This window comes from Rathayibacter sp. AY1B6 (genome assembly GCF_002932755.1).
Lineage (GTDB): Bacteria > Actinomycetota > Actinomycetes > Actinomycetales > Microbacteriaceae > Rathayibacter.
Map to the genome: position 1 here is coordinate 1 of NZ_PSWL01000013.1, position 100,451 is coordinate 100,451.

Genomic DNA, 100,451 nt, shown 5'->3' on the forward strand with positions numbered 1-100,451 from the left:
GCGTGACCGGGCCGGTGCCCAGGCCCAGGCCCTTCTGGGCGACGGGATCCGCGAGCCAGTCGCAGACCGAGGCGCCGAGCGGACGCGTGACGACGTAGGCGGACCAGAACGCGAGGACCGCGTTCCGCCCCGTGAACCGGTGCGCGAGCGCCGGGACAGCGATGATCGCCGCGAACAGGACCGCGGACGGCAGATAGCCGAACCCGAGGGTGGAGGCGGTCAGGTCGCCCGCGGCCGTGCCGAGCGCGAAGGTCCCGGAGACGGCGAGCCAGTAGAACAGGGCCCGGCGCGGTGTCGTGATCGAGTGGATCGACAGGGTCCGCTCGACTCGCCACCACAGGGCGAAGACCGCGGCGAGCGCGATCGCGAACCCGAGGGTCGAGACGAGGTACGGGACGCCGGCGACGACGTGCAGCACGTCGGCGGCCATCGTGCCGAAGACACTCACCATCAGTACTGCCAGCCAGTACACCCAGGGGATGTACCGGCGGACCGCGAACTGCAGCCCGAGGGCCGCGAGGAACGCGAGACCGGTCGCGCCGACCACGATCACCGGGTCGAAGGCGGTCGCGAGGAAGTCGGACGCCGTCTCGCCCATCCCGGTGGTCAGCACCTTGAGGATCCAGAACAGCGCCGTCGCCTCGGGGACCGTGGAGGCGACGTAGCGGCCGGCGAAGACACCGCCGCGGGGTCGAGGGAGCGGTGCAGCGAGGTGCGTCATCCCGCCATGCTCGAGGAGCGTGCGGTGTCGGCAGCTGGGGTGTTCGCCGGGGTCGTTGAAGATGCACACAGCGACCCGGATTCCGGCCGAGCACGGCCGTCGCGATCCCTACTCTCGGAAGCGCTCGCGGGATCCCCCGCGACTCCTCTCCGACCGGAACGGACCCGATGGACATCCTCCAGGCGATCATCCTCGGCATCATCGAGGGGCTGACCGAGTTCCTCCCGGTCTCCAGCACCGGGCACCTCACCATCGCCGAGAAGCTGATGGGCCTCCGCGTCGACGACGTCGGGGTGACCGCGTTCACCGCGATCATCCAGATCGGTGCGATCGCCGCAGTGCTCCTGTACTTCCGGAAGGACATCGCCGAGCTCGCCACCGCGTGGTTCGTCGGGCTGCGGCACCCGTCGCAGCGCAAGCGGACGAACTACCGGATCGCCTGGTACGTGATCCTCGGGTCGATCCCGATCGGGATCATCGGGTTCCTTGGGAAGGACCTCATCAGCGGAGGCCTGCGCAATCTGTGGGTCGTCGTCGCGGCGCTGCTCGGCTGGAGCGTCGTGATGCTCGTCGCCGAACGCGTCGGCGCTCAGACCAAGGACCGTCGCGCGATCACCCGGAAAGACGCGGTCATCATCGGCCTCGTGCAGTGCATCGCGCTGATCCCCGGCGTCTCTCGTTCCGGAGCGACCATCAGCGGAGGCCTGTTCCGCGAGCTCGATCGAGTGACCGCGACGAAGTTCGCGTTCTACCTCTCCATCCCCGCACTCACCGCCGCCGGCGCCTACGAAGCGGCCACGGCCGCGTCCGAGGTCAGTGCGAGCGTCGGCTGGATCCCGACCCTCGTCGCGACCGTCGTCTCGTTCGTGGTCGCGTACGCGTCGATCGCGTGGCTGCTCCGGTACGTCGCGGGCCACGGCTTCGGCGTCTTCGTCGGGTACCGCGTCGCCCTGGCCCTCGTCGTGTCCGGGCTGCTGCTCACCGGGACGATCGCGGCCAGCTGACCCGATTGCCCGACGGGAGTCCTACCGGACACACTGGACGGCGACGCCCGCCACCTCGTCCGCCACCCTTGCGAAAGGCCGTCCTGTGCAGTGGAATCTCGAAGTCGTGCCCGTCAGCGTCGAGGACGTCGACCGGGCGAAAGCGTTCTACGCCGACCAGGTCGGGTTCCACCTCGACCTCGACGTGCGGATCAGCGACGAGATGCGCATCGTGCAGCTCACCCCGCCCGGCTCGCACAGCAGCATCCAGCTCAAGACCGGCCCCACCCGCCTGGAAGGGCTGCAGCTCGTCGTCGACGACATCGACGCAGCCCGTGCCGAACTCGCCGAGCGCGGCGTGGACGTCAGCCCGGTGTCGTATTTCGAGGACGGGGTCCGGCTCGAGGGCCGCGGCGGGGAGTGGAACTCGTTCGTCTTCTTCACCGACCCCGACGGCAACACCTGGGTCATTCAGGAACGCCCATCGACCAGCTGACTCCGGCGGTCGTGGTCGCGGCGGTCGCGATCTGCGCGGCAGTCTCCGTGGCCGCACTCCGCACGTTCGGGGTCGTCTCGTTCGCGCGGCCGGCGCTGGCGATCCTCCGTGGGGCTGTTCAGCTCGGGGTGCTCGCGGTGATCCTCTCGGGAGTCATCGCGGACATCCGCTGGGTCCTGCTCTTCCTGGTCGTCATGTGCGGTGCCGCGGTGCTCACCGCGGCCGGCCGCCTCGGACGCTCCCGGCGCACGGTCCTCGCCGTCACCGCGGCGATGGCGGCCGGCGTCGCGGTGAGCGCCGGGATCGTCTTCGGTCTCGGGGCCGTCCCGTTCACTGGCCGCTACGTCCTCGCGGTCGGCGGGATCCTCATCGGCGGCGCGATGACCGTCGCGACCGTCACCGGCCGAGCGCTGGCCGCGACGCTCGCCGACCGCTGGGACCAGGTCGAGGGCTGGCTGGCTCTCGGCGCCCGGCCGCGGCAGGCCACGCTCGGCCTGGCGCGAGAGGCGGCCTGGACCGGGCTCGTGCCGCTGACCGACCAGACGAGGACCACGGGGCTCGTCGTCCTGCCCGGCGCGTTCATCGGCGCCGTCTTCGGCGGACTCTCGCCCGTGGCGGCGGGGGTCTTCCAGATCGTCGTGCTCGCGGGCCTGATCGCATCCGGGTCGATCGTCGCCGTCGTGCTCCTGACGATCCTCCGCGGCGACGTCGCCAGGCCTCGACCCTGACGAGCCGTCAGCTGAGGGCCCGCCGTCGGGCGATGCGGCGCCGGAGGGGCGGCGGTGACGACGCGCGCTCGGTGTGCAGCCGGACCGCGAGCGGCGCCCAGACGATCAGCGCCACTCCGGCGCCCAGGAGCAGTCCGCCGACGGTGTCGGAGATCCAGTGCGCTCCGAGGTAGGTGCGGCTGAGCATCATCGCGACCGTGTAAAGGGCTCCGGCGATGCGGACCCACCACAGCGGGAAGACGATCGCGAGGACCATCGCGGTCGTGGCGGCGTTCGCGCTGTGGCCGGAGGGGAACGAGCCGAAGTCGGCGTTCACGAGGATCTCCAGCGGCCGCGGACGACCGACAGCGTTCTTGAGGATCTGCACCAGCAGCCCGCTCAGCGGCGCGGCGATCGCGAAGTACGTCGCCGCCCACCGACCCCGCCAGACCAGCAGCCACACGAACACGACGAGCGGAATCACGATCGTGCCGACGATCCCGCCGCCGAGGCTGTTCATCACCAGCGACGGCACCAACCAGAACGTCGACCGGTGCTCGATGATCTCGTTCATCCACGCGGCGTCGAACCCGAACGGCTTGTCGTGCTCCCGGTAGAAGATCAGCGCGGCCAGAAGTCCCGTGAGCAGCACCGCGAGGCCCGCCGAGATCAGCGGCCAGCGTCGCGCCGCCCGATAGGCGATCGCACCGTCTGTCGCGGGTTCCCGGTTCGGCATCAGTGTCGTCCTCGTCTCCCGACGCGGAGCGCGCCGAAGGAGTTCACGCTACGAACGAGCGGCCTGTGGCGGCGGAGGATTCCCCTGCATCCGTTGTGAAAGCACAGAACCTCAGCCCCTCAGCCGGGCATCGAGCTGAACGCGTTCGGGAGCTCCGGGTCGTTGTGAGCAAACACAACACAGCACGGCGCATCCCGAGCCGCCGCCCCCGTCCCGGCTGCGACTCTGCGGGCATGGACACTTCAACGACGACGACCCGCTTCCCGGTGCACCGGCTGCTCAGCAAGGTCCCCGAGGTCACGATCTGGTTCTGGATCATCAAGATCCTCTGCACCACCGTCGGCGAGAGCTTCGCCGACTGGATCGACATGGTTCTCGGCGTCGGCCTCATCACGACCGCCGTGATCTTCATCATCGTCACCGCAGTCGTGCTCGCGATCCAGATGCGGCTGCGCCGCTACCTGCCCGCCGCGTACTGGCTGACCGTCGTCGTCATGAGCGTCACCGGCACCCTGCTCACCGACATCCTCACCGACCAGCTCGGCGTGCCCCTCTGGGCCAGCTCCCTCGTCTTCTCCGTGCTGCTCGCGATCGTGTTCAGCGTCTGGTACTCGAAGGAGCGCACCCTCTCCATCCACAGCATCGACACCACCCCGCGCGAGGCGTTCTACTGGCTCACCGTCCTCGTCACCTTCGCGCTCGGCACCGCCCTCGGCGACTGGACCCTCGAGCTCACCGGCTGGGGCCCCGGCGTCTCGATCCTCCTGCCCCTCGCCCTGATCGCCATCGTCACGGGCCTCTGGCGCTACGGAGCGAACCCCGTCCTCGCGTTCTGGATCGCCTACATCCTCACCCGCCCCCTCGGCGCCAACATCGGCGACTGGCTCGGCCTCTCCCCCGACGAGCAGGGCCTCGGGCTCGGCACCTTCGTCACCAGCATCATCTTCCTGCTCGCGATCCTCGCAACGGTCGTGTACCTCTCCCTCAGCAGGGCCGACGTCGACAAGGGCACGGCCGAGCACCACACCCCGCCCGTCGCTCGGGAGCGACGCTCGCTCGTCGCGTTCGCGGTCCTCGCCGTCGCTGTCGTCGGACTGCTCGCCTTCACCAACAGCCAGCCGCACACCACCCCGGCACCCGAAGGCGCGGCCCCGGCCTGCGACACGTCGGGAACACTGTCCGCAGCCGACGCAGAGGCGTCGGTGCAGACCGACTTCCCGACCGCCGACGTGCAGAACTTCCAGACGATCACCGCCGACACCCTCGCCCTCGTCACCAGCGGCGACCAGGCCGGCGCGAAAGCCCGAGCCACCGACCTCGAGACCGCCTGGGACGACGCGGAGCCCGCACTGAGCGCCGCGAACTGCCAGACCTGGACCTACGTCGACCAGCAGATCGACCCCGTCCTCTCCTCCGTCCGCTCCAGCAGCCCCGACCCGGCCGCCGAGACGACGAGCATCCAGGAGCTGCTGACCACCCTCGCCGGGAAGTAGAAAGGCCGGAGCGAGAGACCTCCTCTTCCACGAACCGCCCCCGGTGCCCCGCTTCCCTCCCTGGGACGCTGGGACGCCGGGGGCGTTCTGCGTCCAGCCGGTCGACGCCCTTCCGCCTCGGACACCGAAGTGTCGAGGCCGGCTCTATCCCGTTACCCCGACGACGACCGGACGAGGAGCACTCCGGCGCAGTAGCTGCGCACCGAAGAGCGTCCCGACCACGACGAGGTACCCGAGCCAGGCGGCGAAGCGGGCGGCGCTGGGATCGGGCGCGACGTTGAAGATTCCTGCCAGGACGACCCCGTACCAGCTCGTCGGCGGGATGAGCGACGACATGTCGAACAGTGCATTCCCCTCTCCGGAGATGAGGCCGGCCTCCTGGAAATCGTGCACGGCGTAGCCGAGCACGCCCGCCGCGACGATCACCAGGAACCATCCAGTCCACGCGAAGAAGCGGCCCAGATCGATCCGGACGAAGCCGAACGACAGGACGACGGCGAGGACCGCCGCCGTGAGCAGACCGAGGACCGCGCCCCACGCCGCGGCTCCAGCGTCCTGATTCGAAGACACGGCCGCCCACAGGAAGAGTGCCGTCTCGACGCCCTCACGCGCGACGCTCACGAAGCCGAGGACCGCGACCCCGAGAGCACCGCCCGCGATCGCTACTCGTCCCTCGAGATCGCCCTTCAGGGTGCGGGCGTTGCGCGCCATCCAGAAGATCATCCACGTCACCAGAGCCACCGACAGGACCGACAGCGTCCCACCGAGGATCTCCTTCGCCTGAAAACTGAGACCGTACGGACCCCACGTCAGCGCCGCGCCAACTCCGAGCGAGACGGCGATCGCGAAAGCGACGCCGAGCCACAATGCAGGGATCAGGTGCCGGCGGCCGGTTTTCGTCAGCGCGGCGATCAGGATGCCGGCAACGATGCCCGCTTCGAGGCCCTCCCGAAGAGCGATCAGATAATTCGAAAGCACGCAGCATCACCTTTCACCGGAAGTTTGGTGAGGCTTACCTTAGAAATTGACGCTGCCATTGGAGCTGGCACGCCGCCGTGAACCGCTGTACATCCACACAACGGCTTTCGACCTGTTTTCGCCTCGAATTCCTTGCATCTCACCGATGTTCGCGTCGGTTTCGTGCATCGACGGCATAGCGCACCGCGCGTCGTTGCGGCGTCATCGTGGAGAACCACCCGGCGCGACGACCGGGGGCTTGAGCGGAGGCAAGGCCCGCAGCTTCAGTGATGCGGAACCGGCGGGGTCTGTGGGTGGAGGGCTGTAACGGGTCTGGTCACGAAACATCGCCCAGATCACGTTGATTCGTCGCCGAGCGAGAGCGATCAGTGCTTGCTTGTGAGACTTGCCTTCCTGTCGCTTGCGTTCGTAGAACGAGCGGGAGACTGGGCAGTTTCTCGAGGCTATGAATGCCGCCTGGAAGCAGGCGTTCAGCAGACGTCGGTCGTCGCGGCGGGGCCGTCGGCTCCCCCGAAGACCAGCAGGGAGCGCCCGGTCGTGACGGTCCAGGTCTGCACGAGCGCGGTGAGGACGGAGAAGACGGCGACGATGAGCAGGACCGCTCTCGCCACCCGGAACACGCGCGGCCGCTCGCGGACCGGTCCGCTGGGGATGACACTCGTCACGATGCGCCCCTTATCGATCGTCGATGTTATCGAGTATCGATACCACGCACGCCGGGCCGCCGATGTCGAGCCGCCGCGCACCGACCGAGGAGACGGCGGGAGGGGTGGTTGCCCGCGGCGAGGAGCCCGATCTAGCGTGGAGGGATGTCGGATGCGAGGGAGCGCGCCGCCCGGTACCGGGCCGGCGCAGCGGGCGAGGAGGAGTCGGAGCAGCCCGCCCTGCCGGAGGATCCGCTCGAGCGGGCGGCGTTCGTCGAGACGGCGATCCAGCTCGCGATCCGCCGCGGCGACTTCGACGACCTGCCGGGATCGGGGAAGCCGCTCCCGGACCTGGGCGCGGCCCACGACCCGGACTGGTGGATCCGCCGCAAGATCGAGCGCGAGAACCTCACCGGGATCGGCCCGGCCGCCTTCCTCCTCCGCGCCGAGGACCGCGCACTCGACGAGCGCCTCGACCGGCTGCACCGCGAGGAGGAGGTGCGCGCCGAGCTCGCCGACTTCAACACGCGGGTGATCGAGGCGCGCCGGCAGCTGCTGGGCGGGCCGCCCGTCGTCACCCCGCTCCGGGACGTCGACGAGGAGGTCGCCGCCTGGTCGCAGCGGCGCGCCGCCCGCACAGCCGCGGCCGAGGCCCGGGCGGCCGCCGAGCCGGAGCGGCCCCGCCGCTGGTGGTCGCGGCGGCGCTGACGTCCCCGCAAACCGGACAGACCTGCCCCTCTCACTGGGGCCCCGCTTCGGGGAACCGAGCGGGAGCGCGCCTCCGAATCATGCGTACACATCGAGTCGACCGGAGTCCGCATGCTCACGACCACCCCCGCACGCCCCCCGAGGGCCCGCCCCTCGACCCTCGCCGCGCCGCCGCTCGCGCTGCTCGAGCCCGACTCGGACCGGATGCTCGTCATCCGCGCCGCCGAGGGCGACGACCGGGCGTTCGCCACCATCGTCCGCCGCTACACCGGGCTGCTCCGCGCGACGGCCGCCCGCACCCTCCGCAGCAGCGCCGACGTCGACGACGTCGTGCAGGAGACCTTCCTCGCGGCGTGGACCCACGTGGACAGCGTGATCGACGGCGAGACCATCGCCGGGTGGCTCGTCACGACCGCCCGCCGCCGCAGCGTCGACCGGCTCCGCTCGAGCGTCTCGCGGCTGCGAGCCGAGCTGGACGACGAGTTCCCCGCCTCCGCCGCCGACGACCCGGAGCACGCCGCGCACTGCGGGTCGCTCGCCGCCGACGCCAACCGGGTGCTCGCCGCGATGCCCCCGGCCCAGCGCCGCTGCTGGGAGCTGCGCCAGCTGGAGCAGTGCAGCTACGACGCGATCGCGCACGAGCTGGGCCTCTCGAGCTCCACCGTCCGCGGGCTGCTCGCCCGCGCCCGCGCGACCCTCCGCACGGAGCTCGCCCACTGGCGCTGAGCCGCGCTGCGGATCTCGGCGCAGGAGACCAGGCGGGGGCCTTCAGCGCAGGAGAACCGGCCCCGCGCCGATCCGCACCCGGAACAGCGAGTACGGGTACGTCCGCAGATCCGTGCCGCCCTGGTAGTCGGCCTGGCGGTGCAGCTGGTTCGCGGTGACGTACAGGTGCTCGTCCGTCGCGATCGACAGGGTGTCGGGCCAGAGCAGCCGCTCGTCGTGCACGATCGTCTCCATCGTGCCGTCGGGGCGGCGGCGGACGATCGCGTTGTTCTCGTAGCTCGTGGCGTAGAAGCGGCCCGACGCATCCGTCTCGAGGCCGTCCGCTCCCCCGCCCTTGTCGCCCTCGTCGACGACGGTCGCCGCGACGTCCTCGTCCGGTGCCGACCGGTCGACCAGGGCCGCCGTCGCCACGCTGAACCAGCGGCGGGAGGCGAGCGGGCAGTACCAGAGGCGCTCGCCGTCGGCCGAGATCGCGATGCCGTCGGCGCCCATCGTCACCGGCTGCGGGTCGCCGTCGGCCGGGCGCTTCATCAGCACGCGGCCCTCGGCCATCGGCACGAGCTCCGGAGGAGTGAGCGCCTTCGTGCTCGGGTGGTCGTGCAGGCGGCGCCAGGCGGTCCCCGTCTCGAGGTCGACGACGATGATCCCGTTCGGGCCGGAGTCGGCCGAGTCGGTGATGTAGGCGATGCCGCGCCGCAGATCGAAGCGCACGTCGTTGAGGTAGGTGGTCGGGAGGGCGACGTCCGGCTCGAGGACGATCACCTGCTCGACGGTGTCGGTCGCCAGGTCGACGCGGACGAGCTTGGGGCCGCCCTTCTGCGTCGGCTCGAACATCGGGCTGCCGGTGTCGAGGATCCAGAGCCGGTCGGCCGGATCGACGACGATGCTCTGCACCGAGACGAGGGCGCCGGCGTCGTCGACTCCCGACGGCGTGTTCCAGGCCTCGTCCGGGTAGGGCACCGCCGCTCCGTCGCGCAGCTCCACGACCGTGGCCGGGACCTCGTCTCCCCACTTCGGGAAGTTCACGAAGATCCGCCCGGTGTGCGAGACGCTGACGCCGGTGGGCATCGGCCCGCTGGTGAAGGCGTGCACGAGCTCCAGCTCGCCGAGCGGCTCGTCGACCGGGCGCGTGGCGCGGGTGTCGTCGGTCGGTCCCCAGAATCCCATGGTGCTCTCGCTGTCCTCCCGCCGGAGCGGGCTCGTGGCGGTCTCGGAGCCGGTCGAGCGCGGAGTCGGTGCCCGCCGCGACCGGTGCTCCTCATCCTGCGCGCCGGCGCCGGGCGGTGGGGAGGAGGTGGCGGACGAGGCGGCGAGCGCCTACCATCCGGACGCCGGGGGCGTGCGCGGGCGGCCGATGCCGTCCGCCTGCGCCGTCCCCCTCCGCCCGCCGGCCGTCCGCTTCCGGACATGACCGCTAGAGGGCGTTGCCACCGCGGCCGCTCACCTGCCACGGTCGCAGAGCGACCGACGACGGTCCACCGATCAGAAGGACCGAGGCCCGCCCATGGACGACTCCTCTTCGACCGAGACCGGCACGAGCGAGATGACGCCCGAGGTGCTGGCCGCGTTCAGCGACGCCTGGACCCGCCACGACCTCGAAGCGCTGATGAGCCACATGACCGACGACTGCGTCTACGGCGCGTCCGTCGGCCCCGAGCCCGGCCGCACCTGGACGGGGAAGGAGCAGGTCCGCGAGGGGTTCGCGCTGATGCTGGCCTTCGACACGGGACAGGAGCGGCACGAGGAGGGCGCTCCCCTCATCGCCGGGACGCGCGGCGCGGCCACCTGGTCCTTCACCGGGACCGGCCCCGACGGCGGACCCCAGGTCACGCGGGGCTGCGACATCTACGAGTTCCGCGGCGGGAGGATCGCCCGCAAGGACGCGTTCCGGAAGGTCTACCGGGCGGACGAGGAGTAGTCCGCGTCGGAGCCCCTCGCCCAGCGGAGCCGGGGCCGCGTCCTCCGACCCGCTGGCCCCGCACCTCCCCGGTCGCGCAGACTGGATCGATGGCAGCGGCGTCGGCACCGGTCGGGTGGGGACGTCTGCCCGCCGTGTCGTGGCTGATGGTGCGCGCCTTCACGCGGCACCGCGTCCTCGCCGTCCTGGCCTTCCCGACCGCGCTGCTCTCGCTCACGCCCTCCGTGATCCGCCGCGCCGCCCACGAGACGGCCGACCGGAACGGCCTGGTCGTGTTCGGGCGCTACCGGCCCGTCGCCGACGCCCTCGCGAGCATCGCCGTCACCGTCCCGGTCGTCCTCCTGGGCCTGGTGGCGGCCCTGTGGGTCGCGCTCTCGGGACTGCTCGGCGCGGTCCTGGTCCTCGCGGCGCTCCTCGGCGGAGCCGTGGGGGCCGGGGCCCTGCTCGTCGGGACCCCCCTCACCGCAGCCGTCGGCGCGGAGACGCCCCCCGGGCGGCGGTGGACGGTGACGGCGCTCTCGCAGCGCCCCGGACCCGCCTGTCGGCGCTGCTCGCGACGCGGGAGCTGCTGACCACGGTCCCCGCGGGAGGCGTCGTCGTGGCGGCCGCCGCCGAGGAGCGGCTGGCGGACAGCTACTCGCGCCTCGGCTCCTCCCGAGGACGCGACCTGCGGGTCTTCCGGCAGGTCTGACCGGCCTCCTCCCGGATCGCGGGGCGGAAGCCACCGGCGGCTCGGTACGGTGGGGCTCGTGCAGTGCGGCTGAGGCCTCCCCGGTCCCCGTCACTCCGGCCCGCTCCCTCCGGCCCGCTCGGGCGCGATCGAAAGGCTCCCCGTGTCCGCACTCCTCCCCCTGCAGGGCAGGACCGCTCTCGTCACCGGCGTCTCGCGGCGACGCGGCATCGGATTCGCCGTCGCCGCGAAGCTCGCCTCCCTCGGCGCGCACCTCGTCGTCCACCACCACCGCCCTCACGACCTCGACCTCCCCTGGGGAGGCGACGACCTCGACGCGGTCCGGTCCGAGCTCCGCGCGCACCTCACGGAGGGCGCACGGTTCGCCGACGTCGCCGCGGACCTGGCCGACCCCTCCACCGTCCCCGGTCTGATCGCCACCGCAGCCGGCCTGACCGGGACCCTGGACGTCCTCGTCTGCAACCACGCGAAGAGCGGCGACGACGGCAGCATCCTCGACATGACGCCCGAGCGGCTCACCGCGTTCTGGGATGTGAACACCCGCTCCACCCTCCTGCTCACCGCGGAGTTCGCGCGGCTCCGGGCACCGCGTTCCGACGGACCCCGCAGGCCCGGCGACCGGATCGTCGGGGCCGGGCCCTACCCGCGGGCACAGGGGCACGTGTTCTGGATGACGTCCGGCCAGATCCACGGCGCGATGCGAGGAGAGGTCGCCTACGCCGCGAGCAAGGCCGCCCTCGCCGGCGTCACCGCCACGGTCGCCGCCGAGCTCCTGGAGCTCGGGATCGTGCTCAACACGATCGATCCCGGTCCGGTGAACACCGGCTACCTGGACCCGGAGACCACGGACCGCTCACTCGAGGATCTCGAGGAGCACGTCGCGAGCACGCCCTTCGGCCGCGTCGGCGCGCCGGCGGACCCCGCGGAGCTGATCGCGTGGCTGGCCACCTCGGCGGGAAGCTGGGTCGTCGGGCAGGTGCTCACGACCGACGGCGGGTTCAGCCTGTGACCGGAGCGGCGGCCCGCCGGCTCCGGTGCGGGCGACCCCGGCCGGGAACCGTCCGGCGACGACGACCGGCGGGCCGGACCCCGGGATGATGGACGCATGGGATCGCGTCGGACCGGAGTGCTGTGGGTGGTGAGCGCGCTCGTCTACGTGGGCGCCGAGGCGGTCGCCGCGTCCGCGTTCCCGGGCTACAGCTACGCGCGGAACTACATCAGCGATCTCGGCGTGCCGGAGGTCGGCGTGTTCCAGGGGCGAGAGATCGACTCGCCGCTGCACGCGGTGATGAACGCCGGCTTCCTCCTCGAGGGCGCGCTCTACCTCGCGGCCGCCGTCGCGACCGTGCGGCTCGTCCGTGGAGGACCGCAGCGGCTCTACCTCGCGCTCGCGGTCGTCTACGCGGTCGGCATCGCGATGGTGGGGATCGTGCACGGCAGCGAGGCGAGCGCGCAGAGCGGGCTGGGCTGGATGCACGGGCTCGGCGCCGCGATGGCGATCATCGCCGGCAACGCCGCGTCGATCCGCTCCAGCGTCTCCGCTCGCCGCGGCACCGCACCCTGGGCGTCGGCACCGCTCGGCCTCGCGCTCGGCACGATCGGCCTGCTCGCCCTCCTGATGCTCCAGCTCGACACGCGGCTCCCCGGCCTCGATCTGCTGCCGGACGGCGTGTGGGAGCGCCTCTCCGTCTACACGATCACCGGGTGGCAGCTCGCGACGGGCGTCCGGCTGCTGCTCGGCGGTCACTCCGCGGGCAGCGAGGCGCCGATCCGGTAGAAGCGGTCGGCCGTCACGGCGAAGACGTCGCGCCGCTCCGCCGGGGAGAGTGCCGCGGTGAGCTCGTCGAACGCGGCGTAGAGCTCGGAGACGTCGCCCATCCGCCCGTCGTGACGCGGCTCGTCCCGATCCCGGCCGGCACCTCGCAGCAGGGCGAGCTCAAGCACCCGGGGCGGGGCCGCTCGCGAACCCGGATCGGGCGCCTCCCGCCGGAAACGCGCGCGAAACAGCGGAGGCCTACGGTCGGGAGCGTCCCCGCCGCCCCGGCCGCTCCCTGGAGGATCCGCATGCCCCGCCCCGCCTTCCCCGCCCCGCCCAGCGCCGAGCTGCACATCCACCTCGAGGGCACGATCGAGCCCGAGCACATCGTCGAGATGGCGCGCCGCAACGGAGTCGCCCTGCCGACCGAGGACCTCGACGCCCTCCGCGCGCGGTACTCCTTCACGGACCTCGCGTCGTTCCTGGAGCTGCACTACTCGAACCTCACCGTGCTGAAGACGGAGCGGGACTTCTTCGAGCTCGCGACCGGCTATCTCGACCGGGCGCAGAAGGCGAACGTCCGCCGCGCCGAGATCTTCTTCGACCCGCAGACGCACCTCGGCAACGGCGTCGCGCTCGAGACCGTCATGACCGGGATCACCCGCGCGCTCGGTCGGAGCGAGGAGACCCACGGGATCTCGACGGACCTGATCATGTGCTTCCTCCGCGACCTGGGCGCCGACGCGGCCGACGCGATGCTGACGGCGATCCTCCCCTGGCGCGAGCACATCATCGGCGTCGGGCTCGACTCGAACGAGGTGGGCTTCGGTCCGGAGCTGTTCGTCGACGTCTACGCGCGCGCCGCGGCGGAGGGACTGCGCCTGGTCGCGCACGCCGGCGAGGAGGGCGGGCCCGAGACGGTCGCGGCCACCGTCGAGCTGCTGAAGGTCGAGCGGATCGACCACGGGATCCGCGCGATGGAGGACCCGGAGGTCGTCGCGATGCTCCGCGAGCGCCGCATCCCGGTGACGGTGTGCCCCCTGTCGAACGTGGCCCTGCGCGCCGTGGACACGATGGCCGACCACCCGCTGCCCGCGATGCTCCGCGAGGGACTCGTCGTGACGGTCTCGAGCGACGACCCGCCCTACTTCGGCGGCTACGTGGACGAGAACTACCGCGCCCTGGTCGAGGAGCTGGGGGTGGACGACGCACAGCTCGAGCGCCTGGCGCTCAACTCCTTCGACGCGGCGTTCATCACGGAGGAGGACCGCGAGCGCTGGCAGGCGGAGGTGCGCGAGCACTTCGCGCGGTGAGCAGGCCGTGGACCGGAGAACGACCGTTCCCACCCCCCTCCCCGGGCGCTGAGCCTCCGTTGTGCGGGCGCACGCCTCCGCACCCGCCCTACGCTGGCCGGATGACCCGCCCCGACGGCCCGCGATGAGCTGGGTGCTCCTCACCGGCGCGATCCTCACCGAGGTGACGGCGTCGCTCGCCCTCCAGGCCGCCATCGAGTCGCCGGGCTGGTACGCCCTCGTGGTGGCGGGCTACCTGTCGGCGTTCGTGCTCCTCAGCCGGGTGCTCAAGGCCGGCATGCCGATCGGAGTCGCGTACGGCGTGTGGGGTGCGTGCGGAGTCGCGCTCACGGCGGTCCTCGCGGCCGTGCTCTTCGGACAGCCGCTGACGGGCGTGATGACGATCGGGCTGGTGCTGATCATCGCGGGCGTGCTGATGGTCGAGATCGGGTCGCAGCGGGCACAGGCCGCGCGCCGGGCGGTGCGCTGATGGCCTGGCTGCTGCTCTCGGGCGCGATCCTCACCGAGGTCGCCGCGACGATGAGCCTCAAGCCCGCGACGGACGGCCGGAAGCGGTGGTACGTCGTGGTCGGAGTCGGCTACGTCGTCGCGTTCTCGCTGCTGGCCGGGGCGCTCGCGCAGGGCATGCCGATCGGGGTCGCCTACGGGATCTGGGCGGCCGTCGGAGTCGCATTGACCGCGGTGCTCGGGCGCTGGCTTTTCCAGGACCCGCTGACCTGGACGATGCTCGGCGGGATCGGCCTGATCATCACCGGCGTGCTGCTGGTGGAGCTCGGGCACTGACCGTCAGCGGTTGTCGCGGCGGTAGCGCGCCTCCCGGCCGGCGATGTGGAGGCCGAGCCCGGTGACCGCGACCGCGAAGGCGACCAGCACACCGACGAACGCGATCTCGTCGCCCGCTCCGACCGCCACGGCCGCGACGGCGAGCCCGATCAGCGCGAGAGCGATCACCACGGCGCCGACGATCTCGAGAGGGCTCCATGCGATCACTGCTCCATCGTGCGCGCGGAGCGGCGCGCGGGCAAGGGGCGGCAGGCGAACAGGACACGACGTCCCTCCGACCACGGAGGTCCGCGCGCGTCACCGCACGCGACGTCTCCGCTCGGGCGTCGGCCTGCGGATCGCGGAGCTCGTCCGAGGGCGGGCCGCGGTGCGAGCCCGCTCCGTCCGTCCCCGCCCCTCAGTCCCGCCCCCGCGACGTGGTCGGCATCGTCGGCCTCGTCCTCGCGATCGTCCTCGTCCTCGCGCAGATCGGGCGGACCGCGCTCACCACGGCCATCCCGGTCCTCGCGTTCCAGGGCGGATTCGACACCACGCAGATCGGGGCGCTCTTCGCCGCCCTCGGGGTCACGATGCTCGTGCTCGCGACGGCGACCGCGATCGTCGGCGTCATCGGCGTCGCTCGGAAGGACCGCGCCCGGCTGCTCTCGGCCGTCACGCTCGGCGTCGGAGCGAGCGTCGCGATCGTCGAGCTGGGCGCGCTCGTCGTCCCGCCCCTGGTCGGCCTCTCGCTCCAGTACTGACGAGGCTCGCTGAAGCGGATCCGTCCCTCCGCCCTCGCAGGATCCGCACGGCGCCGCGCCCGTTCCTCGGGGTCTCCCGCGCCGCGGCGGCTCCCCCGGCGATGCGCCAGGATGGGGGCATGACGACACGCGTGGACGGCCTCTTCGTCTACCCGGTGAAGGGCCTGACCCCGCAGCCGATCCCCCGCGTCGAGCTCACCGCCGGCCGCGGCGTCCCCTTCGACCGCACGATCGCGCTCGCCCGCCCCGGCGGCGCCTACCGGCCCGGCCTGCGGCACGGCATCTCCAAGCGCGAGTACTTCGTGCTCGTCGCCGAGGCCCGCCTCGCCGGGCTGACCACGCACCTCGACCCCGGCAGCGGAGTGCTCACCGTCGACGTCCGCGGCCACCGGGTCCTCTCCGCCGACCTCGGCACGGAGGACGGACGGGCCGCGCTGCGCTCCTTCGCCGCGCGCGTGCTCGACCTGCCGCCCGGCGTCGAGCCGGTGATCGCGCAGGACGAGGGGCGCCGCTACACCGACACCGCGCACAACTCCGACGTCGAGATGGAGTACGTCTCCCTGATCAACCTGGCGAGCGTCCGCGACCTCGCCGAGCGCTGCGGCCGGAGCGTCGATCCGCTGCGGTTCCGCGGGAACATCCACCTCGAGGGGCTGCCCGCGTGGAGTGAGCTCGAGCTGCTCGGGCGCGAGCTCACCGCGGGCGGGCTGCGGCTGCGGATCACGAAAGCCACCGAGCGGTGCGCCGCGACCGAGGTCGAGCCGGGCACCGGTCGGCGCGACCTGCCGGTCCCCCGGCTGCTGCACGAGACCTACGGCCACGAGCTCCTCGGCGTCTACGCGGAGGTCCTCGACGGCGGCACGCTCGGCGTGGGCGACGAGCTGGTGCTCCGTGGCTGAGCTGCTGCTCGTGGTGGCCGAGCGCGAGGCGCTCACCCCGGCCGTCACCCGCTTCGTGCTGCGGAGCGAGGACGGCGCCCCGCTGCCCGGCTACTCGGCCGGCGCGCACCTCACGCTCACCACCCCCTCCGGCGAGCGCCGCAGCTACAGCCTCGTCGAGCCGGGATCCCCGGAGCCGTCGCACTACGCGATCGCGGTACGCCGGGAGCCCGAGGGGCGGGGCGGATCGCTGAGCCTCCACGACGACGTCCGCGTCGGCGACGTCCTCGCCTCCGCGCCTCCCGCGAACACCTTCGCCCTCGAGCCCGCCGCCCGGTACCTCCTGATCGCGGGCGGGATCGGGGTCACTCCGATCCGCGCGATGGCCGCCGAGCTCCGGGCGCAGGGATCGGCCGTGCAGGTCGTGTACCTCAGCCGCACCCCCGAGGACACCGCGTGGCTCGACGAGTTCTCCGCCGACGGCTCCCTCCTGCACCACAGTGCGATCCACGGCCGGCTCGACCTCTGGCCGCTCGTCGCCGCGCCCGACGACCACGCCCGGATCTACTGCTGCGGTCCGTCCGCGCTGATCGACGAGGTCCTCGCCCTCACGATGCACTGGCGCCCGAGCCGGATCCACGTCGAGGACTTCGCGGGCGTCGACGCCGTCGGCGACCGCGCCGTCCCCTTCGCCGCCGTGTGGGAGCCGACGGGAGCCGTCGTCGAGGTCGCGGCCGACCGCTCGCTCCTCACCGCGCTCCGCTCCTCCGGGATCGACGTCGACTCCTCCTGCGAGTCGGGCACCTGCGGCACCTGCCGCCTCCGCCTGGTCGGCGGCACGGCGGAGCACCGCGACCTGGTGCTGACCCCGGAGGAGCACGAGCGCTGGATCATGCCGTGCGTCTCGCGCTCGGCCGGCGGCGCGCTGGTCGTCGCCCCGGAGTGACGGGGTCGGTCCCCTGTCCGCGCGCCGGCCGACACGCGTCGGCCGGCGTGTGACGCCGCATGACGCGCACGCGGCGCCCGGCTCGTCGCGAGCCTAGGCTCCCGGACGGGGGACACCGACCGTCACGACCGAAGGACTTCCGATGACCAGCACCTCCGTCCGCACGCAGCTCGACGAGTTCACCGTCGGCTTCGACGACACGGTCGGCCCCGAGCTCGCCGCCGTCTTCTCCGGCGAGCGCGACGACCTCGTCGCCGCCGGCGCTCCGAGCGGAGCCGTCACCGCCGGCGCCGCGCTCCCCGCCGCCTCCGTCGTGACCGTCGACGGCGACACCGTCGACCTCGCGGACGTCCTCGGCGCGGGCCCGGCCGTCCTCGTCTTCTACCGCGGAGCCTGGTGCCCGTACTGCAACATCACGCTCAAGCACTACAACGAGACCCTCGCCCCCGAGCTCGCCTCGCGCGGGGTCGCTCTCGTCGCGGTCAGCCCGCAGACCCCCGACGGGTCGCGCGCGGCCGTCGCGAACGGCGACCTGGGCTTCACCGTCGTCTCCGACCCCGGCAACGCGCTGGCGAGCGCTCTCGGCATCGTCACCGCCCCCAGCGGCGAGGCGCAGGAGGCGCACACCGCGCTCGGCTTCGCCGTGAAGGACAGCAACGCCGACGACACCCCGGCCGTCCCGTACCCGACCGTCCTGGTCGTCGACGCCGACCGGATCGTCCGCACGGCCGACGTGCACGTCGACTACACGACGCGCACCGAGACCGAGGACGTGCTCGCCGCCGTCGACGCGCTCTGACGCCTCCGCTGGCACCCTGAGCACGCGCGGCGGTCGAGCGCACCCCCTCGCCCGCCGCGCCGCCTCTCCCTAGGCTCGACCCGTGACAGCGGAGACGGACGTGCTCGTGGTCGGCGGCGGTCCGGTCGGACTCCTGCTCGGCGCGCTCCTGGCGCAGGCCGGGGCGGGTGTGCGGGTGTGGGAGCGGCGCTCCTCGGTGCCGCGCGGCTCGCGGGCGATCGGCATCCACCCGCCGTCGCTCGACGTGTTCGCCGCGGTCGGCGCCGATGCTCCCGTGCTGGCCGAGGCCACGCGCGTCCGCGAGGGCGTCGCGCGCAGCCGGGGCCGCACCCTCGGCACGCTCTCGTTCGCGCGCGCGTCCGCGACGCACCCCTACGTCGTCACCCTCGATCAGCACCGCACCGAGGCGATCCTCCGCCAGCGCCTCGAGGCGCTGGCCCCGGAGGCGCTGCGCCCCGGGATCGCGCTGACCGGCCTGCTCCGCCGCGGCTCCGCCGTCGACGCGACCGGCACCGGCCCCGGCCCCGGCGGCGAGCCGGTCTCGGTCCGCGCCGCCTTCGTCGTGGGAGCCGACGGCGCCCGGAGCACCGTCCGCGACCTGCTCGGGATCCGCACCACCGGCCGCGACTACCCGGACCGCTATGTGATGGGCGACTTCGCCGACCCCGAGCCCGGCGGCCTCACCGGCACCGCGCTCGTCGACGTCGGCCCGGCGGGAGTCGTGGAGTCCTTCCCGCTGCCGGGCGGACGGCGCCGCTACGTCGCGCTGAGCGGGCCCGACCGCTCCCTCGGCGCCCCCGCCTGGCGACCCGAGGAGGCCCCCGACCAGGAGGCCGCGCGCGCCCTGTCCGCCGCGGTCCGCGATCGGACGGGCGCCGACGCCGACCCGGAGACCTGCACGATGCTCAGCGGCTTCCAGGTGCGGCGCCGCGAGGCCGAGCGGATGGGGGTCGGCCGCGTCGTCCTCATCGGCGACGCCGCGCACGAGATCAGCCCGATCGGCGGGCAGGGCATGAACCTCGGCTGGCTCGACGCCGCCGAGCTCGCTCCGCTCCTGGCCGGTGCCGTGCGCCGCGGCGAGGCCGGCCCCTGGCCCGGCTTCGCCCGGCGCCGCACCACCGCGGCCCGGCGCGCGGCGCGGCAGGCGGAGGCGAACATGGCGCTCGGACGACCGCTCGGCACGCTCGCGCACCGCGGCCGCGAGGCGTTCCTGCGCACCGCCCTCACCCTGCCGACCTCGGACCTGCTCGCCCGCGTCTACGCGATGCGCTGGTCCTGAGGTCGCGGGCGGCCGGTCAGCCGACCAGCCGCGCGCCCGCCAGCCCGAGCTCGACCACCAGCACGAGCGACGCCGCGATCACGAGCCGGAACAGGGTGCGCGTCGGCGGGCCGGTCAGCACCAGGCGGACGCCCGCGGCGGCGAGCACGACCACCGCGAGGGTCCCGATCACCGCGAGCACCACGCCCGTCCCGCGCACCGGCTGGTCGCCGACGAGCTGTCCGACGAGCACGAGCAGCGCGGCGACCACCAGCGATCCGAAGGCGACGACTCCGGAGAGCCGCAGGCCGAGGCGGTGCGGGAAGCCGCGGATCCCGGTGGCCTCGTCGTCGACCAGATCGGGGAGCACGTTCGTGCAGTGGATGGCGACGCCGAACACGGCCCCGGTCGCGATCGCCCACCAGGCGGGGAGCCGGCCGTCGCCCGCCGCCACCGCCACCACCGGCAGCAGCCCGAAGGCGACCACGAACGGAGCGACCGACCAGACCGTGCGCTTGAGCCCCGCGTCGTAGGCCCAGCCCGCGGCGACCAGCACCAGGTGGGCGACCGCGGCGACCGGTCCGAGCAGCAGCGAGAGCACCACGGCGGCCGCGGCCGTGCCCAGTGCGGCCGCGCGGACGGCGCCCACGCCGATCAGCCCCTGCGCGACCGGCTTGTCGGTGCGCCCCACCGCGCGGTCGCGGTCGGCGTCGATCCAGTCGTTCGCGAGCCCGATCGAGAGCTGCCCGAGGAGCACGGCGAGCGCCACCAGCACGACCTGCCCGAGCGGATGCCCGGACGCCGCCGCGATCACGGTCGCCAGCACGGTGACCGTCACGGTCGGCCCGGGGTGCGACGAGGCCAGCAGGAGTCGCACCCGGGACGTCATCCCGCCAGCCTACGGTCGCCGGCGCGCATCCGCCCGCGACGGGAATGGCCCGGGATGGGGCAGGGTTGCACCACCCGGCATCCCGATTCAGGAAGAAGGCCTCGTGGACCTCGTGCACTGGCTGTTCGACGCGCAGATCGTCATCGGCGAGCAGACCGTCCTCTGGCGGGAGGTCATCGGCAACGTCTTCGGGCTCCTCAGCGCCCTCGGCGGGATGCGGCGGAAGGTCTGGGCCTGGCCGGTCGGCCTCATCGGCAATGTGCTGCTGTTCACGGTCTTCATGGGTGCTCTGTTCGGCACTCCCAACCCCGTCAACCTGCTCGGGCAGGCCGGGCGGCAGGTGATGTTCATCCTGGTCAGCGTCTACGGCTGGTACCGGTGGACCCACCGCCCCGACGACTCCACGACCCTGATCGAGCCGCGCTGGGCGTCGTGGCGCACCCGCGGCCTGCTGGCGCTCGGGATGGTCGGCGGCACCGCGGTGCTGACCCCCGTGTTCCGCGCGCTCGGATCCTACGAGCCGGTCTGGAGCGACGCGTGGATCTTCGTCGGCTCCGTCCTCGCCACCTACGGCATGGCGAAGGGCTGGACCGAGTTCTGGCTCATCTGGGTGGCCGTCGACCTGGTCGGCGTGCCGCTGCTGTTCTCGGCCGGCTACTACGCGTCGGGGCTGATGTACGTCTTCTACGGCGCGTTCACCCTGGTCGGCTTCTTCGTCTGGATGCGGCAGGGCACCCGTCCGTCCGCCGCTCCGATCACGGTCGGCTAGCTCCAGCAGGCCGCCGTCGCCGGGGGAAGCGGCCGTGCGAGCGGCCCGCGGCCGGTCCGCCACCGGGACCCGACGTCCGTCATTCCTCCGCTGAGGGAGGCGCGAGCCTCTCGAGCCGCACCAGGAGCGGAGCGATCCGGTCGCCGAGCAGGGCGCTCAGCGGCTCGCCGAACCAGAACCGCCAGACGGAGTCGAGCTCCTCGCCGGTGATCCGTCCTCGGTGTAAGAGGATGCTCGCGATCGGCGCCGCCTCAGGCTCGTACTCGTCGCGGGGAGCGCCGCTCTCCAGGCCCGGCTCGAGTCCGTACGGATCGACCGCGTCGAGCTCCCGCAGGACGGCCGACACCATCGCGTCCCGGCGTTCCACGTCCGCCCCGACCTGATCCGTCGGCGCACGGGACTCCATCGCGAGAAGGCAGCGAGCCCACTCCTCGTCGTCCATTCATCGTCTCCGTCTCGTGTCGAGACACCGGCTTCTCGAGGCCTTTCTCTTCTTCCGGCGCCGGCTTGTCGAGGCGCGGGGGAACAGCCTCTCCGTCTGCTTCTCATCCCCCTGAGAGAAAGGAGCGGACGCCTTCCCGCGTCAGCCCCGAAGCGACGGCGAGCCGGTGCTCTCCGGCCCCGAGTCGGGCGGCTCCGCGGAGTGCCGCGGCCCTTTCTCCGCCCTCGCCGGAAGTCCCGTTCCGGAATGCCGCGAACTCCGCGGACACCCGATCGAGAGCGTCGACGACATCACCGGACACGCTCTCCCGCGTCTCGCCGAGATCGATGTGCCAGCCTCTCCCGGACTTCTCGTCACTGTCGCCCACAGGCAGGAAAGTACCCCGGACCGCAGGGCGGCGCCTGTGATCGCTGTGCGATCGTCACGCTCCGGATGACGCGCGACCCGCACGCTGGGTAGTGCCAGGCCCTGCGAGGCACGGCGTAGTGGTCCGCACGGCGACGGACGCGGAGAAGATCCTCAAGAACCTCCGGAAGGGACCCTCGCTCGGCGGTCGCGACGCGAACTGCTCGAGGACGCCTCGGAGCACGTCGCGGGCGACGAGTCGGAGCTCGCGCGCTCCTTCGGCGATCCTGTCGAGATCGCCCGCGCCGCACTCGCCTGCGCGGCCCCTCTCGGCGGTCGCCCTCCTCCGGGCCCCGCAGGTCCTCCGCGCCCGCTGACGAGGCGCGTCGGGCAGGATGGGCCGGGTGTCGATCAGCAGGGCGTGGAGAGCAGCGGCGATCGTGGCGTCGATCACGGCGCTCTCGGCGTGCGCGACGGAGTACCACGGCCACGACAGCGGGATCGACGGCAGGCTGTGGCGGCGGATGGCCGCGGTCGAGGATCCGCTCAGCACGAGTGTCTACGGGTCACTCGACGAGACGATCGGCATACTCCACGGCTTGAATCCGGAGGCTTATCCACCGCCTCTCGAGGACCCGTCCGCCTATCTCTCGGGAATCGACGTCCCCCGCTGGAACGGAGAGCCGAGTCGGTCGATCCCGCGATGCTCGAGGACGGCGGAGTGGTGCTCTACGACGAGGACGTCACGGACGGCGAGGCCCGCTTCTCGCTCTTCCTCGCGTCCGGTCCGATCCTCGGAGAGGAGGATGAGGGCGGCTGGTTCAGCGGCCCCAGCGAGGTCTACACCTGCTACGGACTCGTCGTCGACTTCGAGGCGGAGACGCCTCCCCAGCCGGAGAGGACCGTCTTCGAGGACTGCCCCGCGGAACTCGTCTCCGTGCTCCGCTCCGACGCGGCCTTCGCCTCGGCCGAGGTCTTCGACGGCTGACCCGACCGCGGCGACCACCCGCGCGACGACCGCGGGGCGGAGATGCGAATCGCGTCGATCCAGCACGCCCGCACCGGCGGCGCCGGAACCTCCGGCCGATCCTGGGGCGGCGCCCCGTCCGAGCCGTCGAGGTTCCGTCGGTGTGCAGGCCCCCGCGCCGAGGGACGTAAAGTGTGCTCACACGCGCCCGCGGACGGGCGAGCCGCCCGTGAGGGCGCCCCGGTCCTGCGTCGGAGGCGCCGATCACAGAGAGCCGCGGTGCCCGATGCCGGAAGACAAGCCCGCGTCGCGGGCGCCGAGCATCTACGACGTCGCCCGCGCGGCCGGCGTCTCGCACCAGACCGTCTCCCGGGTCCTGAACGACCACCCGAGCCTCCGCGCCGAGACGAAGAAGCGCGTGCTCGAGGTGATGGCCGAGCTCGACTACCGCCCCAACCTCGCCGCGCGGGCCCTCGTCACCAGCCGCACCCGCACCGTCGGCGTGCTGTCCTCGCAGAGCCTCCAGTACGGCCCGGCCTCGAGCATCCAGGCCATCGAGGTCGCGGCGCGCGACGCGGGCTATCTCGTCGTCACGGCCAACGTCGACGGCACGGACGGCGCGTCGATCCAGGCCGGGATCCGGCACCTGCTCAACCAGGCGGTCGAGGGCCTCGTGGTCGTCGCGCCGCAGATCCGCGTCTTCGACATCCTCTCGGGAGTTGCGCTGCGGATCCCGCACGTGACGCTGCAGACGAGCGAGGACGACCGCGACGACGCGCTCTACGTCGACCAGATGGCCGGCGCCCGCATCGCCACCGGGCATCTGATCGACCTCGGGCACACCGAGATCGTGCACCTGGCCGGCCCGCAGGACTGGATCGAGGCCGAGGCGCGGATGCGGGGCTACCTCGCCGAGCTCGACCACCGCTCGATCCCGCTGCGCCCGCCGCTGCTGGGCGACTGGAGCGCCGAGCGCGGCCACCGCGTGGGCCTCGAGCTCTCGCGCTTCCTCGACTTCACCGCGGTGTTCGCGGGGAACGACCAGATGGCACTCGGACTGATGAGCGCGTTCCACGAGCGCGGAGTCCGTGTGCCGGAGGACGTCAGCGTCATCGGCTTCGACGACATCCCCGAGGCGGCGTTCTACTGGCCGCCGCTGACCAGCGTCCGCCAGGACTTCGTGGAGCTCGGACGCCGGTGCGTGGCCACGCTGCTCAGCCTGATCGAGGGCGACCGGCCGGAGAAGGCGGCACCGATCGCTCCGCAGCTGGTCGTCCGCGGATCCACGGCCGTCCCCCGGAGCGCGAGCGTCACCGCCTCGCGCTGACCGGCGGCCGCGACGCCCTCGCGCCGCGACCGCCCGGGATCACTCGCCGTGAGCGGCGATCGACACGTCGTTCCAGCGCTTCCAGGTCTCGAGGCGCGACTCGTAGTCCGCCGTCGCGATGCCCAGCGGCGCGCGTCCGAAGAAGATGCGCAGCGGCGGCTCGTCCGCGTCCACGACCGCGAGGATCCCGAGGCGCGAGGCCCTCGGATCGCCCTGCTGAGCGGCGGAGGGGCGACGGCTCGCGGCCTCGCGGACCCCGTCGTACGCGGCGATCGGCTCGCTGCGCGACGCGGAGGGACCGGACCAGTCGGTCGAGTACCCGCCGGGCTCGACGAGGGTCACGTGGATCCCGAAGCCGGCGACCTCGGCGGCCAGCGACTGGGTGAAGCCCTCGAGCGCCCACTTCGACGCGTGGTAGGCGCCGATCGACGGGAACGCGCTGATGCCGCCGATGCTCGACACCTGGACGATGTGCCCCGAGCCCTGCTCGCGGAGGATCGGCAGCGCGGCCTGGGTGACCCAGAGGGCGCCGAAGACGTTGGTCTCGAGCTGCGCGCGGACCTCCTCCTCGGTGAGCTCCTCGATCATGCCGAAGTGCCCGTAGCCGGCGTTGTTGATCACGACGTCCAGGCGCCCGAAGCGCTCGGCAGCGGCCTGCACGGCGGCGAAGTCCGCCGCGCGGTCGGTCACGTCGAGGGTCAGCGGGAGGAACGTCCCGGGGTACTTCTCGACGAGGGCGTCGAGGGTCTCGATCCGGCGGGCGGTGCCGGCGACCGAGTCGCCGCGCTCGAGCGCCGCCTCGGCCCACTCGCGGCCGAAGCCCTTCGAGGCGCCGGTGATGAACCAGGTCTTCGTCATGGTGTGCGTCCTTTCGACAGTGCTGGACGCAACGCCGACGGCTCCGGCTCCCTTCCGGGGCCGGGGACCCTTGACAGCACCGCTCCGAGAGCGCACGACGCGCCGTCGATGTCCCGTTACCGAGTCGAGACGTGCGCGTTGACACGAACGGCGCCGTCGGGTCTAGCATGACGCAATGTGATCGCTCACATGGCATCACATCTCCGCCCCGATCCCGAGGGCGGCCCTGCATCCACTGCATTCAATGACGAAGGAATCACAGTGACCACAATGAAGCGCGCTCTCATCGCCGGCATCGCCGGCGGAGCGATGATCCTCTCCCTCGCCGCCTGCTCCTCCGGAACCGGTGGCGGCTCGGGCTCGGGATCCGGCGACGGCGGCCTCGTCGGCGTCGCGATGCCGACCAAGTCGTCCGAGCGCTGGATCGCTGACGGCAACAACGTCAAGTCGCAGCTCGAGGAGGCCGGCTACCAGGTCGACCTTCAGTACGCCGAGGACGACATCCCCACCCAGGTCTCGCAGCTCGAGAACATGATCACCAAGGGCGCCAAGGCCCTGATCGTCGCCTCGATCGACGGCACCACCCTCACGAGCGTGCTCGAGGAGGCCAAGGCCAACGACATCCCCGTCATCGCCTACGACCGCCTCATCCGCGACTCCGAGAACGTGGACTACTACGCCACCTTCGACAACTACAAGGTGGGCGTCCAGCAGGCCACCTCGCTCCTCGCGGGCCTCGGTCTCACCGACCTCACCGGTGCGAAGGCCGCCGACGCCCCCGCCGGCCCCTTCAACGTCGAGCTGTTCGCCGGAAGCCCCGACGACAACAACGCCACGTTCTTCTTCAACGGCGCGATGGACACCCTCCAGCCGTACATCGACGACAAGACGCTCGTCGTGAAGTCCGGCGAGACCGACTTCAACACCGTCGCCACGCTCCGCTGGGACGGCGAGGTCGCCCAGAGCCGCATGGAGGACATCCTCACCAAGACGTACTCCGACGGCTCCAAGGTCCAGGGCGTCCTCTCGCCCTACGACGGCCTCAGCCGCGGCATCATCTCCGCTCTGACCGACGCCGGGTACACCGTCGGCTCCGACTTCCCGATCATCACCGGTCAGGACGCCGAGCTCGACTCCGTCAAGGCGATCATCGCCGGCGAGCAGTACGCGACCATCTACAAGGACACCCGCGAGCTCGCCAAGGAGGCCGTGAAGATGGCCCAGGCCGTGCTCGAGGGCACCGAGCCCGAGGTCAACGACACCGAGACCTACGACAACGGCAAGAAGGTCGTCCCGTCCTTCCTGCTCGAGCCGGTCATCGTCACCAAGGACCAGATCCAGTCCGTCCTCGTCGACGGCGGGTACTACACGGATGCGGAAGTGAACGGCTAGTCCTCTCTCCTCACCCGAGAAGGAACACCCCGGGAGGGCGCCCAGTGGGCGCCCTCCCCCACTACGAAGGAAGGGAGGCGGCGTGACCTCGAACATCCTCGAGATGCGCGGCATCACCAAGACGTTCCCGGGCGTGAAGGCGCTCCAGGACGTCACGCTCAACGCACAGCGCGGCGAAGTCCACGCGATCTGCGGGGAGAACGGCGCCGGCAAGTCGACGCTGATGAAGGTCCTGTCGGGCGTCTATCCGCACGGCACCTACGAGGGCGACATCGTCTTCGAGGACGAGGTGATGCAGTTCTCCAGCATCCGCGACTCGGAGGCCAAGGGCATCGTCATCATCCACCAGGAGCTGGCCCTCAGCCCCTACCTCTCCATCGCGGAGAACATCTTCCTCGGCAACGAGGTGCGCGGCTTCGGCGGCCTGATCGACTGGAACAAGACCAACCAGGAGGCGGCGGCGCTGCTGGCCCGCGTGGGTCTGCGCGAGAACCCGACCACCAAGATCATGGAGATCGGAGTCGGCAAGCAGCAGCTCGTCGAGATCGCGAAGGCGCTCTCCAAGCGGGTCAAGCTGCTCATCCTCGACGAGCCCACCGCAGCCCTGAACGACGAGGACTCGGACCACCTGCTCGACCTGATCCTGCACCTCAAGGAGCAGGGCATCACGTCGATCATCATCAGCCACAAGCTGAACGAGATCAAGAAGATCGCGGACACCGTCACGGTCATCCGCGACGGCAAGACCATCGAGACGATCGCGCACGACGACGTCACCGAGGACCGCATCATCAAGGACATGGTCGGCCGCGACCTGGACCACCGCTACCCGGACCACACGCCGCACATCGGCGAGGAGATCCTGCGCGTGGTCGACTGGACGGCCCACCACCCCCAGGATCCGACGCGCGTCATGGTGGACAAGGTCAACCTGTCGGTGCACCGCGGCGAGATCGTCGGCATCGCCGGACTCATGGGCGCCGGGCGCACCGAGTTCGCGATGAGCCTCTTCGGCCGCTCCTACGGCAGCCGCATCTCGGGCCAGGTCTTCAAGGCCGGCAAGGAGATCAAGATCCGCAACGTCTCGGAGGCGATCGCCCACGGGCTCGCCTACGCGACCGAGGACCGCAAGCACTACGGCCTCAACCTCATCGACGACATCAAGCGGAACATCTCGCTCGCGTCCCTCGACAAGGTCGCCCGCGGCGGACTCGTCGACGACAACCGCGAGTTCGAGGTCGCCAACGAGTACCGCGGCAGCATGAACATCAAGTCGCCGACCGTGCTCGCCAAGACCGGGAAGCTCTCCGGCGGCAACCAGCAGAAGGTCGTCCTGTCGAAGTGGATCTACTCCGACCCGGACGTCCTCATCCTCGACGAGCCCACCCGCGGCATCGACGTGGGTGCGAAGTACGAGATCTACACCATCATCAACCGGCTCGCGGCGCAGGGTAAGGGGATCATCGTCATCTCCTCCGAGCTGCCGGAGCTGCTCGGCATCTGCGACCGCGTCTACGCGCTGTCGGAGGGCCGGATCACGGGCGAGCTGCCCATCGCCGAGGCGACGCCCGAGGCGGTCCTCACCCTCATGACCCAGGAGAAGCAACGATGACCGATCTGCAGAACGAACCGTCCACCGCGGCCGGTGCGCAGGTGAAGCCCACCGAGAACGCCTTCACGAAGCGCCTCAGCCATGTGCTGGGCGACCTCGGCAAGAACGGCATCTTCATCGCCCTCATCGTGGTGGTGCTGCTGTTCGAGGTGATGACCGGCGGCATCCTCCTCCGCCCCCAGAACATCTCGAACCTGATCGTCCAGAACGGCTACATCCTGATCCTCGCCATCGGCATGGTGATGGTCATCGTGGCCGGGCACATCGACCTCTCGGTCGGCTCGGTCGCGGCGTTCGTCGGAGCGATCTCGGGCGTCTTCGCGGTCAACATGGGCCTCCCGTGGTGGCTGTCGATCGTCCTCTCCCTCCTCATCGGCGCACTCGTCGGAGCGTGGCAGGGCTTCTGGATCGCGTACGTCGGGATCCCGGCGTTCATCGTGACCCTGGCGGGCATGCTGATCTTCCGCGGCCTGGCGCTCGTCGTCCTCGGCAACGCGAACATCGGCTCCTTCCCGACCGAGTACCGCGCGCTGGGCAACGGCTTCCTCACCGACCTGTTCGGCGAGACCGACCTCGACCCGCTGTCGCTCGTCATCGGCGCGCTCGCGATCGTCGCCTTCGCCGTGCAGTCCGTGCGCACCCGCCGCGGCCGCCAGAAGTACGCGCAGAGCGTCGAGCCGGGCGCCTGGTTCGTCACCAAGCTCGTCCTCGTCTCCGTCGTGATCGCGGCCTTCTCCTTCGCGCTGGCCACCTTCAAGGGCATCCCGGTCACCCTGATCGTGCTCGCCGTGCTCGTCCTGATCTACGGCGTGGTCATGAACCGCTCCGTCTTCGGCCGTCACGTCTACGCGATCGGCGGCAACCTGCACGCCGCGGAGCTGTCCGGCATCAAGACCCGCAACGTCACCTTCTGGCTGTTCGTCAACATGGGCGTCCTCGCGGCGCTGGCCGGCCTCGTCTTCACCGCGCGACTCAACCTCGCCGGCCCGAAGGCGGGCGACGGCTTCGAGCTCGAGGCCATCTCGGCCGCCTTCATCGGCGGCGCGGCGGTCCAGGGCGGCGTCGGCACCATCGGCGGCGCGATCATCGGTGGCCTCATCATCGGCGTCCTGAACAACGGCATGTCGATCATGGGCATCGGCATCGAGTGGCAGCAGGCGGTCAAGGGCCTCGTGCTCCTTCTCGCGGTCGCCTTCGACGTCTACAACAAGCGCCGCTCGGGCGGACGCTAGGCCCTGCGGTCGTGCCCGACTGGTCGCGGTTCCTGCCGCTGAGCACCGGGCCCTCGGTCGACGAGACGGGCGTCAGCAACGACTGGCGCCCCCTCGTCGCCGAGAGGCTCGACCGCCTCGCCGTCCTGGCCGCCTCCCCCTCCACCACGGAGGGCGAGGCGGCCAGTGCCGTCTCCCGGGACGCCCTGCTCGGAGAACTCGTCGTGCGGCTCTCGAGCAGCACCGGCCAGCGCCTCGCGACGCGGATGGGCGCCCGCGAGGCCTCCTCCCCTCCCCCTCCCGCCGAGATCGCCTCGGCCCTGGCCGCTCTCGCCTCCGCTCGCCGCGCCGGCGCGGGTCCCCGCTCGGTCGCCGAGCTGGTCGAGGTCGTCCGCGTCGAGCTCGCGCTCTCCCCCGACCCGCTCGCCCTCTCCTCCCGCATCACCGGCGGCGTGGCCCTGGACCGCCTGCAGCGCGCGCCGCTCGCGATCCGCGCCGCCGTCCGCGGCCGCACCCTCGCTCCGACCGACGCGGAGTGGGAGCTCGGCTCCGGCCCCGCCCTGCGCGTGCCGGCCGACGCGATCCTCCGCTTCCTGCTCGGCCTCGGGCCCTTCCCCGCCGACCCGGGCGCCTAGGCCGCGCCGCCTCCTGCCCCCGGGCGGAGGCGGCGCCGCCGCGGTCGTAGCATCGGAGGATGTTGCGCTCACTGCCGAGAAGCACCCCGTCCGCCCGCTCCGTCGACGCCGAGGGAGTGCTGGCCTTCGTCGAGGCGGTCGAGGCCGCACCCGGCGTCGAGCTGCACGGGCTGATGATCGTGCAGGGCGGCGACGTGGTCGCCGAGGGCTGGTGGGCGCCGTACTCGGCCGAGCGGCTGCACCTCTTCTACTCGCTGAGCAAGAGCTTCACCTCGACCGCCGTCGGCCTCGCGGTCGCCGAGGGCCTGGTCGACCTGGACGCCACCGTCCTCTCCTACTTCCCCGAGCTCGACGCCGAGGTGACGGATCCGCGCTCGCGTGCGATCCGCGTCCGTCACGTCCTCGCGATGGCCAGCGGCCACTCCGCCGAGACGATCGACCGCGCCGAGGCGCTGGACCCGGTCGACCTGGTGCGCGGCTTCCTCCTCCTCCCGCCGGAGCAGGAGCCGGGCAGCGTCTTCGCCTACAACCAGCCGTGCACCTTCGCCGCCGCCGCGATCGTGCAGCGTGTGAGCGGGCAGTCGCTGACCGACTACCTCCGCCCGCGCCTGCTGGATCCGCTCGGCATCGGCGACGTCGCCTGGCAGCGCGACGACTCCGGGCGCGAGCTCGGCTACAGCGGCCTGCACGCCACCACCGAGGCGGCCGCCGCGCTCGGACTGCTGTACCTGCAGGAGGGGCGCTGGGGCGACCGGCGGATCCTGTCGCCGGAGTGGGTCGCCGAGGCGACCCGCGCGCACGTCCCGACCCACGAGGACGGCGGACCCGACTGGCAGCAGGGCTACGGCTTCCAGTTCTGGCGGTCGCTGCACGGCTACCGCGCGGACGGCGCGTACGGGCAGTTCAGCCTCATCGTGCCGGAGCACGAGCTCGTGATCGCGCTGACGGGCCAGACCTCGGACACGCAGACGCTGCTCGCGCTCGCCTGGGAGCACCTGCTCCCCGCGGTCGGCCGCGGATCCTCCGCAGAAGCCGACGCCCGGCTGGCCGACCGGCTGTCGGGTCTCGCCCTGCCCCCGCTCGAGGGCGCCTCCCCCGCGACCGGGAGCTGCACGCCGGCCGGATCGTGGCCCGACGCCGTCGAGGTGACGCCCGACGAGGGCGGCCGGACGCTCACGCTGACCGAGGGCGACGAGCGCTTCGCGGTGACGCCCGGCGCGGGAGCCTGGACCGTCGACGGGCCGTTCGCGGCGAGCGCCGGACCCTCGGGCGACGGCGTCCTGGTCGACATCGTGTTCCTCGAGACCCCGCACCGACTGCACGTCGAGCTCGCCCCCGACCGCACCGCGACGGCCCGCTGGGAGACCGAGCCGCTGCACGGCGGCCCGCTGGCCGGGCTGCGCGCCCCGCGCTGACGGCAGGACCCGCGCCGCTCATCCGTCACGAACGGCCGTCCGCCCCTCGGCGACGGGCCGTGAGTGACGGATCGGAAGGGCCGCACTCGTCCGGGCTGACCGCGCACGTGAGGCGGTGGTCACCGGGGGACGACTGAAGCCGCTCCTTCCCGTCGATCCGGCCGAGGGCGGCCCCGTAGTGGCGGAACGCGTCCCGCGCGGCGCCCCAGCTCCGTGGATCGACGCCGAGCGCGGTGCGGAGGTAGGCAGTGCTCAGCCGCTGCACCGCGGCGACTCGCTCGGGGTCCGCGTCGGTCGTCTCCGCCACCGAGTCCCCGACGATTCCGCCGAGCGAGTGCTCCGCGCCGTGGAGGGTCAGCAGGTCGGAGGCGCCGGGCCCTCGTCACCGGGGAGCTGCGGGCGGACTAGCCGCGGACGGCCCTCGTGGTCCGTGCGACCGCGTCCTCGACCGCCGCCCGCCGGCCCGCCTCGTCCTCGCGCTCGGACTCGTGGACGAAGACCGCCCCGCCGCGACGGGCGCCGCAGTAGTCGATGATCCCGTGCTGGATCTGCGTGAGCAGCGCCTGCTCGTAGCCGTGCCGTTCGTACGTGCCGGCGGAGTCGCCCGCCACGAGGACCAGGTGGACGGTGAGCCCGCCGAGCCTCCGCCGCGTGCCGTGGACGGGGGCGATGTCGAAGGCCCAGCCGGCGATGAACACCCGGTCGATCCAGCCCTTCAGCAGCGCGGGCATCGACCACCAGTAGACCGGGAAGACGAGCACGAGGTGGTCGACGCCGTCGAGCCGTCGCTGCTCGCGCAGGACGTCGTCGGGGACCGGGCCGACACCGCGGTAGCGGTCCCGGTCGGCCGCGCCGAACCGCGGATCGAAGCCCTCGGCGTCGAGGTCGGCCGCCGCCACACCGTCGGGGCCGAGCTCCTCCGACAGCCGCCGGGCGAGGGCGGCGGTGAGGGAGTCGCGGTCGGGGTGTGCGGTGACGAGGAGGGTGCTCACCGCTCCAGTGAACCGCACCCGCCCTGCGGCACCCCTGGCAGGATGACCCGGTGACTCCGCACCGCTCCCCCCGCCGCCCCGACGTCGTCTCCGTCGAGCTCGTCGGAGGACCGGAGCCGCTCGAGCTCGCCCTGCACGAGTACGACCCCGAGTGGTCCGCCCTGTTCGAGGAGCACCGGCGGCGCATCCTCGACGCGGTCCCGGGCGTGCGGGTCGAGCACATCGGCTCGACCTCCGTCCCGGGCCTGCCGGCGAAGCCGATCGTCGACGTGCTGGTCGTCGTGCCCGACATCACGGCGGAGGAGGACCACGTCGCACCGCTGCTGGCGGCCGGTTACGTCCTCCGCGTCCGTGAGCCCGGGCACCGGCTCGTCCGCACCCCCGAACGGGACGCCCACGTGCACGTCTACGAGGAGGGGCATCCCGCGATCGACGCGTACCTGCTCCTGCGCGACCGGCTCCGCGCCGATCCGGCCGACCGCGAGCTCTACCGCAGCACGAAGGCGTCTCTCCTCCTCCGGCGCTGGGAGGACGGGAACGACTACGCCGAGGCGAAGTCCGCCGTGATCGCGGCCGTCCTCGAGCGCGCGAGATCCTCACGTCGCTGAGATCGATATCCGGAAGAACTGCATAGCGCTCGCATGCTTCCGAGAGCACGGGTTAGCGTCGGGAAGAGATCGATCTCCGGCCGCGGACCGCCGCGGCGACTCCCCGATGAAGAGGACTCCCGTGAGAAGAAGAATCCTGACCGCCGTCTCCGCCGCGGCCGCCGTCGCCCTGCGTGGCAGTACATCCAGACGATGATGTCGGCGGAGGGTCAGGAGGACCACTTCGCCACCTCCGGCACGTTCCCCGCCGCCACCGCCGCCCTCCAGAGCGACAGCGTCCGCGCCTACACCGATCCGTTCTTCGGCGACTCGGCGATCGGCGAGGTCATCGCGACCTCGGTCGAGGACTTCCCCTCGTTCGTCGACGGCCCCGATACCGGAGCGATCGGCGCCGCGCTCTCGGGCGCACTGGTCGAGCTGGAGGCGGGCAACGTCTCCTCCGCGGACGCCTTCTCGAGCGGGCTCGACAGTGCTCGCCAGGCGGTCGGCGGCTAGGCCGCACCGCACGACCCACCGCCCTCGAGCCCTCCGGCTCGGGGGCGGTCGTCGTCTCCGGGTCCGGCTCATTCGACTAGATGGCAATTCCACTCTAATTGTATTACAGTTTGAAGGAGACGATCCGCCACTGAGAGGATCGCGACCCGGAGGAGCTCCTGTCGAAGCACCTGCTCACCCTCGCCCTCGCCGCCGCGCTCGCCGTCGGCACCCCGCGGCGGGAACCTCGGCCTCCGCGCCGGCCGCCGACTCCGCGCCCCTCCTCCGTCGTCACGCACCCCGGCACGACCGCCCCGACGGGCACTGCGCCGGGCATCCGCCGACCGCTGATCCGAGACGCCCGCCTACGCTGGTGCCATGAACGGCAGCGACGAGAAGGCGAGTACCCCGCGCCCCTACGACTCCCGCAAGCGCCGGGAGAGGGGCGAGGCGGACCGAGCCAGGACTCGAGGACGCATCCTCGACGCGGCCGCAGCCCTCTTCTCGGAGCACGGCTACGCCGCGACGACGATCACGCAGATCGCGCGCACGGCCGGGGTCTCGGTGCAGACCATCTACCTCGCCGTCGGAGCCAAGGCCGACGTCCTGCGGGCCCTGACCGCCGCGAGGACGACGGGCGGGGACTCGGAGGCGGCCGTGACCGACCAGGCATGGGTCGCCGAGATCGCCGCGGAGACCGACCCCGAGCGGCAGCTGCGGCGGCTCGCACGCGAGTCCGTGGCCCTGGCGCACCGGGCGGCGCCGCTCTGGAGCATCATGGCGGGCGCAGCGCAGGACGATCCCGCACTCGCGGAGGACCTCACCCGGCAGAGCTCCGGCCGCCTCGCCGACCAGCAGGCCTTCGCGCGACTGCTGCACGGACCCCTCCGCGACGGCATGAGCACCGAGCGGGCCGGCGACGTGCTCTACGCCCTCGCGAGCCCTCAGCTCTGGAACATCCTGGCCCTCGAGCGCGGCTGGTCGGCGGAGGAGCTCGAGCAGTTCCTCGGCGACGCCCTCACCCGCCTCCTCCTCCCCCCGAGCGATCCCGACCCGACCCCCTGACGCGAGGAGCCGACGTGGCCACCGTCCTGCTGTGCAGCACCCCCCTCTACGGACACGCCGGACCGCTCCTGGCCATCGGGCGGCATCTGGCCGACGCCGGACACCGGGTGATCGCCCTCACCGGCTCCGGCTTCGCGGACGCGGCGCGGTCCGCCGGCCTCGAGTCCGTGCCGCTGCCGGGACGCGCCGACTTCGACGAGCGCGACGAAGCGGGGCTCCTGCCCGACCTGCACCGCTACCGCGGGCTCGCCCTCTCCCGCTACCAGGTGGAGCAGACCTTCGTCGCGACGATCCCCGATCAGTACCGCGGGGTGCGGGCGATCCTCGATCGCGAGCCCGTCGACGTGATCGTCGTCGACTCCTTCTTCGCCGGCGTGCTCCCGCTCCTCGAGGGCGAGCGCTCCGCGCGACCTCCGATCGTGGGCATCGGGATCGGCCCGCTCGTGCAGGTCAGCCGCGACGTCGCTCCGTTCAACACGGCGCTGCCGCCCTCCTCCACACCCCTCGGACGCCTGCGCAACACGGCTCTGAACCTGGTCGTCGCCCGGGTCCTCTTCGCCAGAACCCAGCGGCTCGCCGCCGCGATGGTCGCCGAGGCCTCGGGCGGGACTCTGCGCACCTTCGTCCTCGACCTCACCGCAGCCTTCGACCGATTCGTGCAGCTGGGGCCGGCGGAGTTCGAGTACCCGCGGTCGGATCTCAGCGCGGACGTCGTCTTCGCCGGTCCCGTCCCGCCGGCTCCGTCCGCCGCCGCCCTCCCCTCCTGGTGGAGCGACCTCGACGGCTCCCGCCCGGTCGTGCACGTCACGCAGGGCACCCTGGACAACCACGACTTCGGCAAGCTCGTCCGGCCGACGCTCGACGCGCTCGCGGAGGAGGACGTGCTCGTCGTCGTCAGCACCGGCCGCGCCCCGGTCGCCGGGCTCGGGCCGCTCCCTGCGAACGCGCGGGCGGCGGAGTTCCTCCCCTACGACCGGCTGCTGCCGCTCACGGCGGCCGTGGTCACCAACGGCGGCTTCGGCGGCACCCTCCTGGCCCTCCGCCACGGTGTGCCCCTCATCGTGGCGGGCGCTGCGGAGGACAAGCCCGAGGTCGCGGCGCGCGTGGCCTACGTCGGCGCCGGCATCGACCTCCGCACCGGTCGTCCGAGCGCCGAGGCGCTGCGAGCGGCGGTGGCCCGGGTGCTGGGCGAACCGTCCTACCGCTCGCGCGCTCAGGCGATGGCGGCGGCGATCGCCCGCTACTCCCCCCTGGACGTCGTCGACGGAGTCCTGGCCGAGCTCCTCGAGGGCTGTTGACCTCAGGCCTGTAGGTCACTTCCTACGGCTAGTAGGATGACCTCGTGCCCCGCCGCTCCCTCACCTCCTCCGCCGTGATCGCCCGTGCCGCCGCGATCGCCGATGCCGACGGCCTCACGGCCGTGACCCTGGCCGCGGTCGCCCGCTCACTGGACGTGCAGACGCCGAGCCTCTACACGCACGTCCGCGATCTCGCAGCCCTCCGCGACGGCATCACCGTCCTCGCCCTCGGCGAGCTCTCCGACCGCATCGCCGCTGCGATCGCCGGGCGGTCGGCGCGGGAGGCGCTCGACGGGTTCGCCACCGCTCACCGCTCCTTCGCCCGCGAGAGGCCGGGCCTCTGGGAGTCGCTGCAGCGCACTGCGGGCCCGGACGCGGTCGCCGCCCCGGCCGCCCGTCGCGTCGTGCAGCTCACCGACGCGGTCCTCCTCGGCTACGCGATCCCCGCCGAGGACCGGGTGCACGCCGTCCGGGTCCTGGGCGCCGCGCTGAACGGCTTCCTCACCCTCGAGCGCCTGGGGAGCTTCGCCCACAGCAGCCCGCCCGCCGCGCAGTCGTGGGGCGAGCTCCTCGACTCCCTGCACTTCCTCCTCAGCCACTGGACCCGCCGGAAGGACTCCCCCGCATGATCAGCACCCCCCTCACCGAGCGGTTCGTCCACGGCGCGATCGAGCTGGAAGCCGTGCCGCGAGGGGTCCGGCCGCACCGACTCCCCCGCCGGGCCCGCGAGCGCGACGCCGACGCGCAGCTCCTTCTGATGGAGGCGCAGCCCTCGGGCGTCCGGATCTCCTTCCTCACCCGGGCCCGGCGGGTCGAGCTCGACGTGCACGCCACGCGCGTCGCCTACCGCGGGCTGCCCCGGCCTCGCGGCGCGATCGACGCACTGGTCGACGGCACGGTGGCCGCCTCGCAGGAGCTGACCGGAGGCGACGCGATCGAGCTCGACCTCGCGACCGGCGGCCGGGACCTGATCCCCGGTCTCCTCGACACCGTCGCGCTGGAGCTCCCCGACGGGCCCTCCCTCGTGGAGCTGCTGCTCCCGCACAACGAGGCGGTCGACCTCGTCGCTCTGCGCTCGGACGCACCGCTCGATCCGGCGCCGCTCACCGGCCCGGTCTGGCTGCACCACGGCAGCTCGATCAGTCAGGGCTCGAACGCGGCGCGGCCGTCCGGGATCTGGCCGGCCGTCGCCGCCCGGGCGAGCGGCGCCCGCCTGGTGAACCTCGGCTTCGGCGGGAGCGCCCTCGCCGACCCCTTCACCGCGCGCCTGATGCGGGACACCCCGGCCGACCTGATCAGCGTCGCACTCGGCATCAACCTCGTGAACCTCGACGGCATGCGCCGCCGCACCCTCGGGCCCGCGGTGCCCGGCTTCCTCGACACGATCCGCGAGGGCCACCCCGCCACGCCGCTCCTCCTGATCACTCCTGTGTTCTGCGGGATCCACGAGGACACCCCCGGACCGGGTACCGTCGACCCCGCCTCCTTCGCGACGGGGGCGTCGCGCTTCACCGCGACGGGAGAGCCCGGCGACACCGCGACCGGACGGCTCACCCTGCGGGTGGTCCGCGAGGTGCTGGCCGAGGTCGTCGCGGCGCGCTCCGACGACCCGCTGCTGCGACTGCTCGACGGACTCGCGCTCTACGGAGCCGAGGACGCCGAGCGCCTTCCGCTCCCGGACGGTCTCCACCCGGACGCGGAGACGCACGAGCTGATCGGCCGCCGGTTCGCGGAGCTCGTCTTCGGGCAGGGCGGGGCGTTCGCAGCGCAGGGCTGAGCGGCCGCGGACCCGGCGGCGGCGAGGTCGAGGCCGATCGACGGAGCGCTGCGGCGGCAGCACGGGGATGTTGACGTCGACACAGGCGCGTGGAAGCCTGATGTTTGCGTGAACATACGCGAAGTCCCCGGTGCAAAGGAGCACAGCATGACGTCTCGACCACGAACGGCCGCCGCAGCGGTGGCCGCGCTGCTCGTCGCAGCACTCCTGGGAACAGGAGCGCAGTCGGCCTCGGCCGCCGTGGCGACGGATCCGAACGACGGAGTGCCCCGCACCTCGACGCCCGTGACCTACACCGACTACCCGGCGGTCCAGGACCCGGGCAGCACCGCGGCCGGCTACTTCCAGCCCTCCTGGTACGACACCGACGGCCGCCACATCCAGGCGCACGGCGGCCAGATCGTCACCGTCGAGGAGGGCGGGCAGCAGGTCCAGTACTGGTACGGCGAGGACCGCACGAAGGGCTACTGGAACAGCCCCGGAGTCGCGGTCTACCGCTCCACCGACGGCCACAACTGGGAGAACGAGGGCACCGCGCTCCGCAGTGTCTCGGCTCCGGCCGACCTCGAGGCCCCCTACTTCGACGCGCTCTACGACACCGTCGACGACTCCGGAGCCCCTCGCGCCGACCGCATCGCGGAGCTCGACCACCACCTCGACACGACGCAGGCCTCGCCGAACACCGCCATCTTCGAGCGCCCCAAGGTCCTCTTCAACGAGAAGACCGGCAAGTGGGTCATGTGGTGGCACTCCGACGGCCGCACCACCCCGGGCGGCAGCACCTACGCGCGCTCGATGGCGGGAGTCGCCGTCTCGGACAGCCCGACCGGGCCCTTCACGCTCCAGGGCGTCTACCGCCTCTACAACCGCACGGACTACAAGGCCTGCACCACTTCCGCCGTGCCTGGGCAGGCGCGGGACATGACCGTCTTCCAGGACGAGGACGGCACCGCGTACATCTCCTACTCCTCCGAGGAGAACTACTCGCTCTACGTGGCGAAGCTCGACGCCGACTACACCAACGTCGAGCGGACCACCACGACCGACACCCTCGACGCGGACCAGTACTCGGCGGACGGGACGTACCCCTACGTCTTCGCCGACGGTGCGGCCGGAGCACCGGTGCGCGGCACCGACTTCCAGATCGTCAAGGAGTGCGGACACCTCGAGGCGCCCGCGATCTTCGCCAACGGCGGCAAGTACTACACGATCGCCTCCGGGGCGACCGGCTGGGCGCCGAACCCGCAGACCTACTACACCGCCGACTCGATCCTCGGCGCGTGGACCCGCGGAGTCGAGAAGGGCGACGCGAACGAGAACGTCGCCTACAACGCGATCCCGGAGGGCGGCGACGGCCTGCTCTCGATCGGCGACTCCCGCAAGACGACCTTCGGCTCGCAGTCGACGAACGTCCTCACCCTCGCTCCTGGCAAGTACGTCTACATGGGCGACCGCTGGAACGAGGGGAAGTCGGACTCGACGTACGTCTGGCTCCCGATGACGGTCGGCGAGAACGGCCGCCTCGAGATGCGGAACCCGGCTCAGGAGGACCCGGCGCGCTGGGGATCCGGCTGGGACCTCTCCTACTGGGACGACAAGGGGGTCGGCGAGGGCGTCTGGTCGGTCGTGGACGCTCGACTGCCGAAGCAGGTCCGCCGCGGTGCCGACATCGCCGCCGCGCTCCCCTCGACGGTCTCGGTCTCGAGCAACGGCTCGACCCGCGACGTCGCCGTGACCTGGGCCGCCCCCGGCCCCGCCGAGCTCGGCACGGTGCAGGTGACGGGCACGCTCGCCGCCGACGCCGGATTCTCCTCCGGCCGCCGCTTCACCCGCACGATCGAGGTGGCCGAGCCGGGCATCGCGAACCTCGCTCCCGGAGCGTCCGTCGCGGTCTCGAGCCGCACGGACCTCGCCGGCGACCTGATCGACGGCGACGTGGCGGGCAAGGGCTGGGACGACTGGTCCTCGGCCGGCTACCCGCGCGACAGCCGCCTCTCCTTCTCCTGGGGCTCGGCGCAGAACCTCGACTCGGTGACGGTCACCACCTACAAGGACGGTGCGACCGCCACCTGGCCCTCGCGGATCGAGGTCGAGTACCAGGTGAACGGCGCGTGGACGACCTCCTCGGTCGCCACCACCCTCAGCCAGGTCGGGACCGGATCCGCGCCGACGGCGATCCTCGACCTGTCCTCCCTGCCCGACACCACCGGCCTCCGCCTCCACCTCACCAGCGCGGCGAACACGTGGCAGTCGATCTCGGAGGTGCAGATCTGGGGCACCGCGCCGCCGACGAACGTCTGCCGCGTCCCCGGAGCCGCGGTCTCGGCGTCGTTCAGCCAGACGAAGTACGCGACCCTTCCCGCGAAGAACGCCTGCGACGGCAACGTGAGCACCCCCTGGTCGACCTGGACCGACGGCACCTTCGCCGGCAGCGCCGAGTTCACGCTGACGATCACCGAGGCGCACCGCGTCGCCGGGCTCACCTTCACCAACGCCGAGGGCGCCCTGGCGTCGGTGAGCGTCGCCTACCGCGCCCAGGACGGCACGTGGAAGCCGACCACCGCGCAGAACATCGCTCCGGCGGCGAACGGCTCGCTGACCACGATCCCGTTCGCGGCGGTCTCGGCCACCGGCCTGAAGCTGACCTTCTCCACGCCGGGCTCGTTCCTCAAGATCGGCGAGATCGTCGTCCCCGAGGCGGCCGCGCCGGCGCTGACGGCGCCGGTGACCGTGACGTCCCGCTGCGTCGCCGGGAAGGCGGTGCTGACCGTCCTCGCGAAGAACGGCGGCACCGCTCCGATCGACGTCGTGATGACCTCGGCCTACGGCTCGAAGACGGTCACCGCGGTGGCTGCGGGCGCGAGCGGATCGGCCGCGTTCACCACCCGCCTGGCGAGCATGCCGGGCAGCCAGGTGACGGTGACCGCCACGGCGGGCTCCGAGACCCTCACGCAGACGGTGGCCTACCCGGCCCGCGTCTGCTGAGCACGCGGCGACCGGTCGACCGGTCGTGACGGAGGAGGGAGTGCCCGCGGGCGCTCCCTCCTCTGCGTCTGCGGCGCATCATCCGGCGCGCAGGGCGAGTGCGGGCTCGATGCGCGCGGCCCGGAGGGCGGGGGCGACGGCCGAGACCGCGCCCGCTCCGATCCCCGCCACGACTCCCGCCGCGGCGCTGAGCAGGTCGAGCACCGGCGCCCAGCCCTGCGCGGCGCTGAGCACGGCGGTCGCGAGGACCCCCAGAGCCAGGCCCGAGACGGCGCCCGCGGCTCCGATCACCGTCCCCTCGGCGAGGAAGAGCGCCCTGATGTCGGACCGTGTCGCTCCGACGGCCCGCCGCAGCGCGATCTCGCGGGTGCGCGCTGAGACGGCGAGGAACATCGAGGTCGCACTCGTCAGGCAGACCAGCACGAGCAGGAGCAGCGACACGAGGAGGAGGTTCGCGGCGAGGTCGCTGCTCACGCCGCGGCTGAGCAGCCGCAGGTCGGCGACCGTCTGGACGACCGAGCGCTCGGGGTGGGCGGCGTCGACGGCGAGAGGGACGGACTCGGCGATCGCCGCGGGTCGGCCAGGTGCGGTGCGGGCGACCACCGAGGGCTCGGCCCGGTCCGGCACCTCCAGATCGGTCAGCGAGACGAGGATCGACTCCGAGAGCGCCGGATCGCGCTGCGAGGACTCGATGAAGCCGGCCACGACCACGGGTGATCCCGCGATCCGGACGGTGTCGCCCGTCCTGCCGACGGGGATCCCGAGGTCGGCCGCCGCTCCTGCGCCCAGCAGGGCGACGGGACTTCCGTCGGCCGCGTCGAGCCAGTCGGAGGAGGTCGAGGGACGGGTGGTGACGAGCTCGACGTCGAGGAGCGCCCGGTCGACGGCGATCACCGCGGCGTCGGTGGTGACGACGGAGGAGGCGACCCAGCGCTCCGGGTGCGCGACCGCCGCCGGAACGGTCAGGCGGGCGCTCGCCGCCTCGACTCCGCGGAGACCGCCGATGTCGGTGGCCGCCTCCCGCAGCTGAGGCAGGGTCGTCTCGGCCGGCAGACGCACCGTGATCTGGTCGAGGGCCGCGGCGTCCAGCCGTGCCGAGATCTGCTGCGCCGCGGTCGCGCTCATCCCGACCGAGGTCACCAGCCCGGCGACAGCGAGGACGAACGCGGCGAGGATCCCGAGGGTCCGGCCGGGCGAGAGCAGCAGCGACGACACCGCGTCGGCGAGGTGCGGTGCGCGTCGGCGGCGCGCCGCTGCCGACGGAGCCGCGTCGGCGGGATCCCCGCCGGAGGAGTCCTCCCCGGTCCCGGCCGCGCCCGAGTCGTCGACCACTCGTCCGTCCTCGAGGCGGAGCCGGCGCTGGGCGTGCGCCGCCACCTCCGGCGAGTGCGTGATGAGCACGATCGTCACGCCCGTGCGGTGCAGCGCGGACAGCACCCCCAGGACGGCGTCGGCGGTCGCGGAGTCGAGGTTCCCGGTCGGCTCGTCCGCCAGGATCACAGCCGGTCGGCCGACGACGGCGCGCGCGATCGCGACGCGCTGCCGCTCGCCTCCGGAGAGCGTGCCCGCGCGCTGATCCGCGAGCGGGAGGAGCTCGACACCCTCCAGCGCCTGCGCGACCGGTTCGCGCTGGTCCCCCGTCCGCTCGCCTCGCGTCCGGAGCGGGAGCGCCGTGTTCCGGGCGACCGTCTCCCGGGGCAGGACGAAGGAGTCCTGGAACACGAAGCCGAACGTCCGGGAGCGCAGAGCGTCGCGCTCCCGCTCCGGGAGCGACGCCACGTCGACGCCTGCGACGCGGTACTCCCCCTCGTCCGCCGAGTCGAGGAGCCCGAGGACGTTCAGCAGCGTCGACTTGCCGGCGCCGGAGCGTCCGACGATCGCCACGAACTCGCCTGCGCGGACATCGAGGTCGAGCCCTGTGAGCGCGCCCGCCGGTCCTCCACCGGCGTAGCGGCGAGCGACGCCGCGCAGCGACAGCAGCGGCGCGGTCACGGAGTCACCACGAGCGTGTCGCCCGCGGCGGGTCCCGTCGACTCGTCGAGCCTCGCCCAACCGTCGCCCACTCCGAGCACGGTCACCGGAACCTCCTCGCCCCTCGTGTACCGGGAGGACCGGCCGATCACGACGAACGGAGCGGTGGAGGCCTGGTGGACCGCCGTCAGGGGCACGGCGAGGACGGGGTCTCCGGCCGTCGCCGCGGCGACGACGACGGACGCCCTGTCGCCCAGATCGGCCCAGTCCGCGGGCAGGTCGAGGAACAGGTCGCGGCCGGCGGCGCTCCCCGCGGTACCGTCCGCGGCGACGAAGTCCCCCTGTCGCGCGACGGTCCCCGATCGCTCGGGCCGGCCGTCCGCGTGGAGCACGACCGGCGTCCCCGCCTGAAGCGCCTCGGCGTCGAGCACGGTCGCCCGGGCGACGATGCGCCGCGGGCTCGTCTGCAGGACCGCGAGCGGTTCCGCAGTGGTCGCGGTCGCTCCCACGGCGAGCGCCGAGAGCACGGAGACCGAGTCGGACTCCAGCTGCACGATCTGCGTCACGTCGACGAAAGGCCTCGTCAGCGCGGCGGGGGGCGCCGTGGCAGTGGGAGCCGGCTTCGCACGCGGATCCGACGATCCGCCCTCAGGTGACGCGACGCTCTCGGTCGGGAGCCGGTAGCCGCGCTCGCGCCACAGCTCGTCGGCGGCAGCGACGGTCGCCTCGGTCACGGCGCCGTCCACAGCGAAGTCCGCGTCGGAGAGCGTGCTGAGCGCCTCCTCGAACGCCTCCGCGTCCGCCCCCGAGTCGCCGACGTGCAGATCGCGGTACAGCGGAGCCGCGACCCGGAGGCCGAGGAGCGGTCGGCCTGCGACCGCCAGCAGCAGACCGCCGCTGGCGAGGGTTCCGCCCTGAGGGGTCCCCACCTCCGTCACGTAGTGCAGCACCGCGGGCGCGCTGACGCCCGCGAACGGGACGGTCCGGGTGTCACCCGGGTCGACGACGCCCTGCACCGTCCGCGGCGGCACGATGGAGCGCCGCTCCACCTCGACCTCGACCGGGGGCGGCGGCTGCTCGGCCGCGGTGTCGAGGTCGTCGGAGGATCGGAGCGAGGCTCCCACTCCCACCCCGACGGCTCCGACGAGGAGGACGGTCACGAGGAAGGCCGCGAGCGCTCGCGGCCGGGCGACGGCGGGCAGGCGCACCGATCCGTGATGGTCGGCCACGGCTCAGCGCCCGTGCCGCGCGATGACGGCGTCGGCGCGCTCCAGGACCGCGCGCTCCTTCTTCGCCACCTCGTCCAGCTCGGCGCGATGCCCGTCGATCAGCGCCGCCTGGTACTGCGCCTGCAGCGAGCTCAGCGTCTCGACGAGCCGGGTGTCTTCTTTGCACTGCACGTCCTGCACCGCCGTCCGGATCGCCGCCTCGGGGTCATCGGGCACCTGGGGCGACCAGGGCTGCTCGCTGTCGGTGCGGAGCTGCAGTCCGTGCGCGACCAGGCACTCGCCGCATCGGGCGCGCGCCTGGTCCCACCGGGGATCCGCCGATGCGAGGCGCCCGGCGTCGTTCGTGATCGCCTGCGGCAGCTGAGTGATCTCCATCCCCTCGTCGGCCGCGTAGTCGCGTCCCAGGCCGGGCAGGGTCTCGACCCGGTCCTCGCACGCGCTCATCGCGTCCTCCCACCCCGGATCGGCGGCGGCGGCCTCGAGGACCGCCGCACTCGCCGCCTCGACGGCCGCCGCGGGAGGCGTGTCGAAGCCGTACCCGGAACGGGCCGCGCGCTCGGGGCTCCAGATGCCGAAGGTCGTCTCCGTGACGACGGCGGACCGGGTGAGGTCGTACGCCGCCGACGGGTCCGTCCGGCCGCCCTCCCGCATGCAGTCGTCCCGCAGCAGGGCATTGGCCTGCACGATCCGGCCGAGGCCCTCCGCGTCGATGAAGTACGCGTCGATCGGATAGGTCATCAGCTCGTTCGTCCGATCGAGGACGGCGTGCACCTCCGAGTAGGCGCTGATGTCGAGACGCTCGTCGACGAGTGCCCCAGCGGGAGCGCACCCGGCCATCGGCAGCAGCACGGCGAGCGCCACGGGAGCAGCGCGGAGTCCCGTACGGCGGACGCGAGCCCGGGTGCCGGATCGCGGCTCGGCGGTCACGCCGCCGCTCCGTGCCGGGCGATGACGGCGTCGGCGCGCTCGAGGACCTCGCGCTCCTTCTCCGCCACCTCGTCCAGCTCGGTCCGGTGCCGGTCGATCAGAGCGGCCTCGTACTGCGACCGGAGCGAGGTCAGCTTCTCGATGAGGCGCGTGTCCACCTTGCACTGCACGTCGACGACGGCGGTCCGGATCGCGGCCTCCGGATCATCCGGGATCTCGGGCCCCGAGGCGTGCGGCTCCGCAGGATCGAACCGGAGTCCGTGCTCTTCCGAGCACCGGATCCATTCGGAGCGGGCCTCCTCCCATCGGGGGTCGGCCGAGGAGAGCATTCCTGCGTCGTGAAGGACGTCGTAGGCCGGCCCTGCGACCGCTCGGGCGGCGTCGCTCCCGGAAGAGCGTCCGAGATGGGGCAGGCGCTCGATCGACTCGTCGCAGGCATCCGTCGCCGCACCCCACCCCGGATCGGCGTCTCCTCGAGCGATGGACGCCTGGTTCGCCGCTTCCAACGGTGCATCCCCAGAGTCGTCGAAGCCGTACCCCAGCCTGGCCGCCCGCTCGGGGCTCCAGATGCCGAAGGACGTGTCGGGACGGGGTGGGAGCGCCGTCAGGTCGACCTCCGCGGGCGGGAAGGAACGGCCGCTCGCCCGGAGGCACTCCCCGAAGAGGAGATTGTTCGCCTGGTCGATCCGGTTCAGCGCCTTCTCGTCGAGGAAGTACGCGTCCATCGGCGTCCTGATCGACTCCGTCGCAGGGTCGAGGACCGCGTGGACGTCGGCGTAGGGGCCGAGGTCGAGATCGGGCGCCGGCGGAGGTCCACTCTGAGAAGCACACCCGGCGGTGAGGAATGCGCTCGCGCACGCGGCGATGATGGCCGCCCCGCGGAAGGACGGTCGGACGACGGCCATGGAACTCTTTTCAGGAGGCGTTGAGGATGTGTCGGATCTTACGCCCATACGGGGATGGCCGAGCCCGCTGGCGCGCTCCGCGGCGCTCCACCCGGAAGCGGGGGTGCAGAGTTCTTCGCGCTCCTGGTAGGAATCACAAGCGGGCGCATCGCAGAGCCCGCAGAACTGGACCGTCCGTGACCCGCACCACCCGCGCTCTCGCCGCGTTCGTCCCGACGACGACCCTCGTGCTCTCCGTGGTGTTCGCCTCCGCCGCACTCGCGCCCGAGGCGATGACCGCTCCGGAAGCGGCGTCGACCCCGACCGCGACCTCGCCCGCGGACGACACGGGGTCGACTGCGGACCCCTCCGTTCCCGGTGCGGGATCCGGCGCCTCCGACCGCCGCTCCTCGAGCCCCTCCTCCGCGGACCCCGTCGAGCCCGCGCAGCCGACGACAGGCTCCTCCCCCGCGGACCGGCCCACCGCAGACCGGCCCGCCGACTCCCCCTCCGCCACCGCGCCCGACGCCGCCGATCCGCTCACCGGCGAGGACCCGGCTCGCACCCCACCCCTGCTGCACGACCTCGACGGCGTGGACGTCGACGTCGACATCACCCCTCCCGCGCAGCCCGGCTCCCTCTCGCTCTCGGTCGCCGCCGACGCCGTCGACCTCGTCGAGGCCGGATCCACCGCCGTCCAGCGCCGATTCACCGGCGGGCTGCCCCAGGTCACCGTCACCGACTCGCGGAGCGGCTCCCCGACGGCCTGGTACGTCCTCGCCTCGGCGAGCGCCCTCACCAGTGCGAGCGCGTCGATCGGAGCAGACCACCTCGGCTGGACCCCGCGGGTCCTCACCGGCACCGGCGCCGCCGCCGGCGGGCCGGTCGCCTCGGCACTCGAGGGCGGCACGGGCCTGCGCGACGCGCTGCTGCTCGGAGCCGCCGGCGGAGCCGGCACCTGGAGCGCCGACGCCGAGCTGCGGCTGCTCGCCGAACCCGACGTGGAGTCGGGCTCCTACCACTCGACGATCACGCTGTCGCTGTTCGCCTAGGCGCCGGCCGGCGCATCGCCCGGGGACGACGCCCCGCGGTCACTCCTGAGCGACCGCGACCGCCACCACGAGCGCCGAGTGGACCGTGGGCTCCGAGACGGCGAAGTACCGGCTCGAGCCCTCGATCCACGCCTCCGTCGCGCCCTCCCGGGTGCGGAAGCGGATCGGCTCGTCGCTGGACGTCCCGCGCCCGTCGGCCTTCGCGACCGCCTGCGAGCGCAGATCGACGAGCACCTGCTCCGCCGTCGTCACCCCGGAGGCCACCCGATCGCGGACGCTGCGGGCGCGCACCGCGTCGATCCCGATGTCGCGGCCGGTCGCCAGCGCCGCGACGACTGCGCCGTCGCAGTGCGCGATGCTGATCCGCATCCGCTCCAGCGCCGGATGCTCGCCGCGGAGCGCCGGCCGGCCGTGCGGACCGGAGCAGCGCTCGCAGCGCGCGTCCACCGCGACCTCGAGCGGGTCGATCCCGAGCGTCTCGGCGGCCAGCTCGCGCACGAGTACCCGGCCCAGGAGGAAGCTGTCGCGGACCTCACGCCGCCCCGTCGCCTCGTACCGGAGGCGCTCGGCGAGGGTGAGCAGGCGCAGCATCCGGTGGCGGGCGGAGTCGAGGACCTCGGGCCGCGCCCAGCGCAGCTGCACGTCGTCGGTGGCGAGGAGGGGGAGTCCGGTCATGCCCCGGACGCTACGCACGCCAGGCGACATCGGCGTGACGGGAGGGTGGCCGGAGGGAGACGGGCCGCTGTTGACTGGGAGGCGTGCAGACCTTCCTCCCCTACCCCGACTTCCACCGCAGCGTCCGCGCCCTCGACAGCAAGCGGCTCGGCAAGCAGCGCGTCGAGACGCTGCAGGTCATGCGGGCGCTGACCGTCCCGGGGTACGGCTGGCAGAACCACCCCGTCACGCGGATGTGGCGGGGCTACCGGCCGGCGCTGATGACCTACCAGCGCGAGACCTGCGCGGAGTGGACGGAGCGCGGCTTCGCCGACACGTGCCTCGTGAAGACCGAGGAGGCCCTCGCCGCCGCCCCGGAGGATCTCGCCGCCTACCTGACCGGCGACTACCCGCTCCCGCCGTGGTTCGGCGACGAGCGGCTGCACCTCTCGCACCGCTCCAAGCTCGTGACCAAGGACGAGGACCACTACGGCCCGCTGTTCCCCGGCACGCCGCCGGGCCTCGACTACCTCTGGCCCGTCGGCGCCTGAGCTCAGGCCGCGGGTGGGCGCAGGAACGGGATCGCGATGCGCGGCCGGAACACCTCGCGCTGGTTCGCCTTCACCAGTCCGCAGATGATCAGCACGAAGTGCACCAGCCAGAGCACGGCGAACAGCGTGATCGGGATGCCGATCGGGTAGAAGTCCTTCGCGAGCGGGGTGTCGGAGGCGGCGAAGAGCAGCACGACGTGCGCACCGAGCGTCACGACTCCGATCAGGATCACGGTCAGCCCCCAGTTCGCCGCGTTCCGCGCGTTCTCCGCGGCGAGCCCGCCCTTCCTCCGGGCGGAAGGGTACACGGACGCCATGACGATGCCGCCCACGATCAGGCTGAGGAACGGGATCCCGATGAACGCGAGGAAGCCGAGAGCGTACGAGAGGGCGCCCGTGGGCGGTGCGGGGACGACCTGCGGGGGCGCGACCGGAGCGGCCTCCGAGGTCGTCGCTTCGGCCGGTCGGGGGTCGGAGGAGGGGCTCGCCATGCCGACAGCCTAGGGAACGCCGTCGCCCGGGTGGCGGTCAGGGTCTTTTCAGGCCTCTGGCCGGGCCTTCGTCTTCGGGGGCTCTCGGGTTAGTCTGTCGAGGTTGACCTGCCGCACGGAGCGTGCAGGGCGTCGGCCGCGGTCGTCGCAGCATCCGGGGGGATTCGCGAAGGAGAAGGTTTGGCGTCCGACAGAAGGACCACCGGTGGTGTGGTCAAGGCGATCGTGGGCTTCCTGGGCATGAGCGTCGTGGCCGGAGTCCTCGTGACCGTCACCGTCACCCCCGCCGTGGCGCTCGCCGGAGTCGCCGCGAACCAGTCGATCGGCGTCTTCGACGGACTGCCCGACTACCTCGAGGTCGACAAGCTCTCCGAGAAGAGCAACATCTACGCGACCGGCTCCGACGGATCCCCGCAGCTGCTCGCCTCCTTCTACGTCGAGAACCGCGTCGAGGTGCCGCTCGACCGCATCGCCCAGGCCGCCAAGGACGCCGCCGTCTCGGGCGAGGACCCCCGCTTCTACGACCACGGCGGAGTCGACCTCCCCGGCACTCTCCGCGCCGTCGCGCAGACCTACGTGCTCGGCAACGACGTGCAGGGCGGTTCCTCGATCACCCAGCAGTACGTGAAGAACGTGCTCGTCGAGAAGGCCGTCCGCAACATCTCGGACGACGCCGAGCGCGCGGCCGCGATCGACGAGGCCACCCGCACCTCCCCCGAGCGCAAGCTCCGCGAGATGAAGCTCGCCATCGGCCTCGAGAAGCAGTACACGAAGGACCAGATCCTCCAGGGCTACCTCAACATCGCGTTCTTCGGAGGCACCACCTACGGCCTCGAGACCGCCGCGAACTACTACTACGCGACCTCGGCCGCGGATCTCTCGATCGCTCAGGCCGCGAGCCTCATCGCGATCGTCAACAACCCGGCCGTCCTGCGGATCGACCAGCCCGACAATCCGGACAACGGCGCCGCGAACGGCTACGCCCGCAACAAGGACCGCCGCGACTACATCATCGGCAAGATGCTCGAGGAGGGGAAGATCTCGCAGGAGGACCACGACGCCGCCGTGGCCACTCCGATCGAGCCCCGCATCACCCAGCCCAGCACCGGCTGCTCGACCGCGGGCAACGCCGGCTTCTTCTGCGACTACGTCACCAACGTCCTGAAGAACAACGAGATCTTCGGCGCCGACGAGGACACCCGCTGGACCAACTTCCGCCGCGGCGGCCTCGACGTCTACACGACGCTCGACGTCGGCCTGCAGGACGCGGCCGTCGCCGCCGTCGACGCGCAGGTCCCGCAGACCTGGAACTTCGACGTCGGGGCCGTCTCGGTCAGCGTCGAGGTCGGATCCGGGCGCGTGCTCGCGATGACCCAGAACAAGAAGTACTCGCAGGATCCGGACGTCCTCACGACCGACCCGTCCTACAGCGCCGTGAACTACAGCACCGATCAGGCCAACGGCGGATCCTCCGGGATCCAGCCGGGCTCGACCTACAAGCTCTTCACCCTGGTGGAGTGGCTGAAGGAGGGCCACAGCATCAACGAGTCGGTCGACGGCACCCGCAAGTCCACCTGGGGCACCTTCACGGACTCCTGCGTCGCCGGCGGCACCGACACGAGCAACGAGACGAGCGCCAAGAACGACGAGGGCGGCACGGGCGAGGTCGGCACCCCGGTGTCCTTCACCAAGACCTCCCTCAACACCGGCTTCGTCGGCATGGCCCGTGAGCTCGACCTGTGCGGCATCCGCGACACCGCGGTCGACATGGGCGTGAAGCAGGGCAGCGGCGAGGAGCTCGAGCACAACCCGTCGTCGGTGCTCGGCACCAACTACGTCTCGCCCCTCTCGATGGCCGGCGCCTTCGCCACCATCGCCTCCGGCGGCACGACCTGCGACCCCGTCGCGATCGACCGCATCACCGACTCGGCCGGAGCCGACCAGCCGGTGCCCCCGGCGAACTGCCGCCAGTCGATCGACCGCAACGTAGCCGCCACCGCGGCCGTCGCCCTGCAGGCGACCTTCACCGGCGGAGGGACGGCCGTGGCCTCCCGCACCGGCGACGGGGTGCCGCTGATCGGCAAGACCGGCACCACCGACGATGCGAAGGCCACCTGGATGACCGGAGCGAGCACCCGCGTCGCGACCGCCGTCGGCGTGTTCAACGTGAAGGGCGACGCGAACCTGCGCCTCGGCCGCTACTCCTTCGACTCCGGATCCGCCGCCACCGCGCGCCACCGCATCTGGCCGGTCGTGATGCGCGCCGCCGACGCGAAGTACGGCGGCACCGACTTCCCGGAGGCCGACGGCTCGCTGCAGGTCGTCCCGAAGGTGGACATCCCGGACGTCGTCGGGCTCTCCTCCGCCGACGCCGAGGCCAAGCTCGAGGCAGCCGGCTTCGGCGTCGTCCAGGGCGGCACGGAGGCGAGCGACGCAGCGGTCGGGACGGTCACCCGCGCCGACCCGTCGGGCTCGGCCCCCCGGGGCACCGCGATCACCGTGTTCACCAGCTCCGGCGACCAGAAGATCGTGCCGAACGTGACGGGCCAGGATCTGGAGGCCGCGAAGAACGCCTTCGGCGCCGCCGGCTTCACGAAGATCACGCTCGCCTGCGCCGAGGACCCGAAGGCGCCCGACGCCGGCCAGGTCACCGGGCAGGAGCCGGCCGGCGGCTCCCCCGTCGCTCCGGACGCCACGCTGAAGGTGACGATCACCGCGAAGAAGTGCCCCTGACCGGCGCCTGACGGCTCGCGAGAACGCGTCCGGCCCGCGAAGATCCTCGGATCCCGCGGGCCGGACGCGTTCTCGTCGGACGGCGGCGTCGGAGCGGGGGCTACTGCCCGCGGCCCCGGATCGCGCCGACGATCGCGACGGTCGCGAAGTAGACGATGAGGGCCAGCACGCCGAACGAGGCGAGCGCCCCGCTGGCCTCGGCCCAGGGCCGCCGCTCGTCCGTCATCGTGCCCGGCATGACGATGTCGAGGGCGAACATGCCCACCGCCAGGGCGAAGCAGACCAGGCTCAGCACGAGCAGCGCCCGGACCGCCTTGCCCACGGGGTCGTAGTAGCGCGGGTTCGACATCGTGCCTCCGGTTCTCGTGCCCTCGTGTCTATCCCGCCCGGACCGCTGTGGCAAGCCGTGGGGATGCGAAGACACCCATCCCTCCCCCTCCGCGGGCGCTGCTCGCGGGAGGAGGAGGGACCGGGGTCCGAGCGGGACCGGCTACGCGGCCAGCGGGAGTGCGGCGGGCGAGGTCACCAGCAGCTCGCCGCCGACGGCGTCGACGCGGACCGCGCCTCCGTCGGAGACCTCGCCGCTGACGAACAGGTCGGCGATCCGGTCGTCGATGGAGCGCTGCACGAGCCGGCGCAGGGGCCGGGCACCGTACTGCGGCTCGTAGCCGTTCTCGGCGAGCCAGTCGACGGCCGCCTCCGTCACCTCGAGCGTCACCTCGCGGGGGGCGAGGCGGGAGCGCGTGGTGTCGAGGACGATGCCGACGATCTCCCGCAGCTGCTCGCGGCCGAGGCGGCGGAACAGGACGATCTCGTCGATCCGGTTGAGGAACTCGGGCCGCATCGCCTCGCGGAGACGGCCCATGACGCGGTCGCGCAGGTCCTTCTCCGAGGCGAAGCCCTCGGCCGACGCGTCGCTTTGAGCGACGAAGCCGAGCGCACCCGACCGCGAGGCCAGGAACTCCGACCCGAGGTTCGAGGTCATGATGATCACCGTGTTGCGGAAATCGACCGTCCGGCCCTGGCCGTCGGTCAGGCGTCCATCATCGAGCACCTGCAGCAGCAGGTTGAACACATCGGGGTGCGCCTTCTCGATCTCGTCGAAGAGGACCACCGAGTACGGGTTCCGGCGCACGCGCTCGGTCAGCTGACCGGCCTCGTCGTAGCCGACGTACCCGGGAGGGGCGCCGACCAGCCGCGAGACCGTGTGACGCTCGCCGAACTCGCTCATGTCGAAGCGGATCACCGACTGCTCATCGGCGAAGAGCGAGCCCGCGAGGGTGCGCGCCAGCTCCGTCTTGCCGACACCGGTCGGGCCGAGGAACAGGAACGAGCCGACGGGACGTGAGGAGTCGCCGAGGCCGGTGCGGCTGCGGCGGACGGCCCGGGCGACCGCGGTGACCGCGTCGTCCTGGCCGATGACCCGCTGGTGCAGCTCGGTCTCGAGGTGCGCGAGGCGCTCGCGCTCCCCCTCCGTGAGCCGCGACACCGGGATGCCGGTGGCGCGGGCGATGACGGCCGCGATCTCGGTCTCGCCGACCACCGCCTCCGCGGGGGCGCTGCCGGTGGCCGCGTCGAGCTCCGCCTGCACGGCGGTGATCTCGTCGCGGACGCGGGACGCCTCCTCGTAGTGCTCGGCCGAGACGGCCGCGTTCTTGTCGGCCTCCAGGGTCGCCAGACGCTCGAGCAGAGCGCCGGTGTCGACGCCCGCTCCCAGGCGGAGGCGGAGGCGCGCGCCGGCCTGGTCGATCAGGTCGATCGCCTTGTCCGGCAGCACGCGGTCGGTGAGGTACCGGGCCGAGAGCTCGACCGAGGCGCGAAGGGCCTCGTCCGTGAAGCGCACGCGGTGGTGCTCCTCGTAGGCGGGGCGCAGACCGTGCAGGATGGCGATCGCGTCCTCGATGCCGGGCTCCCCGACGCGGACCGGCTGGAAGCGCCGCTCCAGTGCCGGGTCCTTCTCGATGGTGCGGTACTCCTTGAGCGTGGTGGCGCCGACCAGGTGCAGCTCGCCCCGGGCCAGACGCGGCTTGAGGATGTTGCCCGCGTCCATGCCGCCCTCGCCGCCTCCGCCCGCACCGACGACGGTGTGGACCTCGTCGATGAAGACGATCAGCTCGCCGGCGTGCGCCGCGATCTCGTCCATGGTGCCGGTGAGGCGCTCCTCGAAGTCGCCGCGGTAGCGGGTGCCGGCCAGCATGCCAGGGAGGTCGAGCGAGATCACGCGCTTGCCGCGCAGCTGCTCGGGGACCTCTCCCGAGACGATCGCGCGGGCCAGGCCCTCGACGATCGCGGTCTTGCCGACGCCGGCCTCGCCGACGAGCACCGGGTTGTTCTTGGTGCGGCGGCTGAGGATCTCGACGGTCTGCTCGATCTCGTCGGTGCGCCCGATGACCGGGTCGAGCCGGCCCTCGCGGGCGAGAGCAGTGAGGTCGGTGCCGAACCTGTCGAGCATCGGGGTGTCGGAAGAGGGCTCCCCCGCCTCCTGCTGCTGCGGGGCCTCGGCCTCGCGCATGCCCTGGGTGAGGGCCTCGGCGGTGACGCCGGCCCGGGCGAGGACCTGCCCGGCGGGGGCGTCCTGGCCGAGCACGAGCGCGAAGAAGAGGTGCTCGGGCTCGATGTAGGTCGAGCCGCTGGAGCGGGCGACCTGGTAGGCGTGGAACAGCGCGCGCTGCGCGCTGGGGGTGATGGTGGCCGCGTTCTGCGAGGCGTGGGCCTCGTCGGCCTGCGGGAGGCGCGCCTCCGCGGCGGTGGCGATGGCGGCGGGGTCGACGCCGATGCGGCGCACGGCCTGCGAGACGGTCTCGTCGTCGATGAGCACGCGGAGCACGTGCAGGGCGTCGAGCTCGGTCTGGCCGCGCTCGAGGGCGAAGCGTCCTGCGGACTGCAGGATGTCGCGGGTACGGGCGGTGAGGAATCGGCTGAGGTCGATCGACCGCGCCGCGCGGGCGCGCTCACCGTCGAGGTAGCGGGCGAGGAAGTCGTCGAACGAGCTCGCTCCGGCCTCGCTGTAGTTGTCGGGCACCTGTCCTCCTGAGGAAGTTGAGTCGGTTACGCTCAAGTTCAACGCAGGGGTGCCGTTCCTATTCCCGGACCAGGCTCACGTCCGCGAGATGCCACCTGTGGCGCTCCGGGACGGCGTGTCGCCCGCACAGGTGGCATCTCGCGGGGCGCACGAGAAGGAGGCACGCGCCCTCGCGGGTGCGTGCCTCCTCTGCGCCGACGCGCATTTCCTCCGGGGTGGGAGCTCTAGGGGACGAGGTAGCCCGCCGCGCGGAACAGCTCGTACCACTCCGGCCGCGTGAGCGGCAGATCGGAGCCGAGGGCCGCATCGCGCACGCGCTGCTCGGTGGTCGTGCCGAGCACGACCTGCATGCCCGCCGGGTGGCGGGTGATCCAGGCGGTGGCCACCGCGATCGCCGGGACGTCGTACTTCGCGGCGAGCCGGTCGATCGCGGCGTTCAGCTCGGGGTACGCCGGGTTGTCGAGGAACACGCCCGTGAAGAACCCGGCCTGGAAGGGCGACCACGCCTGCACGGTGATGTCGTTCAGGCGGCAGTAGTCGAGGATGCCGGCGTCGCGCATGACGGACTGGTCCTCGCCGACCATGTTCGAGGCGACGCCCTGCGCGATCAGCGGCGCGTGGGTGATCGAGAGCTGCAGCTGGTTCGCCACGATCGGCTGGTTCAGCGACTTCTTCAGCAGCTCGATCTGGTATGGCGTCTGGTTGGAGACGCCGAAGTGCTTCACCTTGCCGGACGCGTGCAGCTCGTCGAACGCCCGCGCCACCTCGTCGGGCTCGACGAGTGCGTCGGGCCGGTGCAGGAGCAGGACGTCGATGTAGTCGGTGCGCAGGGCCTTCAGCGAGCCCTCGACCGAGGCCATCAGGTGCTCGTAGGAGAAGTCGAAGTACGGGCCGTCGCCGACGATGCCCGCCTTGGTCTGCAGCACGATCTGCTCGCGCTCGGAGGAGGTCAGCGCCATCGCCTCGGCGAAGCGCTCCTCGCACTGGTGCAGCGTCTTGCCGTAGACGTCGGCGTGATCGAAGAAGTCGATGCCGGAGTCGCGGGCGGCGCCGACGAGACCGCGGATGGCCTCGTCGGTCATGTCGGGGATGCGCATGAGGCCGAGGACGACGTTCGGGGAGTCGACACCGGAGGTGCCGAGGGGGACGTGCTTCAAGGGAGTGCTCCTTCGTTGGATACCTCGTCCACGGTAGGCGCCCCGCCTGGGCGCCGTCCAACAGGGGGTCGGGGTTGCATTCATCCGGCGGAGTGGTCACTGGTCCGCGTGCGCGATCGAGGACGGGACGACCTGGCGGTGCGCTGAGCGCCCGGATCCGTCTCTCATCCTCGGTTGCGTACCTTGTCGGCCCGAGCCCGCAGTGGAAGGCTTCCGGCATGACGATCGAGGTGCGCCCCGCGACCGTCTTCGACGAGGTCGCGACGATGGTCGGCCCGAAGAAGCCCGACTCGAACGTGTGCTGGTGCCTGAGCTACCGCCTCCTCTCGTCGAAGGAGAACCGCGAGCTGAAGGGGCCGGCGCGCGGGGACCGGGTGCGCGAGCTCGTGGCGGAGGACCCGCCTCCGGGCGTCGTCGCGTACGACGGCGACGAGGTGGTCGGCTGGGCGGCGGTGCACCCCCGGGCCGATACGAGCTTCGCGACGAACCGGCGCATCCCGCACGTGGACGGCCTCGACGTGTGGAGCGTGTGGTGCCTCCGCGTGCGGCCCGGCTTCCGCGGGCGCGGCATCTCGCATCCGCTGCTCCAGGGCGCCGTCGAGTTCGCCCGAGCCCACGGGGCCCCGGCGATCGAGGGCTACCCGGTCGACAACGCCGGCGCGGAGGTCGACTTGACGATGGCGTACGTCGGCACGCGCTCGCTGTTCGAGCTCGCGGGCTTCGAGAAGGCCGCGGACACGACCTCGGTGCTGAACGGCTTCCCGCGCGTGCTGATGCGGCTCGCCCTTTGACGGTTTGCGCCGACGGCTCCAGCTGGCTGGACTGGCGGCGCACCCGGTGTTAGCCTCGTCTGGTCGCTCTGAATCGGAAATTATCGGAGCGATTCGCTGTTGTACAGCGCAAGACCGGTTAGCGCAAACGAGGGGCGCGGAAACATCCACGCCCCTCGCTTACTCATAATTCAGGTGATTACTCGGTTGTTCTAAGCCGCTGCAACGGCAGGTTCAACAAGGTGCCGGAAGGCACCTTCACCCTTACGATTAAGGCAAGGCGGGAACGTTGCCCCCTGCCTGAACCATGTGACGTCGCCGTACTGGTCTGCCCACAGCCCCGGTTCAGGTACGCGCTGGCCGGTCTTCCACGTTTCACCAGGCCCCTTTGGCGTATGGCGGTAAATGTTCAATTCAAAATCCAATCGTCAAACTTAGAAGTTTTTCAAGGGTGAGCCTTGCTAATGGCGGCCCTCGCGCATGAGGGGCGGCCTCGCTGACATTTAGTCCAGCGAGGTCGCCCCTCATTTTTGCGCCTACTTCAGGCATCGGATGCACGGGCCTAGAAGTCCCAGTCCTCGTCCTCGGTGTTCACGGCCTTGCCGATCACGTAGGAGGAGCCGGAGCCCGAGAAGAAGTCGTGGTTCTCGTCCGCGTTGGGCGAGAGGGCCGACAGGATCGCGGGGTTCACATCGGTGACCTGCTTGGGGAACATCGGCTCGTAACCGAGGTTCATCAGCGCCTTGTTGGCGTTGTAGTGCAGGAACTTCTTGACGTCCTCGGTCAGGCCGAGCTGGTCGTAGAGGTCCTGCGTGTACTGCGCCTCGTTGTCGTAGAGCTCGTAGAGCAGCGAGAACGTGTAGTCCTTGATCTCGTCGCGCTTGGCCTGGTCGACCCGCTCGAGTCCCTTCTGGAACTTGTAGCCGATGTAGTAGCCGTGCACGGCCTCGTCGCGGATGATCAGGCGCACGAGGTCGGCCGTGTTGGTGAGCTTGGCACGCGAGGACCAGTACATCGGCAGGTAGAAGCCCGAGTAGAAGAGGAACGACTCCAGCAGCGTGGAGGCGACCTTCCGCTTCAGCGGGTCGTCGCCGCGGTAGTAGTCCATCACGATGGACGCCTTCTTCTGCAGGTTCGGGTTCTCCATCGACCAGCGGAAGGCCTCGTCGATGTCCTGGGTGTTCGACAGGGTCGAGAACACCGAGGAGTACGACTTGGCGTGGACCGACTCCATGAACGCGATGTTCGTGTAGACGGCCTCCTCGTGAGGCGTGATCGCGTCCGGGATCAGCGACACGGCACCGACGGTGCCCTGCACGGTGTCGAGCAGGGTGAGGCCGGTGAACACGCGCATCGTGAGCTGCTGCTCCTGGTGCGTGAGCGTGTTCCACGACTGGATGTCGTTCGACAGCGGGACCTTCTCGGGCAGCCAGAAGTTGCTCGTGAGGCGGTTCCACACCTCGACGTCCTTGTCGTCCTGGATCCGGTTCCAGTTGATCGCCTGGACGGAGTCGACGAGCTTGAGCTTCTCGGGGGGAGTCATGATTCCTTCTCGCTGCTGCGGATGGGTCGTGCGGAGGGGGGTGGGGCGGCGTGCTCTAGAGCATGCACGAGACGCACTGGTCGAGCTCGGTGCCCTCGAGCGCCAGCTGACGGATGCGGATGTAGTAGATCGTCTTGATGCCCTTGCGCCAGGCGTAGATCTGGGCGCGGTTCACGTCGCGGGTGGTCGCGGTGTCCTTGAAGAAGAGCGTGAGCGAGAGGCCCTGGTCGACGTGCTGCGTGGCCGCGGCGTAGGTGTCGATGATCTTCTCGTAGCCGATCTCGTACGCGTCCTGGTAGTACTCCAGGTTGTCGTTCGTCATGAACGGCGCCGGGTAGTAGACGCGGCCGAGCTTGCCCTCCTTGCGGATCTCGATCTTCGACGCGATCGGGTGGATCGAGGACGTCGAGTTGTTGATGTACGAGATCGAGCCGGTCGGCGGGACGGCCTGCAGGTTCTGGTTGTAGATGCCGTGCTCCATGACCGAGGTCTTGAGCGCGCGCCAGTCGTCCTGGGTGGGGACCGCGATGCCCGAGTCGGCGAAGAGGCGGGCGACGCGCTCGGTGGCCGGCGCCCACTCCTTCTCCGTGTAGGTGTCGAAGAACGCTCCCGAGGCGTACGTCGAGTCGGCGAAGCCCTCGAAGGTGGTGCCGCGCTCGATGGAGAGGTTGTTGGAGGCGCGCAGGGCGTGGAACAGCACCGAGTAGAAGTAGATGTTGGTGAAGTCGATGCCCTCCTCGGATCCGTAGTGGATCCGCTCGCGGGCGAGGTAGCCGTGCAGGTTCATCTGGCCGAGGCCGATGGCGTGCGACTTGTCGTTGCCGTCCTCGATCGAGCGGACCGAGGTGATGTGCGACTGGTCGGACACCGAGGTGAGGCCGCGGATCGCGGTCTCGATGGTGCGGCCGAAGTCGGGCGAGTCCATCGTCAGCGCGATGTTCAGCGAGCCGAGGTTGCAGGAGATGTCCTTGCCGATCTGCGCGTAGGAGAGGTCCTCGTTGTAGGTCGTCGGGGTGTTGACCTGGAGGATCTCGGAGCAGAGGTTGGACATGTTGATGCGGCCCTTGATCGGGTTCGCCTGGTTCACCGTGTCCTCGAACACGATGTAGGGGTAGCCCGACTCGAACTGGATCTCGGCGATGGTCTGGAAGAACTCGCGCGCCGAGATCTTGGTCTTCTTGATGCGCGGGTCGTCGACCATCTCGCGGTACTTCTCCGAGAGGGAGATGTCACCGAAGGGGATGCCGTAGACGCGCTCGACGTCGTAGGGCGAGAAGAGGTACATGTCCTCGTTGTTCTTCGCGAGCTCGAACGTGATGTCGGGCACGACGACGCCGAGGGAGAGCGTCTTGATGCGGATCTTCTCGTCGGCGTTCTCGCGCTTGGTGTCGAGGAAGCGGAGGATGTCGGGGTGGTGCGCCGAGAGGTACACCGCTCCCGCGCCCTGGCGCGCGCCGAGCTGGTTGGCGTAGCTGAAGCTGTCCTCGAGAAGCTTCATCACGGGGATGATGCCCGAGGACTGGTTCTCGATCTGCTTGATCGGGGCGCCGGCCTCGCGGATGTTCGAGAGCGAGAGGGCGACGCCGCCGCCGCGCTTGGAGAGCTGGAGCGCGGAGTTGATGCCGCGGGCGATCGACTCCATGTTGTCCTCGATGCGCAGCAGGAAGCAGGAGACGAGCTCGCCGCGCTGGGCCTTGCCGGTGTTGAGGAAGGTCGGGGTCGCGGGCTGGAAGCGGCCGGCGACGATCTCCTCGACGAGGGCGGTCGCGAGCGTCTCGTCGCCCTGGGCGAGGCCGAGGGCGGTCATCACGACGCGGTCCTCGAAGCGCTCGAGGTAGCGCTTCCCGTCGAACGTCTTGAGCGTGTACGAGGTGTAGTACTTGAACGCGCCGAGGAAGGTCGCGAAGCGGAACTTCTTCGAGTACGCCAGGTCGTTGAGCTGCTGGATGAACTCGAACGAGTACTGGTCGAGCACGGCCTGCTCGTAGTACTCCTTCTCGACCAGGTAGTCGAGGCGCTCCTTGAGCGTGTGGAAGAACACCGTGTTCTGGTTGACGTGCTGCAGGAAGAACTCGCGAGCGGCCTCGCGGTCCTTGTCGAACTGGATCTCTCCGTTCGGGCCGTAGAGGTTCAGCATCGCGTTGAGCGAGTGGTAGTCCATCTGTGCGGCGTCGCGGGGAGCGTCGATCACTGCTGCGTCCAAAACGTGTCCAATCCTTCGTCGACGGCGCGGACGTCGTCGGGTGTTCCGAATACTTCGAATCGATAGAGGTGCGGCACCTCGCACTTGCGGGCGATGATGTCGCCGGCGAGGCAGTACGCCTCGCCGAAGTTCGTGTTGCCGGCGCCGATGACGCCGCGGATCAGGGAGCGGTTGCACGGATCGTTGAGGAACCGGATGACCTGCTTGGGGACCGCCCCTCCGCCGTTGCCCCCGCCGTAGGTGGGGAGGACGAGCACGTACGGCTCGTGGACGTGGAGCGTGTCGAGGGCGGCTCCGTCGCGGCGGGCGTGGAGCGGGATGCGCTGCGCCGGCCGTCCGAGCTTCTCGATGAACCGGTGCGTGTTCCCCGAGCTGCTGGAGAAGTACACGAGCCCGCTCATCCTCCGGCCCCTCTCCTCGTCAGCTGCTGTCTCGGTCCCGCCTCTGAGGTGCACGGGTGGTGAGCCGCAAGGCGGAGAAGGAAGCCGTAGCGGCGCTACGGCGCCCGCCGACAACGCCGCGGATCGCCGCTCGTGCGCCTCAGAGGGTCGCGATCTTGTCGGGGCGGAAGCCGGACCAGTGATCGTCGTCCGTGATGACGACCGGCGCCTGGAGGTAGCCGAGGGCCTTGACGGCCTCGAGGGCCTTCTCGTCCACGGAGAGGTCGAACACCTCGTAGTCGATGCCCTTGCTGTCGAGGGCGCGGTACGTCGCGGTGCACTGGACGCAGGAGGGCTTGGTGTAGACCGTCACAGCCATGGGTGTCGCCTTTCGGAGGGGGTGTCCCGGTGCCGCTCCCCGACCGGCGGCTCGCGATGCGGGCGGGGTCGGAGGATGGTCCGGTGAGTTCTGGGTGCCGGTGGGGCTCTCGCTCCGACCTGCTCAGCAATACTACATATAGGGGGCGGGCCGGTGTCAGCCCACTAGACGTAGTAGTTACAGCCGTGTAGTTATCCACCGGTTCCTCCCCCGTTCATCCACAGGCCGGAGCCCGTGGAACCGCGGAAGGACGCGGATCCGGACGAACCGTCCACAGGTGTGGACAGAAGGATCCCGTTCACTGTGTACAACGCGCCACGGCGTGTCGGCATGCCCGACCGGTGGGGTCCGCGCGGCGGCCCGACCACACGATGTGGTGGTCGGATCGCATCACGGGGCATGCCCGGACGGTACGCCCGACCACCGACACCGCGAGTGGTCAGAGCAGCCGTGCGGCCCACTCCCGGGCGACGGCGCGCAGGTGCGGGAGCGGGTCCGCGAGGGCCGCGGACGAGGAGCCCGCCGCCTCGGTCAGCGACGCCGCCGCGGAGAAGCCGGAGGTCGGCGCCGCGATCGCCCCGGCGACGAGGAGCGTCCGCGCCCCGACCGCCTCGGCGAGTGCGAGGACGTGCACAGGGACCTTGCCCGAGGCGGACTGCGCGTCGAAGCGCCCCTCCCCCGTGATCACGACGTCCGCGCCCGCCAGGAGAGCCGGAAGCCCGATCGCCCGTCCGACGGCGCCGGCGCCGGAGGTCGGGCGCGCGCCCCAGGCGAGCAGCCCGAAGCCCGTCCCGCCCGCCGCCCCCGAGCCGGGCGCCTCGGGATCCGCCTCCAGATGCGCGGACAGACGGCGGAGGCCGCTCTCGAGGAGGAGGACGTCCTCCGGACCGGCCCCCTTCTGCGGCCCGAAGACGCGGGCCGCCCCGGAGTCGCCGAGCAGCGGGGTCGTGACGTCGCTGAGCACGACCGCGCCTCCGGGCGGCGGAGGACGGAGCCCGCGGAGGTCGGCGGCGGCGAGCGCGGGCAGCGCACCGCCTCCGTCGCCGAGGTCGCGGCCGGAGGCGGTGGTGAAGCGGGCGCCGAGCTCGCGGAGCGCCCCGACTCCGCCGTCGGTCGAGGCGCTGCCGCCGATCGCCAGCAGCAGGGCGTGCGCCCCCGCGTCGAGGGCGGCGGAGATCGCACGGCCGAAGCCGCGGGTGTGCGCGGTGAGCGGGCGGAGCGGGTCGAGCAGCGTGATGCCGCTCGTGGAGGCGAGCTCGACGACGGCGGTCCCGTCGGGGAGCAGCAGCCACCAGGCGCGGACCGGCCGGTCGTCCGGGCCGGGCACGACGACCGGCAGCCGAAGCGACCCCGGGACCGCGAGCGCGAAGGCGTCGACCGTGCCCTCTCCCCCGTCGGCCATCGGTGCGAGGACGACCTCGTCCCCCGAGCGCGCAGCGCTCCAGCCCTCGGCGATCGCGCGCGCGACCTCGACCGCGCTCGCCGACCCCTTGAAGGAGTCGGGCGCGACGACGACCCTCAGCCTGCTCACGCGCTCAGTGTGGCACCGCGCCCGGCGCGGCCTCGAGCGGTCGCCCGTCCGCGACGGCGCGGAGAGGGCCGCAGCCGCACCGCGCCGCCGCTCAGAGCGGAGTCGCGAGCCGGTAGCCGCGCTTGATCACCGTCGCCACGAGCCGCGGTTCGGGGAGGGCCTGACGGAGGCGGCTGACGGCGACGTCGACCGCGTGGTCGTCCAGAGCCTCCGGCGCGGAGGCCGCGAGGACGTGACGCGCGACGGTCGCGCCCTCGGCGGCGACGAGAGTCCGGAACAGTGCGAGCGCGACCGGGGTCAGCGCCACCCGGATCCCGCCCAGGACGGCGTGCCGGCCGCGGAGCTCGAGAGTGCCGAAGGCCGTCTCGATGCGGGGCGACGCCTGCTCGAGGTGCTCGCAGGTCAGGCGGATGAGCGCGCCCATCCGGAACCGGTCCGGCACGACCGGGAGGATCCCTGCCTCGACCAGGGGTGCCGCGGTCACGGGGCCGACGGCGGCGGCGACCACCGTCTCGCGGAACGCCGCCTGGAGGTCGTCGAGGCGGCCCGCGGCCTCCGCGACCGTGAAGAGCGCCTCCACCGCCGGCGCGCTGGTGAAGGTGACGGCGTCGATGCCCCCTCCGCAGACCGCGTCGATCAGCCGCAGCACCCGGGCCGAGTCCTCGTGCACGCTCCAGCGGTAGGGCGCGGCCGTGAGCACCCGGGCGCCGGCGTCGCGGAGACGCTGCAGCTGAGCCGGATCGGTGAATCCGTGCAGCTGCACCGCGATCGTGCGGCCGGCGACGCCCTCGCGCAGGGCCAGGTCGACGAGGGAGGTGGTCGTCTCGCGCTCGCTCATCCCGTGGTCGTCGAGACCCGCCGCGCGGATCGCTCCGCGCGCCTTGGGTCCGCGGACGAGGATCCGCGCGGAGGACAGCGCGTCGGCCAGCTCGATACCCGCGGCGTCCGCGGCCTCGAGCCAGCGCCGGAGGCCGTAGGAGGTGGTGGCGAGGAGCACGTCGGGGCGGGCGGCGACGATGGCGCGGGTCTCCTCCTCGAGCGCGCCCTCAGTGTCGACGCCGCGCATGCGGATGGTGGGGGCGTGTGTGACGGCGGCACCGCGGCGCTCGAACGCGGCGATCAGGTCCTCGGAGCGGCGGTCGGAGGTGACCCCGATGCGGAAGCCGTCCAGCTGGTCGGGTCGGAACCCCACGGCGGCGTCGGGATCGGTGCCGGTCATGCTCGGCCCCCTCGGGGTCTCACGCGGTCAGTGCATCGACCGCTCGGGCGATGCTCTCGGGGTCCCCCGCATCATGGCACGCGGCCTGCCGGACCACCTCGCCGATGACGATCACGGCGGGCGAGCGCGGTGCCAGCTCGGCGAGCAGGCCGAGCACTGCGCCGACCGAGGAGACCGTCGTGCGCTGGTCGCGCGACCAGCCCCGCTCGACGATCGCGAGGGGCATGTCGGCGCGCATCCCCGCGCGCTGCAGCCCGGCGACGAGGTGCGGCAGCGTGTTCACTCCCATCAGCACCACGATCGTCCCGCCCAGCCCGGCCAGATGGCCGAGCTCCTCCTCGCTGAACGGCGCGTGGCCCGAGACCACGGTGAAGGCCCTGCTGACCTCGCGGTGGGTGACCGGGATACCGGCGGCGGCGGGCACCGAGATCGCGCTGGTCACTCCGGGGACGACCGTGGAGCCGACGCCGGCGAGCCGGCACGCGCGCACCTCCTCCGACCCGCGTCCGAACACGAACGGATCGCCGCCCTTCAGGCGCACGACGTCCAGGCCCGCGAGGGCCCGCACGATCATCAGCCGCTCGATCTCGTGCTGCGGCACCGCGTGATGCCCGGGCGTCTTGCCGACGTCGATCAGCTCGGCGCCGGGCGCCCACTCGGCCAGGCCCTCGTGCGGACCGAGCCGGTCGTAGAGCACCACGTCCGCGTCGCGGAGGGCGCGGCGGGCGGCGAGGGTCATCAGATCCGGATCGCCGGGGCCGCCGCCGACGATGCTGACGTGCCCGACCGGCCGGGTCGGCGCGGGGGCCTCGTCGACGATCCAGGGGCAGAGGTCGGCCGCCGCTGCTCGGAGCGGTGCCGGCCCCTCCACCCACACGATCAGGGCCGGGGGCGCCTGGGTGAGCGCGTCCTCCGCCTCGTGCCGCTGGACGAGTGCGCCGGCGGCACGGTAGCGGGCGACCACGCGGCGGGTCCCGGAGGCGGTGCCGATCACGAGCACGCGGCGTCCGGCGAGGTCGAGGGAGAGCTGCATCACGAGTCCGATCCGATCCCGGCCGGACCGACGGGGATCCTCGGCCCCGCGACCAGCACGGGTCCGTCCGGTCTCTCGTCCCGGCCTGCTGGCCGGACCTGCCCGCGCTCGCGCACGGTCGCGACGCGCGGATCCGCGGTGTCCGGGGCGTTCACGAAGGAGCGGAACCGGCGGAGCCGGTCGGGATCAGCGAGCGTCGCCGCCCACTCGTCGACGTAGGTGTCGACGTGCGTGGCCATGGCGGCCTCCAGCTCGGCGGCGATGCCGAGCGAGTCCTCGCAGACCACCTCGCGAACGTGCTCGAGTCCGCCGGGGAGCTCCTCCTGCCAGCGGGCGGTCCGCTGGAGCCGCTCGGCCGTGCGCACGTAGTACATGACGTAGCGGTCGATGTAGCGCACCAGGGTCTCGTCGTCGAGATCCTGTGCCAGCAGCTGGGCGTGCGCCGGCTGGTAGCCGCCGTTGCCGCCGACGTAGAGGTTCCAGCCGAGGTCGCTCGCGATGACGCCGATGTCCTTCCCCCGCGCCTCGGCGCACTCGCGGGCGCAGCCGCTGACCCCGAGCTTGAACTTGTGCGGCGAGCGGAGACCCCGGTACCGCTCCTCGAGGAAGACCGCCATCCCGACCGCGTCCTGGACTCCGAAGCGGCACCAGGTCGATCCGACGCACGACTTGACCGTGCGCAGCGACTTGCCGTACGCCTGACCCGACTCGAAGCCGGCGTCGACGAGGAGGCGCCAGATCTCGGGCAGCTGCTCGAGGCGGGCGCCGAACATGTCGATCCGCTGCCCGCCGGTGATCTTCGTGTAGAGGCCGTACTGCTCGGCGACCTCGGCGATCACCTTGAGCTTCGCCGGCGTGATCTCGCCCCCGGGGATCCGCGGGACGACGGAGTAGGTGCCGTCCTTCTGCATGTTGGCCAGGGCGCGGTCGTTGGTGTCCTGCAGCGGCGCCTGGCCGCCGTCGAGGATGTAGGCGTTCGTCTGGGTGGCGAGGACGGAGGCGATCACCGGCTTGCAGACGTCGCAGCCCAGCCCGGAGCCGAAGCGCTCCATCACCTGCTCGGCCGAGTGCAGCCCGAGGATGCGGACCGACTCGAACAGCTCGCTGCGGCTGAGCGCCACGTGCTCGCAGAGGGCGCGGGAGACCTCGACGCCCGCACGGATCAGCTCCGTGTCGAGCAGCTTCTTCACCAGGGGCACGCACGATCCGCACTGGGTGCCCGCGCGGGTGCAGGCCTTGAGCGGCCCGAGCTCGGTGCACCCCTCGCCGATCGCGTGGCGGACCTCGCCGACCGAGACGTTGTTGCACGAGCAGACCTGGGCGTCGTCCGGAAGATCGCCCGAGGGCGCCTCCGCCCCCGCCGCCGCGAGGTAGGCGCCGGGCTCGGCCGGCAGCTCGCGCCCCAGCAGCGGGCGGAGGGAGGAGTAGGGGCCCGCGTCGCCGACGAACATCCCGCCGAGCAGCGTGCGCGCATCGTCCGAGACGACGACCTTCTGGTAGAGACCGCGGGCCGGATCGGCGTAGACGACCTCGAGCGCTCCCTCCGTGGTGCCGAGGGCGTCGCCGAAGCTGGCGACCTCCACGCCCGAGAGCTTGAGCTTGGTGGCGTCGTCGACGCCCGGGAAGGTCGCGTCGCCGCCGAGGATCCGGTCGGCGACCACCTCCGCCATCGCGTTGGCGGGTGCGACGAGCCCGACGGTGCGGCCGTCGATCGCGGCGACCTCGCCGATGGCCCAGACTCCCGCCCTGCTGGTGCGGCACGCCTCGTCGACGACCACGCCTCCGCGCGGTGCGACCTCGATCCCGACCGCTCGGGCGAGCTCGTCGCGCGGCGTGATCCCGATGGAGAAGACCACGAGATCGGCGCTGATGCTGCTGCCGTCGGTCAGCGCGACGCCGAGCACCGTCCCGGTCGGCGAGGTGAGGATCGCGGTGGGCCGGTTGCCGAGGTGCAGCGCGATCCCCTGCGCCGAGATGATGCGGCCGAGGGCCTGCCCGGCGCCCTCGTCGAGCTGCGCGCTCATCAGCCAGCGGCCGGAGTGGACGAGGGAGGTGCGCGCACCGAGCCGGTGCGCGCCTCCCGCCGCCTCGAGGCCGAGCAGACCGCCGCCGACCACGGCCACGATCGCGGGGCGGCCGCGCCGGGCGCGGAACGCGGCGAGCTCGGCGACGAGCCCGTCCACGTCCTCGAGCGTGCGGTAGACGCGGCCGTACTCAGCGCCCTCGATCGGCGGGACCGTGGCGGAGGAGCCGGTCGCGAGGACGATCTCGTCGCCCTCGAGGGAGCGGCCGTCCGCGAGCTCGACGCGCAGGTGGTCGGGATCGATCGCGACGACGCGGGAGGAGTTGATCAGCCGCGCCGACTCCCACAGAGCGCCGTCGCCCAGAGTCAGGTCGTGCTCGCCGTCGAGGCGCTTCGAGAGTGCGACGCGGTCGTAGGGACGGTGCACCTCCTCGCCGAGGACGGTGATCTCCAGCGCCTCGTCGCCGGCCCGGGTGACGAGCGCGTCGACCAGGCGGTGCGCGGCGGGTCCCGCTCCGACGACGAGCACGCGTCGGGGCCGGGCGGCGGTGTTCGCTCCAGGAGTCATGACGTCCACCGTAGGGACGGTCCGTTTCCCCGTCGTTGCCCCGGTGTAACAGCGTGTGACGCGCGCCTCTCGGCGAGCGCCGCCGGCCGTGAGGGCTTCGTTACGCCCGTGACACCGGAGGCGTGCTCGCACGAAACGCGCGATCCCTACCGTTGCCTCATCGCGCCCGACCGGACGCGGTGGCCCACGTGCAGGAAGAAGGCGCAGCGATGACCCTCCTCGATCGGCTCGCCCCCACGACCGCCACCACCTGGGTGCCGGTCTGCGCCGTCGGCGACCTCGAGCCGCTCTGGGGCGAGGCCGCCCTGGTCGGCGGTGTGCAGCTCGCCCTGTTCCTCCTGCCCGACGGGCGGGTGCGGGCCGTCTCGAACCTCGACCCCGCGACCGGCGCGGCCGTGCTCTCGCGCGGCATCGTCGGCTCGCGTCTGGTCGACGGCGTGCAGCGGCCCACGATCGCCTCGCCCCTGCACAAGGACGTCTTCGACCTCGAGACCGGCGCCTGCTTCACACGAGCGGAGCTGCACCTCGCCACCTGGCAGGTGCGCCAGAGGGAGGGGAGGATCGAGGTCGCCCAGCGGACCGCTCTGGTCGCCGCGTCCCACGGAACCTCCGATGACGACGGGAGGCGTGCCGTCGCCGCACTGGTCGATGCGGTCCGCCGGGCCAACCCGGCGCTGGACGTGCTCGACTCCTTCGTCGACGTGCAGCAGCCCGACGTCCCCGCGACCCTGGACGCTCTCGAGCCGGGCCGGCCGGTGGTGGTCGTGCCGCTGCTGCTCTCGGCCGGCTACCACGTGCACGTCGACCTCGCCGAGGCCGCGGCGGAGGCGGAGCGGCCGGTGCGGGTGTCGGGCGCGCTCGGACCCGATCCCCGCCTGGCGCGCGTGCTCGCCCGCCGGCTCCACGAGGCGGGGCTCGACGACGGCGACCGCGTCGTGCTCGCCGCCGCCGGCTCGAGCGACGCCGGCGCCGTCGCGGACTGCTGGACCACCGGCCGCCTCCTCGCCGCCGAGCTCGGCCGCGAGGTGAGCACCTCGTTCATCTCGGCCGCTGAGCCGCGGGTCGCGGAGGCGGTCGCCGCCGAGCGCACCGCCCACCCCGGCGCGCGCGTCGTGGTCGCCACCTACCTGCTCGCGCCCGGCTACTTCGCCGGCCTGGCCGCCTCCGCGGGGGCCGACCTCGCCTCCGCCCCCCTCCTCACCGCCGTCGATCCGCCCGCCCGCGAGCTGGTCGACATCGTCTCGGAGCTGTTCGGGCGCAACGCCTGACGCCTCCTCCCCGCACCACCACCGCTCCACCTCCCCGTCCCGAGCGCGCCCTCGCGCGCGCCACCCACCCTCCGGAGGACCACGATGACTGCTGCACCCCCGACCACCGCCCCCACGACCGCCGCCGCTTCCACCGGCATCATCCGACGGCCTGGCCGCTGGATCGACGGCTGGAACCCCGAGGACCCCGCCCAGTGGGAGGCGGAGGGACGCTCCGTCGCCGCCCGCAACCTGAGGTGGTCGATCTTCGCCGAGTTCCTCGGCTTCGTCGTCTGGCAGCTCTGGTCGGTCGTGGTCGTCTCGCTGCCGGCGGCCGGATTCGCCTTCGACACCGGGCAGATCTTCTGGCTCATCTCGATGCCGAGCCTCGTCGGCGCCACCCTGCGGATCCCGTACACGTTCATGGTCCCCCGCTTCGGCGGCCGCAACTGGACGATCGTGTCGGCGGGCCTCCTGCTGATCCCCAGCGTCGGACTCGGCATCGCGGTCTCGAATCCGGAGACCCCGTTCGGCGTCATGCTCCTGGTGGCCGCGCTCGCCGGCTTCGGTGGCGGCAACTTCGCCAGTTCGATGGCGAACATCACCTTCTTCTACCCGCATGCGCAGAAGGGCTGGGCTCTGGGGCTCAACGCCGCGGGCGGCAACCTGGGCGCCTCCGTCGCGCAGCTCGTCGTGCCGATCGCGATCACTGTCGGCGCCGCGGCCACGCTGAACCTGCCGATCGCCGGCTTCCTCTGGGTCCCCCTGATCGTCGTGGCGATGATCGGCGCCGCCAAGCGCATGGACAACCTCTCGACCGCGAAGTCCGACGTCGCCGCCTCCCTCGCCGCGCTCCGCGAGCCGCACCTCTGGCTGCTGGCCGTGCTCTACATCGGCACCTTCGGGTCCTTCATCGGATTCGCCGGCGTGTTCCCGAAGCTCATCGCCGACACCTTCCCCGAGTTCTCCGGCTTCGCCGTCGGCTCGGCGACGGTCGGCCTCGCGTTCCTCGGCTCCCTGGTGGGCTCGCTGTCCCGCCCCTCCGGCGGCCGTCTGGCCGACCGCTTCGGCGGAGCGCCTGTCACGGTCCTCGCCTTCGTCGCCATGGGCGCCGGGATCCTCGGCGTGATCGCGACGCTGCCGCTCGGCAGCTTCTGGCTCTTCCTCGCCTGCTTCCTCGTGCTCTTCTCGGCGGCCGGCATCGGCAACGGCGCGACCTACCGCATGATCCCCACGGTGTTCGCCCTCCGCGCCCGCCAGCGCGGTGACGACGGCATCGGCGCCCAGCGCACGTCCGCCGCGGCGCTCGGCCTGATCTCGGCGATCGGCGCCTACGGCGGCTTCGTGATCCCCCAGCTGCTCGGCTTCTCCAAGACCGAGTTCGGCGACTACACGACGGCGCTGGGCTGGTTCGTCGGCGCCTACGCGGTGATGCTCGCGATCACGGCCGGCGTCTACCTCCGCCTCGCCGCGAAGACGGGGACCCGGATCTGACGATGAGCGCCCCCGCCCCGACCGATTCCCACTGCCCCTACTGCGCCCTGCAGTGCGCGATGACGCTGACACCCGCGACGGGCCCCGTACCCGTGGCGGTCGAGGGGAGGGAGTTCCCGACGAACCGGGGCGGGCTCTGCGCGAAGGGCTGGACCTCCGCCGAGCTGCTGGCGAGCGGACAGCGCCTGGTCTCCCCGCTGCTGCGCGGTGCCGACGGCGTCCTCGCGGAGGCGTCGTGGGAGGAGGCGCTCGACGCGGTCGCCGGAGCGGTGCGCGGCGTCCGGGCGCGGCACGGCGCCGACGCGGTGGCCGTCTTCGGCGGCGGGGGCCTCACCAATGAGAAGGCCTACCAGCTCGGGAAGTTCGCTCGGATCGCTCTCGGCACCTCCCGGATCGACTACAACGGCCGCTTCTGCATGTCCTCAGCCGCGGCGGCCGGCAACCGCGCCTTCGGCGTCGATCGCGGACTGCCGTTCCCGGTGTCCGACCTCGACGACGCCGACACGATCCTGCTCCTGGGCTCGAACGTCGCGGCGACGATGCCGCCGCTGCTCGCCCACTTCGCCGGTGCCCGCTCGCGGGGCGGCCTGGTGGTCGTCGACCCGCGCCGCTCGGCCACCGCCCGGCTGACGGAGGACGGCGCCGGCACGCATCTGCAGCCCGCCCCCGGGACGGATCTGCCGCTCCTGCTCGGGCTGACCCACCTGGTCTTCGCCGAGGGCCTCGCCGACACCGCCTACCTCGCCGCGCGCACGACCGGCGCCGAGGCGGTGCGCCGCAGCGTCTCGGCGTGGTGGCCGGAGCGCACCTCCGCGGTCACGGGCGTGCCGACCTCGCTCCTCCGCTCCCTCGCGCGCCGGCTCGCCGAGGGGCGGTCGTTCGTGCTGACCGGCCGCGGGGTCGAGCAGCACATCGACGGCACCGACACCGCGACCGCCGCGATCAACCTCGCTCTCGTGCTCGGCCTGGTGGGCCGCGAGGGGTCGGGGTACGGCACGCTCACCGGTCAGGGCAACGGCCAGGGCGGACGCGAGCACGGCCAGAAGGCCGATCAGCTCCCGGGGTACCGCTCCATCCGCGATCCGGAGGCGCGGCGCCACGTCGCCGCCGTCTGGGACGTGACGCCCGAATCGATCCCGGGCCCGGGGCTGCCCGCCACCGCCCTGCTCGCCGAACTCGGACGCTCCGTGCACTGCCTGCTGGTGCACGGCTCCAACGTGGTCGTCTCGGCCCCGGACGCCGACGCCGTCCGCGCCGGGCTCGAAGCCCTGGACACGCTGGTCGTCTGCGACTTCTTCCTCTCCGAGACCGCCGCGCTGGCCGATGTGGTGCTCCCGGTGCCGCAGTGGGCGGAGGAGGAGGGCACGATGACCTCGCTCGAGGGCCGGGTGCTCCGCCGCCGCCGGGCGATCGACCCGCCGGCAGGAGTGCGCAGCGAGCTCTGGATCATGAGCGAGCTGGCGCGCCGTCTCGACGCCCCCTCGCGCTGGTCGACGGTCCCCTCGGAGGTGTTCGACGAGCTGGCCCGCGCGTCCGCGGGAGGCGTGGCCGACTACTCCGGCCTCTCGCACGCCCTGCTCGACACCGGGATCGCCGCCCACTGGCCTTACCCCGCGGGCGGCACGGGGACGCCGCGCCTCTTCGCGGAGCGCTTCGGGCACCCCGACGGCCGGGCGCGCCTGGTCGCCGTCATCCCCGCCGTCCCCGTCGTCGTGGACCGCGGCGAGGAGCTGACCCTGGTGACCGGCCGCTACCTCCAGCAGTACCAGTCGGGCACCCAGACCCGGCGGGTCGCGGAGCTCGATGCGGCCCGCCCCGAGGCGCGGCTCGAGATCCACCCGGCGACCGCCTCCCGGCTCGGCGTCCGCGACGGAGCACCTGTGGCGATCGGGAACGAGCGCGGCGTGGTCCGCGCCCGCGCGAGCGTCACCGCGGACATCCGGCACGACACGGTGTTCCTGCCCTTCCACTACGCGGGTGAGCAGTGCGCGAACCTCCTCACCGAGGCCGTCGTGGACCCGGTGTCGTCGATGCCCGAGTTCAAGCGCACGCGGGTCTGGGTCCGCGCGGAAGGGACGGCACATGCCTGAGACACCTCCCGAGCGGATCGTCCTGATCGGCTACGGACCCGTCGGCTCGCGCTTCGTCGAGGAGCTGCTGCCGGCCGTGCGGACCGGTCTGGTCGCTCTGACGGTCGTCGGCGCCGAGAGCGACGACCCCTACAACCGCGTCCTGCTCGCGGAGTACGCCGTCGGCCGGGCGACGCGCGAGCGCCTCGACCTCGGCGACCGGACGGCGGCGGAGGCGGCGGGCGTCGTCCTGCGCCTGGGAGCGGCCGTCGTGGGGATCGATCGCGCGCGGAACGTCGTGCGGCTGCACGACGGTGAGCGGCTGCCTTACGATCGCCTCGTCCTGGCGACCGGTGCCCGCGCGAACGTGCCGACCCTCGCCGGGATGGAGCGGGCCCGACGCGAACGGACGGTGCGCGCCGCCGATCCGGGCTCGCTCGACACGGGCTCCCGGCCCCTCCCGGAGCAGGTGGTGGCGCTGCGCGACCTGGCCGACGCCCGGGTGGTCCGCGAGGCCGTGCGCTCCGGCGCTCGCCTCGTCGTGCTCGGGGCGGGAGTGCTCGGTATCGAGTTCGCCCTCGCCGCCGCGGAGCAGGGCGCGGAGGTGGTGGTCGTCTTCCACGGGGACATCCCGATGGCCCGCAATCTCGACACGGGCGGGGGCCGGATGCTCGCCGCGGCCGCCCGCGCGGCCGGCGTCGAGATGGTGGCGCACGCCCGGTCCGAGAGCGTCCTGCTCGCGCACGACGACCGCGGCCGTGCGCACTTCCAGGCGCTCGTCTGCGCTGACGGCAAGCAGATCGAGGGGGATCTGCTGGTGCTCTCGTGCGGTGTCGGTGCGCGGGTCGAGCTGGCTGCGGGCGCGGAGCTCGCCGTCTCGACGGGGATCCTGGTCGATGAGCAGCTGCGCAGCTGGAGCGACCCGGACGTCTTCGCGATCGGAGACTGCGCGCACGTCGCCTCCCGCGGCTCGGCCCTGCCCGACGGCCGCGTGCCCGGCGGACCGAGCGGACTGATCGGTCCGGGATGGGAGCAGGCGGATCGGCTCGCGGCACGGATCCGGGCGGAGGCGGAGGGCCGCTGCGCCGAGGAGCGCGTCTCCGACGCCCGACCGGCGGTCGTGATGCTGAAGGCCGAGGGCGTCGACCTCGTGGCAGGAGGCGACGTGGCCCCGGAGCCGTGGGACCCGCACCGCCCGGGCGAGGAGCACCTCGAGGTGACCCTGTGGGCGGACCCCGCCCGCGGCGGCTACGCCAAGCTCGTGACCGCAGGAGGAGTGCTGCGCGGGTTCGTCTCGGTGGGTCTGCCCCGGGTCGGCGCCGAGCTCAGCCTCCTCTTCGAGCGGGGCTCGGAGCTGCCGGCGGACCGGACGAGCCTGCTGCGTCTGGACGCCCCCGATGCGGGTGCCGCCGCGACCGGCGATCCGTTCGCCCCCGATGCCACGGTCTGCTGGTGCAACGGTGTGACGGCGGCGGTGATCACGGATGCGGCTGCCGCGGGGCACGGGACGGTCGCCTGCGTCGGGCGGGCGACCCGCGCCGGCACGGGCTGCGGCGGCTGCACCGGGCGCATCGCCGAGCTGCTCGCGCGGACGGCGGTCCCCGCCTGATCGCCGCCGGTACCGGGCCTCGCCGCCTCAGCGGTCGAGCGCCTCCGCGACGCGCCGGGTGACCGCGCGCAGCTCGAGCTCGGTCCCGCGGACACGTTCGTCGAGAGCCGCTGCCGCGTCCGCGGCCTGCTCGGCGGCCGCCGCACCCGCCGCCTCGGACGAGACGCGCTCGGCCGCGATCGACGCGCTGAGCTCGTCCAGCGCCGCCCGGAGGCCCGCCGACTCGTCCCGCAGCACGGAGACGTCGCCCTGCACCGCGCTCAGCTCGCCGCGGAGCCCGGCCACCTCGTCGCGCAGGGCCGCCGTCTCGGCGCGCAGCTCCTCCGTGCGCAGCCGCGCCTGCTCGAACCAGGGGGCGACCAGACGGTGCACCGCGTCGCGGAGCACGGCGCCGCCGCGGCCGAACCGGGTGGGCGCGGAGCCCGGGTCCTGGAGGAAGTCGTGGTCACTGGTCATCGTCGTGGTCCCGTCCGGAGAAGCGGCGGTGGAGCACGTCCATCGCCCGCAGATCCTTGTCCATGATGTCGGCCTCGAGGGTGGTGTCGGCGAGGCGGTCGGCGAGGCCCGGCCGGGAGCGGCGCTCGAGCGAGGCCTCGATCAGCTCGACGGAGCGCTCGAAGGAGAGCGGGCCGCGTGCCGCCTCCCGACCGCGGCGGCCGAGCGCCTCGAGGTCCACCGCCCCGCTGACCACGTCCCGCATCGCCTCGAGGAGCGCCGGGGCGGAGCGGGTGATCTTGATGCAGTCGACCCCGTCGATGAGGAACTCCGCGACTCCGCTGGCCGCCGTCACGATCGGCACGGCGCCCGCCGCGGCGGCCTCGACCGGCGCGACGCCGAACGCCTCTCCGGCCCAGGTCGGGAAGAGGAACGCGTCGGCCCGGCCGTGCGCCGCGAGCACCTCGGCGTGCGGAGTCGCTCCGTGGAACTCGACGAGGCCGGCCAGGCCCGCCTCGTGCGCCCGCGCACGCCAGCCGTCCACGTCTCCCTCGCCGTAGAGGTCCACGCGGAAGTCGCGGGTCTCCTCCGCGAGAGACGCCGCCGCCTCCAGTACCAGCCCGACACCCTTGTGCTCGCCGAGCGACGCGGCGAAGGTGAACCGGGTCGTCCCGCCCTCGCGGTAGCGCCGCGGCTCGGCGGTGTCGGGGGGAACGGACACTCCGCGTCCGATCACCTCGACCTCGCCCAGGCTCAGCCCGCCGGCCTCGATCGCGTCGACGAGCGAGCGGCTGACAGCGACGATCTCGCCGCGGTCGAAGTGGTCGGGGGCCTGGGCGCCGTAGACGCGGAGCACGCGCTCCGGCAGCCCGTCGACCAGGGCGTTCGGGATGCGGTCGCCGAGGTTCCACATCCACGGGGCCTCCACCGCTCGCAGGAGGTCGATCAGCGCGAGGCCGCCGATCCCGAGCAGGTTGAAGGCCACCACGTGGGTCGGTGCGAAGTCCCGCAGCTCCTCGAGCAGGATGCGGGTGTTCTCGAATCGCGAGACGGCGCTCTCGTGGTGCATCAGCTGAGCGATCTCGCCGCCCGTCTGCGGCAGCGGGAAGTAGGTGCGCAGGCTCAGCGTGCGGTGCACCTCGACGCCGGAGGGCTCCGGCGGCAGGTACGTCGGCGTGGTCAGCACCCGCACGGTGTGGTCGCGGGCGGCCATCGCCTCCGCGACGCGCGCACAGGTCATCTCGTACCCGCCGAGCACCTGCGGCGGGTAGAGGTTGCTCACGAACAGCAGGCGCATCAGGGCATCTCCCCTCGCGCGGAGGCGTCGGCCGCGATCCGCGCCGTCACCTCGGGCGTGTAGGCCGCGCGGGCCTGGCGGTCGTTGCCGCCGTCCCAGTAGTTGACGAGGTAGAGCCCGGACTGCTGGGTGCGCGGCACGAACGGGAACAGCTGGGCGCGGGGCTCGATCTGCGCGATCCGGTAGCCGGCGTCGACGGCTCGCACGTGCAGCCAGATGTCGTCGGCGTCCGGGGCGATCTCGCGGAACGCGTCCCCGTGAGCGGCGATCTCGCCGAGGAGCGGGGCGGGCAGCAGCTGCCCGGAGACGGAGGTGCCGAAGACGTCGGACGATGCGCGCGTGTCCGCGACCGGGGTCCAGCTCGTGTACGGAGCGACCGCGCCGTCGACGATCCCCACCCGGTGGGCGCGGTAGCAGAGCACGGTCTCGCGGGGATAGCGCGAGCGGGCGCCGAGCAGGCCCTTCAGCCAGGTGCGCGGGTACACGATGTCGTCGTCCGAGGTGACGAGGTCGCGCTCCCCCGCCCGGCCCGAGAGCAGGTGCGGGTAGTACTTCGTGTGCACGCGGTAGCCGTCGACCAGGCGGATCTCGACGCCGCGGCGGCGGAGGCGGCGCAGCGGCGCGGGCAGGTCGGCGTGCAGGGCCGGGTCGTCGAGCCAGAGCACCAGGCGCGCGGGCCGGGCGTCGCCGCGGGCGATCGACTCGAGCGCCACGTGGACCCGCTGCAGCCGCTCGCCGTGCGTGGTCATCGTCACCACGACCTCGCCCGCCGGATCGACCGCGGAGCGGCGGGAGAAGCGGTTGGCCAGCGCGAGCAGCAGCAGCTGGCGCCGGAGCGCGGGCGAGGGGTGGTCGATCGGCCGGGCGGCGATCACGGCGGCGCGGCGCTCCGAGAGTCGTTGCGGGGCGGTGCGGACGACCCGGGCCGCGGAGCGCAGCCGCGTGCGGGGGCGGACGCGGCGGCCCAGCGCCGCGAGGCGCGTACGGGGCCGGACGCGCCGGCCGACGGCGGCGAGAGCGGGATGCATCGGTCCAGGTTAGCCGGACGCTCCCGGGCGCCCTGCGCCGGTCAGGGCTCGTCGACGACCGCGAAGGCCCGCACCGGGAAGGTCCCGAAGCTCCGCACCTTCGGCGGCACGGCGGTGAAGCGCGCCCCTGTCGCGGGCAGACCGTCCAGGCCGGTGAGGTGCTCGACGACGTGCACTCCCGCGGCGAGGAGGGCCGAGTGCGCGGGCCGCGATCCGCCCGACTCCGTGTCGTCGATGTTGACCGAGTCGATGCCGACCAGCGCCGCGCCGCCGGCGACGAGCGCCTCCGCCGCCGCGCCGCTGAGGAAGGGGGCGCCGGTGCCGTACCCGGGCGTGGCGAAGTGCACGTCCCAGCCGGTGCGGAGGAGGACGGCGGCGCCGCGGACGTCGAGCCCCGCGACCGCGTCCGCCCCGATGCCCCGTTCGGAGGCGCCGGACGCGTCGATCACGACCGCCGGCAGATCGACCAGGGTCTCGAGGCGGAGCGCGGCGAGGTCGGCTCCGCCCTCGTAGCGGTGGAACGGGCTGTCGAGGTAGGTGCCCGTGTTGCCGATCATCTCGATGACGTCCATCGCGAACTCGGTGCCGGGCGCGTAGGACGCGCGGGACGCCTCCCGGGTGAGATGCGGCCGGATGCGCGGCGAGGGCAGGCCCGGGTAGGTCACCAGCCCGTCGGAGACGGTGTGGCTGAGGTCGACGAAGCGGCGCGGAGAGGTCATGCGCCCGATCCTCGCAGTGGCAGGATCGGGCGCACCATCGAGATACCGCCCCGCGGGGCGGCGTTCGCGCCCTATTTCTTCGGCAGCGCCGCCGACAGGTCCGCGATCAGGTCGGACGAGTCCTCGAGACCCACCGAGAGCCGCACCAGCGACTCCGAGACCTCGAGCGGCGTGCCCTTGACCGACGCGTGCGTCATCTCGCTCGGGTAGCCGATCAGCGACTCGACACCGCCCAGCGACTCGGCGAGCTGGAACAGCTCGGTCGACTCGGCGAACTTCCGGGCGGCGCGCGGCGTCGCGAGCTCGAGCGAGAGCATCCCGCCGAACCGCGACATCTGGCGCTTCGCCAGCTCGTGGCCGGGGTGCGAGGGCAGGCCCGGGTAGTGCACCGCCGTCACCGCCGGGTGCTCGACGAGGAACTCGGCGACCGCCTGCGCGTTGATCGAGTGGCGCTCCATCCGCACCCCGAGGGTCTTGATGCCGCGGACCGTGAGCCACGCGTCCATCGGGCCCGAGATCGCACCGACCGCGAACTGCAGGAACGCGATCTTCTCGGCCAGCGGACCCGAGCGCAGGGCGAGTGCGCCGCCGACGACGTCCGAGTGGCCCCCGAGGTACTTCGTGGTCGAGTGCACGACCACGTCGGCACCGAGGGCCAGCGGCTGCTGCAGGGCGGAGGAGGCGAAGGTGTTGTCGACGACGACGATCAGGTCGTGCGCGTGGGCCAGGTCGGCGAGCTCGGCGATGTCGCTGATGGTCATCAGCGGGTTGGACGGGGTCTCGACCCAGAGCATCTTCGTCTCGCCGGGGACGATCGCCCGCTGCACCTCGCGGAGGTTCGACATGTCGACGGCCGTGTTGCGCACGCCCCAGGCGCTGTGCACCCGGTCGATCAGGCGGTGACTGCCGCCGTACGCGTCGTTGCCCAGGACGACGTGGTCGCCGGGCGCGAGAGCGGCGCGCAGCAGGGTGTCCTCGGCGGCGAGGCCGGAGGAGAAGGAGTAGGCGACGTCGGCACCCTCGAGCGACGCGATGAGCTCCTGGAGCGAGTCGCGCGTCGGGTTCGCCGAACGGGCGTACTCGTAGCCGCCCCGGAGCCCGCCGATGCCGTCCTGGACGAACGTGGAGGTCATGTAGACGGGCGGCACGACCGCGCCGGTGGTCGGATCGAACTCCTGGCCGGCGTGGATGGCGCGGGTGTCGAAGTGCTGCTTCTTGGGCATGGTGGGGGCTCCCTGGGTCGGAGGTGCGGAGGCGGCGGCCGTCAGGCCGTGGCGTAGGTGAGGAGGTCCTGTCGGGTGATCACCGCGACGGGCTTGCCCTCGTCGGTGACGAGGAGGGCGCTGTGCTCAGTGAGCGCGGCGCGGGCGGCGGTGATGCTCTCGCCGAGCCCGATCAGCGCGAGCGCGTCGCCCACGCAGTCGCCGAGCGGGTCGTTCATCGAGGCGGATCCCGCGAAGACGCGGTCGAGCAGCTCGCGCTCGTCGACGGCTCCGACGACCTCGCCCATCACGACGGGCGGCTCGGCGGTCAGCACCGGCAGCTGCGAGACGCCGTACTCGGTCATGATGCCGATCGCGTCGCGGATCGTGTCGGTCGGGTGAGCGTGCACGAGCGCCGGGAGGTCCGCCTGCCCGCTCGCCGCCCGGGCGCGGAGCACGTCGCGGACGGTGCCCTCGTCGCGCATCTCGAGGAAGCCGTAGGAGCGCATCCAGCGATCGTTGAAGATCTTGCCGAGGTAGCCGCGCCCGCCGTCCGGCAGCAGCACGACGACCACGTCGTCCGGCCCGAGACCGGCCGCGGCCTTGAGCGCGACGGAGACGGCGAGCCCGCTCGATCCGCCGACGAGCAGTCCCTCCTCGCGGGCGAGGCGGCGGGTCATCGCGAACGACTCGGCGTCGCTGGAGGCGATGATCCGGTCGACCACGCTCGGGTCGTACGCGCTCGGCCAGAAGTCCTCGCCGACGCCCTCGGTGAGGTACGGGCGACCGCCGCCGCCGGAGTAGACGGAGCCCTCGGGGTCGGCGCCGACGATCTGCACGCGGCCCTCCGACACCTCCTTGAGGTAGCGGCCGACTCCGCTGATGGTGCCTCCCGTGCCGACTCCCGCGACGAAGTGGGTGAGCCGGCCGGCGGTGTCGCGCCAGATCTCCGGGCCCGTGGTCTCGTAGTGGCTGAGCGGGCCGTTGAGGTTCGCGTACTGGTTGGGCTTGAAGGCGCCGGGGATCTCGCGGGCGAGCCGGTCCGAGACGGAGTAGTAGGAGGCGGGATCCTCCGGAGCGACGGCCGTCGGCGTCACGACGATCTCGGCCCCGTAGGCGGTGAGGACGTTGCGCTTGTCCTCGCCGACCTTGTCCGGCAGCACGAACACGCAGCGGTAGCCGCGCTGCTGCGCGACGAGGGCGAGGCCGATGCCGGTGTTGCCGCTGGTCGGCTCCACGATGGTGCCGCCGGGCTTCAGCAGCCCGTCGCGCTCGGCGGCGTCGATGATGCGAGTCGCGATGCGGTCCTTCGACGAGCCGCCGGGGTTCAGGTACTCGACCTTCACCAGCACGGTCGCCTGCACGTCCGCCGCGACGGGGCCCAGCTTCACCAGCGGGGTGTCGCCGATGAGGTCGAGGACCGAATCGGCGTACGCCATCCCGGTCTCCGGGCGTGCGGGAAGTGCGCGATCCAGGCTCATCCCGCCAGCGTAGCAACCGGCTCCGGGCGTGTGACGGTGGTGAGCGGAGGCCCAGGGAGCTCTCCCGGGAGGGGAGTGCCGCCGGTCGCGCCGGTGCCCTATCGTGGGGGTTCGCGAGCGCCGCCGTCGACCCGGAACGGACCCCGAATGACCTCACCGATCGCCGCACCGCCGCGGCGTCCGGCCGACATCCACCTCCTCCGCCTGCTCGGCCCGGCGCTGGTCGCCGGAGTCGCCTACCTCGACCCGGGCAACGTCGCCAGCAACATGACGGCCGGAGCCCGGTTCGGCTACCTCCTGGTCTGGGTGGTGGTGCTCGGCAACCTGATGGCCTGGCTCATCCAGTACCTCTCGGCGAAGCTCGGCCTGATGACCGGCCGCAGCCTCCCGGAGCTGCTCGGCGACCGCCTGCGCGGCCGCTGGGGCCGCCGGGCCTACTGGCTGCAGGCCGAGACGGTCGCGATGGCGACCGACCTGGCCGAGGTGATCGGCGGCGCGATCGCGCTGAACCTGCTGTTCGGACTGCCGCTGCTGGTCGGCGGCGTGGTCACCGGCGCGGTCTCGCTGGTGCTGCTGCTCGTGCAGACGCGGGGCGGGGCGCAGCCGTTCGAGCGGGTGATCACGGCGCTGATGGTGCTGATCGCCGTCGGCTTCACGGTCGGCGTGGTCGTCGATCCGCCGGACGCGGGCGCGACCGTCGCCGGTCTCGTGCCGCGCTTCGAGGGCTCGGAGTCGGTGCTGCTCGCCGCCTCGATCCTCGGCGCGACCGTCATGCCCCATGCGATCTACGCCCACTCCGCGCTCGCGCGCGACCGCTTCGGCCACGTCGAGGGCGTCGGCGCGCGGCGGAGGATCCTGGTCGCCACCCGGATCGACGTGACGATCGCGCTCGCCATCGCCGGCACCGTGAACCTCGCGATCCTGCTCCTCGCCGCGCACTCCCTGGCCGGAGTCGCCGGGACGGACAGCCTCGAGGGCGCCCACGCGGCCATCGGGGCGGCGCTCGGGCCGGTGGTCGCGACCCTGTTCGCCGTCGGCCTGCTCGCCTCCGGCCTCGCCTCGACCTCGGTCGGCGCCTACGCCGGCGCGGAGATCATGCACGGGCTGCTCCAGGTGCGGGTGCCGCTCGTCGCGCGTCGGCTCGTGACCCTGATCCCCGCGCTGCTGGTGCTCGCGATCGGCTTCGATCCGACGCGAGCGCTGGTGCTCAGCCAGGTGGTCCTGTCGTTCGGCATCCCCTTCGCGCTCGTGCCGCTCGTGATCCTGACCCGCGACCGCCGCCTGATGGGCGACCAGACGAACCGCTGGTTCACCACCCTCGCCGCCGCGCTGGCCGCCGTCTTCCTCATCGTCCTGAACGGCCTGCTGCTCTGGCTCACCTTCGCCCCCTGAGCAGCGGCGGCGCGGCCGAGCGTCGGAGCGGCGGCGCGGGATCCCACTCCTCCGCGGCCTCCCTCCTCCGCAGAGGGAGCGGCCCGACCCGCCCTCCGCTGATCGAGCAGCCCGCCCCGCGGGCGCATCGAGATCCCCTGACCGCGCATTGATCCGATCCGAAGCCTCGCTCGTTATCCTCTGAGAGCGCCTCTCAGGCGCCTGCGCCCGCTACAGGCGCCTTCCGCCCTCAGAACGAGAGACGCCGCCGTGCCCAAAGACACGCTGTCCGCCAAGAACCGCGCCCGACAGGAGAAGCTCGAGACCTACAAGCGCGAGCAGGACCGCCGCAAGCGCGGCTCCCGCATCTGGATCTGGTCGCTGTCGGCCCTGGCCGTGCTCGCGGTCGGCGGGATCGTCGCGGTCACCGTCTTCGGCAACCAGCAGATCGTCGAGGCCCGCCAGATCGACGGCCTGCAGACCTTCGACAACGACGCCACCCACGTCGCCGGCGCCGTCGACTACCCGCAGACCCCGCCGGCGGGCGGCCCGCACAACGCCGTGTGGATGAACTGCGGCGTCTACGACAAGCCCGTCCCGAACGAGAACGCGGTGCACGACCTCGAGCACGGCGCCGTCTGGGCCACGTACGACCCCGCGCTCCCGCAGAGCGAGGTCGACGCGCTGATCGCCGCGATGCCCGACACCTACTCCGTCGTCTCGCCCTACGAGGGTCTCGAGTCGCCCATCGTGCTGAGCGCCTGGGACGCCCAGGTCGCGATCGACTCGCCCGAGGACCCGCGCATCGACGCCTTCGTCGAGCGCTTCTGGCAGTCCTCGAGCGCTCCGGAGCCCGGCGCCCCCTGCACCGGAGGGATCGATGCGCCCGGCAAGCAGTAGGGGCCGGATCCTCGTCGCCGCGGTCGCCGTGGTCGCGCTCCTCCTCGGGGCGGCCGGCGGCTACCTCTTCGGCGCGCTCGCCCCGTTCGCCTCCGCCGCGACGCCCTCGAGCGCCAGCGCCGAGGCGGGCTTCGCGCGCGACATGCAGGTGCACCACCTGCAGGGCGCCGAGCTGGCGATGATCGCCCGCGAGCGCAGTGCCGACGACGAGGTCCTCACCGTCTCGAAGGACATCCTGCTCACCCAGCAGCAGCAGGCCGGGCAGCTCTTCGGCTGGCTGAACTCGTGGGGCCTGCCGCAGGCCGCTCCGGAGCCGTCGATGACCTGGATGGGCCGGCCGACCCTGGCCGGAGCCGCCGACGAGCACTCGTCGATGGGGATGGGGACCGAGGACGGCGTCGTGCCCGCGAGCATGCCCGGTCTCGCGACACCGGACCAGATCACCGCCCTCAGCAGCGCGTCCGGCCGCGACTTCGACCGGATGTTCCTCGAGCTGATGATCGCCCACCACCGCGGTGCGATCGACATGGCCGAGGCGCTGCTCGCCCGGAGCCGCGTGACGGTCGCCACCGACTTCGCCTCCTCCGTCGTGAAGGCCCAGGAGGCCGAGATCTCGCTGATGGAGCAGATGCTCGCGGACCGTCCCGCCGCCTGAGCGCGCGCGCCGCGCACATCGTCAGCTGAGAGCCGTGCCCCTCCGCCGTCGAGAAAGGGCGGGTGCTCTCCGCTGACGTTCTGCGCCGACTCCGTGTCGGCTGCGGTCGGCCGCGCGGCCGCAGCCGCGACTCAGCCCTGGAGGGCCGACTCCGTCTGCTGCGCGTAGAGCGAGGCGTAGAGGCCGCCGAGGCCGAGCAGCTCGCGGTGGGTGCCCGACTCGACGATCCGGCCACCCTCCACCACGTGGATGACGTCGGCCGACACGATGGTCGAGAGCCGGTGGGCGATGGCGATGGTGGTGCGGCCGCGGGCGGCGTCGTCGAGTGCGGTCTGCACGATCCGCTCCGAGACGGTGTCGAGGGCGCTGGTCGCCTCGTCGAGGATGAGCACCGCCGGGTCCTTCAGCAGGACGCGGGCGATCGCGAGCCGCTGCTTCTCGCCTCCGGAGAGCCGGTAGCCTCGCTCGCCGACCAGGGTGTCGTAGCCGTCGGGGAACGACGTGATCGTCGCGTGGATGTTCGCGGCGCGCGCGGCCGCCTCCAGCTCCTCCTGCGTCGCGTCCGGGCGGGCGTAGCGGAGGTTGTCGCCGATCGTCGCGTGGAAGAGGTAGGTCTCCTGGCTGACGATGCCGATGTGCGAGACGAGCGACTCCTGCCGCAGCTCGCGCACGTCGGTGCCGGCGAAGCGCACCGCTCCCCCGGCCACGTCGTACAGGCGCGGGACGAGGTAGGAGATGGTGGTCTTGCCCGCGCCCGAGGGACCGACGAAGGCGACGAACTGGCCCGGCTCGATCGCGACCGAGACGTGGTCGAGCGTCGGGCGCGCGTCCTCCGCCTGGTCGGGGTAGCGGAACACCACGTCGTCGAGCTCGACCCGGCCGAGCTCGCCCGAGACCTCGCGTGCATCCGCCCGGTCGGTGATCGCCGGGCGCAGGTCGAGGTACTCGAAGATGCGGGCGAACAGCGCTCCGGCCGTCTGCAGGTCGAGCGCGACGCGCATCAGGCCCAGGAGCGGCCACATCAGGCGCGCCTGCACGGTGGTGAAGGCCACGACGGTCCCGGCGGTCACGGTGGTGCCGCCGAGGATCAGCCAGGCGGCCACGAGGTACACGATCACGGGGATGACGGAGAGGAAGATCTGCACCATTGCGAAGAACCACTGGCCGGACATCTGCTGCCGCACCTGGAGCTCGATCTGCCGGCCGTTCTCGTCGGCGTAGCGCGTCACCTCCGACTCCTGGCGGCCGAAGCTCTTGGCCAGGAGGATGCCCGAGACGCTGAGGGTCTCCTGGGTGATCGCGGTCATCTCGGACAGCGACTCCTGCGTCTTCGTCGCGATGCGCGCCCTCACCTGGCCGACGCGGCGCTGGGCCACGACGAGCACCGGTGTGAGGACGAGGGCGACGATCGTCATCTGCCACGAGAGCAGGAGCATCGCGACGACGGCCGCGATCACGGTGACGGTGTTGCCGAGCACGCTCGAGACGGTGTTCGTGAGCACGTTGGCCACGCCGCCGACGTCGTTGGCGAGGCGCGACTGGATGACGCCGGTGCGGGTGCGGGTGAAGAAGCCGAGCTCCATCGCCTGCAGGTGGCGGAAGAGGCGGATGCGCAGCTCTCCCATGACCGTGTTGCCGACGGTCGCGGTGAGGTAGGTCTGCCAGACGCCGAGGATCGCCGAGAACGCCCAGACCAGCACCATGACGCCGACCAGCTCGAGCAGTACGGGGAGGTTCGGGCGTCCGCCGGGCGGGAAGAGCCCGCGGTCGAAGGCCAGCTGGGTGAGGAGCGGGGGCACCACCGTGAGGGCGGCGCCGACGAGCACGAGGATCACGGTGAGCGTGAGCTTGGGGCGGTGGTCGCGGAAGAGCCCCGCGATGCGCCGGAGCAGGTCGTCGACCTTCGGAGCCGCCGCGTTGATCTCCCGCTGGCTGTCCGGATCGCTGCTCGAGATCCTCCCGCCGCGCGCCCCTCCGCGCATCCCGCCGCCTGCCGCGACGTCACCCATCCTGCTCACGGCTCGACCCTAGCCCCGCCCGCCGTCCCGCTCTCGTCCTTCCGCCCACGGCGAAGTCGTGCAAACCCGCCCCGCGTCCCCCGCGCCGTCCCCAGCCGATCGACCGCGCCGGTCACCTCTCCGCCACGCGGCCACTCGACCACCACCCAATCCGCCCGATCTCGATGCGTCGCCGCGCGACTGTCCGGCCCCCGCGCAAGGCGGCCGCCGCAGGCGCTGTGCCCTTGGTGGCCGCCGCAGGCGCCACTCCCCCGATGGCCGCCCCGGCGCCGTGCCCCTGGTAGCCGCCGCAGGCGCCACTCCCCCGATGGCCGCCTCCGGCGCCGTGCCCCTGGTGGCCGCCCCCGGCGCCACCGCACGACGAAGGCCCGGGTCCTGCGCAGCAGGACCCGGGCCTTCGTTCGTGCCCCCCCTCCCCCGACGAGCAGTGCTGACGGCCCGCGGGGGTGTCGTGGGCAAGGCGGAGGAGGAGAGCTGTAGCGGAGCTACCGCCGACGACGACAACGCCGCCCACGGCACCCCCGCGGGTCGTCAGCCCTTGGTGGCGCCGGCGAGGAGGCCGCGGACGAAGAACCTCTGGAGGGAGAAGAACACGATGAGCGGCACGATGATCGAGATGAACGCGCCGGCCGTGAGCAGCTCCCACGACTGGCCGTAGGAGCCGGTGAGGTCCTGCAGCGCCTTCGTGATCGGGAGCCCCTGTCCGGAGGTGAAGACCGTCGCGACGAGCAGGTCGTTCCAGACCCAGAGGAACTGGAAGATGCCGAAGGAGGCGATCGCCGGGACCGAGAGCGGGAGGACGATGCGGAAGAAGATCTGGCCGTGGCCGGCTCCGTCCACGCGGGCCGCTTCGATGACCTCGCCGGGGATCTCCGAGATGAAGTTGTGCAGCATGAAGATCGCGAGTGGGAGCGCGAAGATCGTGTGCGCGATCCACACCTTCGCGTACGAGCCGTCCAATCCGTTCACCCCGAGGCCGGGGAGGATGTAGAGCCCTCCGATGCGCAGGCCGTCCGAGAACAGCTGCAGCAGCGGCACGAGCGCCATCTGGATGGGGACGATCTGGAGCGAGAACACGAGGACGAAGAGCGTGTTGCGGCCCTTGAAGTCGATCCAGGCGAACGCGTAGGCCGCGAGGCTGGCGATCGTGATCGGGATCAGCGCCGCGGGCAGCGTGATGACCAGCGAGTTCACGAACGCCTTGCCCAGCGTCAGGCTGTCGCCCGAGTCGAGCGCGTTCGCGTAGTTGTCGAGGGTGAAGCCGGGGTTGGCGAAGATCGTCCACCAGCCGGTCGTCTTGATGTCGTTGGCGGGGCGGAACGACGAGATGAACAGCCCGAGGGTCGGGACGGTCCAGATGACGGCGATGATCAGCGCGGCGAGCGTGGCACCGCGCGACGTCGTCGCCTTCTTGACCTTCCCGCTGGCCGCCTCGATCCTCGACTCTCCGCGGGCGAGCGCGCGCTCGGTGCTGCGGTCGACCGGAACCTGGATCGGAGTGGGCGTGACGCTCATCGGATCTCCCTCTGCTTGGCGAGCTGGCGGGCGTTGTAGACGACGATCGGGAGCACGAGCAGGAACAGGATGACCGCGAGGGCCGCGCTGTAGCCGCTGCGGGCGCCGAGCTGGAACTGGCGGACCATCTCGAACGCGAGGACCGTGGTGTCGGAGCGGCCGCCGGTCATCGCCGAGACGATGTCGAAGACCTTCAGCGACGCGATCGAGATCGTCGTGAGGACGACCACGATCGAGGAGCGGATGCCGGGCACGGTGACGTTCCAGAAGGACTGCCACGCGCTGGTGCCGTCGAGCGAGGCCGCTTCGAGCTGCTCGGAGGGGACGCCCTTGATCGCGGCGGAGAGCACCGTCATGGCGAATCCGGCCTGGGTCCAGATGAGGACGACGACGAGGAACAGCGTGTTCCACGGCTCGAGTCCCAGCCAGTCGACCGGCGGGGCGCCGAAGGCGGTGAGGATCCCGTTGAGGAGGCCGATCTGCTCGCCCTGGCGGACGTCGTAGAAGAACTTGAAGATGATCGACGCGCCGACGAACGAGATCGCCATCGGCATGAAGACCAGCAGCTTGAAGAACTTCTCGCCGCGGCTCTTGTCGATGAAGACCGCGTAGGCGAGGCCGATGGCGGTCGCCGTGATGGGGGCCAGGAGCACCCAGACCACCGTGTTGAGGAAGGCGGTGATGCCGTCGGGGCTGGTGAAGACCCAGACGAAGTTGTCGATGCCGGCGAATCCGGAGCCGTCGTTCTTCATGAATGCGTTGAAGGCGGTCGTGATCGTCGGGTAGATCAGGCCGATCAGGATGAAGAACGCGGCCGGTGCCATGAAAGCGATGAGCTGGAGTCCGTAGCCCGCGCCTTTGCGGGATCGGAAGTCGAGCAGGAACAGCGCACCGCCGATGACGGCGGCCACCACCGCGACCCAGAGGACCGAGTTGTAGAGGCCGAAGACCAGCAGGAGGACGACCGGCAGGACGACCGTGACCGCGAGCCGGAGGATCGTGTAGCCGGTGCCGCGGCGGGGCGCGATCTCGACGAAGAAGAGGATGAGTGCCACCACGGCCGCGAAGGCCAGGAGGATGAGCGGGATCTGCGCGAGCGGCGGGATTCCCGCCAGCCACTGGAAGAACCCCGAGATGGTGATGGGGGACATGGACGCCCTTTCGAGTGCGACTCTGGACTCAGGAGGGGCCCGGCCCCGGGATCCGTGGATCCGGGGACCGGGCCGTCACAGCTGAGCCGCCACTCGGGAGCGGCGGCTCTGCTCCGCTGTTAGGAGGTGTAGCCGGCCTGGATCTCCTCGAGCGCCTGGTCGGTGCTCGTGCCGTCGATCCAGTCGACCATGCCCTTGAAGAAGCTGTCCGAGCCCACTGCCTTCGGCATGAGGTCGGACGCGTCGAAGCGGAACGTGGTGTCCGGGTTCTGGAGGATCGCGATGGAGTCCTTCAGGACGTCGCTGCCCGCGTTGGCCGGGTCGAGACCGGTGTTGGCGGAGATGACGCCTCCGAGGGAGACGCGGCTGTTGGCCCAGTCGGCGCTGGCCAGGTACTCCTGGACCTTCGCGGTGTCGGCGTCGTTCGAGAAGGCGGCGACCATCTCGCCACCACCCGTGACGGCCTGGGCGTCGTCGGCCTTGACCGGCGGGGTGAGGAAGGCCCACACGTCGCCGTCCTCGGCCACGTTGGCGCCGGCCGAGGTCAGGAAGCCCTCGAAGAACGAGGCCTGGTGGGTCAGCGCGCAGGTGCCGTTCGCCATGTTCTGGGCGACGTCGCCGAAGGCGGTGGAGTTGATCGACTTCACGTCGCCGTAGCCGGCGTTGACGAGGGTCGGGTCGAGGAGGATCGATCCGACGGAGTCGAACGCGGACTTGATGGCCGGGTCGGTGAAGGGGGTGTCGCCTGCGACCCAGGAGTCGTAGACGTCGGGGCCGGCCTCGCGGAGGACGGCGTCCTCGATCCAGTCGGTTCCGGGCCAGCCGGAGGCCTCACCGGAGTTGAAGCCCGCGCACCAGGACGGTCCGCCGGTCTTCTCGGCGATCGTCTTGCCGAGCGCCTCCATCTCGTCCCACGTCGTGGGAACGGAGACGCCCCACTCCTTGAACTTGGCCGGCGAGTACCAGATGTAGCCCTTGACGGACGCCATCAGCGGCGCGCCGTACTGGGTGCCGTCGACCTGGCCGTACTTCTGCCAGTCCTCGGACCAGTTCTGCTTGACGTTGGCGAGGGCGCCCTCCGGGAGCTCCTGCACCTTGCCCGAGGCGACGGTGTCGGCGAGCAGACCCGGCTGCGGGAAGATCGCGAGGTCGGGGGTGTCGCCACCCTGGACCTTGATGCCGATCTGCTTCTCGAACTCCTTGTCGCCCGTGTACTTGATCTCGATGTCGTTCTCCTTCTCCCAGTCCGCCCAGGACTGCTCGAGAAGGGTGGCCTCGTCGCCGTTGATGGTGCCGTAGATGTTGACGACGCCGTCGGCGGTGCCGACCGTGCCGGCCGAGCTGCCGCCGCCGGCGTTCGGGTCGTTGGGGTCACTGCTGCTGGAGCAGCCCGCGAGAGCGATGCCGGCCGCTGCCAGAACGGCGACCGGGACGGTGATACGGCGGTGCAGGGATGACCGCATTCTTCCTCCTCATTGAGTGGTGGAACCAGCTGAGCAGGCCGCTCCTCGCCGATCGGGGATCGGGAGGCTGTGGCGGCTCGAAGCGTGTGCCGCGACGACTCGGATGCTGGTGATGGCGATGCCAGGAGGAACTCCGAGCGGATCACCGGATTCGTGTGGATGGGCTCCCACGGAGGGAAACCTTTCCACAAGAACGATGAAAGCACAACGCCGGTGATAGAGCGCTCTCTGAGATAACGATTCGGCGTCAGAACAGCGATCGCGGCGGCCGGGCCGGATGGAGATCGATCTCGGCGCGACGTCCGGCCGCCGGGCGGGGTATAACTTCCTGGAACCGTTTCCAGCATCGACGCCGGACGGTCGGGAGGAACGCCGTGCCAGGCATCGAAGAGGTGGCCGAGCTCGCAGGAGTGTCGAAGGCGACGGTCTCGCGCGCGCTCAGCGGTCGGGGCTACGTCTCGGCGGGGACGAAGCAGCGCGTCGAGCGCGCCGCGACGAGCCTGGGCTACGTCGTCTCCGCCAACGCGTCCAGCCTCGTCACCGGCCGCAGCAACAACATCGCCGTGATCATCCCGATCATCAACCAGTGGTTCTTCGCCGGGATCATCGAGGGCATCGAGCGCGCCCTGCTCGCCGCCGGCTACGACCTGCTCCTCTACAACATCGACAAGCACCTCGACGCCCGCCGGAGCGTGTTCGAGTACTACCTCGTCCGCAAGCGCGTCGACGCGATCGTCGCCGTGACCCTCGAGATCTCGCCGCACGAGACGGAGGCGCTCCTCGCCCTGGGCAAGCCGATCGTCGGCATCGGCGGCGAGCTCCCCGGCATCCCCACCTTCAGCATCGACGACGTCGCCGCCTCCCGCCTCGCCACGGAGCACCTCCTCTCCCTCGGCCACGAGCGGGTCGTCCACATCGGCGGGCTCGCGGAGGAGGAGATGGACTTCCACGTCCACACGCAGCGCCGCGACGGCTTCCGTCAGGCGCTCGCGGCCGCCGGCCTCGAGCCCGGCGCGCAGGACATCGTGCCCACGACCTTCGACATCCCCGGCGGGCACAGCGCCGGACGGCAGGTCCTCGGCGATCCGCGGACCCGGCCGACGGCCATCTTCGCCGCCTCTGACGAGATCGCGATCGGGATCATCCTCGCGGCGCGCGAGCTCGGCCTCTCGGTGCCCGAGGACGTCTCCGTCATCGGGATCGACGACCACCCCCTCGCCGAGCTCTTCGGTCTCAGCTCGATCCGCCAGGACCCTCGCCAGCAGGGCGAGCTCGCGGTCGCGCTGGTGCTGGACGCGCTGGCCGCCCTCGGCCGCGGCGAGCCCCCTCCCCCGGCCCGCCACACGCTGATCCCCGCCTCGCTGGTGATCCGCACCAGCACCTCGGCGCCGCGGGGGGCGAGAATCGGAGCATGAGCGACTCCGACACCCCCACTGTCCGCGACGTCCCCGAGCGGTCCCGCTTCGTGATCGAGGTCGGCGGCACGCCGGCCGGCTTCGCCGCGTACACCCGTCAGGGCGACGAGGTGGTGCTCACCCACACCGTCGTCGACGACGGCTGGGAGGGCCACGGCCTCGGGAGCATCCTCGCGCGGGCCGCGGTCACCGCGATCACGGAGGCGGGCGGCACGGTCGTCCCGCGCTGCCCCTTCGTCGCGGCCTGGCTGCGCAAGCACCCCGACGTCGACGCCCGGGTCCGCTGGCCCGAGGACTGACTCACTCCGGGGGCGTCCTGCTCCCGATCTCCTGGAGCGCCCAGGTGTTGCCGTCCGGATCGGCGAAGTACGCGTACTGCACGCCGCCCAGGTCCTGGACCTCGCTGATCTCGAGCGAGCGGTCGACGAGCTCCGCGCGAGCGGCGGCGATGTCGTCGACGACGAGGTGGAGCGAGCGGACGACGCCCTCCTCCGGACCGGGCCCCATCCCGCTGCCGACCACGATCGAGCAGGCCGAGCCGGGCGGGGTGAGCTGGACCACGCGCATCACCGCGGAGGGCCGCACGTCGTGGTCGAGGTGGAAGCCCATCACCTCCGTGTAGAAGGCGACCGCGCGGTCGACGTCGCTGACGGGGAGGGGGACGAGCTCGAGTCGCATCTGCACGCGACCAGTGTGCCGCGCAGCAGAACCGTGCGGGAGGGGGGTCAGTCGCGCGGGCCGACGACGAGGCGCTCGTGCATGATCTCGACGGCCCGCTCGAGGACGCGGCGGTCCTCCGGGGTCAGATCGGCAAAGATCGGCGTCAGCGCGTCGCCGAGGTCCGTCCGCCAGGCGTGCAGCGCGTCCGCGCCGGCAGGAGCGAGGCGGATCTGCCAGGCGCGCGCGTCGAGGGGATCGGCGATGCGGTCGAGCCAGCCGGTCTCGACGAGGTTCTTCACGATCTTGGTCATCGTGGGCTGCGAGACGCGGCTCTGGGAGGCGAGCTCCCCCAGTCGCATCGGTCCCATCGAGAGGAGCACCGAGAGCGTGCGCCACACGGCCTGCGACTCCTGGTTGCCGGTCGCCTGGGCGGCGAGGCGGGTGATCCGGTGCGTCACCGAGACGAAGTCGCTCAGGAGCTCGCTGAGCGAGACCTCGCTGGGCGGGACGTCGCGGGCGGGGAGCCCGGCGAGCAGATCGTGAGCAGTCACGCTCCGATCCTAGGGGCGCGCGCCTCCGTCGGGCGGGAACGACGAAGGGCGCCGCCTCCGAGGAGACGACGCCCTGCGTCTGCAGGCGTGCCTGCGTCACCCTGACGAGCGACCGGCCGGAGCCGGCACCCGCGACGGGTGAGGGGGACTACTTGACGGTGACGGTCGCGCCGGCGCCCTCGAGCTGAGCCTTGGCCTTCTCGGCGGTCTCCTTGTTGACGGCCTCGAGGACCGCCTTGGGGGCACCGTCGACGAGCGCCTTCGCCTCACCGAGGCCGAGGCTGGTGAGGGCGCGCACCTCCTTGATGACCTGGATCTTCTTCTCGCCGGCGGCCTCGAGCACGACGTCGAACTCGGTCTGCTCCTCGACCTCTTCGGCGGGGGCGGCCGGGCCGGCCACACCGGCGGCGGCGACGGGCGCCGCAGCGGTGACCTCGAAGACCTCTTCGAACTTCTTGACGAACTCCGAGAGCTCGATGAGCGTGAGCTCCTTGAAGGCCTCGATGAGCTCGTCCTGCGTGAGCTTTGCCATGATTTTTCTCCTTGTTTTTCTTTGTCTACGAACCGCGCGCGCACTGCTTCCCGGGAGGGGAAGACGTCAGCTCGCGGACTCCTGCTTCTCGCGCAGCGCCTCGACCGTGCGAACGGCCTTCGAGAGCGGAGCGTTGAACAGATATGCGGCACCGAACAGCGAGGCCTTGAAGGCGCCGGCGAGCTTGCCGAGCAGAACTTCGCGGGACTCGAGGTCGGCGAGCTTGCCCACCTCTTCTGCGGTCAGCGGGTTACCGTCGAAGTAACCGCCCTTGACCACGAGGAGAGGGTTTGCCTTGGCGAAGGCACGCAGCGACTTCGCGACGGCGACAGGGTCGCCGTGCACGAACGCGATGGCCGAGGGGCCAGCGAGCTCGTCGTCGAAGGACGAGATACCGGCGTTGTTCGCCGCGATCTTGGTCAGCGTGTTCTTCACCACGGCGTAGGTTGCGTGCTCACTGATGTCCTTGCGCAGCGTCTTGAGCTGAGCAACAGTGAGACCGCGGTACTCGGTCAGCAGAACGGCCGTCGAGCTCTGGAACTTCTCCGTGAGTTCGGCAACCGAGGCTTCCTTGTTCGCCATGGCTACTCCTGTGAATTCTCGTGCCGGTAGCCCGAAGGCAGGCAAAGAAAAAAGCTCCGGCACAGGGGCGCGGAGCTTCGGGATCGCGGTGAGGCGGAACTGAACTCGTGCACCTGCGCGGGCAATTCGCTTCGCGAATCCTTCGTCCGGTGGCGATCCGCGGGGCCGGGGCCCTGCTCGTGCGCACACCGGAAACCGGCGGTCTTTGGCTTCGGGAAGCGTACGTCATCGCGGCGCGCGGGCGCAAGTCGAGGAGGAGGGCCCTCCCGCGGGATGCTGGAGGCATGACCGGCCCGACCCCCGACTCCGCCCGCGACGTCGACTCCGCGATCGCCTCGGTGGAGGGCGAGCTCAGCACCCTCTTCAACCGCGTGCGGGCGGCGATGCGCTCCTACGCCGAGCGGCTCCACCCGGAGCTGACGCCGCTGGGCTACAAGACGATCTCGGCGCTCGAGCGCCGGGGGCCCGTGCACTCCGGCGTGCTGGCCGAGCTTCTCGAGATGGACAAGTCGGCGCTCAGCCGCCAGATCACGGCGCTCGACCGCCTCGGCTTCCTCGAGCGCACCCCCGACCCCCAGGACGGACGCGCCACGATCCTCTCGGTGACTCGAGCGACCGCCGCGCGGCTGCGCGAGATCCGCAGCTCGAACCAGGCGCTGATGCACGAGGAGCTGCGCAGCTGGGCGCTCGCCGACGTCGAGCTCTTCGCCTCTCTCCTGCACAGGATCAACGACCTGGACCTCTGACGCTTAGCACCCCCTCCGTTCGGGGACAATCGCCGGACGCCGCCCGCTCGACTGCGTAGTTTCGGAGGCGATGGACCAGCACTCCTCCTCTCTCCTCCCCCCTGACGTCGACGGCGCACTCGCCTTCGCGCGCGCTCTGAGCACCGACGCGCCTCGGCCCGGCACCGGTCGCACCGCCGAGCTGCACGGGCTCCTCGAGCGCCTGGCCCGGCACGACCTCGGCGTCGCGCGCGCGGTGGAGCCGCACCTCGACGCTCTCGCGATCCTCGGCGAGGCGGAGCTGGACCCGTCCGGACTCGGAGTCTCCGCCGACGCCGCCTGGGGGGTCTTCGCGGCCGAGGGCGGCGGGGATCCTCTGGTCGCCCGCGAGAGCGACGGCGACTGGCTGCTCGACGGAGTGAAGCCCTGGTGCTCGCTGGCCGACCGCCTCGACGCCGCCCTCGTCACCGCGCACGTCGGGGACGCCTCCGGCGAGCGCCGCCTCTTCGCCGTGGCGCTGCGCGACGGGACGGCGACGCCGGAGCAGAACGCCTGGCACGCGCGCGGGCTGACGGAGGTCCCCAGCGGACCGGTCCGCTTCTCCGACGCCCGGGCCGTTCCCGTGGGCGACTCCGGCTGGTACCTCTCCCGGCCCGGCTTCGCCTGGGGCGGCATCGGCGTCGCCGCCTGCTGGCACGGCGGAGCCCTCGGAGTCGCGGCGGCCGTCGCGGCTGCGGCCGCCCGGCGCGAGGACCCGCACCTCCTGGCCCACCTCGGAGCGATCGACACGGCGCTCTCCGCGTCGCGCCGGGCACTGGACGAGGCCGCCGCGGCGATCGACGCGGGCGAGGCCGACGGACCCCGGGGCTCGCTGCTCGCCAAGCGCGTGCGGGCGAGCGTCGCCGGGGCGGTGGAGGAGATCCTGCTCCGCGCCGGACGCGCGCTCGGCCCGGCTCCGCTCGCCCTCGACGCCGAGCACGCCAAGCGGGTCGCCGACCTCGCGCTCTACGTCCGCCAGCACCACGCCGAGCGCGACGACGCCGCTCTCGGCCGCGCCGTGCTCGCCTCGGGCGAGGCGGCCTCCTGGTGAGTCGGCCCTTCGACGGGCGCCTCGAGGGCACTCCTCTCGAGCGCTGGAGCGCGGACGGCCGCCGCGACCGCCTCCCGGAGCTGACCCTGCCCGAGGAGATCCGGCGCGTCCTGGTCGTCGTCGCGCACGCCGACGACGAGACCCTCGGCTGCGGCGGCACCATCGCACTCGCGCGCCGGCGCGGGATCGCGGTGGACGTCGTCGTCGTGACCGACGGAGCCGCGGCCCACGGCGAGCGGGACGCGGACCTGGCCGCCGAGCGCCGGCGGGAGGCCGCGGACGCCCTGGCGGAGCTGGGCCCCGGGATCGGGCTCGCCTTCCTCGACGTGCCGGACTCCGCGACCCCGGACCACCGCGAGCGCATCGCGCGCGAGGTGCGCGAGCGGGCGGCCGGCGCCTCCGGGACCGTCCTCCTCCTCTCCACCTGGACCGGGGACGGGCACCGCGACCACCGCGTGGTCGGCGAGGTCTGCGCGGAGGTCGCGCACGAGCTCGGGCAGCCGCTGCTCGCCGCGCCGATCTGGCTGTGGCACTGGGCGGACCCGGAGGACCCCGAGGTGCCGTGGGGCGACCTCGTGCGCCTGCCGCTCGACGACGAGCTGCTCGAGCGCACCCGCCGCGCCCGCTCCCGGTATCCGAGCCAGACCCGCCCCGGGCCCGACGGGACCGGCCCGGTGCTCCACCCGCTCTTCCTGCGCACCTTCGCCGGGGACGACCGGCTGGTGAGGATCGCATGAGCTACTTCGACGAGCTGTACGCCCGCCACGAGGACCCGTGGGGGTACACGAGCCGCTGGTACGAGCAGCGCAAGCGCGCCCTGACCCTCGCGAGCCTGCCGGAGCAGCGCTACGGCTCGGTGCTGGAGATCGGCGCCTCGATCGGCGTGCTCGCCGAGGCGCTGGCCGACCGGGCCGACCGACTGCTGGCGATCGACGTCTCGAGCGCCGCCGTCGAGCGCGCCGCCCGCCGCCTCGCTCCGCTCGAGCACGTGCGGGTCGAGCACCATGACATCACCCGCGGCGTGCCGGAGGGTCCGTTCGACCTGGTCGTGCTCTCGGAGGTCGGCTACTACCTCGGCGACGCCCTCCCCGGCGTGCTGCGCAGCATCCGCGACGCCCTCGCCCCCGCGGGCGAGCTCGTCACCGTGCACTGGCGGCACCCGATCGAGGGTCTCGCGCTCGACGGCGACGCCGTGCAGTCCGCCGTGGCGGAGCTGGGCCTGCACCGCCTCGCCCGCCACGAGGAGGAGGACGTCCTGCTCGAGGTCCACGCCCGCGACTCCCGCTCGGTCGCCCGCCGGACGGGGCTGGTGTGAGCCGGCTCGCGCAGGTGCTGGTCGTCGTTCCCGCGCGCGACGAGGAGGAGCGGATCGGCAGCCTGATCGCCTCCGTTCAGGCGAGCGCGACCCACCTCGCCCACCGGGCGCCCGGCATCGGGATGCGCCTCGTGGTCGCCGCGGACGGCTGCTCCGACGCGACCGTCGGGCGGGCCCGTGCCGCCGGCGCCGAGGTGCTGGAGCTCGCCCGCTGCGGAGTCGGCGCCGCCCGCTCCGCCGGGATCGCGCACGCCCTCTCCTCCGTCACCGCTCCGCTCGAGCAGGTGTGGATCGCCAACACCGACGCCGACACCGTGGTCCCCCGCGACTGGCTGGCCGCCCACGTCGAGCACGCCCGACGGCACGACGCGCTGCTCGGCACGGTCCGGCCCGACCCGGCCGACCTCTCCCCCGGCGCCTATTCGCGCTGGCGCGACGTCCGCGCGCGGGAGGAGTCGATCGGCAGCATCCATGGCGCGAACCTCGGCGTCCGCGCGAGCGCGTACCTCGCCGCGGGCGGGTTCGGGCAGGAGCCGCTGCACGAGGACGTCCTGCTCGTCGACCGGCTGCGCGCGAGCGGCGCCCGGGTCGGAGCGACGGACCACGGCGAGGTGGTCACCTCCGGCCGCCGCGACAACCGGGTCGAGGGCGGCTACGGCCGCTACCTCCACGACCGCTTCCCGGCCGAGACGTCTCCGGCCTGCAGCTGAATCGGGTACACGCGCACGCGGAACACGATGCGAGGGGTCCCTGTCAATGGTCGGGCCGCGGTTTGTCACGGATCGCACAGGAGAGTCAAATGGGTGTCGAGCACGACCCGGTGCTCTCCGATGGAAGGGTCACCGCATGAACCCCCGCCTCGTCCTGCTGGCACTGGTCGCCTTCACCGCCTACGTGTTCGGCTCCCGCGCCGGTCGTGGCCGCTACGAAGAGCTGCGCCACCTCGCACTCGGCGTGTGGAACGACCCGGCCACCAAGAAGACCCGCAAGAAGCTCAAGAAGACCTCCAAGCGCGAGGCCAAGCAGCTCACCGCCATCGCGAGCAAGGCCCGCGATAAGGTGCAGCGCCGCCTCCGCTGACCCCCGCTTCCACGACTCACAGGACACCGGCCCGCCGGTGTCTCCGCTCGCATCGGAACGGCCGATCGGGCACGAACTGAAGGAGAAACATCATGGGCATCATCAGCTGGATCATCCTCGGCCTCATCGCCGGGGCGCTCGCCAAGCTCATCCTCCCGGGCAAGCAGGGCGGCGGATGGATCATCACGATCGTCCTCGGCATCGTGGGCGCGCTGCTCGGCGGCTTCCTCAGCACGCTGTTCGGCATCCAGGACGCCGTCAACGGCATCAACATCGTGAGCATCATCGTCTCCGTCGTCGGTGCGATCGTCGTCCTCCTCATCTACGGCGCGATCGTCGGCCGCAAGTCCCGCGCGTAAGTCGCGCTCCCCGAAGGCCCCCGGCATCCGTGCCGGGGGCCTTCGTCGTTCCCGGGAGGGCACACCGGTGGTTCGGGGGATCCGACTCCTCCTCCGCGGGGAAGCTGGATGTCCGCCGAGCGCGCAAGGGGTTGAAGCTGGGAGCCGCAGACGATGGACTGGAGGCACGACGGCGCGGCTCCACTGCGCCCTCGCCCCGACGAAAGGACGTACTCGCTCATGAGCGACGACACCGCAACGGTCCCCACGATCACCCTGAACAACGGCGTGGAGATCCCGCAGCTGGGCTTCGGCGTGTTCCAGATCGACCCGGCCGAGACCAAGGACGCGACCCTGGCGGCCCTCGAGGTCGGCTACCGCCACATCGACACCGCCGAGATGTACGGCAACGAGGCGGGGGTGGGCGAGGCCGTCCGCGCCTCCGGCCTCGACCGCTCCGAGGTCTTCGTGACCAGCAAGCTCAACAACGGCTTCCACGCCCGCGAGGACGCTCTCGCCGCGATCGACGTCACCCTCGGCGAGCTGCAGTTCGACTACGTCGACCTCTTCCTCATCCACTGGCCGCTCCCGAACGTGGGCGACTACCTGGAGACCTGGAAGGCGATGGAGGAGATCTACCGCAGCGGCAAGGCGAAGGCGATCGGCGTCTCCAACTTCCAGACGAACCACCTCAACCGGCTCCGCGCCGAGGCGACCATCGTCCCGGCCGTGAACCAGATCGAGGTGCACCCCTACCTCGTGCAGCAGGAGCTCCGCGCCTACGGCACCGAGCACGGCATCGCGACCGAGGCCTGGTCGCCGATCGCGCAGGGACTCGTCCTCGACGACGACACCATCACCCGCATCGCGCGCAACGTCGACCGCAGCCCGGCGCAGGTCGTCCTCCGCTGGCACATCCAGCGCGGCGACATCGTCTTCCCGAAGTCGGTCACCCGCAAGCGCGTGGAGGAGAACTTCGCCCTCTTCGACTTCGAGCTCGACGACGAGGCGATGACCGACATCACGGCGCTCGACCGCGGCCACCGCACCGGCCCCGACCCCGACACCTTCAACTACATCCCGAGCTGATCCTCGGCCCCACGGAGCGCGCCCGGCCCGCAGGCATCCTGCGGACCGGGCGCGCTCGTGCGTGGGGCTGCGGGCCGAGCCGTGCACGAACGGCGCGGGGCCAGCGGGTCAGGCCTGCTGCGAGTCGCGCCAGGAGTGCTCGGGGGCGTAGCCGAGGACCTCGCGGGCGTGGTCGATCGAGAGCAGGGTATCGGTGGTCCCGAGGTCGCCGCGCAGCTCGACGCCGGGGAACACCTCGGCCACCAGCTCGGCGTTGGGGCGCGTCATCACGGTGTCGGCCGCGGCGATGATGAAGCGGTCGAACCCGGTCGTCTCGGCGAGCAGCGCCTTCTCGACGGCCTGTGCCCCGTCGCGTCCGTCGATGTAGCCCCAGAGGTTCCACTTGCGCAGCAGCGCGTCGGAGTCGAACGACGGGAACTCGGCGTAGTCGGCCTCGTCCATGACGTTCGAGAAGCGCAGCCCCGTGATCTTCAGGTCAGGGTGCCAGCGGCACAGCTCGATCGCCATCTGCTCCTCGAGGTGCTTGGTGAGCGAGTAGACCGACTCCGGGCGCGCCGGGTACTGCTCGTCGACCGGGATGTAGGGCGGCGGGACGTCGAAGGGCAGGCCCAGCACCGTCTCGCTGGAGGCGTAGACGACGTTGCGGATGCCGGCCCGGATCGCTCCGTGGAACGCGTTGAACGTCGCGATCATGTTGTTGTGGAACGTGGCGACGTCGGGCACGAGGCCCGGCGCGGGGATCGCGGCGAGGTGCACGAGCGCGTCGATCCCGTCGTACTGGTCGTTCACCGACTGCAGCGCGTCCACGACCTGGCCGTAGTCGGCGATGTCGATGCGGACGAAGCCCGCGCCGCGGTCCCCCGCCCGGTCCAGGTTGAAGACCTCGTGCCCGGAGGCGCGGAGGCGGGTGACGACGTGGCGGCCGAGCTTGCCGGATCCACCGGTGACTGCGATTCTCATGCTCGAACGCTAACGGGCCCGCGGCGGGACGGCGAGGGGTGGCGGATCAGCCGCGCGAGTGGAGCGAGATCGCGCCGCCGACCTCGGGCGTCGTCTCGTCGGCGACGAGCTCGGTCCAGCGGCGGAGCACGGCGGCGCCGGCCGCGTCGTTCACGGCTCCGTCGACGACGAGGACCGGGTAGGGCTTCTCGGGCACGCCCTCGGCGGGCCGCACGTCGACGTGGGCGACGTCGTAGGCGTGCTCGAACAGCCAGTCGGCCATCGCGTAGTCGCTCCGGGAGTCGCCGACCGTGCGCCAGCGCTGCGGGATCGCGCCGGTCGCTCCGAGCAGCTCCACGGCGCGCTGGGCGCCGAGGTCCTTGCCGAGCCGGTTCGATTCGATGTCGGTCGAGATGACGGTCGGGTCGATGCGGAAGTCGACCGTCCCCTCCTCGTTCGGGTACCGGATGCCGCGGCGCTCGACTCCGAGGCCCGCGGCGGTCATGATCTGCAGGGCGTCGGCGTCGAAGACGAGCTGGCGCTCGAGGTAGTCCTCGCTCGGCAGGTCGACCAGCTGCTCGGCGGAGACCATGGCGCGCTTGGTCTCGTCGAAGAAGACCAGGTCGTCGTAGTCGGAGCGGATCATCCGCTCGAGGTCGCGGGCCACCGGCTCGGGGATCGCGAGCGACTCGTCGACGATCGGCTCCGAGGTGCCGCGGTAGTCGACGGTGAACCAGACGGCGCCCTTCTCGCAGACGCACACGATGCGCGCCTCGGCCGAGACGCCGCGCTCGAGGAGCGCGGGCAGGACCCGCTCGCGCAGGAACGCGTCGGAGCGGCCCGTGTTGAACACGATCGGGATGCCGGCGTTGGCCAGGGCGACGAGGTCGTCGGCGATCTCGGGGATCGAGATCGTGCGCGTGACGGGGCTCGCGATGGGCCCGTCGACGTCGAGGAGCAGGCCGAGCGGAGGGGGTGTGGAGGTCATCGCGTCCCATTCTGCCGTGCCGGGGCCGCCCGCCGGGAGCCCGGGAGCCTGGGCGAGATGCCGCTTCGGTCCGCCTGCACCGGCGTGTCGCGTACCGAAGTGGCATCTCGCGGAGAGGCGGGGGCGGGTCAGGAGGCGGGGACGACGAGGGTGCGCTGGGCGGTGGTGCCGTCGGGGGTGAGGACGGCGAGGGTGATCAGGGTCTCGGAGTCGCGGCAGTCGGCGGTGACGGAGGCGTCGCCGGACGCGGCGAGGTCGACGGGCTCGCCCGCGCTCGCGTCCGTGGTGCCGACGGCCAGGCGGGCGGTGGCGCCTCCGCTCGTCTCCCAGGACAGGGCGAGCGGGACGGAGGCGGTGCGGTCGCCCTCGCAGTCGACGGAGGCGGGGGTGGAGGCGAAGGAGACGATCGCGGGAGGAGCGTCGGATCCGGTGACCGGCTCGGTGCCGGACGGTGCGGTGGAGGCCGTCGGTGCGGGGGCGTCGGCGCCGTCGGCCGCCTCGGCGGAGCCCGGAGCGGCGGTGGTCGGCGGAGCGGCCCCGGACGGCTCCGAGGACGGACCCGTGGACGCCGTGCCGGCGCTGGGCGCCCCCCCGCCGGCGGGCCGGACGAGCAGCACGATCGCGAGGACGACGGCGACGAGTCCGAGGGCGGCGAGGACGATCCCGGTGGAGCGGGCGGAGCGGGACGGCATCGGTCCTCCTGGGACGGGACGGGCTGGAACGGGTGGGAGAGACGGGGCAGGACGGGAGGAACGGGGCAGCAGGGTCGGACGGCGCGGGCCAGAACAGCTGCGACCGACAGTCCGGCGGGAGCGGGCGGGTCGAGGGGGCCGGGGAA

General features: G+C 72.1%; 100 protein-coding genes. 54 read left to right on the forward strand and 46 right to left on the reverse strand.

The features are described 5' to 3' along the window. On the reverse strand, window positions 1-721 hold a 721-nt coding region (locus C5D08_RS08515), incomplete at its 3' end, for a hypothetical protein (protein WP_104276674.1). Window positions 722-888: 167 nt separating this feature from the next. Here C5D08_RS08515 and C5D08_RS08520 point away from each other — a divergent pair. From C5D08_RS08520 to C5D08_RS08530, 3 genes are all read left to right on the forward strand, one after another. Then, window positions 889-1,725, forward strand: coding sequence for an undecaprenyl-diphosphate phosphatase (locus C5D08_RS08520; RefSeq protein WP_104276675.1), 837 nt, complete (start codon window positions 889-891; stop codon window positions 1,723-1,725). Between the two features lie 106 nt (window positions 1,726-1,831). Continuing rightward, window positions 1,832-2,200 carry a VOC family protein gene (locus C5D08_RS08525; RefSeq protein WP_258067364.1) on the forward strand — a complete coding sequence of 123 codons (369 nt, stop codon included), beginning with the start codon at window positions 1,832-1,834 and terminating at the stop codon, window positions 2,198-2,200. Between the two features lie 11 nt (window positions 2,201-2,211). Next, the gene (locus C5D08_RS08530) at window positions 2,212-2,928 is read left to right on the forward strand and encodes an ABC transporter permease (protein ID WP_308470813.1); all 717 of its coding nucleotides are present in this window, start codon (window positions 2,212-2,214) and stop codon (window positions 2,926-2,928) included. A gap of 7 nt (window positions 2,929-2,935) precedes the next feature. Here the strand turns inward: C5D08_RS08530 and C5D08_RS08535 are convergent, their stop codons facing one another. Further along, entirely contained in the window at window positions 2,936-3,643 is a 708-nt protein-coding gene (locus C5D08_RS08535; RefSeq protein WP_104276677.1) for a phosphatase PAP2 family protein, read from the reverse strand. Window positions 3,644-3,876: 233 nt separating this feature from the next. Between C5D08_RS08535 and C5D08_RS08540 the strand changes: the two genes are divergently transcribed. Beyond that, window positions 3,877-5,136, forward strand: a complete 1,260-nt coding sequence (locus C5D08_RS08540) for a hypothetical protein (protein WP_104276678.1) — start codon at window positions 3,877-3,879, stop codon at window positions 5,134-5,136. A 144-nt stretch (window positions 5,137-5,280) separates the two neighbouring features. Here the strand turns inward: C5D08_RS08540 and efeU are convergent, their stop codons facing one another. Together efeU and C5D08_RS08555 are read right to left on the reverse strand one after the other, a co-directional pair. After that, entirely contained in the window at window positions 5,281-6,114 is an 834-nt protein-coding gene (gene efeU, locus C5D08_RS08545; protein WP_104276679.1) for an iron uptake transporter permease EfeU, read from the reverse strand. A gap of 470 nt (window positions 6,115-6,584) precedes the next feature. After that, window positions 6,585-6,779, reverse strand: a complete 195-nt coding sequence (locus C5D08_RS08555) for a hypothetical protein (RefSeq protein ID WP_104276680.1) — start codon at window positions 6,777-6,779, stop codon at window positions 6,585-6,587. A 144-nt stretch (window positions 6,780-6,923) separates the two neighbouring features. Here C5D08_RS08555 and C5D08_RS08560 point away from each other — a divergent pair, with 144 nt between their 5' ends. Both C5D08_RS08560 and C5D08_RS08565 read left to right on the forward strand, forming a co-directional pair. Beyond that, a complete protein-coding gene (locus C5D08_RS08560; protein ID WP_104276681.1) occupies window positions 6,924-7,466 on the forward strand; it encodes a DUF1992 domain-containing protein in 543 nt (180 codons plus the stop codon). A 111-nt stretch (window positions 7,467-7,577) separates the two neighbouring features. Continuing rightward, entirely contained in the window at window positions 7,578-8,192 is a 615-nt protein-coding gene (locus C5D08_RS08565; RefSeq protein WP_104276682.1) for an RNA polymerase sigma factor, read from the forward strand. Between the two features lie 42 nt (window positions 8,193-8,234). Here the strand turns inward: C5D08_RS08565 and C5D08_RS08570 are convergent, their stop codons facing one another. Beyond that, a complete protein-coding gene (locus tag C5D08_RS08570) occupies window positions 8,235-9,359 on the reverse strand; it encodes an L-dopachrome tautomerase-related protein (protein WP_104276683.1) in 1,125 nt (374 codons plus the stop codon). Between the two features lie 337 nt (window positions 9,360-9,696). Between C5D08_RS08570 and C5D08_RS08580 the strand changes: the two genes are divergently transcribed. From C5D08_RS08580 to C5D08_RS08595, 4 genes are all read left to right on the forward strand, one after another. After that, window positions 9,697-10,110: a nuclear transport factor 2 family protein gene (locus C5D08_RS08580; protein ID WP_219812847.1), complete on the forward strand. Its 414-nt coding sequence runs from the start codon at window positions 9,697-9,699 to the stop codon at window positions 10,108-10,110. Between the two features lie 89 nt (window positions 10,111-10,199). Continuing rightward, on the forward strand, window positions 10,200-10,682 hold the full coding sequence (locus C5D08_RS08585; protein ID WP_104355610.1) for a hypothetical protein: 483 nt from the start codon (window positions 10,200-10,202) through the stop codon (window positions 10,680-10,682). A gap of 261 nt (window positions 10,683-10,943) precedes the next feature. Beyond that, window positions 10,944-11,810, forward strand: coding sequence for an SDR family oxidoreductase (locus C5D08_RS08590; protein WP_258067365.1), 867 nt, complete (start codon window positions 10,944-10,946; stop codon window positions 11,808-11,810). A 96-nt stretch (window positions 11,811-11,906) separates the two neighbouring features. Continuing rightward, entirely contained in the window at window positions 11,907-12,578 is a 672-nt protein-coding gene (locus tag C5D08_RS08595) for a DUF998 domain-containing protein (protein WP_104276686.1), read from the forward strand. On the opposite strand, the gene C5D08_RS17330 is transcribed toward C5D08_RS08595, so the two are convergent. Beyond that, window positions 12,545-12,679 (reverse strand): hypothetical protein, encoded by a 135-nt coding sequence (locus tag C5D08_RS17330; RefSeq protein ID WP_258067366.1) that lies wholly within the window; start codon window positions 12,677-12,679, stop codon window positions 12,545-12,547. The genes C5D08_RS08595 and C5D08_RS17330 overlap by 34 nt on opposite strands. Before the next feature lie 186 nt (window positions 12,680-12,865). Between C5D08_RS17330 and C5D08_RS08600 the strand changes: the two genes are divergently transcribed. The 3 genes from C5D08_RS08600 (at window position 12,866) to C5D08_RS08610 (ending at window position 14,653) form a co-directional block, all read left to right on the forward strand. Beyond that, window positions 12,866-13,870: an adenosine deaminase gene (locus C5D08_RS08600; RefSeq protein WP_104276687.1), complete on the forward strand. Its 1,005-nt coding sequence runs from the start codon at window positions 12,866-12,868 to the stop codon at window positions 13,868-13,870. Window positions 13,871-13,994: 124 nt separating this feature from the next. After that, window positions 13,995-14,339, forward strand: a complete 345-nt coding sequence (locus C5D08_RS08605; protein ID WP_104276688.1) for a multidrug efflux SMR transporter — start codon at window positions 13,995-13,997, stop codon at window positions 14,337-14,339. Further along, window positions 14,339-14,653 carry a multidrug efflux SMR transporter gene (locus C5D08_RS08610; RefSeq protein ID WP_104276689.1) on the forward strand — a complete coding sequence of 105 codons (315 nt, stop codon included), beginning with the start codon at window positions 14,339-14,341 and terminating at the stop codon, window positions 14,651-14,653. The genes C5D08_RS08605 and C5D08_RS08610 overlap by 1 nt, the downstream gene beginning before the upstream one ends. Before the next feature lie 3 nt (window positions 14,654-14,656). Here C5D08_RS08610 and C5D08_RS08615 read toward each other — a convergent pair whose 3' ends face one another. Further along, on the reverse strand, window positions 14,657-14,860 hold the full coding sequence (locus tag C5D08_RS08615) for a hypothetical protein (protein WP_104276690.1): 204 nt from the start codon (window positions 14,858-14,860) through the stop codon (window positions 14,657-14,659). Between the two features lie 209 nt (window positions 14,861-15,069). On the opposite strand from C5D08_RS08615, the gene C5D08_RS08620 reads away from it, so the two are divergent. The 5 genes from C5D08_RS08620 (at window position 15,070) to C5D08_RS08640 (ending at window position 19,295) form a co-directional block, all read left to right on the forward strand. Beyond that, complete coding sequence (locus C5D08_RS08620) at window positions 15,070-15,393, forward strand: hypothetical protein (RefSeq protein ID WP_104276691.1); 324 nt, start codon at window positions 15,070-15,072, stop codon at window positions 15,391-15,393. A 119-nt stretch (window positions 15,394-15,512) separates the two neighbouring features. Beyond that, complete coding sequence (locus tag C5D08_RS08625; protein ID WP_181110339.1) at window positions 15,513-16,292, forward strand: MOSC domain-containing protein; 780 nt, start codon at window positions 15,513-15,515, stop codon at window positions 16,290-16,292. Continuing rightward, complete coding sequence (locus tag C5D08_RS08630) at window positions 16,285-17,217, forward strand: PDR/VanB family oxidoreductase (protein ID WP_104276693.1); 933 nt, start codon at window positions 16,285-16,287, stop codon at window positions 17,215-17,217. Before C5D08_RS08625 ends, C5D08_RS08630 begins: the two co-directional genes overlap by 8 nt. Window positions 17,218-17,359: 142 nt before the next feature. Then, on the forward strand, window positions 17,360-18,016 hold the full coding sequence (locus C5D08_RS08635) for a peroxiredoxin-like family protein (protein ID WP_104276694.1): 657 nt from the start codon (window positions 17,360-17,362) through the stop codon (window positions 18,014-18,016). A gap of 82 nt (window positions 18,017-18,098) precedes the next feature. Beyond that, window positions 18,099-19,295 (forward strand): NAD(P)/FAD-dependent oxidoreductase, encoded by a 1,197-nt coding sequence (locus C5D08_RS08640; protein WP_104276695.1) that lies wholly within the window; start codon window positions 18,099-18,101, stop codon window positions 19,293-19,295. A 16-nt stretch (window positions 19,296-19,311) separates the two neighbouring features. Here the strand turns inward: C5D08_RS08640 and C5D08_RS08645 are convergent, their stop codons facing one another. Next, entirely contained in the window at window positions 19,312-20,163 is an 852-nt protein-coding gene (locus tag C5D08_RS08645) for a UbiA family prenyltransferase (protein WP_104276696.1), read from the reverse strand. Between the two features lie 103 nt (window positions 20,164-20,266). On the opposite strand from C5D08_RS08645, the gene pnuC reads away from it, so the two are divergent. Beyond that, window positions 20,267-20,932 (forward strand): nicotinamide riboside transporter PnuC, encoded by a 666-nt coding sequence (pnuC, locus tag C5D08_RS08650; protein WP_104276697.1) that lies wholly within the window; start codon window positions 20,267-20,269, stop codon window positions 20,930-20,932. 79 nt (window positions 20,933-21,011) lie between these two features. Here the strand turns inward: pnuC and C5D08_RS08655 are convergent, their stop codons facing one another. Beyond that, on the reverse strand, window positions 21,012-21,299 hold the full coding sequence (locus C5D08_RS08655) for a hypothetical protein (protein ID WP_146086083.1): 288 nt from the start codon (window positions 21,297-21,299) through the stop codon (window positions 21,012-21,014). Window positions 21,300-21,477: 178 nt separating this feature from the next. Next, window positions 21,478-21,741, reverse strand: a complete 264-nt coding sequence (locus tag C5D08_RS16670) for a hypothetical protein (protein ID WP_146086084.1) — start codon at window positions 21,739-21,741, stop codon at window positions 21,478-21,480. 681 nt (window positions 21,742-22,422) lie between these two features. Between C5D08_RS16670 and C5D08_RS08665 the strand changes: the two genes are divergently transcribed. Beyond that, the gene (locus C5D08_RS08665) at window positions 22,423-22,707 is read left to right on the forward strand and encodes a hypothetical protein (protein ID WP_104276700.1); all 285 of its coding nucleotides are present in this window, start codon (window positions 22,423-22,425) and stop codon (window positions 22,705-22,707) included. A 265-nt stretch (window positions 22,708-22,972) separates the two neighbouring features. After that, a complete protein-coding gene (locus C5D08_RS08670; RefSeq protein WP_104276701.1) occupies window positions 22,973-24,013 on the forward strand; it encodes a LacI family DNA-binding transcriptional regulator in 1,041 nt (346 codons plus the stop codon). Window positions 24,014-24,052: 39 nt separating this feature from the next. On the opposite strand, the gene C5D08_RS08675 is transcribed toward C5D08_RS08670, so the two are convergent. Continuing rightward, window positions 24,053-24,871 carry an SDR family oxidoreductase gene (locus C5D08_RS08675; protein WP_104276702.1) on the reverse strand — a complete coding sequence of 273 codons (819 nt, stop codon included), beginning with the start codon at window positions 24,869-24,871 and terminating at the stop codon, window positions 24,053-24,055. Window positions 24,872-25,141: 270 nt separating this feature from the next. Here C5D08_RS08675 and chvE point away from each other — a divergent pair, with 270 nt between their 5' ends. From chvE to C5D08_RS08700, 5 genes are all read left to right on the forward strand, one after another. Then, window positions 25,142-26,263, forward strand: a complete 1,122-nt coding sequence (gene chvE / locus C5D08_RS08680; protein WP_104276703.1) for a multiple monosaccharide ABC transporter substrate-binding protein — start codon at window positions 25,142-25,144, stop codon at window positions 26,261-26,263. 82 nt (window positions 26,264-26,345) lie between these two features. Further along, window positions 26,346-27,875, forward strand: a complete 1,530-nt coding sequence (gene mmsA, locus C5D08_RS08685; protein WP_104256398.1) for a multiple monosaccharide ABC transporter ATP-binding protein — start codon at window positions 26,346-26,348, stop codon at window positions 27,873-27,875. Then, on the forward strand, window positions 27,872-29,107 hold the full coding sequence (mmsB, locus tag C5D08_RS08690) for a multiple monosaccharide ABC transporter permease (RefSeq protein WP_104224982.1): 1,236 nt from the start codon (window positions 27,872-27,874) through the stop codon (window positions 29,105-29,107). The genes mmsA and mmsB overlap by 4 nt, the downstream gene beginning before the upstream one ends. An 11-nt stretch (window positions 29,108-29,118) precedes the next feature. After that, complete coding sequence (locus C5D08_RS08695; RefSeq protein ID WP_104276704.1) at window positions 29,119-29,721, forward strand: hypothetical protein; 603 nt, start codon at window positions 29,119-29,121, stop codon at window positions 29,719-29,721. Between the two features lie 59 nt (window positions 29,722-29,780). Continuing rightward, a complete protein-coding gene (locus C5D08_RS08700; protein ID WP_104276705.1) occupies window positions 29,781-31,136 on the forward strand; it encodes a serine hydrolase in 1,356 nt (451 codons plus the stop codon). A 404-nt stretch (window positions 31,137-31,540) separates the two neighbouring features. On the opposite strand, the gene C5D08_RS08710 is transcribed toward C5D08_RS08700, so the two are convergent. Further along, window positions 31,541-32,128, reverse strand: coding sequence for an NAD(P)H-dependent oxidoreductase (locus C5D08_RS08710; RefSeq protein ID WP_104276706.1), 588 nt, complete (start codon window positions 32,126-32,128; stop codon window positions 31,541-31,543). A 50-nt stretch (window positions 32,129-32,178) separates the two neighbouring features. Between C5D08_RS08710 and C5D08_RS08715 the strand changes: the two genes are divergently transcribed. The 7 genes from C5D08_RS08715 (at window position 32,179) to C5D08_RS08745 (ending at window position 40,335) form a co-directional block, all read left to right on the forward strand. Beyond that, the gene (locus C5D08_RS08715) at window positions 32,179-32,736 is read left to right on the forward strand and encodes a GrpB family protein (protein ID WP_104276707.1); all 558 of its coding nucleotides are present in this window, start codon (window positions 32,179-32,181) and stop codon (window positions 32,734-32,736) included. A gap of 192 nt (window positions 32,737-32,928) precedes the next feature. Then, window positions 32,929-33,231, forward strand: coding sequence for a hypothetical protein (locus C5D08_RS08720; protein ID WP_146082536.1), 303 nt, complete (start codon window positions 32,929-32,931; stop codon window positions 33,229-33,231). 357 nt (window positions 33,232-33,588) lie between these two features. Further along, the gene (locus C5D08_RS08725; protein WP_104276709.1) at window positions 33,589-34,275 is read left to right on the forward strand and encodes a TetR/AcrR family transcriptional regulator; all 687 of its coding nucleotides are present in this window, start codon (window positions 33,589-33,591) and stop codon (window positions 34,273-34,275) included. A 14-nt stretch (window positions 34,276-34,289) separates the two neighbouring features. Then, complete coding sequence (locus tag C5D08_RS08730; protein ID WP_104276710.1) at window positions 34,290-35,573, forward strand: glycosyltransferase; 1,284 nt, start codon at window positions 34,290-34,292, stop codon at window positions 35,571-35,573. Window positions 35,574-35,617: 44 nt separating this feature from the next. Next, the gene (locus tag C5D08_RS08735) at window positions 35,618-36,202 is read left to right on the forward strand and encodes a TetR-like C-terminal domain-containing protein (protein WP_104276711.1); all 585 of its coding nucleotides are present in this window, start codon (window positions 35,618-35,620) and stop codon (window positions 36,200-36,202) included. Further along, window positions 36,199-37,350: a GDSL-type esterase/lipase family protein gene (locus tag C5D08_RS08740; protein ID WP_104276712.1), complete on the forward strand. Its 1,152-nt coding sequence runs from the start codon at window positions 36,199-36,201 to the stop codon at window positions 37,348-37,350. Before C5D08_RS08735 ends, C5D08_RS08740 begins: the two co-directional genes overlap by 4 nt. Window positions 37,351-37,497: 147 nt before the next feature. After that, window positions 37,498-40,335 carry a discoidin domain-containing protein gene (locus tag C5D08_RS08745; protein ID WP_104276713.1) on the forward strand — a complete coding sequence of 946 codons (2,838 nt, stop codon included), beginning with the start codon at window positions 37,498-37,500 and terminating at the stop codon, window positions 40,333-40,335. Window positions 40,336-40,413: 78 nt separating this feature from the next. Here the strand turns inward: C5D08_RS08745 and C5D08_RS08750 are convergent, their stop codons facing one another. Genes C5D08_RS08750 through C5D08_RS08765 form a run of 4 tightly spaced genes read right to left on the reverse strand, consistent with a single transcriptional unit; the run spans window position 40,414 to window position 45,367 of the window. Continuing rightward, window positions 40,414-42,327 carry an ATP-binding cassette domain-containing protein gene (locus tag C5D08_RS08750; protein ID WP_146086085.1) on the reverse strand — a complete coding sequence of 638 codons (1,914 nt, stop codon included), beginning with the start codon at window positions 42,325-42,327 and terminating at the stop codon, window positions 40,414-40,416. Further along, window positions 42,324-43,535 (reverse strand): hypothetical protein, encoded by a 1,212-nt coding sequence (locus C5D08_RS08755; protein WP_146086086.1) that lies wholly within the window; start codon window positions 43,533-43,535, stop codon window positions 42,324-42,326. Before C5D08_RS08755 ends, C5D08_RS08750 begins: the two co-directional genes overlap by 4 nt. Before the next feature lie 3 nt (window positions 43,536-43,538). Beyond that, on the reverse strand, window positions 43,539-44,462 hold the full coding sequence (locus tag C5D08_RS08760; protein WP_104276716.1) for a hypothetical protein: 924 nt from the start codon (window positions 44,460-44,462) through the stop codon (window positions 43,539-43,541). Continuing rightward, window positions 44,459-45,367: a hypothetical protein gene (locus C5D08_RS08765; RefSeq protein ID WP_104276717.1), complete on the reverse strand. Its 909-nt coding sequence runs from the start codon at window positions 45,365-45,367 to the stop codon at window positions 44,459-44,461. The genes C5D08_RS08760 and C5D08_RS08765 overlap by 4 nt, the downstream gene beginning before the upstream one ends. A 176-nt stretch (window positions 45,368-45,543) precedes the next feature. Here C5D08_RS08765 and C5D08_RS08770 point away from each other — a divergent pair, with 176 nt between their 5' ends. After that, window positions 45,544-46,398, forward strand: coding sequence for a hypothetical protein (locus C5D08_RS08770; protein ID WP_104276718.1), 855 nt, complete (start codon window positions 45,544-45,546; stop codon window positions 46,396-46,398). Between the two features lie 39 nt (window positions 46,399-46,437). Here the strand turns inward: C5D08_RS08770 and C5D08_RS08775 are convergent, their stop codons facing one another. Continuing rightward, on the reverse strand, window positions 46,438-47,073 hold the full coding sequence (locus C5D08_RS08775) for a 4'-phosphopantetheinyl transferase superfamily protein (protein WP_104276719.1): 636 nt from the start codon (window positions 47,071-47,073) through the stop codon (window positions 46,438-46,440). A gap of 83 nt (window positions 47,074-47,156) precedes the next feature. Between C5D08_RS08775 and C5D08_RS08780 the strand changes: the two genes are divergently transcribed. Next, window positions 47,157-47,603, forward strand: a complete 447-nt coding sequence (locus C5D08_RS08780) for an MSMEG_6728 family protein (protein WP_104276720.1) — start codon at window positions 47,157-47,159, stop codon at window positions 47,601-47,603. A gap of 2 nt (window positions 47,604-47,605) precedes the next feature. On the opposite strand, the gene C5D08_RS08785 is transcribed toward C5D08_RS08780, so the two are convergent. Continuing rightward, on the reverse strand, window positions 47,606-48,094 hold the full coding sequence (locus C5D08_RS08785; protein WP_104276721.1) for a DUF4870 domain-containing protein: 489 nt from the start codon (window positions 48,092-48,094) through the stop codon (window positions 47,606-47,608). A 180-nt stretch (window positions 48,095-48,274) separates the two neighbouring features. Here C5D08_RS08785 and C5D08_RS08790 point away from each other — a divergent pair, with 180 nt between their 5' ends. Then, complete coding sequence (locus tag C5D08_RS08790; protein WP_258067367.1) at window positions 48,275-50,827, forward strand: transglycosylase domain-containing protein; 2,553 nt, start codon at window positions 48,275-48,277, stop codon at window positions 50,825-50,827. A 100-nt stretch (window positions 50,828-50,927) separates the two neighbouring features. Here the strand turns inward: C5D08_RS08790 and C5D08_RS08795 are convergent, their stop codons facing one another. The 3 genes from C5D08_RS08795 to C5D08_RS08805 all read right to left on the reverse strand — a co-directional run bounded on the left by C5D08_RS08795 (window position 50,928) and on the right by C5D08_RS08805 (window position 55,006). Continuing rightward, window positions 50,928-51,176, reverse strand: a complete 249-nt coding sequence (locus C5D08_RS08795) for a hypothetical protein (RefSeq protein ID WP_104224361.1) — start codon at window positions 51,174-51,176, stop codon at window positions 50,928-50,930. Between the two features lie 141 nt (window positions 51,177-51,317). Next, window positions 51,318-53,849 (reverse strand): ATP-dependent Clp protease ATP-binding subunit, encoded by a 2,532-nt coding sequence (locus C5D08_RS08800; RefSeq protein ID WP_104276722.1) that lies wholly within the window; start codon window positions 53,847-53,849, stop codon window positions 51,318-51,320. 224 nt (window positions 53,850-54,073) lie between these two features. Next, complete coding sequence (locus tag C5D08_RS08805; RefSeq protein ID WP_258067368.1) at window positions 54,074-55,006, reverse strand: aldo/keto reductase family oxidoreductase; 933 nt, start codon at window positions 55,004-55,006, stop codon at window positions 54,074-54,076. A gap of 218 nt (window positions 55,007-55,224) precedes the next feature. Here C5D08_RS08805 and C5D08_RS08810 point away from each other — a divergent pair, with 218 nt between their 5' ends. Further along, window positions 55,225-55,797 carry a GNAT family N-acetyltransferase gene (locus tag C5D08_RS08810; RefSeq protein ID WP_104276724.1) on the forward strand — a complete coding sequence of 191 codons (573 nt, stop codon included), beginning with the start codon at window positions 55,225-55,227 and terminating at the stop codon, window positions 55,795-55,797. A 541-nt stretch (window positions 55,798-56,338) separates the two neighbouring features. Here the strand turns inward: C5D08_RS08810 and nrdF are convergent. The 8 genes from nrdF to nirB all read right to left on the reverse strand — a co-directional run bounded on the left by nrdF (window position 56,339) and on the right by nirB (window position 66,655). Further along, window positions 56,339-57,319, reverse strand: a complete 981-nt coding sequence (gene nrdF, locus C5D08_RS08815) for a class 1b ribonucleoside-diphosphate reductase subunit beta (protein WP_104224358.1) — start codon at window positions 57,317-57,319, stop codon at window positions 56,339-56,341. Between the two features lie 55 nt (window positions 57,320-57,374). Beyond that, the gene (gene nrdE / locus C5D08_RS08820) at window positions 57,375-59,480 is read right to left on the reverse strand and encodes a class 1b ribonucleoside-diphosphate reductase subunit alpha (RefSeq protein ID WP_104276751.1); all 2,106 of its coding nucleotides are present in this window, start codon (window positions 59,478-59,480) and stop codon (window positions 57,375-57,377) included. A gap of 26 nt (window positions 59,481-59,506) precedes the next feature. Beyond that, window positions 59,507-59,923 carry a class Ib ribonucleoside-diphosphate reductase assembly flavoprotein NrdI gene (gene nrdI, locus C5D08_RS08825; RefSeq protein ID WP_104224357.1) on the reverse strand — a complete coding sequence of 139 codons (417 nt, stop codon included), beginning with the start codon at window positions 59,921-59,923 and terminating at the stop codon, window positions 59,507-59,509. Between the two features lie 139 nt (window positions 59,924-60,062). Continuing rightward, complete coding sequence (gene nrdH / locus C5D08_RS08830; protein ID WP_068255139.1) at window positions 60,063-60,281, reverse strand: glutaredoxin-like protein NrdH; 219 nt, start codon at window positions 60,279-60,281, stop codon at window positions 60,063-60,065. A gap of 439 nt (window positions 60,282-60,720) precedes the next feature. Beyond that, the gene (locus C5D08_RS08835) at window positions 60,721-61,803 is read right to left on the reverse strand and encodes a glycerate kinase (RefSeq protein ID WP_104276752.1); all 1,083 of its coding nucleotides are present in this window, start codon (window positions 61,801-61,803) and stop codon (window positions 60,721-60,723) included. A gap of 100 nt (window positions 61,804-61,903) precedes the next feature. Next, a complete protein-coding gene (locus C5D08_RS08840) occupies window positions 61,904-63,031 on the reverse strand; it encodes a uroporphyrinogen-III synthase (protein WP_104276725.1) in 1,128 nt (375 codons plus the stop codon). Between the two features lie 19 nt (window positions 63,032-63,050). Next, window positions 63,051-64,064: a uroporphyrinogen-III C-methyltransferase gene (gene cobA, locus C5D08_RS08845; RefSeq protein WP_104276753.1), complete on the reverse strand. Its 1,014-nt coding sequence runs from the start codon at window positions 64,062-64,064 to the stop codon at window positions 63,051-63,053. Continuing rightward, complete coding sequence (gene nirB, locus C5D08_RS08850; RefSeq protein ID WP_104276754.1) at window positions 64,064-66,655, reverse strand: nitrite reductase large subunit NirB; 2,592 nt, start codon at window positions 66,653-66,655, stop codon at window positions 64,064-64,066. Before nirB ends, cobA begins: the two co-directional genes overlap by 1 nt. Before the next feature lie 209 nt (window positions 66,656-66,864). On the opposite strand from nirB, the gene nirD reads away from it, so the two are divergent. The 4 genes from nirD (at window position 66,865) to C5D08_RS08870 (ending at window position 73,074) form a co-directional block, all read left to right on the forward strand. Then, window positions 66,865-67,923 carry a nitrite reductase small subunit NirD gene (gene nirD, locus C5D08_RS17490; protein ID WP_104276726.1) on the forward strand — a complete coding sequence of 353 codons (1,059 nt, stop codon included), beginning with the start codon at window positions 66,865-66,867 and terminating at the stop codon, window positions 67,921-67,923. 84 nt (window positions 67,924-68,007) lie between these two features. After that, window positions 68,008-69,396 carry an MFS transporter gene (locus C5D08_RS08860; RefSeq protein ID WP_104276727.1) on the forward strand — a complete coding sequence of 463 codons (1,389 nt, stop codon included), beginning with the start codon at window positions 68,008-68,010 and terminating at the stop codon, window positions 69,394-69,396. 2 nt (window positions 69,397-69,398) lie between these two features. Beyond that, the gene (locus tag C5D08_RS08865; RefSeq protein WP_104276728.1) at window positions 69,399-71,486 is read left to right on the forward strand and encodes a molybdopterin oxidoreductase family protein; all 2,088 of its coding nucleotides are present in this window, start codon (window positions 69,399-69,401) and stop codon (window positions 71,484-71,486) included. Further along, window positions 71,479-73,074 (forward strand): NAD(P)/FAD-dependent oxidoreductase, encoded by a 1,596-nt coding sequence (locus C5D08_RS08870; protein ID WP_104276729.1) that lies wholly within the window; start codon window positions 71,479-71,481, stop codon window positions 73,072-73,074. Before C5D08_RS08865 ends, C5D08_RS08870 begins: the two co-directional genes overlap by 8 nt. 27 nt (window positions 73,075-73,101) lie before the next feature. Here the strand turns inward: C5D08_RS08870 and C5D08_RS08875 are convergent, their stop codons facing one another. The 6 genes from C5D08_RS08875 to C5D08_RS08900 all read right to left on the reverse strand — a co-directional run bounded on the left by C5D08_RS08875 (window position 73,102) and on the right by C5D08_RS08900 (window position 79,194). Beyond that, on the reverse strand, window positions 73,102-73,530 hold the full coding sequence (locus C5D08_RS08875) for a hypothetical protein (RefSeq protein ID WP_104276730.1): 429 nt from the start codon (window positions 73,528-73,530) through the stop codon (window positions 73,102-73,104). Next, window positions 73,520-74,806: a glycosyltransferase gene (locus tag C5D08_RS08880; protein WP_104276731.1), complete on the reverse strand. Its 1,287-nt coding sequence runs from the start codon at window positions 74,804-74,806 to the stop codon at window positions 73,520-73,522. Before C5D08_RS08880 ends, C5D08_RS08875 begins: the two co-directional genes overlap by 11 nt. Beyond that, a complete protein-coding gene (locus C5D08_RS08885; RefSeq protein ID WP_104276732.1) occupies window positions 74,806-75,834 on the reverse strand; it encodes a glycosyltransferase in 1,029 nt (342 codons plus the stop codon). The genes C5D08_RS08880 and C5D08_RS08885 overlap by 1 nt, the downstream gene beginning before the upstream one ends. 41 nt (window positions 75,835-75,875) lie before the next feature. Next, entirely contained in the window at window positions 75,876-76,553 is a 678-nt protein-coding gene (locus C5D08_RS08890; protein WP_104276733.1) for a cyclase family protein, read from the reverse strand. Between the two features lie 71 nt (window positions 76,554-76,624). Then, window positions 76,625-77,776: a cystathionine gamma-synthase gene (locus C5D08_RS08895; RefSeq protein WP_104276734.1), complete on the reverse strand. Its 1,152-nt coding sequence runs from the start codon at window positions 77,774-77,776 to the stop codon at window positions 76,625-76,627. Window positions 77,777-77,817: 41 nt separating this feature from the next. After that, the gene (locus C5D08_RS08900; protein WP_104276735.1) at window positions 77,818-79,194 is read right to left on the reverse strand and encodes a cystathionine beta-synthase; all 1,377 of its coding nucleotides are present in this window, start codon (window positions 79,192-79,194) and stop codon (window positions 77,818-77,820) included. Between the two features lie 189 nt (window positions 79,195-79,383). Here C5D08_RS08900 and C5D08_RS08905 point away from each other — a divergent pair, with 189 nt between their 5' ends. The 3 genes from C5D08_RS08905 (at window position 79,384) to C5D08_RS08915 (ending at window position 82,162) form a co-directional block, all read left to right on the forward strand. After that, window positions 79,384-80,628: an Nramp family divalent metal transporter gene (locus C5D08_RS08905; protein ID WP_104276736.1), complete on the forward strand. Its 1,245-nt coding sequence runs from the start codon at window positions 79,384-79,386 to the stop codon at window positions 80,626-80,628. A 249-nt stretch (window positions 80,629-80,877) separates the two neighbouring features. Continuing rightward, entirely contained in the window at window positions 80,878-81,507 is a 630-nt protein-coding gene (locus C5D08_RS08910; protein ID WP_258067369.1) for a DUF3105 domain-containing protein, read from the forward strand. Then, window positions 81,488-82,162 carry a DUF305 domain-containing protein gene (locus tag C5D08_RS08915; RefSeq protein WP_104276737.1) on the forward strand — a complete coding sequence of 225 codons (675 nt, stop codon included), beginning with the start codon at window positions 81,488-81,490 and terminating at the stop codon, window positions 82,160-82,162. The genes C5D08_RS08910 and C5D08_RS08915 overlap by 20 nt, the downstream gene beginning before the upstream one ends. 131 nt (window positions 82,163-82,293) lie before the next feature. On the opposite strand, the gene C5D08_RS08920 is transcribed toward C5D08_RS08915, so the two are convergent. From C5D08_RS08920 to C5D08_RS08935, 4 genes are all read right to left on the reverse strand, one after another. After that, window positions 82,294-84,171, reverse strand: a complete 1,878-nt coding sequence (locus C5D08_RS08920; protein WP_104247708.1) for an ABC transporter ATP-binding protein — start codon at window positions 84,169-84,171, stop codon at window positions 82,294-82,296. 540 nt (window positions 84,172-84,711) lie between these two features. Beyond that, window positions 84,712-85,695, reverse strand: a complete 984-nt coding sequence (locus C5D08_RS08925) for a carbohydrate ABC transporter permease (RefSeq protein ID WP_104276738.1) — start codon at window positions 85,693-85,695, stop codon at window positions 84,712-84,714. Continuing rightward, complete coding sequence (locus C5D08_RS08930; RefSeq protein ID WP_181110114.1) at window positions 85,692-86,846, reverse strand: carbohydrate ABC transporter permease; 1,155 nt, start codon at window positions 86,844-86,846, stop codon at window positions 85,692-85,694. The genes C5D08_RS08925 and C5D08_RS08930 overlap by 4 nt, the downstream gene beginning before the upstream one ends. Before the next feature lie 119 nt (window positions 86,847-86,965). Next, window positions 86,966-88,309: an ABC transporter substrate-binding protein gene (locus C5D08_RS08935; RefSeq protein ID WP_104276739.1), complete on the reverse strand. Its 1,344-nt coding sequence runs from the start codon at window positions 88,307-88,309 to the stop codon at window positions 86,966-86,968. A 374-nt stretch (window positions 88,310-88,683) separates the two neighbouring features. Here C5D08_RS08935 and C5D08_RS08940 point away from each other — a divergent pair, with 374 nt between their 5' ends. Together C5D08_RS08940 and C5D08_RS08945 are read left to right on the forward strand one after the other, a co-directional pair. After that, on the forward strand, window positions 88,684-89,724 hold the full coding sequence (locus tag C5D08_RS08940; protein WP_104224337.1) for a LacI family DNA-binding transcriptional regulator: 1,041 nt from the start codon (window positions 88,684-88,686) through the stop codon (window positions 89,722-89,724). Beyond that, window positions 89,721-90,023, forward strand: coding sequence for a GNAT family N-acetyltransferase (locus C5D08_RS08945; protein ID WP_104276740.1), 303 nt, complete (start codon window positions 89,721-89,723; stop codon window positions 90,021-90,023). The genes C5D08_RS08940 and C5D08_RS08945 overlap by 4 nt, the downstream gene beginning before the upstream one ends. Before the next feature lies 1 nt (window position 90,024). Here C5D08_RS08945 and C5D08_RS08950 read toward each other — a convergent pair whose 3' ends face one another. The 4 genes from C5D08_RS08950 to rplJ all read right to left on the reverse strand — a co-directional run bounded on the left by C5D08_RS08950 (window position 90,025) and on the right by rplJ (window position 92,049). After that, window positions 90,025-90,408, reverse strand: a complete 384-nt coding sequence (locus tag C5D08_RS08950) for a VOC family protein (protein ID WP_219812841.1) — start codon at window positions 90,406-90,408, stop codon at window positions 90,025-90,027. A 41-nt stretch (window positions 90,409-90,449) separates the two neighbouring features. Further along, the gene (locus C5D08_RS08955) at window positions 90,450-90,935 is read right to left on the reverse strand and encodes a MarR family winged helix-turn-helix transcriptional regulator (RefSeq protein ID WP_258065065.1); all 486 of its coding nucleotides are present in this window, start codon (window positions 90,933-90,935) and stop codon (window positions 90,450-90,452) included. 148 nt (window positions 90,936-91,083) lie between these two features. Further along, a complete protein-coding gene (gene rplL, locus C5D08_RS08960) occupies window positions 91,084-91,467 on the reverse strand; it encodes a 50S ribosomal protein L7/L12 (RefSeq protein ID WP_104224335.1) in 384 nt (127 codons plus the stop codon). A gap of 66 nt (window positions 91,468-91,533) precedes the next feature. Continuing rightward, window positions 91,534-92,049 carry a 50S ribosomal protein L10 gene (gene rplJ, locus C5D08_RS08965; RefSeq protein ID WP_055791018.1) on the reverse strand — a complete coding sequence of 172 codons (516 nt, stop codon included), beginning with the start codon at window positions 92,047-92,049 and terminating at the stop codon, window positions 91,534-91,536. Between the two features lie 284 nt (window positions 92,050-92,333). On the opposite strand from rplJ, the gene C5D08_RS08970 reads away from it, so the two are divergent. The 8 genes from C5D08_RS08970 (at window position 92,334) to C5D08_RS09005 (ending at window position 97,686) form a co-directional block, all read left to right on the forward strand. Next, window positions 92,334-92,795 carry a MarR family winged helix-turn-helix transcriptional regulator gene (locus tag C5D08_RS08970; protein WP_104276741.1) on the forward strand — a complete coding sequence of 154 codons (462 nt, stop codon included), beginning with the start codon at window positions 92,334-92,336 and terminating at the stop codon, window positions 92,793-92,795. A gap of 70 nt (window positions 92,796-92,865) precedes the next feature. Further along, a complete protein-coding gene (locus C5D08_RS08975) occupies window positions 92,866-93,864 on the forward strand; it encodes an acyl-CoA/acyl-ACP dehydrogenase (protein ID WP_104276742.1) in 999 nt (332 codons plus the stop codon). Continuing rightward, window positions 93,861-94,601, forward strand: a complete 741-nt coding sequence (locus tag C5D08_RS08980; RefSeq protein WP_181126232.1) for a PIG-L deacetylase family protein — start codon at window positions 93,861-93,863, stop codon at window positions 94,599-94,601. Before C5D08_RS08975 ends, C5D08_RS08980 begins: the two co-directional genes overlap by 4 nt. Then, window positions 94,598-95,179 (forward strand): class I SAM-dependent methyltransferase, encoded by a 582-nt coding sequence (locus C5D08_RS08985; RefSeq protein WP_104276743.1) that lies wholly within the window; start codon window positions 94,598-94,600, stop codon window positions 95,177-95,179. The genes C5D08_RS08980 and C5D08_RS08985 overlap by 4 nt, the downstream gene beginning before the upstream one ends. Continuing rightward, entirely contained in the window at window positions 95,176-95,889 is a 714-nt protein-coding gene (locus C5D08_RS08990) for a glycosyltransferase family 2 protein (protein WP_104276744.1), read from the forward strand. Before C5D08_RS08985 ends, C5D08_RS08990 begins: the two co-directional genes overlap by 4 nt. Window positions 95,890-96,025: 136 nt before the next feature. Then, window positions 96,026-96,259, forward strand: coding sequence for a hypothetical protein (locus C5D08_RS08995; protein ID WP_104227476.1), 234 nt, complete (start codon window positions 96,026-96,028; stop codon window positions 96,257-96,259). Window positions 96,260-96,351: 92 nt separating this feature from the next. Then, entirely contained in the window at window positions 96,352-96,618 is a 267-nt protein-coding gene (locus C5D08_RS09000; protein ID WP_104224330.1) for a GlsB/YeaQ/YmgE family stress response membrane protein, read from the forward strand. Between the two features lie 219 nt (window positions 96,619-96,837). Next, window positions 96,838-97,686: an aldo/keto reductase gene (locus C5D08_RS09005; RefSeq protein ID WP_104248244.1), complete on the forward strand. Its 849-nt coding sequence runs from the start codon at window positions 96,838-96,840 to the stop codon at window positions 97,684-97,686. A 108-nt stretch (window positions 97,687-97,794) separates the two neighbouring features. Here C5D08_RS09005 and C5D08_RS09010 read toward each other — a convergent pair whose 3' ends face one another. The 3 genes from C5D08_RS09010 to C5D08_RS09020 form a co-directional block, all read right to left on the reverse strand. After that, window positions 97,795-98,646 (reverse strand): NAD(P)-dependent oxidoreductase, encoded by an 852-nt coding sequence (locus tag C5D08_RS09010; RefSeq protein WP_104276745.1) that lies wholly within the window; start codon window positions 98,644-98,646, stop codon window positions 97,795-97,797. A 46-nt stretch (window positions 98,647-98,692) separates the two neighbouring features. Continuing rightward, the gene (locus tag C5D08_RS09015; RefSeq protein WP_104276746.1) at window positions 98,693-99,613 is read right to left on the reverse strand and encodes a hypothetical protein; all 921 of its coding nucleotides are present in this window, start codon (window positions 99,611-99,613) and stop codon (window positions 98,693-98,695) included. Window positions 99,614-99,741: 128 nt separating this feature from the next. Then, a complete protein-coding gene (locus tag C5D08_RS09020) occupies window positions 99,742-100,305 on the reverse strand; it encodes a hypothetical protein (RefSeq protein WP_104276747.1) in 564 nt (187 codons plus the stop codon). Window positions 100,306-100,451 lie beyond the last annotated feature (146 nt).

Coding starts and splice junctions, on each gene's coding strand:
- C5D08_RS08520 (WP_104276675.1), top strand. CDS start 889: ATGGACATCCTCCAGGCGATCATCCTCGGCATCATCGAGGGGCTGACC.
- C5D08_RS08535 (WP_104276677.1), bottom strand. CDS start 3,643: ATGCCGAACCGGGAACCCGCGACAGACGGTGCGATCGCCTATCGGGCG.
- C5D08_RS08540 (WP_104276678.1), top strand. CDS start 3,877: ATGGACACTTCAACGACGACGACCCGCTTCCCGGTGCACCGGCTGCTC.
- C5D08_RS08560 (WP_104276681.1), top strand. CDS start 6,924: ATGTCGGATGCGAGGGAGCGCGCCGCCCGGTACCGGGCCGGCGCAGCG.
- C5D08_RS08565 (WP_104276682.1), top strand. CDS start 7,578: ATGCTCACGACCACCCCCGCACGCCCCCCGAGGGCCCGCCCCTCGACC.
- C5D08_RS08570 (WP_104276683.1), bottom strand. CDS start 9,359: ATGGGATTCTGGGGACCGACCGACGACACCCGCGCCACGCGCCCGGTC.
- C5D08_RS08580 (WP_219812847.1), top strand. CDS start 9,697: ATGGACGACTCCTCTTCGACCGAGACCGGCACGAGCGAGATGACGCCC.
- C5D08_RS08585 (WP_104355610.1), top strand. CDS start 10,200: ATGGCAGCGGCGTCGGCACCGGTCGGGTGGGGACGTCTGCCCGCCGTG.
- C5D08_RS08595 (WP_104276686.1), top strand. CDS start 11,907: ATGGGATCGCGTCGGACCGGAGTGCTGTGGGTGGTGAGCGCGCTCGTC.
- C5D08_RS17330 (WP_258067366.1), bottom strand. CDS start 12,679: ATGGGCGACGTCTCCGAGCTCTACGCCGCGTTCGACGAGCTCACCGCG.
- C5D08_RS08600 (WP_104276687.1), top strand. CDS start 12,866: ATGCCCCGCCCCGCCTTCCCCGCCCCGCCCAGCGCCGAGCTGCACATC.
- C5D08_RS08605 (WP_104276688.1), top strand. CDS start 13,995: ATGAGCTGGGTGCTCCTCACCGGCGCGATCCTCACCGAGGTGACGGCG.
- C5D08_RS08610 (WP_104276689.1), top strand. CDS start 14,339: ATGGCCTGGCTGCTGCTCTCGGGCGCGATCCTCACCGAGGTCGCCGCG.
- C5D08_RS08625 (WP_181110339.1), top strand. CDS start 15,513: ATGACGACACGCGTGGACGGCCTCTTCGTCTACCCGGTGAAGGGCCTG.
- C5D08_RS08635 (WP_104276694.1), top strand. CDS start 17,360: ATGACCAGCACCTCCGTCCGCACGCAGCTCGACGAGTTCACCGTCGGC.
- C5D08_RS08645 (WP_104276696.1), bottom strand. CDS start 20,163: ATGACGTCCCGGGTGCGACTCCTGCTGGCCTCGTCGCACCCCGGGCCG.
- C5D08_RS08665 (WP_104276700.1), top strand. CDS start 22,423: ATGCTCGAGGACGGCGGAGTGGTGCTCTACGACGAGGACGTCACGGAC.
- C5D08_RS08670 (WP_104276701.1), top strand. CDS start 22,973: ATGCCGGAAGACAAGCCCGCGTCGCGGGCGCCGAGCATCTACGACGTC.
- C5D08_RS08675 (WP_104276702.1), bottom strand. CDS start 24,871: ATGACGAAGACCTGGTTCATCACCGGCGCCTCGAAGGGCTTCGGCCGC.
- chvE (WP_104276703.1), top strand. CDS start 25,142: ATGAAGCGCGCTCTCATCGCCGGCATCGCCGGCGGAGCGATGATCCTC.
- mmsB (WP_104224982.1), top strand. CDS start 27,872: ATGACCGATCTGCAGAACGAACCGTCCACCGCGGCCGGTGCGCAGGTG.
- C5D08_RS08700 (WP_104276705.1), top strand. CDS start 29,781: ATGTTGCGCTCACTGCCGAGAAGCACCCCGTCCGCCCGCTCCGTCGAC.
- C5D08_RS08720 (WP_146082536.1), top strand. CDS start 32,929: ATGATGTCGGCGGAGGGTCAGGAGGACCACTTCGCCACCTCCGGCACG.
- C5D08_RS08725 (WP_104276709.1), top strand. CDS start 33,589: ATGAACGGCAGCGACGAGAAGGCGAGTACCCCGCGCCCCTACGACTCC.
- C5D08_RS08740 (WP_104276712.1), top strand. CDS start 36,199: ATGATCAGCACCCCCCTCACCGAGCGGTTCGTCCACGGCGCGATCGAG.
- C5D08_RS08745 (WP_104276713.1), top strand. CDS start 37,498: ATGACGTCTCGACCACGAACGGCCGCCGCAGCGGTGGCCGCGCTGCTC.
- C5D08_RS08765 (WP_104276717.1), bottom strand. CDS start 45,367: ATGGCCGTCGTCCGACCGTCCTTCCGCGGGGCGGCCATCATCGCCGCG.
- C5D08_RS08775 (WP_104276719.1), bottom strand. CDS start 47,073: ATGACCGGACTCCCCCTCCTCGCCACCGACGACGTGCAGCTGCGCTGG.
- C5D08_RS08785 (WP_104276721.1), bottom strand. CDS start 48,094: ATGGCGAGCCCCTCCTCCGACCCCCGACCGGCCGAAGCGACGACCTCG.
- C5D08_RS08795 (WP_104224361.1), bottom strand. CDS start 51,176: ATGTCGAACCCGCGCTACTACGACCCCGTGGGCAAGGCGGTCCGGGCG.
- C5D08_RS08810 (WP_104276724.1), top strand. CDS start 55,225: ATGACGATCGAGGTGCGCCCCGCGACCGTCTTCGACGAGGTCGCGACG.
- nrdF (WP_104224358.1), bottom strand. CDS start 57,319: ATGACTCCCCCCGAGAAGCTCAAGCTCGTCGACTCCGTCCAGGCGATC.
- nrdE (WP_104276751.1), bottom strand. CDS start 59,480: ATGGACTACCACTCGCTCAACGCGATGCTGAACCTCTACGGCCCGAAC.
- nrdI (WP_104224357.1), bottom strand. CDS start 59,923: ATGAGCGGGCTCGTGTACTTCTCCAGCAGCTCGGGGAACACGCACCGG.
- nrdH (WP_068255139.1), bottom strand. CDS start 60,281: ATGGCTGTGACGGTCTACACCAAGCCCTCCTGCGTCCAGTGCACCGCG.
- C5D08_RS08840 (WP_104276725.1), bottom strand. CDS start 63,031: ATGACCGGCACCGATCCCGACGCCGCCGTGGGGTTCCGACCCGACCAG.
- cobA (WP_104276753.1), bottom strand. CDS start 64,064: ATGCAGCTCTCCCTCGACCTCGCCGGACGCCGCGTGCTCGTGATCGGC.
- nirB (WP_104276754.1), bottom strand. CDS start 66,655: ATGACTCCTGGAGCGAACACCGCCGCCCGGCCCCGACGCGTGCTCGTC.
- nirD (WP_104276726.1), top strand. CDS start 66,865: ATGACCCTCCTCGATCGGCTCGCCCCCACGACCGCCACCACCTGGGTG.
- C5D08_RS08860 (WP_104276727.1), top strand. CDS start 68,008: ATGACTGCTGCACCCCCGACCACCGCCCCCACGACCGCCGCCGCTTCC.
- C5D08_RS08865 (WP_104276728.1), top strand. CDS start 69,399: ATGAGCGCCCCCGCCCCGACCGATTCCCACTGCCCCTACTGCGCCCTG.
- C5D08_RS08870 (WP_104276729.1), top strand. CDS start 71,479: ATGCCTGAGACACCTCCCGAGCGGATCGTCCTGATCGGCTACGGACCC.
- C5D08_RS08875 (WP_104276730.1), bottom strand. CDS start 73,530: ATGACCAGTGACCACGACTTCCTCCAGGACCCGGGCTCCGCGCCCACC.
- C5D08_RS08880 (WP_104276731.1), bottom strand. CDS start 74,806: ATGCGCCTGCTGTTCGTGAGCAACCTCTACCCGCCGCAGGTGCTCGGC.
- C5D08_RS08885 (WP_104276732.1), bottom strand. CDS start 75,834: ATGCATCCCGCTCTCGCCGCCGTCGGCCGGCGCGTCCGGCCCCGTACG.
- C5D08_RS08890 (WP_104276733.1), bottom strand. CDS start 76,553: ATGACCTCTCCGCGCCGCTTCGTCGACCTCAGCCACACCGTCTCCGAC.
- C5D08_RS08895 (WP_104276734.1), bottom strand. CDS start 77,776: ATGCCCAAGAAGCAGCACTTCGACACCCGCGCCATCCACGCCGGCCAG.
- C5D08_RS08900 (WP_104276735.1), bottom strand. CDS start 79,194: ATGGCGTACGCCGATTCGGTCCTCGACCTCATCGGCGACACCCCGCTG.
- C5D08_RS08905 (WP_104276736.1), top strand. CDS start 79,384: ATGACCTCACCGATCGCCGCACCGCCGCGGCGTCCGGCCGACATCCAC.
- C5D08_RS08915 (WP_104276737.1), top strand. CDS start 81,488: ATGCGCCCGGCAAGCAGTAGGGGCCGGATCCTCGTCGCCGCGGTCGCC.
- C5D08_RS08920 (WP_104247708.1), bottom strand. CDS start 84,171: ATGGGTGACGTCGCGGCAGGCGGCGGGATGCGCGGAGGGGCGCGCGGC.
- C5D08_RS08925 (WP_104276738.1), bottom strand. CDS start 85,695: ATGAGCGTCACGCCCACTCCGATCCAGGTTCCGGTCGACCGCAGCACC.
- C5D08_RS08930 (WP_181110114.1), bottom strand. CDS start 86,846: ATGTCCCCCATCACCATCTCGGGGTTCTTCCAGTGGCTGGCGGGAATC.
- C5D08_RS08935 (WP_104276739.1), bottom strand. CDS start 88,309: ATGCGGTCATCCCTGCACCGCCGTATCACCGTCCCGGTCGCCGTTCTG.
- C5D08_RS08945 (WP_104276740.1), top strand. CDS start 89,721: ATGAGCGACTCCGACACCCCCACTGTCCGCGACGTCCCCGAGCGGTCC.
- rplL (WP_104224335.1), bottom strand. CDS start 91,467: ATGGCAAAGCTCACGCAGGACGAGCTCATCGAGGCCTTCAAGGAGCTC.
- rplJ (WP_055791018.1), bottom strand. CDS start 92,049: ATGGCGAACAAGGAAGCCTCGGTTGCCGAACTCACGGAGAAGTTCCAG.
- C5D08_RS08970 (WP_104276741.1), top strand. CDS start 92,334: ATGACCGGCCCGACCCCCGACTCCGCCCGCGACGTCGACTCCGCGATC.
- C5D08_RS08975 (WP_104276742.1), top strand. CDS start 92,866: ATGGACCAGCACTCCTCCTCTCTCCTCCCCCCTGACGTCGACGGCGCA.
- C5D08_RS08985 (WP_104276743.1), top strand. CDS start 94,598: ATGAGCTACTTCGACGAGCTGTACGCCCGCCACGAGGACCCGTGGGGG.
- C5D08_RS08995 (WP_104227476.1), top strand. CDS start 96,026: ATGAACCCCCGCCTCGTCCTGCTGGCACTGGTCGCCTTCACCGCCTAC.
- C5D08_RS09000 (WP_104224330.1), top strand. CDS start 96,352: ATGGGCATCATCAGCTGGATCATCCTCGGCCTCATCGCCGGGGCGCTC.
- C5D08_RS09005 (WP_104248244.1), top strand. CDS start 96,838: ATGAGCGACGACACCGCAACGGTCCCCACGATCACCCTGAACAACGGC.
- C5D08_RS09010 (WP_104276745.1), bottom strand. CDS start 98,646: ATGAGAATCGCAGTCACCGGTGGATCCGGCAAGCTCGGCCGCCACGTC.
- C5D08_RS09015 (WP_104276746.1), bottom strand. CDS start 99,613: ATGACCTCCACACCCCCTCCGCTCGGCCTGCTCCTCGACGTCGACGGG.
- C5D08_RS09020 (WP_104276747.1), bottom strand. CDS start 100,305: ATGCCGTCCCGCTCCGCCCGCTCCACCGGGATCGTCCTCGCCGCCCTC.